Origin of the sequence: Streptomyces sp. NPDC046915, from assembly GCF_040644935.1 — a bacterium.
In the GTDB taxonomy this organism is placed as follows: Bacteria; Actinomycetota; Actinomycetes; order Streptomycetales; family Streptomycetaceae; genus Streptomyces.
The window spans coordinates 1-107,337 of record NZ_JBEYXB010000026.1 but is presented as its reverse complement, the minus strand read 5'-3'; the positions used below and the strand labels follow the sequence as shown (position 1 = coordinate 107,337).

Annotated in this window: 99 protein-coding genes, 2 tRNA genes and 1 riboswitch; of the genes, 56 read left to right on the top strand and 45 right to left on the bottom strand. The window is 73.8% G+C overall.

The genetic code is table 11. From position 1 onward, the window contains the following. The 5 genes from ABZ915_RS41950 to ABZ915_RS41930 all read left to right on the top strand — a co-directional run. The coding region (locus tag ABZ915_RS41950; protein ID WP_361814453.1) for a flavodoxin-dependent (E)-4-hydroxy-3-methylbut-2-enyl-diphosphate synthase at positions 1 to 522 on the top strand (522 nt) is incomplete at its 5' end. A gap of 37 nt (positions 523 to 559) precedes the next feature. Then, positions 560 to 2,497, top strand: coding sequence for a 1-deoxy-D-xylulose-5-phosphate synthase (dxs, locus tag ABZ915_RS41945; protein WP_361814450.1), 1,938 nt, complete (start codon positions 560 to 562; stop codon positions 2,495 to 2,497). Next, positions 2,494 to 3,879: an aspartate aminotransferase family protein gene (locus tag ABZ915_RS41940; protein WP_361814448.1), complete on the top strand. Its 1,386-nt coding sequence runs from the start codon at positions 2,494 to 2,496 to the stop codon at positions 3,877 to 3,879. The genes dxs and ABZ915_RS41940 overlap by 4 nt, the downstream gene beginning before the upstream one ends. A gap of 84 nt (positions 3,880 to 3,963) precedes the next feature. Then, positions 3,964 to 4,587, top strand: coding sequence for an XRE family transcriptional regulator (locus ABZ915_RS41935; protein ID WP_361814445.1), 624 nt, complete (start codon positions 3,964 to 3,966; stop codon positions 4,585 to 4,587). Beyond that, positions 4,584 to 4,706, top strand: a complete 123-nt coding sequence (locus tag ABZ915_RS41930) for a DUF6126 family protein (RefSeq protein ID WP_361814442.1) — start codon at positions 4,584 to 4,586, stop codon at positions 4,704 to 4,706. Before ABZ915_RS41935 ends, ABZ915_RS41930 begins: the two co-directional genes overlap by 4 nt. 36 nt (positions 4,707 to 4,742) lie before the next feature. Here ABZ915_RS41930 and ABZ915_RS41925 read toward each other — a convergent pair whose 3' ends face one another. Further along, entirely contained in the window at positions 4,743 to 5,540 is a 798-nt protein-coding gene (locus ABZ915_RS41925) for a tyrosine-protein phosphatase (protein ID WP_361814439.1), read from the bottom strand. A 171-nt stretch (positions 5,541 to 5,711) separates the two neighbouring features. Here ABZ915_RS41925 and ABZ915_RS41920 point away from each other — a divergent pair, with 171 nt between their 5' ends. From ABZ915_RS41920 to ABZ915_RS41910, 3 genes are all read left to right on the top strand, one after another. Continuing rightward, on the top strand, positions 5,712 to 7,784 hold the full coding sequence (locus tag ABZ915_RS41920) for an alpha-galactosidase (RefSeq protein ID WP_361814471.1): 2,073 nt from the start codon (positions 5,712 to 5,714) through the stop codon (positions 7,782 to 7,784). Positions 7,785 to 8,099: 315 nt separating this feature from the next. Further along, positions 8,100 to 8,259: riboswitch (cyclic di-AMP (ydaO/yuaA leader) on the top strand. A 4-nt stretch (positions 8,260 to 8,263) separates the two neighbouring features. Beyond that, on the top strand, positions 8,264 to 9,187 hold the full coding sequence (locus tag ABZ915_RS41915; RefSeq protein WP_361814436.1) for a LysM peptidoglycan-binding domain-containing M23 family metallopeptidase: 924 nt from the start codon (positions 8,264 to 8,266) through the stop codon (positions 9,185 to 9,187). A 200-nt stretch (positions 9,188 to 9,387) separates the two neighbouring features. Beyond that, positions 9,388 to 10,173 (top strand): SGNH/GDSL hydrolase family protein, encoded by a 786-nt coding sequence (locus tag ABZ915_RS41910; RefSeq protein WP_361814433.1) that lies wholly within the window; start codon positions 9,388 to 9,390, stop codon positions 10,171 to 10,173. Between the two features lie 169 nt (positions 10,174 to 10,342). Here the strand turns inward: ABZ915_RS41910 and ABZ915_RS41905 are convergent, their stop codons facing one another. Then, positions 10,343 to 10,957 (bottom strand): TetR/AcrR family transcriptional regulator, encoded by a 615-nt coding sequence (locus ABZ915_RS41905; protein ID WP_361814430.1) that lies wholly within the window; start codon positions 10,955 to 10,957, stop codon positions 10,343 to 10,345. A 55-nt stretch (positions 10,958 to 11,012) separates the two neighbouring features. After that, positions 11,013 to 12,191, bottom strand: coding sequence for a Glu/Leu/Phe/Val dehydrogenase dimerization domain-containing protein (locus ABZ915_RS41900; protein WP_361814427.1), 1,179 nt, complete (start codon positions 12,189 to 12,191; stop codon positions 11,013 to 11,015). Between the two features lie 175 nt (positions 12,192 to 12,366). Here ABZ915_RS41900 and ABZ915_RS41895 point away from each other — a divergent pair, with 175 nt between their 5' ends. From ABZ915_RS41895 to ABZ915_RS41855, 9 genes are all read left to right on the top strand, one after another. Beyond that, positions 12,367 to 13,635: an MBL fold metallo-hydrolase gene (locus ABZ915_RS41895; RefSeq protein WP_361814424.1), complete on the top strand. Its 1,269-nt coding sequence runs from the start codon at positions 12,367 to 12,369 to the stop codon at positions 13,633 to 13,635. Between the two features lie 301 nt (positions 13,636 to 13,936). Next, positions 13,937 to 15,802: an ATP-binding protein gene (locus tag ABZ915_RS41890; protein ID WP_361814421.1), complete on the top strand. Its 1,866-nt coding sequence runs from the start codon at positions 13,937 to 13,939 to the stop codon at positions 15,800 to 15,802. A 68-nt stretch (positions 15,803 to 15,870) separates the two neighbouring features. Next, positions 15,871 to 16,305, top strand: coding sequence for a roadblock/LC7 domain-containing protein (locus ABZ915_RS41885; RefSeq protein WP_361446690.1), 435 nt, complete (start codon positions 15,871 to 15,873; stop codon positions 16,303 to 16,305). A gap of 2 nt (positions 16,306 to 16,307) precedes the next feature. Beyond that, positions 16,308 to 16,679, top strand: coding sequence for a DUF742 domain-containing protein (locus tag ABZ915_RS41880; protein WP_361814418.1), 372 nt, complete (start codon positions 16,308 to 16,310; stop codon positions 16,677 to 16,679). Continuing rightward, a complete protein-coding gene (locus ABZ915_RS41875; RefSeq protein WP_361814415.1) occupies positions 16,657 to 17,256 on the top strand; it encodes an ATP/GTP-binding protein in 600 nt (199 codons plus the stop codon). The genes ABZ915_RS41880 and ABZ915_RS41875 overlap by 23 nt, the downstream gene beginning before the upstream one ends. Next, positions 17,253 to 17,828: a GAF domain-containing protein gene (locus ABZ915_RS41870; protein WP_361814412.1), complete on the top strand. Its 576-nt coding sequence runs from the start codon at positions 17,253 to 17,255 to the stop codon at positions 17,826 to 17,828. The genes ABZ915_RS41875 and ABZ915_RS41870 overlap by 4 nt, the downstream gene beginning before the upstream one ends. Positions 17,829 to 18,012: 184 nt before the next feature. Next, positions 18,013 to 19,041, top strand: a complete 1,029-nt coding sequence (gene tdh, locus ABZ915_RS41865) for an L-threonine 3-dehydrogenase (protein ID WP_361814409.1) — start codon at positions 18,013 to 18,015, stop codon at positions 19,039 to 19,041. Positions 19,042 to 19,096: 55 nt separating this feature from the next. Next, the gene (locus ABZ915_RS41860; RefSeq protein ID WP_361814406.1) at positions 19,097 to 20,290 is read left to right on the top strand and encodes a glycine C-acetyltransferase; all 1,194 of its coding nucleotides are present in this window, start codon (positions 19,097 to 19,099) and stop codon (positions 20,288 to 20,290) included. Between the two features lie 31 nt (positions 20,291 to 20,321). Next, the gene (locus ABZ915_RS41855; protein WP_361814404.1) at positions 20,322 to 21,233 is read left to right on the top strand and encodes a LysR family transcriptional regulator; all 912 of its coding nucleotides are present in this window, start codon (positions 20,322 to 20,324) and stop codon (positions 21,231 to 21,233) included. Between the two features lie 7 nt (positions 21,234 to 21,240). Here ABZ915_RS41855 and ABZ915_RS41850 read toward each other — a convergent pair whose 3' ends face one another. Both ABZ915_RS41850 and ABZ915_RS41845 read right to left on the bottom strand, forming a co-directional pair. Next, complete coding sequence (locus ABZ915_RS41850; protein ID WP_361814401.1) at positions 21,241 to 21,978, bottom strand: hypothetical protein; 738 nt, start codon at positions 21,976 to 21,978, stop codon at positions 21,241 to 21,243. Then, entirely contained in the window at positions 21,975 to 22,292 is a 318-nt protein-coding gene (locus ABZ915_RS41845) for a MarR family transcriptional regulator (protein WP_361814399.1), read from the bottom strand. The genes ABZ915_RS41850 and ABZ915_RS41845 overlap by 4 nt, the downstream gene beginning before the upstream one ends. A gap of 95 nt (positions 22,293 to 22,387) precedes the next feature. Here ABZ915_RS41845 and ABZ915_RS41840 point away from each other — a divergent pair, with 95 nt between their 5' ends. The 18 genes from ABZ915_RS41840 (at position 22,388) to ABZ915_RS41755 (ending at position 46,113) form a co-directional block, all read left to right on the top strand. Next, complete coding sequence (locus ABZ915_RS41840) at positions 22,388 to 22,747, top strand: MmcQ/YjbR family DNA-binding protein (protein ID WP_361814396.1); 360 nt, start codon at positions 22,388 to 22,390, stop codon at positions 22,745 to 22,747. 96 nt (positions 22,748 to 22,843) lie between these two features. Beyond that, positions 22,844 to 22,917 (top strand) — tRNA-Pro (locus ABZ915_RS41835). A gap of 343 nt (positions 22,918 to 23,260) precedes the next feature. Further along, positions 23,261 to 24,574: a tryptophan 2,3-dioxygenase gene (locus ABZ915_RS41830; RefSeq protein ID WP_361814393.1), complete on the top strand. Its 1,314-nt coding sequence runs from the start codon at positions 23,261 to 23,263 to the stop codon at positions 24,572 to 24,574. A gap of 92 nt (positions 24,575 to 24,666) precedes the next feature. Then, positions 24,667 to 25,533 carry a hypothetical protein gene (locus ABZ915_RS41825; RefSeq protein WP_361814390.1) on the top strand — a complete coding sequence of 289 codons (867 nt, stop codon included), beginning with the start codon at positions 24,667 to 24,669 and terminating at the stop codon, positions 25,531 to 25,533. Between the two features lie 55 nt (positions 25,534 to 25,588). Further along, entirely contained in the window at positions 25,589 to 25,876 is a 288-nt protein-coding gene (locus ABZ915_RS41820; protein WP_361814387.1) for a phosphopantetheine-binding protein, read from the top strand. Further along, entirely contained in the window at positions 25,873 to 30,396 is a 4,524-nt protein-coding gene (locus tag ABZ915_RS41815; protein ID WP_361814384.1) for an amino acid adenylation domain-containing protein, read from the top strand. Before ABZ915_RS41820 ends, ABZ915_RS41815 begins: the two co-directional genes overlap by 4 nt. Before the next feature lie 90 nt (positions 30,397 to 30,486). Then, a complete protein-coding gene (locus tag ABZ915_RS41810; protein WP_361814381.1) occupies positions 30,487 to 31,848 on the top strand; it encodes a hypothetical protein in 1,362 nt (453 codons plus the stop codon). Positions 31,849 to 31,940: 92 nt separating this feature from the next. Then, entirely contained in the window at positions 31,941 to 33,026 is a 1,086-nt protein-coding gene (locus ABZ915_RS41805) for a methyltransferase (protein ID WP_361814378.1), read from the top strand. Continuing rightward, entirely contained in the window at positions 33,023 to 34,375 is a 1,353-nt protein-coding gene (locus ABZ915_RS41800; protein ID WP_361814375.1) for an MFS transporter, read from the top strand. Before ABZ915_RS41805 ends, ABZ915_RS41800 begins: the two co-directional genes overlap by 4 nt. Before the next feature lie 39 nt (positions 34,376 to 34,414). Further along, positions 34,415 to 35,164 (top strand): GNAT family protein, encoded by a 750-nt coding sequence (locus ABZ915_RS41795; RefSeq protein WP_361814372.1) that lies wholly within the window; start codon positions 34,415 to 34,417, stop codon positions 35,162 to 35,164. A gap of 9 nt (positions 35,165 to 35,173) precedes the next feature. Then, positions 35,174 to 36,607, top strand: a complete 1,434-nt coding sequence (locus ABZ915_RS41790) for a hypothetical protein (protein WP_361814370.1) — start codon at positions 35,174 to 35,176, stop codon at positions 36,605 to 36,607. Between the two features lie 10 nt (positions 36,608 to 36,617). After that, a complete protein-coding gene (locus ABZ915_RS41785; RefSeq protein ID WP_361814367.1) occupies positions 36,618 to 37,046 on the top strand; it encodes a cupin domain-containing protein in 429 nt (142 codons plus the stop codon). Beyond that, positions 37,043 to 38,116, top strand: a complete 1,074-nt coding sequence (locus tag ABZ915_RS41780; RefSeq protein WP_361814364.1) for a histidinol-phosphate transaminase — start codon at positions 37,043 to 37,045, stop codon at positions 38,114 to 38,116. The genes ABZ915_RS41785 and ABZ915_RS41780 overlap by 4 nt, the downstream gene beginning before the upstream one ends. Positions 38,117 to 38,197: 81 nt before the next feature. Beyond that, on the top strand, positions 38,198 to 38,821 hold the full coding sequence (locus ABZ915_RS41775; RefSeq protein ID WP_361814362.1) for a GNAT family N-acetyltransferase: 624 nt from the start codon (positions 38,198 to 38,200) through the stop codon (positions 38,819 to 38,821). Between the two features lie 530 nt (positions 38,822 to 39,351). Next, on the top strand, positions 39,352 to 40,737 hold the full coding sequence (locus ABZ915_RS41770) for a lysine 2,3-aminomutase (protein WP_361814468.1): 1,386 nt from the start codon (positions 39,352 to 39,354) through the stop codon (positions 40,735 to 40,737). Further along, the gene (locus ABZ915_RS41765) at positions 40,734 to 43,679 is read left to right on the top strand and encodes a lysine 5,6-aminomutase subunit alpha (RefSeq protein WP_361814360.1); all 2,946 of its coding nucleotides are present in this window, start codon (positions 40,734 to 40,736) and stop codon (positions 43,677 to 43,679) included. Before ABZ915_RS41770 ends, ABZ915_RS41765 begins: the two co-directional genes overlap by 4 nt. Beyond that, positions 43,676 to 44,491, top strand: a complete 816-nt coding sequence (locus tag ABZ915_RS41760) for an OAM dimerization domain-containing protein (protein ID WP_361814359.1) — start codon at positions 43,676 to 43,678, stop codon at positions 44,489 to 44,491. Before ABZ915_RS41765 ends, ABZ915_RS41760 begins: the two co-directional genes overlap by 4 nt. Next, positions 44,488 to 46,113, top strand: coding sequence for an amino acid adenylation domain-containing protein (locus ABZ915_RS41755; protein ID WP_361814357.1), 1,626 nt, complete (start codon positions 44,488 to 44,490; stop codon positions 46,111 to 46,113). The genes ABZ915_RS41760 and ABZ915_RS41755 overlap by 4 nt, the downstream gene beginning before the upstream one ends. Positions 46,114 to 46,136: 23 nt before the next feature. Here ABZ915_RS41755 and ABZ915_RS41750 read toward each other — a convergent pair whose 3' ends face one another. Beyond that, positions 46,137 to 46,379 carry a helix-turn-helix transcriptional regulator gene (locus ABZ915_RS41750; RefSeq protein WP_361814356.1) on the bottom strand — a complete coding sequence of 81 codons (243 nt, stop codon included), beginning with the start codon at positions 46,377 to 46,379 and terminating at the stop codon, positions 46,137 to 46,139. Positions 46,380 to 46,561: 182 nt separating this feature from the next. Further along, positions 46,562 to 47,044 carry a hypothetical protein gene (locus tag ABZ915_RS41745; protein ID WP_361814354.1) on the bottom strand — a complete coding sequence of 161 codons (483 nt, stop codon included), beginning with the start codon at positions 47,042 to 47,044 and terminating at the stop codon, positions 46,562 to 46,564. A gap of 226 nt (positions 47,045 to 47,270) precedes the next feature. On the opposite strand from ABZ915_RS41745, the gene ABZ915_RS41740 reads away from it, so the two are divergent. From ABZ915_RS41740 to ABZ915_RS41730, 3 genes are all read left to right on the top strand, one after another. After that, complete coding sequence (locus ABZ915_RS41740; RefSeq protein WP_361814352.1) at positions 47,271 to 48,227, top strand: helix-turn-helix transcriptional regulator; 957 nt, start codon at positions 47,271 to 47,273, stop codon at positions 48,225 to 48,227. Between the two features lie 345 nt (positions 48,228 to 48,572). After that, positions 48,573 to 49,109 (top strand): hypothetical protein, encoded by a 537-nt coding sequence (locus ABZ915_RS41735; protein WP_361814350.1) that lies wholly within the window; start codon positions 48,573 to 48,575, stop codon positions 49,107 to 49,109. A gap of 112 nt (positions 49,110 to 49,221) precedes the next feature. Beyond that, positions 49,222 to 50,034 (top strand): BTAD domain-containing putative transcriptional regulator, encoded by an 813-nt coding sequence (locus ABZ915_RS41730; protein ID WP_361814348.1) that lies wholly within the window; start codon positions 49,222 to 49,224, stop codon positions 50,032 to 50,034. Here the strand turns inward: ABZ915_RS41730 and ABZ915_RS41725 are convergent. The 17 genes from ABZ915_RS41725 to ABZ915_RS41645 all read right to left on the bottom strand — a co-directional run bounded on the left by ABZ915_RS41725 (position 50,021) and on the right by ABZ915_RS41645 (position 68,631). Continuing rightward, positions 50,021 to 50,827 carry an alpha/beta fold hydrolase gene (locus ABZ915_RS41725; protein ID WP_361814346.1) on the bottom strand — a complete coding sequence of 269 codons (807 nt, stop codon included), beginning with the start codon at positions 50,825 to 50,827 and terminating at the stop codon, positions 50,021 to 50,023. The genes ABZ915_RS41730 and ABZ915_RS41725 overlap by 14 nt on opposite strands. Next, a complete protein-coding gene (locus ABZ915_RS41720) occupies positions 50,824 to 52,116 on the bottom strand; it encodes an MFS transporter (RefSeq protein ID WP_361814345.1) in 1,293 nt (430 codons plus the stop codon). Before ABZ915_RS41720 ends, ABZ915_RS41725 begins: the two co-directional genes overlap by 4 nt. Next, positions 52,113 to 52,649, bottom strand: a complete 537-nt coding sequence (locus ABZ915_RS41715; RefSeq protein WP_361814343.1) for a flavin reductase family protein — start codon at positions 52,647 to 52,649, stop codon at positions 52,113 to 52,115. Before ABZ915_RS41715 ends, ABZ915_RS41720 begins: the two co-directional genes overlap by 4 nt. 61 nt (positions 52,650 to 52,710) lie before the next feature. Further along, a complete protein-coding gene (locus ABZ915_RS41710; RefSeq protein WP_361814341.1) occupies positions 52,711 to 54,300 on the bottom strand; it encodes an amino acid adenylation domain-containing protein in 1,590 nt (529 codons plus the stop codon). Then, complete coding sequence (locus tag ABZ915_RS41705) at positions 54,290 to 55,240, bottom strand: hypothetical protein (RefSeq protein ID WP_361814339.1); 951 nt, start codon at positions 55,238 to 55,240, stop codon at positions 54,290 to 54,292. The genes ABZ915_RS41710 and ABZ915_RS41705 overlap by 11 nt, the downstream gene beginning before the upstream one ends. Next, positions 55,237 to 55,926: a 4'-phosphopantetheinyl transferase superfamily protein gene (locus ABZ915_RS41700; protein ID WP_361814337.1), complete on the bottom strand. Its 690-nt coding sequence runs from the start codon at positions 55,924 to 55,926 to the stop codon at positions 55,237 to 55,239. The genes ABZ915_RS41705 and ABZ915_RS41700 overlap by 4 nt, the downstream gene beginning before the upstream one ends. Continuing rightward, on the bottom strand, positions 55,923 to 57,020 hold the full coding sequence (locus ABZ915_RS41695) for an acyl-CoA dehydrogenase (RefSeq protein WP_361814335.1): 1,098 nt from the start codon (positions 57,018 to 57,020) through the stop codon (positions 55,923 to 55,925). The genes ABZ915_RS41700 and ABZ915_RS41695 overlap by 4 nt, the downstream gene beginning before the upstream one ends. Further along, on the bottom strand, positions 57,013 to 58,230 hold the full coding sequence (locus tag ABZ915_RS41690; RefSeq protein ID WP_361814333.1) for an acyl-CoA dehydrogenase family protein: 1,218 nt from the start codon (positions 58,228 to 58,230) through the stop codon (positions 57,013 to 57,015). Before ABZ915_RS41690 ends, ABZ915_RS41695 begins: the two co-directional genes overlap by 8 nt. Then, entirely contained in the window at positions 58,227 to 58,487 is a 261-nt protein-coding gene (locus tag ABZ915_RS41685; protein ID WP_361814331.1) for an acyl carrier protein, read from the bottom strand. The genes ABZ915_RS41690 and ABZ915_RS41685 overlap by 4 nt, the downstream gene beginning before the upstream one ends. 49 nt (positions 58,488 to 58,536) lie before the next feature. Next, a complete protein-coding gene (locus ABZ915_RS41680) occupies positions 58,537 to 59,715 on the bottom strand; it encodes an acyl carrier protein (protein ID WP_361814329.1) in 1,179 nt (392 codons plus the stop codon). After that, the gene (locus ABZ915_RS41675; RefSeq protein WP_361814327.1) at positions 59,712 to 61,112 is read right to left on the bottom strand and encodes a TrpB-like pyridoxal phosphate-dependent enzyme; all 1,401 of its coding nucleotides are present in this window, start codon (positions 61,110 to 61,112) and stop codon (positions 59,712 to 59,714) included. Before ABZ915_RS41675 ends, ABZ915_RS41680 begins: the two co-directional genes overlap by 4 nt. Further along, positions 61,109 to 61,462, bottom strand: a complete 354-nt coding sequence (locus ABZ915_RS41670; RefSeq protein ID WP_361814325.1) for an acyl carrier protein — start codon at positions 61,460 to 61,462, stop codon at positions 61,109 to 61,111. Before ABZ915_RS41670 ends, ABZ915_RS41675 begins: the two co-directional genes overlap by 4 nt. Positions 61,463 to 61,549: 87 nt before the next feature. After that, the gene (locus tag ABZ915_RS41665; protein ID WP_361814323.1) at positions 61,550 to 62,824 is read right to left on the bottom strand and encodes a glutamate-5-semialdehyde dehydrogenase; all 1,275 of its coding nucleotides are present in this window, start codon (positions 62,822 to 62,824) and stop codon (positions 61,550 to 61,552) included. 7 nt (positions 62,825 to 62,831) lie between these two features. After that, the gene (locus tag ABZ915_RS41660; RefSeq protein ID WP_361814321.1) at positions 62,832 to 63,614 is read right to left on the bottom strand and encodes an SDR family oxidoreductase; all 783 of its coding nucleotides are present in this window, start codon (positions 63,612 to 63,614) and stop codon (positions 62,832 to 62,834) included. After that, on the bottom strand, positions 63,611 to 65,152 hold the full coding sequence (locus ABZ915_RS41655; RefSeq protein ID WP_361814319.1) for an amino acid adenylation domain-containing protein: 1,542 nt from the start codon (positions 65,150 to 65,152) through the stop codon (positions 63,611 to 63,613). The genes ABZ915_RS41660 and ABZ915_RS41655 overlap by 4 nt, the downstream gene beginning before the upstream one ends. Before the next feature lie 3 nt (positions 65,153 to 65,155). Next, the gene (locus tag ABZ915_RS41650; RefSeq protein WP_361814317.1) at positions 65,156 to 68,419 is read right to left on the bottom strand and encodes an amino acid adenylation domain-containing protein; all 3,264 of its coding nucleotides are present in this window, start codon (positions 68,417 to 68,419) and stop codon (positions 65,156 to 65,158) included. Then, a complete protein-coding gene (locus tag ABZ915_RS41645) occupies positions 68,395 to 68,631 on the bottom strand; it encodes an acyl carrier protein (protein ID WP_361814315.1) in 237 nt (78 codons plus the stop codon). The genes ABZ915_RS41650 and ABZ915_RS41645 overlap by 25 nt, the downstream gene beginning before the upstream one ends. Positions 68,632 to 68,968: 337 nt before the next feature. Here ABZ915_RS41645 and ABZ915_RS41640 point away from each other — a divergent pair, with 337 nt between their 5' ends. The 6 genes from ABZ915_RS41640 (at position 68,969) to ABZ915_RS41615 (ending at position 76,725) form a co-directional block, all read left to right on the top strand. Next, the gene (locus ABZ915_RS41640) at positions 68,969 to 70,477 is read left to right on the top strand and encodes an AMP-binding protein (RefSeq protein WP_361814465.1); all 1,509 of its coding nucleotides are present in this window, start codon (positions 68,969 to 68,971) and stop codon (positions 70,475 to 70,477) included. Next, on the top strand, positions 70,474 to 71,724 hold the full coding sequence (locus ABZ915_RS41635) for a type III PLP-dependent enzyme (RefSeq protein ID WP_361814314.1): 1,251 nt from the start codon (positions 70,474 to 70,476) through the stop codon (positions 71,722 to 71,724). The genes ABZ915_RS41640 and ABZ915_RS41635 overlap by 4 nt, the downstream gene beginning before the upstream one ends. Further along, entirely contained in the window at positions 71,717 to 72,214 is a 498-nt protein-coding gene (locus tag ABZ915_RS41630) for a cobalamin-dependent protein (RefSeq protein ID WP_361814312.1), read from the top strand. Before ABZ915_RS41635 ends, ABZ915_RS41630 begins: the two co-directional genes overlap by 8 nt. Before the next feature lie 26 nt (positions 72,215 to 72,240). After that, a complete protein-coding gene (locus ABZ915_RS41625; protein WP_361814462.1) occupies positions 72,241 to 73,566 on the top strand; it encodes a methylaspartate mutase in 1,326 nt (441 codons plus the stop codon). Positions 73,567 to 73,637: 71 nt separating this feature from the next. Then, on the top strand, positions 73,638 to 75,464 hold the full coding sequence (locus ABZ915_RS41620) for an ABC transporter ATP-binding protein (RefSeq protein ID WP_361814310.1): 1,827 nt from the start codon (positions 73,638 to 73,640) through the stop codon (positions 75,462 to 75,464). A gap of 187 nt (positions 75,465 to 75,651) precedes the next feature. Next, positions 75,652 to 76,725 (top strand): hypothetical protein, encoded by a 1,074-nt coding sequence (locus ABZ915_RS41615; RefSeq protein WP_361814308.1) that lies wholly within the window; start codon positions 75,652 to 75,654, stop codon positions 76,723 to 76,725. A 14-nt stretch (positions 76,726 to 76,739) separates the two neighbouring features. Here ABZ915_RS41615 and ABZ915_RS41610 read toward each other — a convergent pair whose 3' ends face one another. The 4 genes from ABZ915_RS41610 to ABZ915_RS41595 all read right to left on the bottom strand — a co-directional run bounded on the left by ABZ915_RS41610 (position 76,740) and on the right by ABZ915_RS41595 (position 80,725). Beyond that, positions 76,740 to 77,267 (bottom strand): NUDIX hydrolase family protein, encoded by a 528-nt coding sequence (locus ABZ915_RS41610; RefSeq protein ID WP_361814459.1) that lies wholly within the window; start codon positions 77,265 to 77,267, stop codon positions 76,740 to 76,742. A gap of 62 nt (positions 77,268 to 77,329) precedes the next feature. After that, the gene (locus ABZ915_RS41605) at positions 77,330 to 78,484 is read right to left on the bottom strand and encodes an amidohydrolase family protein (protein WP_361814306.1); all 1,155 of its coding nucleotides are present in this window, start codon (positions 78,482 to 78,484) and stop codon (positions 77,330 to 77,332) included. Between the two features lies 1 nt (position 78,485). Further along, positions 78,486 to 79,889 carry a glutamine synthetase family protein gene (locus ABZ915_RS41600; RefSeq protein ID WP_361814304.1) on the bottom strand — a complete coding sequence of 468 codons (1,404 nt, stop codon included), beginning with the start codon at positions 79,887 to 79,889 and terminating at the stop codon, positions 78,486 to 78,488. 41 nt (positions 79,890 to 79,930) lie between these two features. Then, positions 79,931 to 80,725 carry an SAM-dependent methyltransferase gene (locus tag ABZ915_RS41595; RefSeq protein ID WP_361814302.1) on the bottom strand — a complete coding sequence of 265 codons (795 nt, stop codon included), beginning with the start codon at positions 80,723 to 80,725 and terminating at the stop codon, positions 79,931 to 79,933. 180 nt (positions 80,726 to 80,905) lie between these two features. On the opposite strand from ABZ915_RS41595, the gene ABZ915_RS41590 reads away from it, so the two are divergent. Continuing rightward, entirely contained in the window at positions 80,906 to 81,769 is an 864-nt protein-coding gene (locus ABZ915_RS41590; protein WP_361814300.1) for a Cof-type HAD-IIB family hydrolase, read from the top strand. 16 nt (positions 81,770 to 81,785) lie between these two features. On the opposite strand, the gene ABZ915_RS41585 is transcribed toward ABZ915_RS41590, so the two are convergent. From ABZ915_RS41585 to ABZ915_RS41560, 6 genes are all read right to left on the bottom strand, one after another. Further along, on the bottom strand, positions 81,786 to 82,592 hold the full coding sequence (locus ABZ915_RS41585) for an SAM-dependent methyltransferase (protein WP_361814298.1): 807 nt from the start codon (positions 82,590 to 82,592) through the stop codon (positions 81,786 to 81,788). Positions 82,593 to 82,657: 65 nt separating this feature from the next. After that, on the bottom strand, positions 82,658 to 83,314 hold the full coding sequence (locus ABZ915_RS41580) for an endonuclease (protein ID WP_361814297.1): 657 nt from the start codon (positions 83,312 to 83,314) through the stop codon (positions 82,658 to 82,660). Between the two features lie 2 nt (positions 83,315 to 83,316). Then, positions 83,317 to 83,661, bottom strand: a complete 345-nt coding sequence (locus ABZ915_RS41575) for a DUF3140 domain-containing protein (RefSeq protein ID WP_361814296.1) — start codon at positions 83,659 to 83,661, stop codon at positions 83,317 to 83,319. 81 nt (positions 83,662 to 83,742) lie between these two features. Beyond that, a complete protein-coding gene (locus tag ABZ915_RS41570; RefSeq protein WP_361814294.1) occupies positions 83,743 to 84,228 on the bottom strand; it encodes a DNA starvation/stationary phase protection protein in 486 nt (161 codons plus the stop codon). Next, positions 84,225 to 84,521 carry a WhiB family transcriptional regulator gene (locus tag ABZ915_RS41565; protein WP_361814292.1) on the bottom strand — a complete coding sequence of 99 codons (297 nt, stop codon included), beginning with the start codon at positions 84,519 to 84,521 and terminating at the stop codon, positions 84,225 to 84,227. Before ABZ915_RS41565 ends, ABZ915_RS41570 begins: the two co-directional genes overlap by 4 nt. Positions 84,522 to 84,598: 77 nt before the next feature. Beyond that, entirely contained in the window at positions 84,599 to 85,408 is an 810-nt protein-coding gene (locus ABZ915_RS41560) for a lysophospholipase (RefSeq protein WP_361814290.1), read from the bottom strand. Positions 85,409 to 85,570: 162 nt separating this feature from the next. On the opposite strand from ABZ915_RS41560, the gene ABZ915_RS41555 reads away from it, so the two are divergent. Next, the gene (locus ABZ915_RS41555; protein WP_361814288.1) at positions 85,571 to 86,758 is read left to right on the top strand and encodes a thiolase family protein; all 1,188 of its coding nucleotides are present in this window, start codon (positions 85,571 to 85,573) and stop codon (positions 86,756 to 86,758) included. 84 nt (positions 86,759 to 86,842) lie between these two features. Then, on the top strand, positions 86,843 to 87,616 hold the full coding sequence (locus ABZ915_RS41550) for a sulfite exporter TauE/SafE family protein (RefSeq protein ID WP_361814286.1): 774 nt from the start codon (positions 86,843 to 86,845) through the stop codon (positions 87,614 to 87,616). On the opposite strand, the gene ABZ915_RS41545 is transcribed toward ABZ915_RS41550, so the two are convergent. Beyond that, positions 87,605 to 88,438, bottom strand: coding sequence for an HAD-IIA family hydrolase (locus ABZ915_RS41545; RefSeq protein WP_361814284.1), 834 nt, complete (start codon positions 88,436 to 88,438; stop codon positions 87,605 to 87,607). The two genes, ABZ915_RS41550 and ABZ915_RS41545, sit on opposite strands and share 12 nt — an antisense overlap. A 49-nt stretch (positions 88,439 to 88,487) precedes the next feature. On the opposite strand from ABZ915_RS41545, the gene ABZ915_RS41540 reads away from it, so the two are divergent. Next, the gene (locus ABZ915_RS41540; protein ID WP_361814282.1) at positions 88,488 to 89,267 is read left to right on the top strand and encodes a cobalt-precorrin-6A reductase; all 780 of its coding nucleotides are present in this window, start codon (positions 88,488 to 88,490) and stop codon (positions 89,265 to 89,267) included. Here ABZ915_RS41540 and ABZ915_RS41535 read toward each other — a convergent pair. From ABZ915_RS41535 to ABZ915_RS41525, 3 genes are all read right to left on the bottom strand, one after another. Next, positions 89,254 to 89,706, bottom strand: coding sequence for a hypothetical protein (locus ABZ915_RS41535; RefSeq protein ID WP_361814280.1), 453 nt, complete (start codon positions 89,704 to 89,706; stop codon positions 89,254 to 89,256). The two genes, ABZ915_RS41540 and ABZ915_RS41535, sit on opposite strands and share 14 nt — an antisense overlap. A gap of 58 nt (positions 89,707 to 89,764) precedes the next feature. Beyond that, positions 89,765 to 90,538 (bottom strand): precorrin-6A synthase (deacetylating), encoded by a 774-nt coding sequence (gene cobF / locus ABZ915_RS41530; RefSeq protein ID WP_361814278.1) that lies wholly within the window; start codon positions 90,536 to 90,538, stop codon positions 89,765 to 89,767. Positions 90,539 to 90,600: 62 nt separating this feature from the next. Beyond that, positions 90,601 to 91,095 carry a DUF309 domain-containing protein gene (locus ABZ915_RS41525; RefSeq protein WP_361814276.1) on the bottom strand — a complete coding sequence of 165 codons (495 nt, stop codon included), beginning with the start codon at positions 91,093 to 91,095 and terminating at the stop codon, positions 90,601 to 90,603. Positions 91,096 to 91,212: 117 nt separating this feature from the next. Between ABZ915_RS41525 and ABZ915_RS41520 the strand changes: the two genes are divergently transcribed. From ABZ915_RS41520 to ABZ915_RS41495, 6 genes are all read left to right on the top strand, one after another. Then, positions 91,213 to 91,286: transfer RNA gene (locus ABZ915_RS41520), tRNA-Pro, on the top strand. Between the two features lie 151 nt (positions 91,287 to 91,437). Further along, on the top strand, positions 91,438 to 92,367 hold the full coding sequence (sigJ, locus tag ABZ915_RS41515; RefSeq protein WP_361814274.1) for an RNA polymerase sigma factor SigJ: 930 nt from the start codon (positions 91,438 to 91,440) through the stop codon (positions 92,365 to 92,367). Positions 92,368 to 92,387: 20 nt separating this feature from the next. Then, on the top strand, positions 92,388 to 93,230 hold the full coding sequence (locus ABZ915_RS41510) for an alpha/beta hydrolase (protein ID WP_361814272.1): 843 nt from the start codon (positions 92,388 to 92,390) through the stop codon (positions 93,228 to 93,230). Positions 93,231 to 93,268: 38 nt separating this feature from the next. Next, the gene (locus ABZ915_RS41505; protein WP_361814270.1) at positions 93,269 to 93,946 is read left to right on the top strand and encodes an NAD(P)H-binding protein; all 678 of its coding nucleotides are present in this window, start codon (positions 93,269 to 93,271) and stop codon (positions 93,944 to 93,946) included. A gap of 158 nt (positions 93,947 to 94,104) precedes the next feature. After that, positions 94,105 to 95,091 (top strand): aldo/keto reductase, encoded by a 987-nt coding sequence (locus ABZ915_RS41500; protein WP_361814268.1) that lies wholly within the window; start codon positions 94,105 to 94,107, stop codon positions 95,089 to 95,091. Between the two features lie 56 nt (positions 95,092 to 95,147). Then, positions 95,148 to 95,999, top strand: a complete 852-nt coding sequence (locus tag ABZ915_RS41495) for a DUF427 domain-containing protein (RefSeq protein WP_361814266.1) — start codon at positions 95,148 to 95,150, stop codon at positions 95,997 to 95,999. Here ABZ915_RS41495 and ABZ915_RS41490 read toward each other — a convergent pair. The 7 genes from ABZ915_RS41490 to iolD all read right to left on the bottom strand — a co-directional run bounded on the left by ABZ915_RS41490 (position 95,996) and on the right by iolD (position 105,447). Then, positions 95,996 to 98,014 (bottom strand): beta-galactosidase, encoded by a 2,019-nt coding sequence (locus ABZ915_RS41490; protein ID WP_361814264.1) that lies wholly within the window; start codon positions 98,012 to 98,014, stop codon positions 95,996 to 95,998. The genes ABZ915_RS41495 and ABZ915_RS41490 overlap by 4 nt on opposite strands. Continuing rightward, positions 98,011 to 99,324: a glycoside hydrolase family 36 protein gene (locus ABZ915_RS41485; RefSeq protein WP_361814456.1), complete on the bottom strand. Its 1,314-nt coding sequence runs from the start codon at positions 99,322 to 99,324 to the stop codon at positions 98,011 to 98,013. Before ABZ915_RS41485 ends, ABZ915_RS41490 begins: the two co-directional genes overlap by 4 nt. 28 nt (positions 99,325 to 99,352) lie before the next feature. After that, on the bottom strand, positions 99,353 to 100,246 hold the full coding sequence (locus ABZ915_RS41480; protein ID WP_361814262.1) for a carbohydrate ABC transporter permease: 894 nt from the start codon (positions 100,244 to 100,246) through the stop codon (positions 99,353 to 99,355). Then, the gene (locus ABZ915_RS41475; RefSeq protein WP_361814260.1) at positions 100,243 to 101,223 is read right to left on the bottom strand and encodes a sugar ABC transporter permease; all 981 of its coding nucleotides are present in this window, start codon (positions 101,221 to 101,223) and stop codon (positions 100,243 to 100,245) included. The genes ABZ915_RS41480 and ABZ915_RS41475 overlap by 4 nt, the downstream gene beginning before the upstream one ends. Next, positions 101,220 to 102,533, bottom strand: coding sequence for an ABC transporter substrate-binding protein (locus ABZ915_RS41470; protein ID WP_361814258.1), 1,314 nt, complete (start codon positions 102,531 to 102,533; stop codon positions 101,220 to 101,222). Before ABZ915_RS41470 ends, ABZ915_RS41475 begins: the two co-directional genes overlap by 4 nt. Positions 102,534 to 102,743: 210 nt before the next feature. Beyond that, a complete protein-coding gene (locus ABZ915_RS41465) occupies positions 102,744 to 103,529 on the bottom strand; it encodes a GntR family transcriptional regulator (RefSeq protein WP_361814256.1) in 786 nt (261 codons plus the stop codon). A gap of 28 nt (positions 103,530 to 103,557) precedes the next feature. Further along, positions 103,558 to 105,447, bottom strand: coding sequence for a 3D-(3,5/4)-trihydroxycyclohexane-1,2-dione acylhydrolase (decyclizing) (gene iolD / locus ABZ915_RS41460; RefSeq protein ID WP_361814254.1), 1,890 nt, complete (start codon positions 105,445 to 105,447; stop codon positions 103,558 to 103,560). A gap of 173 nt (positions 105,448 to 105,620) precedes the next feature. Between iolD and ABZ915_RS41455 the strand changes: the two genes are divergently transcribed. Together ABZ915_RS41455 and ABZ915_RS41450 are read left to right on the top strand one after the other, a co-directional pair. Beyond that, positions 105,621 to 106,640 carry a sugar ABC transporter substrate-binding protein gene (locus ABZ915_RS41455; RefSeq protein WP_361814252.1) on the top strand — a complete coding sequence of 340 codons (1,020 nt, stop codon included), beginning with the start codon at positions 105,621 to 105,623 and terminating at the stop codon, positions 106,638 to 106,640. Then, positions 106,640 to 107,337 (top strand): ABC transporter permease (locus ABZ915_RS41450; protein ID WP_361814250.1); only part of this gene is annotated, 698 nt, incomplete at its 3' end. The genes ABZ915_RS41455 and ABZ915_RS41450, both read left to right, overlap by 1 nt.

Genomic DNA, 107,337 nt, shown 5'->3' with positions numbered 1-107,337 from the left:
ATGATCGAGGCCTACCGCCAGCTCGCCGCGAGTTGCGACTACCCCCTCCACCTCGGCGTCACCGAGGCCGGCCCGGCCTTCCAGGGCACGATCAAGTCGGCCGTCGCCTTCGGCGCCCTCCTCTCCCAGGGCATCGGCGACACGATCCGCGTCTCCCTCTCCGCGCCGCCCGTGGAGGAGGTCAAGGTCGGCAACCAGATCCTGGAGTCCCTGGGCCTCAAGCAGCGCGGCCTGGAGATCGTCTCCTGCCCGTCCTGCGGCCGCGCCCAGGTCGACGTCTACAAGCTCGCCGAAGAGGTCACGGCCGGCCTGGAGGGCATGGACGTCCCCCTGCGTGTCGCGGTGATGGGCTGCGTCGTCAACGGCCCCGGCGAGGCCCGCGAGGCCGACCTCGGCGTCGCCTCCGGCAACGGCAAGGGCCAGATCTTCGTCAAGGGCGAGGTCATCAAGACCGTCCCCGAGTCCAGGATCGTGGAAACCCTCATCGAAGAGGCCTTGAAGCTCGCCGAGCAGATGAAGTGAGTCCGAAGCCAGGCACGGACCGAGAGGGGGCCCGATCGTGACGATTCTGGAGACCATCCGGCAACCACGCGACCTGAAGGCGCTGTCCGAGGCGGAACTCGGTGAACTGTCCGAAGAGATACGCGAGTTCCTGGTGCACGCGGTCACCCGCACCGGGGGGCACCTCGGACCCAACCTGGGCGTGGTGGAACTCACCGTCGCGCTCCACCGGGTCTTCGAGTCGCCGGTCGACCGCATCCTCTGGGACACCGGTCACCAGAGCTATGTGCACAAGCTGCTGACCGGCCGTCAGGACTTCTCCAAGCTGCGCGGCAAGGGCGGCCTGTCCGGCTATCCCTCGCGCGAGGAGTCCGAGCACGACGTCATCGAGAACAGCCACGCCTCCACCGCGCTGGGCTGGGCCGACGGACTCGCCAAGGCGCACCAGGTGCAGGGCGAGAAGGGGCACGTGGTCGCGGTCATCGGCGACGGCGCGCTGACCGGCGGCATGGCCTGGGAGGCGCTGAACAACATCGCGGCCGCCAAGGACCGGCCGCTGATCATCGTCGTCAACGACAACGAGCGCTCCTACGCGCCCACCATCGGCGGCCTCGCCAACCACCTGGCCACCCTGCGCACCACCGACGGCTACGAGAAGGTCCTGGCCTGGGGCAAGGACGTCCTGCTGCGGACCCCGGTCGTCGGCAGCACGATCTACGAGTCCCTGCACGGCGCGAAGAAGGGCTTCAAGGACGCCTTCGCCCCGCAGGGCATGTTCGAGGACCTGGGCCTGAAGTACGTCGGCCCCATCGACGGCCACGACATCCTGGCCGTCGAGTCGGCGCTGCGCCGCGCGAAACGCTTCCACGGGCCCGTCCTCGTCCACTGCCTCACGGAGAAGGGCCGCGGCTACGAACCCGCCCTCGCCCACGAGGAGGACCACTTCCACACCGTCGGCGTGATGGACCCGCTGACCTGCGCGCCGCTCGCCCCGGCCGGCGGCCCCTCGTGGACCTCGGTGTTCGGGGACGAGATCGTACGGATCGGCGAGGAGCGCGAGGACGTCGTGGCGATCACGGCGGCCATGCTCCACCCGGTGGGCCTCGGCAAGTTCGCCGAACGCTTCCCGGACCGGGTGTGGGACGTGGGCATCGCCGAGCAGCACGCGGCCGTGTCGGCGGCGGGCCTGGCCACCGGGGGCCTGCACCCGGTCGTCGCCGTGTACGCCACGTTCCTCAACCGTGCCTTCGACCAGCTGCTGATGGACGTGGCGCTGCACCGCTGCGGGGTCACCTTCGTCCTGGACCGGGCCGGTGTCACCGGCGCCGACGGACCCTCCCACAACGGCATGTGGGACATGTCGGTCCTCCAGGTCGTCCCCGGCCTCAGAATCGCCGCGCCGCGCGACGCCGCCCAGCTGCGCGCCCAGCTGCGCGAGGCCGTCGCCGTCGACGACGCGCCCACCCTGGTCCGCTTCCCGAAGGAGTCGGTCGGCCCCGCGATCCCGGCCGTCGGCCATGTCGGCGGCATGGACGTGCTGCACCGCGCCGGGCACCCCGAGGTGCTCCTGGTCGCCGTCGGTGTCATGGCACCGGTGTGCCTCCAGGCGGCCGAGCTGCTTCAGGCCCGGGGCATCGGCTGCACGGTGGTCGACCCCCGCTGGGTCAAGCCCGTCGACCCGGCGCTGCCCGGGCTCGCCGCCGAGCACCGGCTGGTGGCCGTCGTGGAGGACAACAGCCGCGCCTCCGGTGTCGGCGCCGCCGTGGCGCTGGCCCTCGGCGACGCCGACGTGGACGTTCCCGTACGGCGGTTCGGCATCCCCGAGCAGTTCCTCGCGCACGCCAAGCGCGGCGAGGTGCTGGCCGACATCGGGCTGACGCCGGTCGAGGTGGCCGGACGGATCGGCGCGAGCCTGGCCGTCGGGGAAGCCGCCGGTCCGGGCCCGAAGAAGGCGGAGAAGGCGGAGACGGCGGAGAAACAGGAGAAGGCTGAATGACCACGGAGTTCGACCTCGGCGCCCTCCTGGCCGAGCGCGGGGCGGAGCGCTACGAGCTGCACGCCAGGTACCTCAACCACCAACTGCCGCGCATGCTGCACACCATCGGCTTCGACAAGATCTACGAGCGGGCCGAGGGCGCCTATTTCTGGGACACGGACGGCGACGACTACCTCGACATGCTCGCCGGGTTCGGGGTGATGGGCCTCGGCCGTCACCACCCCGTGGTCCGCAAGGCCCTGCACGACGTCCTCGACGCCTCCCTCGCGGACCTCACCCGCTTCGACTGCCAGCCGCTGCCCGGCCTGCTGGCCGAGAAGCTCCTCGCCCACAGCCCGCACCTGGAGCGGGTGTTCTTCGGCAACAGCGGCACCGAGGCGGTGGAGACCGCCCTGAAGTTCGCCCGGTACGCCACCGGCAGACCCAGGATCCTGTACTGCGACCACGCCTTCCACGGCCTGACCACCGGCTCGCTGTCGGTCAACGGGGAGAACGGCTTCCGGGACGGCTTCGCCCCGCTGCTGCCCGACACGGCCGTCCCGCTCGGCGATCTGGACGCCCTGGCCCGGGAGCTGAGGAAGGGCGACGTCGCCGCCCTGATCGTCGAGCCGATCCAGGGCAAGGGCGTGCACGAGGCCCCGCCCGGCTGTCTGCGCGCCGCCCAGGAGCTGCTGCACCAGCACAAGGCCCTGCTCATCGCCGACGAGGTGCAGACCGGTCTCGGCCGCACCGGCGACTTCTACGCCTACCAGCACGAGGACGGTGTCGAGCCGGACCTGGTGTGCGTGGCCAAGGCCCTGTCCGGCGGCTACGTCCCGGTCGGTGCGACCCTCGGCAAGGAGTGGATCTTCAAGAAGGTCTACTCGTCCATGGACCGGGTGCTGGTCCACTCGGCGAGCTTCGGCTCCAACGCGCAGGCCATGGCGGCCGGCCTCGCCGTGCTGTCGGTCATGGAGAACGAGCAGATCGTCGCCAACGCCCGTGCGACCGGCGAGCAGCTGAAGAACCGGCTCGCCGCGCTGACCGGCAAGTACGAGCTGCTCGCCGACGTCCGCGGCCGGGGCCTGATGATCGGCATCGAGTTCGGCAGGCCGAGCTCGCTGAAGCTGCGCAGCCGCTGGACCATGCTCCAGGCCGCCCGCAAGGGCCTGTTCGCGCAGATGGTGGTCGTCCCGCTGCTCCAGCGGCACCGGATCCTCACCCAGGTCTCCGGCGACCACCTGGAGGTGATCAAGCTGATCCCGCCGCTGGTCATCGGCGAGCGGGAGGTGGACCGGTTCGTCGACGCCTTCACCGCCGTGATGGACGACGCGCACAGCGGCGGCGGCCTGATGTGGGACTTCGGCAAGACACTGATCAAGCAGGCGGTGGCCAACCGCTGAAGCCGGCCGGCCTCGGCCTCCTGCCGCCTTTGCCTCTGAGGCAAAAATTTTGCCAGTGAGGCAATTTTCCGGCTGAATGGAGGCATGAACGCCTCAGATGCCGCGCCGCCGGCGGGCCAGGGCGACGACCTGCCCGCCGTGGCGCCGCAGCTACGCGCCCTGCGCCGGCGCAACGGCCTCACCCTGGAGGCCGCGGCCCGCGCCGCCGGCCTCTCGCCCGCCCACCTCTCCCGGCTGGAGACCGGCGGGCGCCAGCCCTCGCTTCCGATGCTGCTCGCGCTCGCCCGTATCTACAGTACGACCGTCTCGGAACTGCTCGGCGAGACCGTCGCCGACCGGGACGCCATCGTGCGTGCCGCCGACATGGAGCCGACCCGGGCGGGCGGCTGGACGTACTTCCAGGCCGGGTCCCCCGGGCGGGGCATGCAGGCGCTGCGCGTCCGGGTGCCGTACGGCACCCAGGGCGACATCGTGCGGGTCCACCCCGGCGAGGAGTGGCTCTACGTCCTGAAGGGCCGCCTCAGACTGCGCCTCGGCGACAGCGCGCACCTGCTCGCGCCCGGCGACAGCGCGCACTTCGACTCGCTGACCCCGCACCGCCTCGCCGCCGAGGACCACGACGGCGTGGAACTGCTGTTCGTCCACACCCTGCTGCAAAGCCCCACGGCCGCACTGTGCCTGGGCCCCTTGACTGGAGAGCTGCCATGAGCGACTACGAGGAGAAGTTCCCCCGCGCCCTGTGGATCCGGCTGATCATCTACATCGCCGTCGGTCACCTCTTCGCCGCGTTCCTCTACCTGCTGTTCGCGGTGGGCGCCAAGAGCTGACCGCCGTCGGCCGCCATCATCCGGCGTCAGCCCCCGTCAGTCGACGAGGCGCTCGCGCAGCCGCTCCCGGGTCCGGGGAGTGAGCCCCAGTCCCTGCTCCAGGTAGGCGTCGGCCCCGCCCCAGGTCTCCTCGATGCTCGTGAAGGCCGCCGCCAGATACTCGGCGCGCGCGTCGAAGAGCGGGCTGAGCAGTCCCATCACCTCGGGGGTGTAGGCGGTGTCCGGGCTGCCGTTGCGGCGCACCCGGTAACGGCGGTGCTTGGCATTGGACTCGAGGTAGTCGGCGACGATCGCCTCGCGCTCCACGCCCACCGCGAGGAGGGTCACGGCGATGGAGATGCCCGCGCGGTCCTTGCCCGCCGCGCAGTGCATCAGCGCGGGGACACTGTCCTCGGCGAGGGCGTGCAGCACCCGGGAGTGCTCGGCCGTGCGCTCCGTCACGATCCTGCGGTACGAGGTGATCATCCGGTTCGCCGCCTTGCCGTCCGCGAGGATGACGCGGAGCTGGTCGAGGTCGCCGTCGCGGACCATCTTCCAGAACTCGGCGCCGTCCGCCGGGTCGCTCAGCGGCAGGTTGACATTGCGCACGCCGGGCAGCCCGACGTCGGGGCCCTCGAGCTTCTTGTCGGCCGCGTTGCGGAAGTCGAAGACCGTGTGCAGGCCCAGGGAGGCGAGGAACGCCGCGTCCTGATCGGTGGCGTGCGCGAGATGACCGCTGCGGAAGAGGACCCCGGACCGCACCCGCCGTCCGTCCGTCGTGGGCAGGCCGCCCACGTCCCGGAAATTGCGTACTCCGGTCAGCTCCGGCTCGGTCGACGGGACCTGCTGCGTCACGTGGGCTCCTTGCGGTCGCTCCCGCCGTCGCGGCTCGCCGGCGGGCACGCTGTCGACGATACGACATCGGTTTTCTCAGGCAATGAGTTGTCCACAGGCGTTGCCTCCGGGGCCGGAAGACCTTGATGATGTTGGTGCGTGAGCGGATCTGTTGACACCTGTGAGGGTTCGATGGTGGACATCGCCGAAAACGGTCGTACGTGGCTCCTGACGGGGCCCACCAGCGGTTACGCGCTGCATCTGACGGAGGCGCACGAACTGCTCCACCTCCACTGGGGCCCGCGCATCGCGCTCGCGGACGCCGAGGCCCTCGCCGTCCGTCCGCTGCCCGGCTACTGGCCCTTCGAGTCCCCGCTCGACGGCCGCGAGGAGTACCCGGTGGAGGGCGGCCCCCGCTTCGTCCGGCCCGCACTGTCCGTGCGCACCGAGGAGCGGCGCGGCACCGAGTGGACCTTCGAGGCGTACGACACCGAGGGCGACGAGCTGCGGCTGCGCTTCAGGGACGGCGGACTGGCCGTCACGCTCCACTACCGGATGCGCGGGGACGTCGTCGAGCGCTGGGTGACCGTCGGCAACGGCGGCGACGCGCGCGTGGAGCTGCTGCGCGCCGACGCCGCCACCTGGACCCTGCCCGACCGGGACGGCTGGCGGCTGTCCCAGCTGCACGGCCGCTGGGCCGCCGAGTCCCGGCTGACCAGCGCCCCGCTCACGTACGGCGACAAAATCATCGGCAGCCGCCGCGGCCACACCGGCCACCAGCACCTGCCCTGGATCGCCCTGGACACCGGCGCCGGCGAGGAGCACGGCGAGGTCTACGGCTGCGCCCTCGGCTGGTCGGGGTCCTGGCGGATCGCGGTCGCCCAGCTCCCCGACGCGCGGGTGCAGATCACCGGCGGCGCCGGTTACGACGACTCGGGTCTGCTGACCCTGGCGCCGGGGGAGTCGTACACCACGCCCGTCTTCGCGGGCCTGTGGAGCGACGGCGGCTTCGGCGGCGCCAGCCGTGCCTGGCACGCCTACCAGCGGGCGTACGTCATCCCGGACGCCGACCGGGACCGGCCCGTGCTGTTCAACTCCTGGGAGGCGACGAACTTCGACATCTCCGAGGAGCAGCAGGCGACCCTCGCCCGGCGGGCGGCTGCGATCGGCGTCGAGCTGTTCGTGGTCGACGACGGCTGGTTCGGCGCCCGCACCAGCGACCGTGCCGGTCTCGGCGACTGGACGCCCAACCCCGACCGCTTCCCGAACGGCCTGGGGACCCTCGCGGACTATGTGCACGCCCTCGGTATGCAGTTCGGCATCTGGGTCGAGCCCGAGATGGTCAACCCGGACAGCGAGCTGTACCGCGCCCACCCCGACTGGGTGCAGTTCCAACCCGGACGGAAGCGGACGGAATTCCGCAATCAGCTCGTCCTCAACCTCGCCCGCGAGGACGTCCAGCAGTACCTCTGGGAGCAGCTCGACGGGCTTCTCTCCAGCGCCCCGGTCGACTATGTGAAGTGGGACTTCAACCGCTGCTTCACCGACGCCGGCTGGCCCGGCGAACCGTACCCGCAGCGACTGTGGGTGGACCATGTCCGTGGCCTGTACGGCCTCCTCGACCGGCTGCGGGCGGCCCACCCGCGCGTCGCCTTCGAGTCCTGCTCGGGCGGTGGCGGCCGGATCGACCTCGGTGTCATGAGCCGTACGGACCAGGTGTGGACCTCCGACAACACCGACCCGCTCGACCGGCTGGCCATCCAGCACGGCTTCAGCCAGATCCATCCCGCGCGGGTCATGGCCGCCTGGGTCACCGACAGCCCGAACACCCAGCTCAACGGCCGGGTCAGCGCCCTGAAGTTCCGCTTCGTGAGCGCCATGGCCGGGGTCCTCGGCGTCGGTGGCGACCTCTCGGAATGGACGGAGGAGGAGCTCGCCGAGGCCCGGGAGTGGGTGGAGCTCTACAAGGAGATCCGCCCGGTCGTGCAGCGCGGCGACCTCCATCGGCTGCGGCCGCCGGAGGGCGGGCTGAGCGCGGTGCAGTACGTCCTCGGGGACGAGACGGTCGTCCTCGCCTGGCTCCAGGCGCAGCGGTACGGCGAGCCGGTCCCCGCGCTGCGGCTGCGCGGCCTCGACCCCACGGCATCGTACGAATGCCGCGAAACGGGCGAAATCCATCGAGGTGCCGTCCTGCTGCACCACGGGCTGCGCACGGGGTTGCGCGGTGACTTCGATGCGGCGGTTCTCCGTCTGCGTCGTATCTGAGTAATCTGCCCGAATGAGGCCCTTCATTACTTTTATTGGAACTAATTCTGAAATAGGGGGTCATGGGGGTCGAGTGGTGAGGAGGGTCATATTGGTGACCGTCCGTTGTGCGTCATGTTCACGTAATCCGCATGGTTTTCCGGCGATTTGACGCGGCGGGGAAGAAGGGAATTCACGGAGGGTGACCGGGAACTCCCGTAACGGATCAAGCGAAACGCGGACAGAGGGAATCTTCTGCTTGTCCCGTCGCGTCCCGCTCGCTTACGTTCGCCACCAATCCGGACGGAACGCCGAATCCTGCCGCCGCCCGGAGCTCGGACACACTCACCCGTGCACGGCAGGAGCGGGGGACCCACCAGGTACGACTGCCTGTCCCGGTCTCCGGGACGGCTAGGGGTGAAGCCGCGCTCCGTGCGCGGCCGGGCAGCTCCAGCCCGAACCCGACAGCTCACCTCGCAGGCGCCGGAGAGGAATTCGCCATGCCCGCGAAGGGTAAGCACCGCCGTCCCAAGAACCGGCGTTTCACCCGCTCCATCGCCGTCGCCGGAACCGGCGGCGCCGCGCTGGCGCTGCCCCTCATGGGGGCCACCGGTGCCCATGCGGCCTCCGCGGCCACCGCGAAGGACTCCGTTTCCGAGAAGGCCGTCCAGGCCGTGCCGGTGGCCGAGAAGAAGGCCGCCGCCGCGCAAGCGGGCGCGCACACCTACACGGTGCGGTCGGGCGACTGGCTCGCGAAGATCGCCGACGAGCAGAACGTCCGCGGCGGCTGGCACCGGCTCTACGCGGACAACCGCGAGGCAGTCGGCAGCGACCCCTCGCTGATCCACCCCGGCCTGAAGCTGACCCTCGGCGAGAAGGCCGCCGGGACCGGCACGAGCGCCAAGTCCGCCGCCCCGAAGAAGACTTCGTCCGCCTCGCACGCGACCACGCCCCCGGCCTCGCGGTCGGCCACGCGGACCCGGCCGGCGCCCGCCGCCGCGCCGAACGCCGCCACCGGCTTCACCCTCCCGGTGTCGGGCGGCACCGTCGGCACCGGTTACCACGTGCCGGGCGGCATGTGGTCCAGCGGCTACCACACGGGCGTCGACTTCGTCGTCCCGACCGGCACCTCCGTCAAGGCCGTGGGCGCGGGCACGGTCGTCTCCGCCGGCTGGGGCGGCGCCTACGGCAACCAGGTCGTGATCAGGCTCGCCGACGGCTACTACGCGCAGTACGGCCACCTCTCCTCGATCTCCGTCTCGGCCGGGCAGACCGTGGCCGCGGGGCAGCAGATGGGCCTCTCCGGCGCGACCGGCAACGTGACCGGCCCGCACCTGCACTTCGAGATCCGCACCACGCCGAACTACGGCTCGGACGTGGACCCGGTCGGCTACCTCCGCTCGCACGGCGTCGCCGTCGCCTGACGGCACTCGGACCACCGGAGGCCGGACCCCTGATCCCCGGGTCCGGCCTTCGGTGTACCCGGGCGTATTCCCGTCCGGCGCCTTTCGGTGCCGTGGCTTATCTCACCGTCCGTCAACCCCGTATTACGGTCGCGTAGGTCACATCGAAAGGTGAATCATGGGCCGATGTGGCAGACGATTCGAAGAGTGACAACAGATCAGTGATCGGGTCGTACGTGGCGGTGGGGGACAGCTTCACCGAGGGCGTGGGCGACCCCGGCCCCGACGGGGCGTTCGTCGGCTGGGCCGACCGGTTCGCGGTCCTCCTCGCGGACCGGCGGCCCGAGGGCGACTTCAGGTACACGAACCTTGCGGTACGCGGCAGACTGCTCGACCAGATCGTGGCGGACCAGCTCCCGCGCGCCGTCGAACTCGCCCCGGACCTGGTGTCCTTCTGCGCGGGCGGCAACGACATCATCCGGCCCGGCACCGACCCCGACGAGGTGGCCGAGCGCTTCGAGCTGGCGGTGGCACAGCTCACCTCCGTCGCGGGCACCGTCATGGTGACGACCGGCTTCGACACGCGTGGCGTGCCCGTGCTCAAGCATCTGCGCGGCAAGATCGCCACGTACAACGGCCATGTCCGGGCCATCGCCGACCGGTACGGCTGTCCCGTCCTCGACCTGTGGTCCCTCAGGACCGTCCAGGACCGGCGCGCCTGGGACCACGACCGGCTCCACCTCTCGCCCGAGGGGCACACGCGCGTGGCGCTGCGGGCCGGCGAGGTGCTCGGCGTGGAGGTCCCCGCCGACCCGGAGCAGCCCTGGCCGCCGCTCCCGCCCCGGGGCACGCTCGACATCCGCCGCGACGACGTCCACTGGGCCCGCGAGTACCTGGTCCCGTGGATCGGCCGCCGCCTGCGCGGCGAGTCCTCCGGCGACCACGTGACGGCCAAGGGCGCCCTGTCCCCGGACGACATCAGGACGCGGATCGCCTCGGTGGCCTGAGCGGGTTCCCTCCGGGGGTTCGGCGGTGGCGCTGTCCGAAGGCGGTACGGCAGCGGGCTGCGGTGCCGTACGGCCTCCGGGCAGCGCGGTCATGCGCGGGCGGGAGCGATGCCCCGGCCGCCCTGCCGCCGCCCGGTACACCCCGTCGGGGCGTCGCCCGCGCGGAGCGTCACGGCTGCGTCAGATTCTCCCGGTCCAGGCCCAGTTCCCGGGCCAGGGCCTCGTTCACCCATGCCTGGGCGCGGGACCGGGGCACCGCGCCGGCGTAGGACGTCAGCTGGACGGCGAGGCCGTCGAGCAGGGCGGTCAGGCGCAGGGCCGTGGCGGTGGGGTCCGGGCAGTCGAACTCGCCCGCCTCGACGCCCTCGGCGATGACCTCGGCGATCGCCGCCTTCCACTGGCGGTCCAGATCGCGGGTGACCTCCCGCAGGGCGGGCTCGCGCAGCGCCACCGCCCAGCCCTCGATCCACAGCCGCCAGCCCTTGGCCTGGCCGGTGGGCGCGTACCAGCGCACGGCGGCCCGCAGCCGGCGCAGCGCGGACGTACGACGGCCCAGCAGCCCCCGCAGATGCGCGAGGTCGCCCTCCGCCGCGTGCGCGAAGGCGGCGGCGACCAGCTTCTCCTTCGTCGAGAAGTGGTACAGCACCAGCGCGTTGCTCACACCGAGCACCGCGGCCACGTCGGCGATCCGCACCGCCGCCACGCCCCGCGCCTCGATCTGCTCGACGGCAGCCCGCAGCAGCTCCTCCCGCCGCTCCGCCACGCTCAACCGCACTCTCGCCACGCCGTCACCCTAATCGCTCACGCGGTCACGGCAGCGGCGCAGTCCGGCCGTCCGGTCAGCGGTACCAGCCGAAGCGCTCCGCGATCACCGGCAGCCGGTCGGCCACCAGGGCGTGCGCGGCGGCCCGGGGAGTCGTGCCGTCGGCCTCCGCGCGCGCGAGCATCAGGCCGACCAGGGCACGCATCGAGCGCCGGGTGTACGCGAAGGCCTCCTCGGCGTCCGGGCCGATGTCCCCGAAGAGGGTCCACCACCACCAGGCGTTCGTACCGGAGTTGACCACCACGTCGGGCAGCACGGTCACCCCGCGCGCGGACAGCAGCCCCTCCGCCTCCGGCAGCACCGGCATGTTGGCCGCCTCGACGATCCAACGGGCGGTGATCCGCTCCTGGCCGGCCGTGTCGATCGCGTACGACACCGCCGCCGGCACCAGCACCTCCGCCTCGGCGGACAGCCAGGCCTCGCCCGGCAGTTCCCGGTCACCGGGACGCAGCACCGCGCGGTCCAGGGTGCCGTACGCGTCCCGCGCGGCGAGCAGCGCCTCCACGTCCAGACCGGCCGGATTGGCGATCGTGCCCTTGATGTCGGCGACGGCCACGATCCGCAGGCCCGCGCGCGCGAGGAACCGCGCCGTCGCCCCGCCCATGGTCCCCAGCCCCTGCACCGCCACCCGCGTGCCCGCACGGGGCACCCCGGCCCGGTCCAGGGCGGCGAGCACCGACTCGGCCACCCCGCAGCCGCCGACGAGTTCGTCCAGGCCGATGCCGTCCACCTCGACGGCGAAGGCGTCCGCGAGCCGCCGCCGGGCCGCCGCCTCGTCGTCGAGCAACGGGTACACGGCCTGGACACACGACACCAGCCCCGCCTCGGCGGCGGCCCGGTCGACCAGGTCCTGGGTGAGGCCGAGGTCCTCACCGGTGGTCCAGCAGCTCTCGACGTACGGCCGCATCGCGCGCAGGTAGCGCACCAGCAGCCCGTACGCCCCGGGGTCCCGCGGATCGCAGTCGATGCCGCCCTTGGCGCCGCCCAGGGGCACGTACCGGCTCTCGGGGTCGTAGTGCAGGGCCTCTTTCATGGTCATGCCGCGGGCGAGCCCGGTCACCTCCTCGAGAGTGCAGCCGGGCCGCATCCGCAAGCCCCCGCTGGCCACGCCCCGTACCAGCCGGTCGACGACCAGGAACCCCTGGCGTCCGGTGACGTGGTCCGTCCAGACCAGCGACATCAGTGGGGTCGTCATACGGGCTCCCGGGAACGGCTGCCGGACCGTCTACTGAACGGCCGGTCAGTACAGTGAAGCGTCCGACGATATCGGGGCTCCGGCCGGCGGGGCAAGGAACAACCGGACCCCGTCCCCGGTTGTCGGAACGGGCCGACCATAATGAATGACCTCGCCGACTCCACCTGGAGGTACCGTGACCGGATTGGGTTCCCTGAGCTCCGGGCTGCGCACGCTGCGGCCCGCGGCCTTCGGCGCGGAGCCCGGCGGTGAGCGCCTGGCCCGTATCCGCAGATCGCCCCACTTCAAGGACGGTGTCTTCCAGAACCCCGGAGGCACCGCCCGCACCCGGCCCTCCGGTTCCACCCTGGACCTGGCGAAGGTCTTCCTCGACAAGGACACCCGCCCCCGGCGCTCCCCGCACGGCACCGTCCCGGTGCACCCCACCACGCTCGCCGACCTCGCCCGGCCGCCCGCCACCGGGCTGCGGCTGACCTGGATGGGCCACTCGAGCGTGCTCGCGGAGATCGACGGGCAGCGCGTGCTGTTCGACCCGGTCTGGGGCGAGCGCTGCTCCCCGTTCCCGTTCGCCGGGCCCAAGCGGCTGCACCCGGTGCCGCTGCCGCTGGCCGCGCTCGGCCCGGTCGACGTGGTGGTCATCAGCCACGACCACTACGACCACCTGGACCTGCCCACCATCAAGGCGCTGGCCGGGACGGACACCCTCTTCGCCGTGCCGCTCGGCGTCGGGGCCCACCTCGAACAGTGGGGTGTCGCCGAGAGCCGGCTGCGCGAGCTGGACTGGCACGAGGCGACCAAGGTCGCCGGTCTCACCCTGACCGCCACGCCGGCCCGTCACTTCTGCGGACGCGGGCTGCGCAACACCCAGCACACCCTCTGGGCCTCCTGGGTCGTCGCCGGCGAGGAGCACCGGATCTACCACAGCGGCGACACCGGCTACTTCGACGGCTTCAAGGACATCGGCGCCGACCACGGCCCGTTCGACGCCACGATGATCCAGATCGGTGCCTACAGCGAGTTCTGGCCCGACATACACATGACGCCCGAGGAGGGCATGCGCGCCCACCTCGACCTCCAGGGCGGTCAGGCCGCCGCCGGTGCGATGCTGCCGATCCACTGGGCCACCTTCAACCTGGCGCCCCACCCCTGGGCGGAGCCCGGCGAGGGCACCGTCGCGGCCGCCCGCGCGGCCGGCGCCCGCGCCGCGCTGCCCCGCCCCGGCGAGCCCTTCGAACCCACCGCCGAGACCGTCCCGTCCGAGCCGTGGTGGCGCGGCGTGGCCCTCGCCCCGGCGGGTGGCTGGCCGGAGGCCGTCACGGAGGCGACCGTGAAGGCCGCGGCAGGCTCGGCGGCCAAGGCCCAGGTCCAGGCCGGCACAGCCGGTGACACCCCCGGCGGCACGGCGGAGGACGAAGGGGACCCGGAGGCCGTTCCGGCGGGCTGAGCGCCGCGTGGCGGCAGCCGCACGACGCGGGGCCGGCGAGGGCCGGGGAGTCATGGGCTCCCCGGCCCTCACTGTCTGTTCGTGACCACATCTGACCAGGTCGGATCGAGGATTTACGGCTCCGCTCCGGGGATTCCGGCCGGGTTGTCGGTCTGTCGTACGACGCGTCATACCAGAGCGGGACCCTCACCGGTGGACTTTGTCAACTGCCCACCGCACTTGATGCCGGTGCGACTACTGTGAGTGTCCGTCGGACGACGCAGGGCCGCATCGTGCCCGCCGGACCAGTACGAGGACACCCATGTCTCACCTCCGCGCACCGGCCGCGCGTGCCGACCGCCGTGAGGGCGGCCGGCACGGACGGCCGGCCGCCCGCCCCGTTCCCGCACTGCCCGAGACGCACATACGGCCACAGCTCCTCCGTCTCGCGGTGCTGCCGCCCGTCGCGGTCGCGCTCAGCGCCAGCGCGGCCGTGCTGGTCACCGTCCGCTCCGCCGGAGTCCGCCCCGGCCTCACCCTGTGGACCGTGCTCGCCGGAGCGGTCTCGGTGACCGTCGCCGGCATCCTCATCGCCGCCTTCGCCGCCGACCGGACCGCCCGCTCGGTGACCGACCGGGTCGCCGCCCTGCGCCGCAGCGCCGCCCGCGGCGAGGCCGACCTGCGGGCCCTGGTCGAGGCCCTGCGCAAGGGCGAGAACCCGGCCGCGCGGGGGCCGCGCGGCGGGCCCCCCAAGGACGCCGACGACCTCGAACTGCTCGCCGCCGACCTCGCCCGCGCCCACGACGGCGCCGTCGCCGCCGTCGTCCAGGCGGCCCAGCTCTCCAGCCAGGCGGGCAGCGAACAGAAACTCGAGGTCTTCGTCAATCTCGCCCGGCGGCTCCAGTCCCTGGTGCACCGGGAGATCTCCATCCTCGACGAGCTGGAGAACGAGATCGAGGACCCCGACCTGCTCAAGGGCCTCTTCCACGTCGACCACCTCGCCACCCGCATCCGGCGGCACGCCGAGAACCTCGCCGTGCTCGGCGGCGCCGTCTCGCGCCGGCAGTGGAGCAACCCGGTCTCCATGACCGAGGTGCTGCGCTCCGCCATCGCCGAGGTCGAGCAGTACTCCCGGGTCCGGCTGGTCCCGCCCATCGACGGCCGGCTGCGCGGGCACGCCGTCGCCGACGTCATCCACCTGCTGGCGGAACTCGTCGAGAACGCCACGCTGTTCTCCGCCCCGCACACCCAGGTGCTGCTCCGCGCCAACCTCGTCACCTCCGGGCTCGCCGTCGAGGTCGAGGACCGCGGGCTCGGCATGCCGGTCGGCGAGCAGGCCCGGATGAACGCGCTGCTCGCCGACCCCGACCAGGTCAACGTCGGCAGCCTGCTGGCGGACGGGCGCATCGGCCTCTTCGTGGTCTCGCAGCTCGCCCGGCGGCACGGCATCACCGTCCGGCTCCAGACGAACATCTACGGCGGAGTGCAGGCCGTCCTCGTCGTGCCGCAGGGCCTCCTGGGCACGGAGCCGGACGACGCGTCGGACGCGGGGCACACGGGCACGGGACAGGTCCCGGTGCTCCCGGCTCCACCGACCGCGCCGGTCCCGCAGGCCCAGCACCAGCCGGCCCGGGCCCCGCAAGCCCCGCAGATCCCGCACGCCCGCGGCGACGGCACCGCGAACGGGAGCCGGCCCGGCGACGGGCCGGGCCGGCACGCACAGCGCGGGCACGGCCGGGCGGGAGCCCCGGCGGACGAGGGAGCGCCGCCGCCCCTGCCGGTGCGCGGCGCCCACGAGCCACGGGCCACCCCCGCGGAGGCCACCCCCGGCATCCGGCCCGGCGAGCGGCGCACGGTCGCGGAGAACACGGCCGCACCCCTCACCCCGCGCGGCGGCAGCACGGTGCGCGGCACCATGGGCAAGCCCCAGCTGCCCCGGCGCCGCGCCCAGGAGCACATCGTGCCCCAGCTGCGCGGCGGCCCGGCACCACGCCAGGACAGCGACACCCCCGCCGCCCACGACCCCGGGCTGATGGCCGCCTTCCAGCGGGGGATCGGCCTGGCCGAGGCCCAGCAGCACCTGGAGCGGGCCGACGCCCTCCCGGGAGAGCCGACCGGGACGAGCCACACCGGCTCGGCCCTCCTCGATCTCACCGTCCGGCCCGACGGGAGCGCACCGGCCGGATGACCACCCCTGCCCCCACCCCCACCCCCAGCGCTCCCGCAGACCTTCGTACCCCAAGGAGTCGATCCACCATGGCGAGCGATGCGCCGACCGCCCAGGTTTCCGACCTCGACTGGCTGATGAGCGGCCTCGTCCAGCGTGTACCGCACACCACCAGCGCGGTGCTCCTGTCCTGCGACGGGCTCGTGAAGTCCGTCCACGGCCTCGACCCCGACAGCGCCGACCACATGGCCGCCCTCGCCTCCGGCCTGTACTCGCTCGGCCGCAGCGCGGGCGTCCGGTTCGGCGACGGCGGAGACGTCCGGCAGGTCGTCGTCGAACTCGACTCGGCCCTGCTGTTCGTCACCACCGCCGGCTCCGGCACCTGCCTGGCCGTGCTGGCCGGCCGCGAGGCCGACGCGGCCGTGCTCGGCTACGAGATGGCCATGCTGGTCAAGAGCGTCCGCCCCTACCTGGTGACGGCGCCCCGCCAGCATGCCGTCGATCCCACGGCGACGAGGCCTTGAGGGTGGCCGCGGTCGGCGACGGGCCCTGGCTCGACGACGCGGCCGGACGGCTGGTGCGCCCCTTCACGGTCAGCAACGGCCGCACCAGGCCCACCATCGCGCTCGACCTGATGTCGCAGCTGATGGCCACCGGAGTCACCCCCCTCGGCTACCTCGGCCCCGAGCACACCCAGGCGCTCGAACTGTGCCGGGCGCCCGTCCCGGTCGCCGAGGTCGCCGCCCATCTGGGGCTCCCGGCGGCGGTCACCAAGGTGCTGCTCTCCGACCTCGTCGACTGCGGGGCGCTCACCACCAAGCCCCCCGCCTTCCACCACAACCCCACTGACCGGTCCCTTCTGGAGGCAGTGCTCGATGGACTACGACGACAGCTCTGACCCGTTCCCCACCGCGCTGAAAATCCTGGTGGCCGGTGGGTTCGGAGTGGGCAAGACGACCTTCGTGGGCGCGGTGAGCGAGATCGCCCCGCTCAGCACGGAGGAACTGCTCACCACGGTCAGCGCCGCCACCGACAGCCTCGACGGCATCGAGAACAAGGTCGAGACCACGGTGGCGATGGACTTCGGCCGCATCACCCTCGACCCGCAGCACGTGCTGTACCTGTTCGGCACGCCCGGTCAGGAGCGGTTCTGGTTCATGTGGGACGAGCTGTCCGAAGGCGCCCTGGGAGCCGTCATCCTGGCCGACACCCGCCGGCTGGAGGAGTGCTTCGCCGCGGTCGACTTCTTCGAGGAACGCGGCCTCGGCTTCGTCGTCGCCGTCAACGAGTTCGACGGGTCCTACCGCTACGACCCCGAGGAGGTGCGCGCCGCCATCGACCTCGACCCAGGCATCCCGGTCGTCCGCTGCGACGCCCGCATCTCCTCCTCCGGAGTCCAGACGCTGCTCACCCTCGTACGCCACCTCATCGCCCACGCCCCGGCACACGCGCCGAGCCACGGAGCCCGGTCATGAGCTACGACCCACCGCGCCCGGCCCGGGGTCTGCTGCTCACGCCCGAGGACAAGGAGGCCCCCGCCCGCACCCGGCGGCTGAACCTGCTCGGCCTGGGGGAGCGCCCCGAACCCGCCCTCGACGCCTTCGCGGACCACCTCGCCGAGCTCGCCGGCGCGCCGTACGCCATGGTCAACTTCATCGGCGCCGAACGGCAGTTCTTCGCGGGTCTGCGCACGCCGGTCACCGGGCCGTTCGCGAAGGCCGACGGCACCCGGCCCGAGGTCGGCCGCTGGCTGCCGCGCGACCACGGGTTCTGCCCCCATGTGGTGGTACGCCACAAGGCGCTGGTCCTGGAGGACGTCCGCGACTACCCGCGGTTCGCGTGCAACCCGGTCGTCGACGAGTACGGCATCCACTCCTACCTGGGCGCCCCGCTCATCGACAGCACGGGGATGGTGCTGGGCACCGTGTGCGTCGCCGACGTCGCCCCCCGGCCCTGGGGGAAGGCGGGCCTGGAGACCATCAAGGCCCGGGCCGCGGAACTGGCCGTACGACTCGAACGGCGCGCGGACGACGGATTCCCGCTGTGACGGCCGTCGCCGCGAGGCCCCTGAAGCGGGCCTCGTGAAGCGGAACTGTGGCACCGCTTAAGAAATCCTCGATGGACCACGGCCGCCACGTGAGGCAGATTGCTACACGAATCCACTCCTCCCCCGGACACGGGTGCCTTCGGCATGCCCGCGGACCGGGAACACACCCACAGGAGCCGTAGCGTTGAAGGCGCTGGTCAAGGAGAAGGCGGAGCCCGGGCTGTGGCTCGCGGACGTGCCCGAGCCCGCCGTCGGACCCGGTGACGTACTGATCAAGGTCCAGCGGACCGGCATCTGCGGCACCGACCTGCACATCCGGGCCTGGGACGGCTGGGCGCGGCAGTCGATCCGTACGCCGCTGGTGGTCGGGCACGAGTTCGTCGGCCAGGTCGTGGAGACCGGCCGGGACGTCACCGACGTACGGATCGGCGACCGGGTCAGCGGCGAGGGCCACCTGGTGTGCGGCAAGTGCCGCAACTGCCTGGCCGGGCGCCGGCATCTGTGCCGGGCCACCGTCGGCCTCGGCGTCGGCCGTGACGGCGCGTTCGCCGAGTACGTCGTCCTGCCCGCCGCCAACGTGTGGGTGCACCGCGTCGCCGTCGACCTCGACGTCGCCGCGATCTTCGACCCGTTCGGCAACGCCGTGCACACCGCCCTGTCCTTCCCGCTGGTCGGCGAGGACGTCCTGATCACCGGCGCCGGCCCGATCGGCCTGATGGCCGCCGCCGTGGCCCGGCACGCGGGCGCCCGGAACGTGGTGATCACCGACGTCAGCGAGGAGCGGCTCGACCTCGCCCGCAAGACCGGCGCGACCCTCGCCCTGAACGTCTCCGGCGCCACCATCGCCGACGGCCAGCGGGAGCTGGGCCTGCGCGAGGGCTTCGACATCGGCCTGGAGATGTCCGGCCGGCCCGAGGCCCTGCGGGACATGATCGCCAACATGACGCACGGCGGCCGGATCGCCATGCTCGGCCTGCCCGCCGAGGAGTTCCCCGTCGACTGGTCCCGGATCGTCACCAAGATGATCACCATCAAGGGCATCTACGGCCGGGAGATGTTCGAGACCTGGTACGCGATGTCGGTGCTGCTGGAAGGCGGCCTCGACCTCACGCCCGTGATCACCGGCCGGTACGACTACCGGGACTTCGAGGCGGCGTTCGCCGACGCGGCGAGCGGCCGCGGCGGCAAGGTCATCCTCGACTGGACCGCGTGACGCCCCGCACGCACCCCGGACCCCTTCCCGCGCGAGCACCTTCAGGAGCTTTCCCATGTTCGACTCCGTGCGCGACGACCTGCGCGCCACCCTCGACGAGATCCGCGCCGCCGGACTGCACAAGCCCGAGCGCGTGATCGGCAGCCCGCAGTCCGCGACCGTCGCCGTCACCGCGGGCGGCCGGCCAGGCGAGGTCCTCAACTTCTGCGCCAACAACTACCTCGGGCTCGCCGACCACCCCGAGGTCGTCGCCGCCGCCCACGCGGCCCTGGACCGCTGGGGCTACGGCATGGCGTCCGTGCGCTTCATCTGCGGCACCCAGGAGGTGCACAAGGAGCTGGAGGCGCGGCTGTCCGCCTTCCTCGGCCAGGAGGACACGATCCTGTACTCCTCCTGCTTCGACGCCAACGGCGGTGTCTTCGAGACCCTCCTCGGCGAGCAGGACGCGGTGATCTCCGACGCCCTCAACCACGCCTCCATCATCGACGGCATCCGCCTGTCCAAGGCCCGCCGGTTCCGCTACGCCAACCGCGACCTCGCCGACCTGGAGGCGAGGCTCAAGGAGGCGGCCGACGCCCGGCGCCGCCTGATCGTCACCGACGGCGTGTTCTCCATGGACGGGTACGTGGCGCCCCTCGCGGAGATCTGCGACCTCGCCGACCGCTACGACGCGATGGTCATGGTCGACGACTCCCACGCGGTCGGCTTCGTCGGCCCCACCGGCCGCGGCACGCCCGAACTGCACGGCGTCATGGACCGCGTCGACATCATCACCGGCACCCTCGGCAAGGCACTCGGCGGCGCCTCCGGCGGTTACGTCGCCGCCCGCGCCGAGATCGTCGCCCTGCTGCGCCAGCGCTCCCGCCCGTACCTCTTCTCCAACACCCTCGCACCCGTGATCGCGGCGGCCTCGCTGAAGGTGCTCGACCTGCTGGAGTCGGCCGACGACCTGCGGGTCCGGCTGAACGAGAACACCGCGCTGTTCCGCCGCCGGATGACCGAGGAGGGCTTCGACGTGCTGCCCGGCGACCATGCCATCGCGCCCGTCATGATCGGCGACGCGGCGAAGGCGGGCCGCATGGCCGAGCTGCTCCTCGAACGGGGCGTGTACGTGATCGGCTTCTCCTACCCGGTCGTGCCGCAGGGCCAGGCCCGCATCCGCGTCCAGCTCTCCGCCGCCCACTCCACCGAGGACGTGAACCGCGCGGTCGACGCGTTCCTGGCGGCGCGCGCGGAGCTCGCGGCCTGACCAGCGCGGACACCTTGCGATAATTGACCGCATGATCGAGGCGCGGCGGCTCCACATCCTCCGTGCGGTGGCCGACCACCGTACGGTCACGGCGGCTGCCGCCGCGCTCTACCTCACACCCTCCGCCGTCTCCCAGCAGCTCGCGGCCCTGGAGCAGGAGACCGGTCACCGGCTGGTCGAGCGCGGCGCGAAGGGCGTACGGCTGACCCCGGCCGGCGAGATCCTCCTCGGCCACACCAACGCGGTCCTCGCCCAGTTGGAGCGGGCCGAGGCGGAACTCGCCGCGTACGGGTCGGGCGAGGCCGGCACCGTCACGGTGGCCGCCTTCGCGACCGGCATCGCCGAGGTCGTGGCGCCGGCCGTGGCCCGCCTCGCCGAGTCCGCGCCCGGCATCCGCATCCGGGTCCAGGACGCCGAGGGCGACGCCAGCCTGCCCATGGTCCTCGACCGGCAGGTGGACGTGGCGGTCGCCGTCGAGTACCGGGGGGCGCCGCCCGCCGACGACCCCCGGCTGACCCACATCCCGCTGTACGCCGAGCCCTTCGACGCGGTCGTCCCGGTCACCCACCAGCTGGCGGAAGCCGGGGAGGTGCCTCTCGCGGACCTGGCCAAGGACCCGTGGATCGGCCCCTACCCCGGCAACCCGTGCCACGACGTGGTGGTCCTGGCCTGCGAGAACGCCGGATTCCAGCCCCGCCTCGAACACTCCTCCGACGACTTCCGCGCGGTCGTCGCGCTGGCCGCGGCCGACGTCGGAGTCGCCCTCGTCCCGCGCTCGGCCCTGCGCGGCATGGACCTGACCGGCGTGGTCGTCCGCCCCGTCGACGGCGTGGCCCCCACCCGCCGCGTCTTCGCCGCCGTACGACGGGGAGCCGAGGACCACCCGCTGATCCGCCCGGTGCTGGCCGCGCTGGGTGAGGCGGCGCGGCCGGAGACGCGCTGACGGCCGGCTACCCGTCCCCGGAGTCCCGCCGCACGGCGGCCAGTTCGATGCCACGGAGCCGGCGCAGCCATCCGACGAGCAGGCGCAAGGACACCCCGCAGCCCGCGCACCAGCCCCAGCCCTCGGTGACGAGAGCGTGGAAGCCGTCCTCGTGATCGACGTACAGCACCTGGGTTCCGACCAGCAGCGCGATGAACCCGTGGCCGCGCGACTCCGCCGACAGCAGCCAGTCCACGGGCAGCCACAGGGGAGCCACGGCGTCGCTCAGCCGCAGGCGCAACGCCGCCCGGAGGAAACCGACGGCGTAGCGCAGTCTGCGGCGTCCCGAGAGCACGATCCCGTTGTCCGGATCGCCCGCGAGCACCGCCGCCCACTCCTCCTTCAGGTGCGCCCGACGGCCCCCGGCGAGGAAGGAGGCGACGCGAAGGGTACGGTCTCCGGCCCGGCTGGGTGCCGGCGGCGCGGAGGTTCCGGTCCCCTCCGCTCCGGACCTGCCGCTCAGGGCGGTGACCAGCAGGCCTGCGGAGGCGAACAGGATGCCGACGGCCGCGAGGGCGGCGGCCGTCCAGCCCACGGAGCGCAGTCCCGGGGCGTACGACGGCACCGGATCAAGCATCTCCAGGGCGTAGCCGACGAGCAGGAAGACCGCCGCCGTGGGCCCGGCCAGCACCGGAAGCAGCACGGCGACGACGGCCGCGAGTCCGGCATCGTCGTCGGCTTCCGCCCGCCGCTCGTCCGTGCTCATGCCGTACCCCCCTCGGCCCCCGCGGACAACCCGAACACACGGGGCCTGCGCCGCCCGGCCTCCTGGGCCGCGCGCCTCCCGGCCGCGGTGAGCTCGTAGTAGGACCGCTTCGGCCGGCCTGGGTGATCACCGGTCTCCTCGCTGCGGACCGCCCACCCGTTGTCGACGAGCCGCTCGAGGATCGGATAGACCGTCCCCGAACCCAGGCCGGCCTCCTCGCAGATCCTCAGTCCCCATGCCGGATGGTCCGGCGTGGCGGTCATCAGCACCTTGATGACCTCAAGTGTCGGGCGGGTGAGGCGAATTGATGCCATGTCACCAGTGAAGCGGAAAGCCCGGCGTATGTCGAGTACGAGATACGCGGGAACGTTCGGAGGTGGCTGTCAGTGGTACGGGCTACCGTGCGGGCATGCCGGACGCCGAAGACGTACGCCGTATCGCCCTGTCCCTGCCGGACACCACGGAGAAGACCGCCTGGAGCATGCCCACGTTCCGGGTGGCCGGGAAGATGTTCGCCACGCTGCCCGAGGACGAGACCTCCATCGCCGTGCGCTGCCCCAAGGAGGAGCGCGACGAACTGGTCCTGGCAGAGCCGGAGAAGTTCTGGATCGCCGGACACGAGGCCCAGTTCGCCTGGGTCCGGGCCCGGCTCGCCGCCCTGGAGGACGAGGGCGAACTGCGCGACATCCTCACCGACTCCTGGCGCCAGGCGGCCCCGCCCCGCCTGCTGGAGGCCTATCCGGAGCTGGGCCGGTCCGGCGGGCAGTGACACGGCCCGCACGGAAAAGGAGTGCGCGACCACCGACCCGAGTGCGGTATGGTTTCCGTGCGCGTTCGACCAGGGAAACCCCAGGTCAACGGGTATCGGGACGTGGCGCAGCTTGGTAGCGCACTTGACTGGGGGTCAAGGGGTCGCAGGTTCAAATCCTGTCGTCCCGACTGTTCGGACAATCGAACATTGCAGATGAGAGGCCGTTCTTCGAACGGCCTCTTTCTGTTTTCCCCGTACTCCCGCACGGGAGCGCCTCGAGGGTGGCTCCCGGGTATCCCGTGGTCGCGTGACCGGGGGTTCGTGACCGGGAACCGGTGACTGTCCCGGGGGCGGTGACCGGCGGAGGATCGGTGTCGCAGCGGAGATCACGTCCGGGCCCGCCGAAGCGGCCCCGACGGTCTGCGCCCGCCTTCACCAGTCTTCCCGAGAGAGGGGCCCGCCCATGCCCGCTCACGCTTCCCTCCCCGCATCCGTCCGCCGATGGCCCGCCCCCGCCGACGGGACCGGACGATGAACGCCGTGCCCGTCGTCACCGCGACCCCGGCGCCGGCCCACTCGCCGGCCGGCACGGTGCGCGCGCTCGACGCCTGGCGGCACACCGCCGATCCGTACGCCTTCCCCTACGCCACCCTCCTGAGCCACCTGCGCGCCGTCGGCAAGCACTTCCTCCCCGTCGAGCTGCTCGACCGCCTGGCCACGATCCGTGACACCCTGCCCGCCGTCCCGGCGGACGCGGTGCGGGCCCCCGAGAGCGTGCCGTCGGCCCGGTTCCTGCGCACCTTCCTCGACGTCGTCCTGGACAAGCACGACGACCGCTACGACTACCCCAGCTACACCGCCCTGTCCCTGCTCGCCCGGCCGGTGCCCGGCTCCTGGGAGACGGCCCGCCGGGTCCGTGACGAGCTGTTACTGCTCCTCCTCGCCGACCTGGTGCGTTTCGAGCGGCGGTCGCTGGGCGACGACCCCGCCGACCCGCGCGGCACCCCGCCGCAGGCCGAGCTGGTGGCGAAGCGGGTCCGGCTCGCCGTGCGCGTCATGGAGCCGGCGGCGCTGCGCGTGCTGGCCCCCGGCACCGTCGACCCCGCCGCCGTGGCGGCCGTACCCGGCCGTACCCCGGGCGGACCGCTCGCCCGCGCCGTGCTGCGCACCGCCACGGCCCACGACGAGTTGACGCTCTCGGCCAGCATGCAGCCGGTGTACGTGCTGCACGACGAGTACCTGTTCCTGCGCACCCTCCAGTCCTTCGAGACGACGTTCTCCTTCATGTCCGCCTCGCTCGCCACGGCCGTACGGTGCCTCGACGGCAAGCGGCCCGAGGAGGCCGCCGTCCTGGTCGACGCGGCCGCCGGCGTCCTGAAGGAGTCCCTGCCGCTGTTCTCGCTGCTGGCCACCATGCGGCCGGAGGTCTTCCGCACCTTCCGCGACTTCACCGAGGGTGCCAGCGCCATCCAGTCCCAGGGCTACAAGACGTTCGAGTCGCTGTGCTCCACCCCCGCCACCGCCCGCCTCGACTCCCCGGCCTTCACCTCCGTGCCCGCCGTGCGCGCCGACGTCCTGCGCGGACGGCGCACCGTCGAGGGCAGCTGGCGCGAACTCGTGGCCATGCACCCCTCGGCACCGGAGGCGGACGCGGCGCTCGGCGCGGCCGTCACGCGGCTGGAGACGGTGCACCAGCGGTGGAAGCAGACGCACTACCGGCTGGCCGTGCGGATGCTCGGCGAGCGCAGCGGCACCGGCTACACCCAGGGCGTGCCGTACCTCGCCTCGGTGCTGGCCAACCGACTCTTCCCCACCGCCGACCGCGACAGCGCCCTGGTCGGCTGATCCCGCCCCCTTCCACCCCACCTCACCCCCGCCCCGTCCTGCCCCCTCCGCTCCTCGACGGAGCCCCACCCTTTCCGGAGGCGTCCACCACCATGAGCAAGCGTGCCCAGACCGGGCGGCCCGGACAGGCCCGTCGGGTGATGAACCCCGATGAGAACGACCCGCTCTTCCGCTACGAGTACGACCGCGGCAGCAACTACGAGCAGGACACCCGGCTGACCGAGGCCCTGTCCGCGCTGCTCCCGGAGGACACGCTGGTCCACCCCGACCAGCGGCTGTTCCAGACGATCCACCTGATCAGCGAGTACGCGTGGTGCGCCATGCACTACGAGATGCGGCGGGCCGCGGACGCGCTCCGCGCCGACGACGACCTGCTCGCCGCCCAGCTCCTGGAACGCGCCGCGGACCTGGGCGAGATCACGGTGCACGCGGTGCGTGTCCTGCTGGACCACCTGCCCCAGGAGAGCCTGCTGACGATGCGCGAGACCTTCCCGGAGAACACCACGGGACTGGACTCGCCCGGCGCCCGCAACCTGCGCCGCGCGGCCTCCGCGCTGTACCGGGAGATGGAGTCCGCCGTCGACCGGGCCGGCCTCCACCCGCGGGCCCTCATCGCCGCGCAGGGCCGTCTCGAACCGCCCGAGGACGGCGACCGGGCACCCGGCCTGGCCCTGGTCCGGCAGGCGCTGCTGCGCCTGGACGGATCCGTCGCCGGCTGGAAGCACTACCACCTGCGCATGGTCCGCTCGCAGCTCGGCGGCCACCCGGAAGCCGCCGTGCCGGTGCCCGTCGACGTCCCCGGACGGTCCCGCCAGGAGCCACCGGTGCGCGAGGACCTGCCGAAGAGCCTGCGCGGACATTCCACGGCGGGGGTGCAGGCCATGGCCGACCGGAGTCTGTTCCCGAGGCTGTGGGACGCCGTGGACGAGACCTACCGCGACCTCGTCCCCGAAGGGTAGCCCCGCCCTCGCACCACGGCCCCGCCCCCGACGACCGAAGGACACGACTGCCGTTATGGCGACAGAAGCAGCGGTGCACGGCACCGACGAACTCACCGCACTGGTGCACCGCGCCTGGGCCGAGGCCCTGGGCCACGACGAGTTCACCGACGAGGACCACTTCTTCCAGGTCGGCGGACACTCCATGGGCGCCGTCCAGGTCGTGCGCCTGATCGGCACCGCCCTCGGCCGCCGGCTCCCGGTACGGCTCCTGCTGCGCAACCCCACCGTGCGCGGGCTGGCCGCCGCCCTCGCCGCGCCGGCCGCCGACGCCCCCGCCGGGCCCGGGGAGGCCGGGGCGTGAGCACCGACCACCACCCGCCGGTCTCGGCCGCCCAGACCGAGATATGGCTCGCCGACCGCTGCGAGCCGGAGTCCGGCCGCTACAACGTGCCCGTGGCGCTCCGCTTCGAGGGCACCCTCGACCCGGCCGTGCTGCGACAGGCCCTGGCCGACCTCCTCGTACGCCACCCGGTGCTCGCGGGCCGGTTCGACACCGAGGAGGGCGAGCTGCGGTTCGTGCCCGAGCCCGCGGCGGCCGTACCGCTCGGCAGCGTCCGGCGCGCCGGCTCCGCGGACACCGACGCCGCGCGCCGCGAGGCCGTCGAGGCCGCGCAGCGCCCCCTCGACCCGGAGACGGCACCACTGCTGCGCGGCGACGTCCTGCACTACGACGACGGCGCGGTCGTGATCCTGACGGTGCATCACATCGTCGCCGACGGACGGACCCTGGACGTCCTCGCCGACGATCTGCTGACGGCCTACCGGGCCCGGCACGCGGGCCAGGAGCCGCCCGCGGCACGGCCCGCCCCGGCGGTCTCCGCCGCGGCGGCCCCGTCCGGCGAGGCCGCCGGGTACTGGGAGAGCCTGCTGGCTCAGGAGCCCGTCGCCTTCGCGCCGCTGCCCGACCTGGTGCGCGCCGACGACCGGCTGCGCGGCGCGGCGGCCTGGGCCGAGCGGTCGCTGTCCGGGGACCGGCTCGCCGCCCTGCGGCGGATCGCCGTCCGGGACGGCGTCACGCCGGCCACGGTCCTGCTCGCCGCCTGGACCCTGCTGCTGCACGCCTGGTCGGGGGAGCGGGACGGCGTCCTCGGCATGCCGTTCGCCGGGCGCGAGGCGCCGGGGACCGAGGACGCGGTCGGTCTGTTCACCCGCGTCCTGCCGGTGCGCAGCCGGCTGACGCCCGGCGAGACCTTCGACGCCTACGCCGCGGGCCTCGGCGAGCAGGTCCTGGACACCATGGAGGCGTTCGCCGACGGCGGCGAACCGGCCGCGGCGACCGCCCCCCGGTACGCGGCCGTCTTCCTGCACCAGCCCCGCACCGGCGCACCGCGGGAGGTGCCCGGCGCCACCGTGCACATCACCCCGCTGGACACCGCCTCGGCCAAGTACGACCTGGCCCTGGCCGCCCGGGAACACCCCGAGCGGCTGGTGCTGCGCGTCGACTACGACTCCGCGCTCCACACCCCCGCCTCGGCGGAGCTGATGGTGCGGCAGCTCGACGGCCTCCTCGCCGCCGCGGAGCGGCCCGGGGCCACCTGCCGGGAACTGGTCGCGGCCCTCGCGGACGCGCCCGCCGCGGCGCCCGACGCGGCAGTGGAGCCGATGCCGGCGTCCAGCGTGCCCGCGCTGGTCCTCGCGCAGGCGCGGCGCGCCCCCGACGCCGTCGCCCTGGTCCACGGCGACCGGCAGGTCACCTACGGCGCCCTGGTGCGCGACGCCGCCCGCGCCGCCCACTGGCTGCGCCGGGAGGCCGGCGTCGGCGAGGGCGACGTGGTGGCGCTGCTGCTGGCACCCGGGGTGCGGACCGTCACCCTGATGCTCGCGGTGGCCCTGGCCGGCGCCGCCTACCTGCCGCTCGACCCCGCCTACCCGGACGCCCAGCTCCACCTCGTCCTCGGCGACGCCCGCCCCCGGCTGCTGGTCACCGAGGACTCCGGGGCGGACCGCGCCCCCGACGGCGTGCCGGTGCGCACCGCCGCCGACCTGGTGCGCGCCGCCGCCGGACTGCCGGACACCCCGCCGGACACCGGCCTCGGGCCGCGCAGCCCCTTCAACGTCCTCTACACCTCCGGCTCCACCGGCCGCCCCAAGGGCGTCGTCCTGCACCACGGCGGCGTACTGCGGCTGATGCACCGCCCCGACTTCCTGCCGCTCGGCCCCGACGACACCCTCTCGCACCTGTCGCCGCTCAACTTCGACGGCGCCACCTACGAGATCTGGGGCGCCCTCACGCACGGCGCCCGGCTCGCCGTCCTCGACAAGGAACTGGTCCTCGACCCGGCGGCCCTGCGGGACGCCGTGCGCGCCCTCGGCGTCACCACGCTCCTGGTCACCACCCCGCTGCTGAACCGCATCATCGAGGACGCCCCCGACCTGCTCCAGTCGCTGCGCCGGGTGTACTTCGGCGGCGAGCTGGTCTCCGTCCCGCACCTGCGCAAGGCCCTGCGCTGGGCGCGTCCGGGCACCCTCCTGCACAGCTACGGCCCCACCGAGAACTCCTTCACCTCGACCTGGTACCCCGTCGAGGAGATCCCGGAGGGGGCCAGGACGGTGCCCATCGGGCACCCGGTGCCCGGCACCCGCCTGTACGTCCTCCTCGACGACCTCGACGACCTCGACGACCTCGACGAACTCGACGATGCGGCCGGTACTTTGCTGCTCGCGCCGGCCTATGTGCCGGGCGAGCTGGTGCTCGGCGGCAGCGGGGTCGCCCTGGAGTACCTCGGCGACCCCGAGCGCACCGCCGAGCGCTTCCGCCCCGACCCCTTCGCCGACGACCCCGGCGCCCGGCTCTACCGCACCGGCGACCGGGTGCGGTGGACCGCCGAGGGCCGGCTGGAGTTCATCGGCCGCGCCGACAACCAGGTCAAGATCCGCAGCCAGCGCGTCGAACTGGGCGAGGTGGAGTCCGCGCTGCGCGCCCACCCGCGGGTCACCGCCGCCTTCGTCACCAGCCGCCGCAACGGCCGCGACGAGAAGGAGATCGTCGCCTACGCCGTCTTCGCCGGGCCCGACGCCCGGGCCGAGGTCCTCGGGCACCTGCGCGCCTGTCTGCCGCCCTTCGCCGTCCCCACCCACCTCGTGGCCCTGGACGTGCTGCCCCTGACGGCCAACGGCAAGATCGACCGGAAGCGGCTGCCGCAGCCCGACGACCCGGTGGCCCCCCTGCCCGTTCCGGCCGCGGCCCCGGAGCCCGCCCCCGCCCCCGCCCCCGTGCTCGCCTCGGCGTCCGCGCCCGGCGCGGCGGACACCGGCCGCGCGGTGCACGCCGCCTGGAGCGAGGTGCTCGGCGGACGGCCGTTCGGCCCCGACGACAACTTCTTCGACGTCGGCGGACACTCGCTCCTCCTCGTCCGGCTCCAGGCGGCCCTGCGCCGGGCCACCGGCACCAAGCTGTCCGTCGCCGACCTGCTGCGGCACACCACCGTGCGGGCCCAGTCCCGGCTGCTCGGCGCCGCGGACCCCGCCGAGCAGCCGCGGCCCGGGGCACACCCGCGCACCGAGGCCCGGCCACGTACCTCCGCCGACGGCGAGGCGGTGGCCGTGGTGGGCATGGGGGCCCGGTTCGCCGGTGCCCTCGACCTGGACGGGTTCTGGGACAACCTGCGCGCCGGCCGCGACTGCTTCACCGAGGGACCCGGCCCGCTGATCACCGAACTGCCCGGCGGCGAACGGCAGGTGGCCCGCTGGGGCATGGCCGCCGGCGGTCCCGCCTACGACCCCGGCCTCCTCGGCTTCAGTGAGGAGGACCTGCGCGGCGGCGACCCCCAGCAGGGCCTGCTGCACGAGGTGCTGTGGTCGGCGGTGGAGGACGCCTCGCTCAGGCTGTCCGACATCGCCGCCCGCACCAGCCTGTACGCCGGGTGCGCCAAGGTCGTCGCCACCGACCCGGCGGCCCGGGTGGACGATGTCGTCAACTCCGACCCCACCTTCGTCGCCTCCCGCTTCGCCTACCTGCACGACCTGTGGGGCGAGGCCCTGCTCCTGGACACGGCCTGCTCCACCGGCCTGTACGCGGTCCACCTCGCCTGCCGCAGCCTGCTCAGCGGCGACAGCGACTACGCGCTGGCCGGGGCCGTGTCGCTCGACGCGTCCTCCGACGGCGGCTACCGCTACCGGCCCGGCTTCCTCTACGCCGACGACGGGATGTGCCGGCCGTTCGACCGGCGGGCCTCGGGCACCGTCGGCGGGTTCGGCGCCGGAGCGGTCCTGCTCCGCCGCCTCTCCGACGCCGAACGGGACGGGGACCCCGTCTACGCGGTGCTGCGCGGCAGTGCCGTGAACAACGACGGTGCCGCCCGCATCGGTTACTCCGCCCCCGGCATCGAGGGCCAGGCCCGGGTGATCCGCGAAGCGCTGGGCGCGGCCGGGCTGCGCGGCGCCGACCTCGGCTACGTGGAGGCCCACGGCACCGGCACCCGGCTCGGCGACGCCATCGAGATCACGGCGCTGGCCGAGGCGCTCGGACCGGACGGCCCGCCCGTGGCGGTGGGCTCCGTCAAGGCGTCCATCGGGCACTGCGACACCGCGGCCGGGATCGCCGGACTCATCAAGACCGTGCTCGCCGTGCACCACGGCCGTCTCCCGGCGACCCCCAACGTGGCCGAGCCCATCGAGGAACTCGGCGCCGCCGGCGGCCGGTTCGCGCTGCTGCCCGAGGGCCGCCCCTGGACCGAGGAGACCGGCCGTCCGCGCAGCGCGGGCGTCAGCTCCTTCGGCGTCGGCGGCACCAACGCGCACATCGTCGTCCAGGAGCACCGGCCGGCCGCCCCGGCCGTACCGGCTTTCACCGCCGAGCGCCGCGAACTCGAAAGGGTGTGACGTCCCGTGGCCGCCTCTCCGACTTCCCCGACCCCATCGACCCGATCGACCGCATCGCCCCCTCCGCCCTCCCTGCCCCGCGTCCTGGCGGTGTCCGCCCGGGACCCCCGCTCCCTCGCCGTCCTGTGCGACCGGCTGGCCGACCGGCTGGCGCGGGCCCCGCAGACCGACCCCGACGACGTGGCGCTGACCCTGGACACCGGCCGTGAGCGCTTCGACTGCCGGCACGCCGTGGTCGGCCACGACCTCGCGGACCTGGTGAACCGGCTGCGCGAACCGGTCGGCGGCGAGGACGCCGCCGGGCCCCGGCCGGGCGACCCGGCCGCCGGTGTCGTCCTGCTGCTGGACGGCACGTCCGGCGACGGCCCGGCCGCCGAACTGCCCGGACTCGCCGACGCCCTGCGCCAGGCGGAGGACGCCGCCCGTCAGGCCGAGGAGGCCGCCCGTCAGGGCGAGGACGCCGCCCCGCCCGGTGCGGACGTCGCCGCGGCGCGGGCCGTCGCCGTGCAGTACGCCGCCGCCCGCTGGCTGCTCGCCCGGCGCCTGACCCCGGTCGCCGTGCGCGGAGAGGGCCGCGTCGGCGCTCTCGCCGCGGCGGCGGTGCGCGGCGACCTCCCGGTGGCCGACGTGCTGCGGGCCGCCGCCGCGGGCCTCGCCCCGGCACCGGCCGAGGACGCGCCCGGCCCGCGGGAGGCGCTCGTGGTCCGCGTCGGCCGCCGCGCCGCCGTGGACGGCACCGCCCACGGCGAGGAGGAGCCGCTGGTGCTCGACCCCGCCGACGGGACGTCCGCGGCCCGGCTCCTCGCGCGGCTGTGGTGCCGCGGCCTGGACGTGGACACCACGCTGGGCCGGCCCGGCCGCCGGCTGCGGCTGCCCGGCCACCCGATGTGGCGCCGCACCCCCGGCGAACACCGGGCCGAGGACACCGGCCGCCCGCTCACCCCCTACGAACAGCGCTGGCTCTTCTACGACCTGGTGCGCCGGGAGACCTCCGGCGACCACGCCGCGGTGGCCGCCCGCGCCGTCCCCGGCCCGGCACCCGAGGCCGCGGCGGTGGCCGCCGCCTTCACCGAGCTCCAGCGCCGCCATCCCGCCCTGCGCACCGTCTTCGGCGAGCGCGGCGGGCGCTGGTGGGCTTCGGCCGGAGCCCTGCCCCCGGCCGCCCCCGACCTGCTGCCCGCCGACCCGGACGGCGATCCGCGGCGCCTGACCGAGGCCGTCCGCACCGCCGCCGGCCGGCCCTTCGTCCTGCGGGACGCCCCCCTGGTGCACTGCTGCGTCCAGGAGGGGCCCACGCACTGGGCGCTGGCCCTGGCGGTCTACGAGCCCCTGACCGCGTCCGTCACCCCGGCGGACCTGACCGCCGAACTCCAGGCCCTGCTCACCGCCGGCCCGCTCCGGCAGGCCGCACCGGCCCCCGAGGCCGCCGCCGTCCTGGCGGCCCCCGCCTGACCCGTCCCGTCCGGCTCGGCCCGGGCACCGGCTCCGCACGACTCTCCAGCTCCGCACAACTCCCTCCGTCCTCCCTACCGAACGGAACCGCGATGACACTGCTGCACACCGCCCCGGCCGTCCCCGGCCCGGCCTCGACCGCCCTGCCCGCCGACTGGCACGGCGCCGCGCCCGCGCCGATCGGCGTCGACCAGGCGTTCAACGGCTTCGTGGCCGCCACCGTCGTGCACACCCTCGACCGGCTGGGCATCTGGGACCGCTTCGCGCAGAACCCCTGCCTCGACGTGCCCGCGTTCGTCCGCGCCGCCGGGCCCGCGGTCCGCGAACGGGTCGTCCGCGAGGTGCTGCGCGCCGCCGCCGTGTGCGGATGGCTGCGCCTGGAGGACGGCGGCGACGCCGCCGTCCTCACCGACCAGGGCCGCGAGACACTGCGCATGCGCGGCTACTTCACCTGGGCCGTCGGCGGCTACAGCGACGTCTTCTCCCGCGCGGCCCAACTGGCGTCCGGCGAGGCCGCCTTCGGCACCGAGGTGCTGCGCGACGAGGCGATGGTCGCCCTCGGCTCCGGGCAGAACGACCGCAACTTCATGTCCGGCACCCTCGACGAGGTGCTCGCCGGCGTCGACTTCGGCACCCTCGCGGACCTCGGCAGCGGCATGTCGGCCCGGGTCAGCCGCGTCGTCGCCGGCCGTCCCGGCACCCGCGGCCTCGGCCTGGACATCAGCGGGCCCGCCACCGAACTGGGCCGGCGCACCATCGCCGAGGCCGGTCTCCAGGACCGGGTGCGGGCCATCCAGGCCGACGTGCTCGACGTCTGCCACCGCGAGGCGCACCGCGAGGCCATCGCCGAGGTGGACACCGTGATGAGCTTCTTCCTGCTGCACGACCTGCTCGCCGACCCGGTCACCCGGCCGCAGTTGTTCACCCGGCTGCGCGAGGCGTTCCCCGCCGCCCGCACCTTCGTACTCGCGGACACCATGCTGCGGCCCGACGCCGAGCAGGCCGCCACCCTGCCGGTCTTCTCCCTCGGCTACGAGCTGGCCCACGCGCTGATGGGCGTACCCCTGCACACCAAGGAGACCTACGAGGAGCTGTTCGCCGCCGCCGGTCTGCACCCCGTGCGCACCGTGCCGTTCGGCACCCCGCACTCGTGGCTGTACGTCCTGGAGGCGCGGTGAACGTGCGCATCGTCGCCACCGTGCGCGAGTTCTCCCCGCGCACCCGGGCCGTCCTGGCCGTCAACGCGGTCAACTCCTTCGGCGGGGGCCTGGTCCTGCCGTTCCTGTGGATCTACCTGGGCCAGGTGCGGGGCCTCGCCGGATGGGTGCCCGCCGCCACCCTGGCCGTCCAGGCGGCCACCTCGGTCGTCGGCGGCCTCGCCTGGGGAGCGGTCCTCGACCGGGTCGCCCCGCGCCCCGTCGTCACCCTGGTGATGTGCGTGGCCGGTGTCGGCACCGCACTGTACGCGGCCGCGGGCTCCGCACCCCTGGCGCTCGCCGCCGCGCTCGTCTACGGCCTCGGGATCAGCGGCGTGGGCACGGTGCTGCGCTTCCTCTACGCGGGCGCCGCCACCGCCCGGGAGCGCGGGCTGGCCTTCTCCGCGGACTACGCCGTCTTCAACGCGATGACCGGCCTGGGCGTGCTCGTCGGCGGCGTGGTCGCCGCCGGCGGTCCGGGCGGGGACGTCGCCAGGTTCGCCGCCCTCTACGTGGCCGACGGTGCCACCTTCCTGCTGGCCGGCCTCGCCTTCCTGGTCCTGCTGCCGCGCATCGAGGCGGCCTCGCCCAAGCCCGCCGCGGGGGAGGGGGACGGCGGGACCGCCGTGGGCTACCGCGCCGTGCTGGGGCAGCGCACGCTCGCCGTCCTGATCGCCACGATGGCGCTGTGCTCGCTGGTGTCGTACGGCCAGCTCCGGTCGGGACTGCCCGGCTACCTCACCGCGGGCGGCGCGGTCGGGGCAGAGGGACTGTCCGGCACGTTCGCCGTGAACGTCGTCGTCGCCGTCCTCACCCAGGTGCTGTTCGGCGAGCGCGTCCAGCGCATGCGGCGCAGCGCCGTCCTGTCGGCCACCGGCGCCGTGTGGACGGCCGCCTGGCTGCTCGTGCTGGCGGCCGGCCGCCAGCACGGCACGACGGCGGTGGCGCTGGCCATGTGCGGCGTGCTGCTGCTGTCGGTGGGCGAGGCGCTGGTCTTCCCGGCGCTCACCGGGCTGCTCAACGACCTCGCCGAGGAGCGGGTCCGGGGCCGGGTCAACGCGATGCTCTCGGTGGCGATCTCGACCGGGTCGGTGGCCGGACCGCTGCTCGCCGGCGCGACGCTGCCACTGGCCCGGGGCGTCCCGCTGATCGTCGTCCTGGCCGCGGTGTGCGTCGCCGTCGTCCTGGTCGGCGCGGTCCTGGGCCGCGGCCTGCCGGCCGCCGTCGACCTGCCGGCACCGGAGGACGAGGCGGCTGACACGGCTGACACGGCCGGTACGGCCGAGGCCGCCGGCGCCCGTCCGGAGGAAGTGCCCGCCGCCCTGCCCTAGCCCCCGGCAGGCATCAGCAGTGAAAGGAGAAACGCCGTCATGAACAACTGGCCGCTGACCGGTCTGCGCGTGACCACGCCGCTCGTCGAGCTGCGCTGGCCCACCCCCGATGACCTCGACGCCCTCGCCGACCGCGCCGCCGAAGGGGTGCACGCCCCCGGCTTCATGCCCTTCTTCTCGCAGTGGACGGACGGCGACCGCTCCACCGTCGCCCGCCGCGTCCTGCAACGGCACTGGCGAGCGGCGGCCGAGTGGAGCCCCGACGACTGGACGCTCTACCTGGCCGTGCTGCACGACGGCGAGGTCGTCGGCTCGCAGTCCCTGGGCGCACGCGACTTCGCGGTGAACCGGGAGGTCCTGCTGACCTCCTGGCTGGGGCTGAGCCACCAGGGCCGCGGCCTCGGCGGCCACGCCCGTGCCGCCGTCCTGGACCTCGCCTTCACCGGTCTGGGCGCGCACGACGCGTTCTCGGTGGTGCGGCGCGGCAACGCCAACTCGCAGGCGGTGTGCCGCAAGTTCGGCTTCACGCCGGACGGTACGCAGGTCAACGCGGTGCGCGGGGAGCGTGCCGTCAGCGACCGCTACCGCCTGGAGCGGGCCGCCTGGCAGGCGAAGCGCACCGTCCCCGTGGAGATCACCGGCCTGGACGGCGCCCTGGAGCTGTTCGGCGCCGCCCCGGCCGCGGACTCCCCGGCCATCGCGCAGGGCGGCGGGGCCCCGGAGAAGGACCTCGCCTCCGTTCTGTCCGGGGTGCGCTACGCCCCCGCTCCCGACCACGCCGACGCCTGAGAGGCCGTCATGCCGCGCCCCGTCCTCGCCGTCGTCTACGACTTCGGCTCCGTCTCGCCCGTCGACGCCGTCGAACGCCTCGAACCCCTCGGGGACGTCGTCCTCGCGGTCGTCGACTCCCCGCACACGGCGGACGTCGCTCCGCTCCTGGCCGAACTCGCCCCGCTGGTACGCGTGGACGCCTCCGGCGAGCGCGGCCTCGACGCGGCGGCGGCCGAGCTGCGGGCCCACGCGCCCGCGGCCGTCCTCACGTTCAGCGAGCGCCGCCTGGACACCACGGCCGCCCTGGCGGCGCGGCTGGGCCTGCCGGGCCACACGCCGGGGACCGTGCGGCTGCTCACCGACAAGCACGCCCAGCGCCGCCGGCTCGCCGAGCGGGGCGTGGACCGGGTCCGTACCCGCCTCCTGCGCTCCCCGGCGGACTGGGCGGCGGCCGTCGCGGCCGTGGGCCTGCCCGCGGTCCTGAAACCGGTGCGCGGCGAGGGCAGCCGCAGCACCCACCTGGTGCACGACGCCGCCGCCGGCGCCGCCCTCGCCCACCGCCTGCTCGCCACGGCGCCGGACCAGGGAGGCGAGGACGGCCTGGTCCTGGAGGAGTACCTGGCCGGAACCGGCCGGGAGCCGTTCGGCGACCACGTCTCCGTGGAGAGCGCGGTCGTCGGCGGCCGGGTCAGCCACTGGGCCGTGACCGGCAAGTTCCCCCTGGCCCCGCCCTTCCGGGAGGTCGGCCACTACTGGCCCGCCCCGCTCACCGCCGACGAGCGCGTCGCCGTGCTCGACCTGGCCGCCCGCGCCGTCCGGGCGCTGGACCTGCACACCGGCATCACGCACACCGAGCTGAAGCTGACGCCCCAGGGCCCTCGCGTGATCGAGGTCAACGGCCGTCTGGGCGGCTTCCAGAGCGGCCTGGGGCTGCTGGGCGGCGGCCCGGACCCGATCGAGCTGGCCGGCCGGGTGGCCCTCGGCGAGGACCCGTTCGGGGCGGACCCCGGCCCCGGTGCTCCCGCCCACGACGCCACCGCCGCGTGGATGCCGCAGGACCGCGTCGTCTACGTACGGGCCGTGCCCACCCCCGCCGACGGCGGCCTGCTCACGAAGGTGCACGGCATCGGCGACGTCCTGGGTCTGCCCGGTGTGCGGAGCTACGACAGCCGGGTGCGGCCCGGCACCCGGGTACCGCCCGGTGTGCGCACCGGTGAGCTGGCGGTCCTGTGGGGGACGGCCGGCAGCCACGCCGAGATGGTGGCCGTCCTGGACCGGGCGCTCACCGCCCTCTCGTACACCTTCGACGACCCCGACCCCGGCCCCGGCCCCGACCCCGACCCCGACGACGGCGCGGCAGGGCAGCGCACGCTGCGCGCCCGCGACCTGGACGCCCGCCCCGCCGCAACAGGCTTCCCCGGCGGCCGCCCGCCTGCCGGTTCCCCGCTTCACCGACCCTGAGAGGCAGCCGATGAGCACCGAGACGATCGACGACGCGCCGGCCACCGCGACGACCCCGCCGTCCGGCCGCGCGCCGGCCGAGATCCGCACCGACCTCCCGCGGTTCCTGCCGGTGGCCGGACACCACGACCCCGCCCCCTTCTGGCTGACGTCCGACATGTTCGGCGGCGTCCCCGTGCAGCTGGCCGGCGGCCCCGTCGACCACCTCGTCGGCAAGCCGGTCGCCGACCCGCACCGGCACGACGTCGACGAGATCTACTTCCTCGTCTCCCCCCACCCGGGAGGCGCCCGCATCGAGGTCCGGGTCGACGGGGTCCGCCACGAACTCGCCTCGCCCGCCCTGCTGCGCGTCCCGGCCGGCGCCGAGCACTGCTTCCTCACGCTGGAGGCCGAGCCCGGCAGCTACTGCTTCGGCCTGCTGATCGAGGAGGGGCCGTGACCGTCGCCGCGCCCCCGCAGGCCGCCCCGCCCGGCGCCCTCGTACGCCTGCACCTGAGCGAGAGCCCCTACGGTCCGAGCCCGCTCGCCCTGGCGGCGGCGCACGAGGCCGTGGACGCCACCGGCACCTACCCCGACCCCACCCGCTCCGCGCCCGCCCGCGCCATCGCCGACCTGCTGGGAGTACCGGCCGAACAGGTCGTCGTCGCCAACGGCAGCGACGAACTGGTCCTGCTCAGCGCCCTGGCGCTGGGCGACCCCGGCCGTCCGGGCGTCGCCACCGCCGGCACCTTCCCCGGGTACCGGATCTGTCTGGAGAACGTGCGGCGCGGCTGCCGCGAGGTGCCCCTCGACGGCACCCGGCCCGGGACCGCCGCCCTCGCCGCCGCGCTGGACGGGGCCGGCATCGGCTACGTCTGCAACCCGCACAACCCCTCCGGGGCCACCCTGACGCGCGCCGAGTTCGACCTGCTCGTCGAGCGCGCCGCCGCCACCGGCACCCCGCTGGTGGTGGACGAGGCGTACCTCGACTTCGCTCCGCCCGGCACCCCTCAGGTGCTCGACTACCTGGACACCGGAGCGCCGTTGGTGGCGCTGCGCACCTTCTCCAAGGCGCACGGCCTGGCCGGGCTCCGTATCGGCTACGCGGTCGGCGAGGCCGGTGCCATCGGCCGGCTGCGGGCCGTCCAGGGCACCATGCCGTTCAGTGTCAACCGGGCCGCCCAGGCCGCGGCCGTCGCCTCCCTCACCGACCGCGGCCACCTGGCCGGGGTGCGGGAGGCCAACGCGGCGGCCCGCGAGGAGTTCCGGGCCGCGCTGGCCGCCCGGGGACGCCGCGCCCTGCCGTCGGTGACCAACTTCCTCGCCGTGCCCGTCGCGGACTCCGCCACCGCCGAACTGCTGCTGGAACGCGACCACGGCATCCTCGTCCGCGACGCGGGCCGCTTCGGACTCCCCGGCCACCTGCGGATATCCGTGGGCCGCGCCGGCGAACTGGCCCGGCTCCTGGACGCGCTGGACGTCGTCGCCCCCGTGCGGGACGTGCGCGGCCCGGCGCCGGCCGCCGGCTGACCGCCCCGCACCCTTTCCGCACCCTTCCCGCAGTACGCCTCACCCGACCGACCCCGCACCGCACCACAGGAGCGACAGAAAATGACCCATGTGATCGCCATCGGCCCGAAGGACGACTTCGCCGTCCTGCCCGCCGGTGAGCCCCTCCCCGACGGGTGGCGTCCCACCGGCTGGTCCGGCGACGAGGACGCCTGCCGCCGGCAGGTGGCCGGGCACCCGCGGGCCGCCCTGGAAGCCGACCGGCTGCGGCTGCGCGAGGTCACCCCGGCCGAGGCGGCCGAGCTGTCCGCGGGGCGCGACGCGGGATTCGGGTGGCTGGGCGGCGACCCCGGCGCGGGCTCCCGCGAGGCCGCCGGGATGCTCGTCCGCGCCCACGAGGCCGGCCTGCACCGCCCCGGCTGGGGCATGTACGTCCTGATCCGCACCGAGGACGAACACGCCGTCGGCGGCATGGGGTTCCACGGACCCCCCGCCGAGGGCAGCGCCGAGGTCGGCTTCGACCTGCACCCCGAGGCCCGCGGCCACGGCTACGCCACCGAGGCGCTCACCGCCCTCGCCCGCTGGGCGCTCACCGACCCCGGCACCGACACGGTGATCGCCACGACCACGCCCGACAACATCCCGTCCCAACGGGTGATGGAGCGCGCCGGCTTCGCCCGCCGACCCGACCACGACGGCATGTACGTCTACGCCCTGACCGGCTGACACCCCGACCGGGGCCGGCCCTCACGGGGTGTCACGGACCGGCCCCGACGACGGCACGGGTGTCTGCCTACGTCCTCACCGACTGACGCCCCGACCGGCACCGTCCCCCACCGGCCCCCATCGGCCGTCACCGACTGCCCCGACGACGAGGACACGAGTGTCTGCCTACGCCCTGACCGGCTGACACCCCGACCGGGGCCGGCTCTCACGGGGTGTCACGGACCGGCCCCGACGACGGCACGGGTGTCTGCCTACGCCCTCACCGGCTGACGTGGCTGACGTCCCTGCCTGTCCCGACCGGCACCGGTCCCCATCGTCCCGACCACGACGAGATGGACCTCTGTCCGCGCCCGGCCGCCGGACCGGCCGGCGCCCCCGCCCGTTCGCACCGGCGCCCCTTCCGCCCGGACGCCGCCGCCCGTTCCGGCGGCGTCCGGAACCGCATGCTCCGCCCACTCGCCCCGCCGTCCGGCTGGGAGAAACCGAGGAATCTGGTGACCACCGCATCCCTTCCGGCCCCGAGGCCGGTGATCGCACCGCTCGCCGGGCCCGACGTCGCCCAGCCGGCCGCGGCCCAGCCCTACAGCTACCGGCGCCGCGAGGCGGTCGAGCCCGACTGGCGCCGCTTCCCCGGCTGGCGCGACGTGACGCCCGCCCAGTGGCGCGACGCCCAGTGGCAGCGCGCCCACTGTGTCAAGAACCCCGCCCAGCTGCGCCAGGTGGTCGGCCCCGGCGTCGACGACGCCTTCTTCGCCGACCTGGAGGCCGACCAGCGGCAGTTCGCCACGATGCCGGTGCTGCTCACCCCGCAGGTGCTCAACACCATCGCCCCGCACACCGAGCCCACCGCCGCCGCCTTCTACGCCGACCCGGTGCGCCGCTACATGCTGCCCGTCGCCACCGACCGGCACCCGCGCTGGCCGAGCCACCCCCTCGCCTCCCGCGACTCCCTGCACGAGGCGGAGATGTGGGCCGTGGAGGGCCTGACCCACCGCTACCCGACCAAGGTCCTGGCCGAGCTCGTCACCACCTGCCCCCAGTACTGCGGGCACTGCACCCGCATGGACCTGGTCGGCACCTCTACGCCGCAGATCGACAAGTACCGCTTCGTGCTGCGGCCCGCCGACCGCCTGGACCGCATGATCGCCTATCTGCGGGACACGCCCACCGTGCGGGACGTGGTGGTCTCCGGCGGCGACGTGGCCAACGTGCCCTGGCCGCGCCTGAAGTCCTTCGTCGACCGGCTCCTCGACCTCGACTCCGTCCGCGACATCCGCCTCGCCAGCAAGGCGCTGGTCGGGCTGCCGCAGCACTGGATGGCACCGGCCGTCCTGGACGGCATGGCCGAGCTGGCCGCCAAGGCGTCGGCGCGTGGCGTCTCGCTGGCGATGCACACCCATGCCAACGCCGCCCAGCAGGTCACCCCGCTGGTCGCCGAGGCATCGCGCGCACTGCTCGCGGCCGGACTGCGCGACGTGCGCAACCAGGGCGTCCTGCTGGCCGGTGTCAACGACACCTCCGAGGCCCTGCTCGACCTGTGCTTCGACCTGCTCGACACCGCCGGGATCATGCCCTACTACTTCTACCTCTGCGACATCATCCCCGGCGCCGAGCACTGGCGGCTCTCCCTGGACCGCGCGCAGCGCCTCCAGCACGCGATCATGGGCTACCTGCCCGGCTTCGCCACCCCGCGTCTCGTGTGCGACGTGCCCTACGTCGGCAAGCGGTGGGTGCACCAGATCGACGCCTACGACCGTGAGCGCGGCATCTCCGACTGGTCGAAGAACTACGTCACCTCCGTCGAGCACGGCGACCCGGAGGCCCTGCGCCGCGTCTACCACTACTACGACCCGCTGCACACGCTCGGCGAGTCCGGGCAGGCGTACTGGGCCGACCGGATGCGGGAGGAGCGGTGACGGCGCCGGCGGCGGAGGACTCGCCGCTGGGCCTGCACCGGGTGGTCTCGCCGCGCGGGGTGCTGCCGCAGGCGGCCGACCGGCTCGACCCCGACCCCCGGCTGCGCGAGGACGAGGTGCGCGTCGACGTCGAGCACCTCAACCTGGACGCGGCCTCCTACCGGCAACTCCACGAGCAGCACGACGGCGACGGCGACGCCATCAGGGAGACGGTGTGCCGGATCGTCCGGGAGCGCGGCAAGATGCACAACCCGGTCACCGGCTCCGGCGGGATGCTCATCGGCACCGTCGCCGAGGCCGGGGCGCGCGCCTCGCTCGGGCTGCGGCCCGGCGACCGGGTCGCGAGCCTGGTGTCGCTGACGCTCACGCCGTTGGAGCTGACCGACGGGCTGCGGTCCTGGGACGGCCTGAGCGAGCGTGTGCCCGCCCGTGGGCACGCCATCCTCTTCGGCCGGTCGGTCGCCGCGGTGCTGCCGCCGGACCTGCCCGACGAGCTGTGCCTCGCCGTCCTCGACGTGTGCGGGGCGCCCGCGCTCGCCGCCCGCACTGTGGCCGAGGCGGCCGTCGGTGCCGGGGCGGCGCCGTCGGTCGCCGTGCTGGGCGCCTCCGGCAAGTCCGGCAGCCTGGTCCTCGCCGCCGCGCGCCGGGCCGGGGCCGGGCGGCTGGTGGGCGTGGTCCCCGACGCCGCCGAGGAGGCGGCGCTCGCCGCGACGGGGCTGGCCGACACGGTGCTGCGCGCCGACGCGCGCGACGCGGTGGCGCTCAGCGGGGCGCTGGCCGGCTGCGGCGGGCCGGCCGACATCACCGTCGTCTGCACCGACGTGCCCGGCTGCGAGCACGCGGCGATCCTGGCCACCCGGGAGGGCGGCACCGTCGTCTTCTTCTCGATGGCCACGTCCTTCCCGGCCGCCGCCCTCGGCGCCGAGGGCCTCGGCGCGGACGTCAGAATGCTCATCGGCAACGGCTACCAGCCGGGCCACGCCGAAGCGGCCCTCGCCCTGGTCCGCACCGAACCGGCGGTCCGTGACCTGCTGGAACGCCGGGTCACCGCGGAGACGGCCCCACCGGCCCCACCGTCCCCACCGGCCCCGTCGGCGGCCGGACATACCGGGACGGAGGGTGCCACCGGACCCGTCGAGCCGACCGGGGAAGCCCGGGAAGCCGGGAAGACCGGGGCCGCCGTGCCTCCGGAGGCCGCCGGGCCCGTCGTACCGGCCGTACCCGCGGAGGCCGTCGGCCCCGATGCCCCCGCCGGCCTCCTCGGCGCCGCGGCCCCGACCACCCCCGTCACCTCCCGTGCCACCACCTCCTCCCGGCCCGCGGCGCGGCTCGGGCTCGACGGCGAACTGGTGCGGCGGGCGCGGGTGCTGGCCGCTCGGGCCGGGCGGCCGGTGGTCGACATGGCGCGGACGCACACCACCGTCGCCGTGGAGCGGGCCGCCCTGCGGCTGGCCGGGCTGTCCGGGGCCGATCCCGAGGGCATCCCCTGGGCGAACCGGCTGGTGGACGCCGTGCGCGACCAGGTGGGGCTGGAGCACGGCGTGGCCCTGCCGGTGTGGCACGCGCTGCGCGAGGGCGCCGCGCCCGACCTCGCCGGGCTGGCGGCCCGCGCCACCGCGCGCAACGTCGGCTTCCGCGTGCCCGAGGGCGTCGACGCGGACAGGGCCGTGCGGGACGCCCGCCGAGCCATGGCGCGGGGCATCGCGGTCATCGACGGCCGGCGGGAGGAGCGGGAAGGGATGCTCCGGCGCTGGGGCCGGACCGCGGGGCCGCTGATCTACCTGATCGTGGCCACCGGGGACATCCACGAGGACGTCCGGCAGGCGGTGGCGGCGGCCCGCGGCGGTGCCGACGTCATCGCGGTGATCCGCTCCACGGGCCAGTCCCTCCTGGACTACGTGCCCGACGGCGCGACCCGCGAGGGCTTCGCCGGCACCTACGCCACCCAGGAGAACTTCCGCCTGATGCGGGCGGCCCTGGACGGCGTCTCCGCCGAACTGGGCCGCTACGTGCGGCTGACCAACTACGCCTCCGGCCTGTGCATGCCGGAGATCGCGGTCCTGGCCGGCCTGGAACGGCTGGACATGATGCTCAACGACTCCATGTACGGCATCCTCTTCCGCGACATCAACCCCGTCCGCACCTTCGTCGACCAGCGCTTCTCGCGCCAGTTGCACGCCCGCGCCGGCATCGTCATCAACACCGGCGAGGACAACTACCTCACCACCGCCGACGCCATGCAGGCCGCCCACACGGTCACGGCCAGCCAGCTGCTCAACGAGTACTTCGGCAAGGAGGCCGGACTCACCGACGCCCAGCTCGGCCTCGGGCACGCCTTCGAGATCGACCCCGACCTGCCGGACTCCTTCCGCATGGAGCTGGCGCACGCCCTGCTGGCGCGCGAGCTGTTCCCCGACGCCCCGCTGAAGTGGATGCCGCCGACGAAGCACATGACCGGCGACATCTTCCGCGGCTATCTCCTCAACGGCTTCTTCAACCTGGCCGGCGCGCTGACCCGGCAGGACATCCTGCTCGTCGGCATGATGACCGAGGCCGTCGTCACCCCCTTCCTGTCCGACCGCGACCTCGCCCTGCAGAACGTCCGCTACGTGATGCAGGCCGCGGGCGCGCTGGAGGAGGACTTCCGGCCCGCCCCCGGCGGCACCATCGCGCGCCGCGCGGAGTCGGTGCTGCGCGAGGCCGTCGGGCTGCTGGAACGCATCTGCGACCGCGGCCTGCTCGACGCCATCGACGCCGGCACCTTCGGCGGGACGCGCCGCCCGGCGGACGGCGGCCGGGGCCGTGACGGAGTCGCCGAGTGCGCTCCCGGCTACCGCAACCCCGCCGTCGAACTCCTGGAGAACCCCCCGCCTCATTCCGAGACCGCCGGAGCCCCGGCGGCCGCACGTCCCGCCCGACGGGAAGGAGCCGACCGGCCATGACCCACCCCGAATCCAGTCCGGAAGAACGACCGAGGGTGATCCGGCCCTACGGGGACACCACCGACGACGGCATGGTGCAGCTGTCGTTCACGCTTCCGCTGCCGCACGACGCCCTGGCCGAGGGCGCCGCGCTGCGCCTGGCCTCCCTCATGGGCGTCCAGCGCCCCCTGCTGGTGCACGCCCGCCCGGTGGGCACCGAGTTCAGCTTCTTCGTCGTCTACGGCGCGGTCCTGCACGGGGTGGACCTCGACGCGGTGCAGGTGCTGGAGCGCGAGTACCCGCTGCTGTCCGCCCACGAGGCCGACGAGGCGATCCAGGAGGGGCTCGGCCGCGACCTCGTCGTCGTCGGCGCGTGCGTCGGCACCGACGCCCACACCGTCGGCATCGACGCCATCCTCAACGTCAAGGGATTCGCCGGGCAGAAGGGTCTCGAGTACTACCACGGCATACGGGTGGTCAACCTCGGTGCCCAGGTGCCCGTCGGGGTCCTGGCCCGGCGCGCGGCCGAGGAGGACGCCGACGCCGTGCTCGTCTCCCAGGCCGTCACCCAGCGCGACGCCCATCTGACCAATGTGCGGGAGCTGAGCGCCGAACTCGACACGGTGTTCGCGGACCGCGGCCGGCGGCCCCTGCTCGTCGTCGGCGGCCCCCGCTTCGATCCGCAGATGGCCGCGGAACTCGGCGCGGACCGTGTGTTCGGGCGCGGCACCACGCCGAACGACGTGGCGAGCTACCTGGTGCACGCGCTCACCGCCGGGCGCCGCCCGGTCGCGGACGAGGCCCGCGCCGAGACCGAACGGAGCACGGTGTGAACGCGGCCCAAGCGCTCCACGCGCGTCCCCTCACCGGCCCGCTGCCCGACGGCCTCCCCGCCGCCCCGCGACCGCCCGGCGCCGCCGCGCCGCCCGACCGGCTCGATCTCCGCTTCCACCGCGTGGCCGCCCGGCATCCCGGCCGCCCCGCGCTCACCGACGCCGAGGGCACGGTCAGCTACGGCTGGCTCGCCGAACAAGCCCGCGCCGTGACGGCCGCGCTGCGCGGCAGGGTCGCGCCCGGCGCCCCGGTCGCGCTGCGCTCCGGCGCCTCCCGGCACGCGCTCGCCGGACTGCTCGGCATCCTGGGCGCGGGCGCCTGCTACGTACCCGTCGATCCCGCCTATCCCGCGGAGCGCCGGCGCCATCTGCTCCAGGACTCGCGCGCCGCCCTGGTGCTGTCCCCCGACGAGCCGGACCCGGACGCCGCCGAGCGGGTCGTGGAGCGCGTCGGCGGGCTGCTGCTCACCGCCCGGCCGACGGCCGCCGCGCCGCACGAGATGCCCGATGACACCGCCTACGTCATCTACACCTCCGGCTCCACCGGGGCACCCAAGGGCTGTGTCGTCGGGCACGCCCAGGTGCTCGCCCTGCTGGACGCGGCCCTGCCGCTGTACGGGGCGGGACCGGACGACGTATGGACGCTCTTCCACTCCTGGAGCTTCGACTTCAGTGTCTGGGAGATCTGGGGGGCGCTGCTGACCGGCGCCCGCGCGGTGATCGTCGACCGGTCCGCCGCGGCCGACCCGGAGGCGTTCGCCGAACTCCTCGCCGAGCAGCGGGTCACGGTGCTCAACCAGGTGCCGTCCGCCTTCGGCGCCCTGGTGGCCGAGACCGCCGCCACCGGACGCCGGCTGCCCGCCCTGCGGCACGTCGTCCTCGGCGGTGAGGCGCTGGTCCCCGACGACGTCCGGCGCTGGTGGGCGGCGGACGTCGCCCCGGGAGCGGCGGTCACCAACATGTACGGCATCACCGAGACCACCGTCCACGTCACCTACGGCCCGCTCACGCCCGAGACGCTGGCCGAGGGCGTCCCCGGCCGCACCCCGATCGGCCGCCCCCTGGCCCATCTGACGGTCGAGCTGCGCGACGAGCACGGCCTGCCGGTGGCTCCGGGCGAACCGGGGGAGCTGTGGGTCGGCGGCGCCGGTGTCGGACACGGCTATCTGGCCCGCCCCGAGCTGACCGCGGCCCGCTTCCCCACCGGGCCGGACGGCCGCCGGTACTACCGCAGCGGCGACTGGGCCGTGGCCGGCGAGGACGGCCGGCTGTACTACGTGGGTCGCATGGACGGGCAGGTCAAGCTGCGTGGCTTCCGGATCGAACTCGGTGAGATCGAGCAGCAGTTGCGGACGGTGCCGGGGGTGAGCCAGGCGGCCTGTCTGGTCGAGTCCGCCGGTCCGGCCGGTGGCGCCGAGCGGCTGACCGCCTGCCTGGTGGCCGACCGTGCCGTGGCGCCGTCCCGGGCCGTGCGCGAGGCGCTGGCCGCCCGGCTGCCGGCGCACATGCTGCCGCAGCGCCTGGTCTACCTCGACCGGCTCCCGCTGACCGACCACGGCAAGCTCGACCGGCGGGCTCTGGCCTCGCTGTCGTCCGCTGCCGGGGGACCGGACCGGGGCTGAACGGCCCCACGCCGTGGCGCCGCTCATGGCTGCGTCAGGTTCAGGCCAACTTTCTGCGACACCTCGAGGGCGAGAATCATCAGGTGTGCCCGGTTGCTGATCCCCGTCTTCCCGCGGATCCGGCGCAGATAGGTGTCCACGGTGTGGGGGCTCAGGTTCAGGCGCCGGGCGATGGAGAGGTAGGTGTAGCCCTCAGCCAGGTACGACAGCACTTCGCGTTCGCGATCGCTGAGGGTGTCCAGGACTTCCACGGTGACGAAACTCATGGCGGGCCTTTCGTGGCAGGCGGTGCCGTACGGTGCGGCGGCTCGACGGCTCGGGCGCGGGGTGACTGAATGGGCAGACCACTCACCCGAGTTAAGGTGTGAGGGTTTTGTAGACGGACAATCGAGGGTGCGGACTGAGTGTGGTGGCCTGACTCGAGTGCGAGCCGCGCGTGACCGGCGGATCAGCCCCAGCCGCTGTCGTCGTCGGTGCGGGCGGGCGTGACCGCTGCATCGTCGGCGGCCGTGACCGCCTTCGCGGCGGTTGTCCGGTGGCCCCAGCCGCTGTCGTCGGTGTCGGCGACGGCGACCGTTTCGTCGTGGGCGGGTGCCCGGCGTCCCCAGCCGCTGTCTCCGTCACGCTCGGCGGCCGTGACCGCCTTCGTGGCGATCCGGTGGCCCCAGCCGCTGTCGTCGGTACCGGCGACAGCGACCGTCTCGTCGTGGGCGGGTGCCTGGCGTCCCCAGCCGCTGTCTCCGTCACGCTCGGCGGCCGTGACCGCCTTCGTGGCGATCCGGTGGCCCCAGCCGCTGTCGTCGGTACCGGCGGCCGTCATGGAGGCCGGGCGGACGTCCTGGGACGAGGCGGCCTGTACTCCGCAGAGTCCGACGGCGATGATCGCGCTCAGCGGGGCGAGGGCGACGAGGCAGGAACGAAGGGATTTCATCGGGGCACTCCTGACGCTTGCTTAGGAAGGGAACTGGTCGGGCGGTTCCGTTCATCTGGTGCTTCAAGACTGTCGTGGGAGCGGGGCCATGACTACGAATGACGCTGCTCACCAAGCTGCCGGGCAGCAAGACGAACAGGGGTCGGAAGTGTTCATAGCGGACGAAAGCTACTCAACCGATCCGTCGATACGGCCGAACGAACGGGAAGCGACGCTCTATCGCTGGGTGGCCCGCAACGAACGCCTGGAACGGGACCGCGCCGCCCGGGAACTCGGCCTGGACCGCGAGGAGATAGACGCCGCCCTGCTCTCCCTGACCGGCATGGGCCTGCTCAAGGCCGACTCCGAGGACCCCGCCCGGCTGCGGCCGGTCGACCCGGATCTGGTCGGCGCGGTCGTCACCGGCCGACTGGAATCCGTCATCCGCACCCAGCAGGCCGAACTGCACCGCATCCGGGAGCGGTTCTCCGATCTGCGCGGCCACTACATGGACAGCCTCAGCCACGCCTCCGCCGACGTGGAGGTCGTACCGCGCCTGGAGGAGGTGCGCGCCGCCCTCAACCGGGCCTCCGCCGAGTGCACCGAGGAGATGCTGACCAGCCAGCCCGGCGGCCAGCGGGACCCCGCGGTGCTCCAGGAGGCGCTCGGCCGGGACACCGCCATGCTCGCCCGCGGCGTGCGCATGCGCACCCTCTACCACCACACCGCCCGCTTCAACGGCCCCAGCCAGGCCTACATCGCCACGGTCTCCGCGCTCGGGGCCGAGTACCGCACCGTCCACCAGCTGTTCGGCCGGCTGATCGTGTTCGACCGCAAGATCGCCTTCGTGCCCGACCAGGGCGACTCCTGGGGCGCCGTGGTGGTGCGCGAGCCGTCCCTCGTGCACTACCTGTGCGAGGTCTTCGAGCAGACGTGGTCCGTCGCCGAGCCGTTCTCCGACGCGGCCGTCGACGGGCTCGAACTGGTCGCCAAGGACATCGACCGGACCATCGTGCGGCTGCTCGCCGCCGGGTTCAAGGACGAGACCATCGCCCGCCGCACGGGCATGTCGCTGCGCACGGCCCGCAAGCACATCGCGGACATCATGGAGACACTCGGCGCGGAGAGCCGCTTCCAGGCGGGCGTCCTGGCCGCGCGCAGCGGACTGACCGACCCCGAGAACTTCGGCACCGGCGAAAGCTGAGACGCCGCCCCGAGTGGGTCCCCTTCGCCCCGGGTCTCGGTACCGTGAGTCCGGGACTACCGCCGGACGCTCCGACGTACGAGAGTTCGAGCACGCGGGAGCGCGCCGGAGCCAAGATCCGCACGCGCCCGTGGCCACGTGCCGGAGGGGACGGGAGATCGTGTCCTTCCCCCGGGACGTGCCGCACGCCCTGTGACGCACGGTGTGAGCGTGCCTCCGCTCACGGGTGACCCGAACCGCGGAGCACCCACGCCGGCCCGTCGGCCGGGCGGGCGTCCAGGGTGTCCGTCACGGCCGTACGGCACGTCGGCGGAAGGCGCGACGAGGGGGAATCAGGACGTGGACATGGAATCGGCTCCAGTCGCCGGCAGGTCGCCCCTGGAGGTGTTCGCCCGGGATCTGGCGTTGTGCCTGTCGGTCAACCGTGACCGAGGTCCGGCCCTCGTCTGGCCGGACGGTGTGGAGTCCCTGGTGGCCGAGTCCTCCGTGGCGGACCTGGCCCAGGCGGCCGCCGGGGCCGCGCCGGGCACCCCGCCGCCCGCCCCGCCCGGACTCGCCCGCGCCGCCGAACTCTCCGAGGAACTGGGCCGGTTGCTCAGCTGCGAGGTGCACAGTTCCCTCGTCCTGCTGCCGGCCGGGGCGGAGCGGAACGGCGACACAGCCACCACCGACCTCGTCCTGCTCCCCGTACGGGGCGGCTGCGACTGCCGCGTGCACCTGGAGCCGCGTACACCGGAACCCACCGCCGCCGAGAAGGTCCTGAACCTGCGGCTGCGGGTCGGCGAGGCCCTCTACGTGCCCGCCGGACTCCGCTACGCCCTCGGCGGGGTGCACGCCCCCTGCGTCCTTCAGGTGCTCTCGCTGCACGACTCCGCCTGGTGACCGCCGCCCGGCCCGGCCGGCCGCCCGCCATCACGCGGGGGACCGCGAACCCGTGACTGGCTCGCGGCCCGCCCGCCGACGACGATCGCTGTCGTCACGAAAGGTGGGTCGCATGAAGTTCTCCGTTCTTGGACCGCTCGCCCTGAGCGACGGCGGCGGCAGCCGGGCCCTGCCCACGGCGCCGAAAACCCGCAGCCTGCTCGCGCTGCTCGTCCTCCACGCCGACCAGCCGGTGCCACAGGACATCTGCCTCGAGGAACTGTGGCCCGAGGAGATGCCGCCCTCCGCCGTGCAGAGCCTGCACACCCGGGTGCTGCACCTGCGCCAGGCCCTCGCGAAGGTGCCCGCGGTGGGCTCGCTGCGTGCCGCCAAGCAGATCCTGGTCACCGGGCACGGCGGCTACGCCCTGCACCTGGGGGAGAACCACCTGGACCTGCACGACCTGGAGCACCGGCTGCGCCTCGCCCGCCAGGCGGAACTGGCCCACGACGACCGCAAACTGTCCTTCGCGCTGCGTGACGCGCTGAGCCTGTGGCGCGGCCCGGTCCTCGGGGACACCCCGGCCGGCCCGCGCATCCAGGCCCACGCCACCAGCCTGGAGGAGCGCCGCGTCACCCTGCTGGAGAAGTGCGTGGAGGCGGAGCTGCGCCTCGGCCTGCACCACGAACTCCTGCCCGAACTGCGCAGTCTGACGGTGTATTTCCCCACCCACGAGAACCTGCACGCCCAGTACATGCTCGCCCTCTACCGGTCCGGCCGGGTGGCCCAGTGCCTGGAGGCGTACCGCCTGCTGCGCGACCGCCTCGTGGCGCAGATCGGGATCGAGCCCTCGCCGAGGCTGCGCGAGCTGCACGCGGCCGTCCTCGCCGAGAGCCCCGACCTCACCCTGCCCGGCCCCGGCTCCCGCCTGCTCAGCGCGGGCTGAGGGCGGCCGGCCGGGACCCGTGGCCCGACGCCGGCACCCGCCGCGCCACGTCCGCCGTGAGCGCCCCCAGCACGTCCTGGAGATAGAAGTGCCCGCCGGGGAAGTCGACGACCTCGGTGGGCCCGCTGGTGTGCCGCGCCCACTCGCCGGCCGCCGCGGCCGAGACGTCCTTGTCCTGCCGCCCGTAGTACACGGTGACCGGGGCCGCCAGCGCGCGGTCCGGGCCGCTGAACTCATAGGTCTCCATCAGCCGGTAGTCCCCGCGGATGGCCGGCAGCAGGAAGGCGCGGAACTCCTCGTGGGCCAGCAGCGCCGCGTCCGTGCCGCCCTGCTCCAGGATGTCGGCCAGCAGTGCCTCGTCGCCCTCCAGATGCCGGCGCCCCGGCGGGACCAGGTGCGGCGGCACCATCCCCGACACGAAGAGGTGGGCGACATCGCGGCCGTGCGCCCGGCGCAGCAGCCGCGCCACCTCGTAGCCCAGGGCCGCCCCCATGCTGTGCCCGAACAGGGCCAGGGGCCGGTCCGTCAGCGGCAGCAGCGCGGCGGCCACCTCCTCGGCCAGCACGGGCATGCTCGTGACGCAGGGCTCGCCGAAGCGGTCCTGGCGCCCCGGGTAGCAGACCGACACCACGTCCAGCGAGCCGGCCAGCTCCTCGGCCCACGGGCGGAAGAACGTCGGCGCCCCGCCGGCGTGCGGCAGGCAGACGAGGGTCGCCGGCCGCGGCTCCCCGGCCAGCACGTAGCGGCGCAGCCAGAGGTCCTGGCCGCGCTGTTCCCCGGTGTGCACACTCATGGTCGGTCCTTCCCTCGGGCGGTCGGTTCCGCGGTCAGCTCCCCGGCGGGCATCCACCGCAGGAACGGTACGATCAGGCCGGCCGCCGCGAGTGAGAACACCGCGAAGGCCGCGGACAGGCCGGCCGCCTGCGCCAGCGCGCCCGCCAGGGCCGAACCGAGCGGCAGCGCGCCCCAGCTGAACATGCGCAGCGCGGCGGTGTAGCGGCCCAGCAGCGCGTCCGGCACCAGCGACTGCCCGATGGTGCGGGAGTTGACCGACCACAGGACGCCGCCCATCCCGCCGAGGAACGCCGCCCCCGTGTTGAGCACCAGCGACGACGTCAGCCACGGCGTGGCGACCAGCACCAGGGTGCCGAGCAGGTCGGCGAACATCGCCCCCTTGCGGCCCAGTACCCGGTTGACGAGGCCGACGGTCACCGCCCCGACCACACCGCCCAGGCCCAGGGCGCTCATCAGGACCCCGTAGTCGCCGTCGTCGGCGCCCATGGACCGGGTGGCGGCGAGCGGGATCAGCGCCATCCAGGCACCCCAGCAGGCGCACATCACGGTCAGCGTCAGCGCCATGGTGCGCAGCAGCCGGTTGCCCCACAGGAAGGCGAGGCCCGCCCGGATGTCGCCGTGCACCGAGCGGACCGGGCCGGCCGGGGCCCCGTCGGCCCGGAACCGGCCGGCGAGGGGGACGAGCGGGAGCAGGATCAGCGTGCCCAGCACATAGGTGACGGCCGTCGCGCCGAGCGCCGCCGCCGTGCCCGCGGCCAGCAGGGCCGCGCCCACCAGGGGCCCGGCGAACTGGTTGCAGACGGTCTCCGCGCCCGCCATCCACGCGTTGGCCCGCTCCCGGCCGGGGCCCGCCACGGCGGCCGGCACCAGGGACGCGGCGGCGGTCAGGGCGACCACCTCGGCGATGCCGAGCACCAGCCCGCAGGCGAAGAGCAGCGGCACGCCCGCCCCGCCCCGGGCCACCGCGGCCATCAGCACGACCACCGACAGGGCCCGCACCCCGTCCGCGAGCCACAGCAGCAGCCGCCGGTCGAAGCGGTCGACGAGGACGCCGACGTGCAGCGAGGTCAGCAGCCAGGGCAGGGTCAGCGACAGGGTGACGGCGGAGACCGCCAGCGGCGAGCCGGTGACGTGGGCGGCCATGAGCGGGACGACGAGCTTCGTCACGCCGTCGGCGAGGTTGGTGACGGCGGTGAAGACCGTCAGCAGCCAGGTGTTGCGCGGACCCGTCCGCTCCGGGCGGGCGGCCGTGCCGGCGACGGGGGCCGGGGTGGGTGCGGTGGTCATACGCACGACTCCAGGGGCGAGGAGCGGCGGGCGAAGTGCACCAGGGGCGTCAGGTCCTCGCGCGTGCGGGTGTGCAGGACCCGGCCGGAGACCAGGACGTGGTCGTCCAGGGGTACGCAGTCCGCCACCCGGCACACGGCGCCGGTGACGGTGCCCGCCAGCAGCGGGGCGCCCTCGACCGTGTCGTAGGGCACCTGGTCGAAGCGCCGCTCGGCGGGCAGCCGCGCGAAGCGGTCGGCGAGCGCGCGCTGCTGCCACGACAGCACGTTGACCGCGAAGCCGCCCGCCGCCCGGACGGCGCGCAGGGTGCCGCTGCCCGCGGCGAGCGACACGACCAGCGTCGGCGGGCGGTCGGTGAGGGAGAACACCGCGGTGGCGGTGCAGCCCACCGGGCGGGTGCCCGTATGGGCGGTGATCACCGTGACGCAGGTGGCGAAGCGGGTCATCGCCTCCCGGAACTCGGCCGGCTGGACGGAGCCGGCGCCCTCGGGCACCGGACCCGGGGCGGTGGTCTCCGCGGTGAGCGCGGTCATCGGGAACTTCCTTCCAGGCGGGGGAGCGGCGGGTTCTGTGGCGGGTTCGGTACCGGAGCCGTCATCGGCTGCCGGCGTCCAGGGCGCGCCGCAGGGCCGTGCGGTCGGTCTTGCCGTTGGCGTTCAGCGGCAGGGCGTCCAGGACCGTGAGCGAGGCGGGGACCATGTACGCGGGCAGCCGGGACCGCAGCGCGGTGAGGACCACGGAGGGGTCGACGGCGTCGCCGGTGCAGGCGGCGGCCAGACCGGTCTGTCCGCCGGTGCCCGGCAACGCCAGGACGACGGCGTCCCGGACCCCGGGCACGGCGCGCAACGCCGCCTCGATCTCGCCCAGTTCGACCCGGTAGCCCTGGATCTTCACCTGCTGGTCGAGCCGGCCCAGATGGACCAGGCCCGCCCCGCTCACCCGCACCCGGTCGCCGGTGCGGTAGTACAGGCCGGGCTCCGGGGGCGCGGTGTCCGTCACGACGGTGGCCCTGCCGTCCGCGTACCGGACGAAGCGGCCCCGGTTGTCCTCCGGGTCGAGGTACCCGGGGAAGCGCTGGACGCCGCGGACGCACAGCTCGCCCTCGGCGGCCGGGCACCCGTCCTCGTCCAGCACCAGGTGGTCCAGGCCCGGATACAGCGTGCCGATCGGCACCGCCACCCCCGCCTCCTCCGGGCCGGCGGCACCGTCCAGGCGGAACTGGGAGCAGCTCAGGGTGAGTTCGGTGGGGCCGTACAGGTTCTCGGTCACGGCCGCCGGTGCCGCGGCCCGCCAGGCCGCCGCCTGGGCGTGGGTGAGCGGCTCGCCGCAGAACAGGCTCCAGCGCAGCCGCGGCATGGAGCCCGGGGCGAGCTGCCGCAGCCGCGCGGCGAGCGAGACGACCGAGGGCACGGAGAACCAGTGGGTGATGTCCTCACGGGCCACGAACCGGGCCGGGGCGAGCAGGTCGTGCGGGCCGGGCACCACGACGGTGCCGCCGGACGCCCACGCCCCGAACAGGTCGAAGACGGACAGGTCGAAGGTGAGGTCGAAGGTCTGGCTCAGCCGCGACCCCACGCCGAGGCCGTAGCGCGGGACGACGTGGTCGAGATACGCCTCGACGCTGCGGTGCCGCACCGGGACGCCCTTGGGGGTGCCGGTGGAGCCGGACGTGAACAGCACGTACGCCACGTCGTCCGCGGCCACCGGGCGGGGCGGCGGGGCGAGGCGGTCCGCCACGTCGTCCGGCCCCTCGGCGAGCGGAGTGACGACCGGCACCGGCAGTGCCGCCTGAGCCTGGTCGGGCTGGGCCAGGACCAGGTCGAGCCGGGCCCGCGCGGCGATGTCCGCGGTGCGCGCCACCGGGAAGGCCGGGCCCAGCGGTACGACGACGGCGCCCAGGCGCTGCACCGCGAGGTAGCCCGCGTACGCCGTGACGGTGCGGGAGGCCAGCAGCCCCACGCGCCGGGGCACGGCGCCGCCGCGCACGTCGAGGAGCAGCCGGGCCAGCCGGCCGGCCAGCGACTCCAGCCGCCGGTAGGTGTAGGTCTCGCCCCCGACCTCCAGGGCGACCGTGTCCGGATGGCGGCGCGCGGTGGCCGCGAACCGGCCGTACAGGCCGCTCGGGGCCGCGTCCGCCGCCGTGCCGTCACCGGCCGGGGTGCTCGTCACGCTGTCATCGCTCATGGCTCAGGTCCTCCGTCCGCTTGATGGCCGTCGTCTCCAGGTCCCGCAGGGCGTCGAGCAGTTCCGTGAACGCCCGCTCGATCACGGCGGGGCGTGGCCGGCCGCGGTCGGCGGAGGCCGTCGCGAAGCGGGCCGCGCGCGGCAGTTCCGCCCAGGCGGCCGCCGCCCGGCCCACGGCCTCGGGCGCGCCGGCACCCTCGCCCAGGGCGGCGAGCCGGTAGCGCTGGTGGCGGGCCGCCGTCCACAGGTCGTCGGCGTGCGCGGCCAGGGCCCGCGGGTCCCCGCACACCCGTGCGGCGACGTGCCGCAGGGCGGCGTCGCCGTGCACCCAGTGGCCCGCGCCGACCGGTCGCCGCACGGCGGCGGCCCGTTCCAGCCAGCGGTACTCCCCGGCATCCGCCGGGGCGTCCTCCTCGCCGAGCGCGTAACGGTCCCGGTTGGCGGCCTGCCCGGTCAGGGCGGCCGGCGGTGTCAGGGCGGTGCGCAGCTCGGCGTCGGTCAGGGTGCCCGCCCACGGATTGTGGGCGCCGTGCGGTGTGAGCGCCTGGAAGGGGTCGCGCACCGCCCAGCGGCCGTCCGCCAGGGCCTCGACGAGCAGCCAGTGCGGGGTCTCGGTTCCGCCGTACGCCGGGGACCAGGGCAGGTACCGGGTGTTGCCGACGGCGATCAGCCGGCCGCGGCGGGCGGCCTCCCCGGCCAGCGCCGCCCGCGCCGTCTCCCAGGCGGCGGCCGAGCGGTGGGTGAGGCCGGTGCCGTGCGCGTCGACGTCGATCCGCGTGTGGTGGGAGAAGGCCATCCCGCCCTCGGTGGGGTCGGTGCGCACCGCCAGGCGGATCGCGGCGGCGAACTCGGTGTGCGCCGACGGGCGTTCCGTCTTCAGATAGGGCAGGAGCGCGGCCGTGTAGCAGCTCAGTTCCGGCGCGGCGGCTTCGGTGGTCATGGTGTCTCCGGTGCGGGATTCGGGTCCGGCAGGGCGGTGTGGGCGATGCTCAGCGGGACGGTCGTGCGGCCGCGCAGGCTGGTCCAGCGGTAGGGGCCCCAGGTGCCGCGGGTGGCCGGGAGGGGGACGTCGATGGACCACGGCCGGCCGGCCAGGCCGGTGCCCGCCGCCTTCACGCACGCCTCCTGTACGGTCCACAGCCAGGCGAACTCCTCGGCGCGCGGCCCTGACGGCAGCCGGATCAGCGTCTCCGCGCGGTCGCGCGCGCAGCGGCGCAGCAGGGCGTCCGCCACCGACGGCGGCGCGTGCTGCACGTCGAGCCCGACCGCGTGGCCGAGGGCGGCGCAGGCGGCGACGGCGTCACCGTCGTGGCTGACGCTGATGCCGAGCCCGGGCCAGCCGGCCAGGGCGGGGCGCCCGTGTGCGGAGTACACGACGTCGGCGTTCCGGGCCGCGGGGAAGCGCGCCGCGAGCAGTCCGCGCAACGCCCGCCGGGCGGCGAGGCGTTCGGCGGCGCGCACCGGGGGCAGCGCGGCGGCGTCGGCCAGGTCCCGCTCGGTGAGCCGGCCGTGGGGCGGGCAGCCGTCGGCGAGCGCCACCCACACCCCCGGGGCGGCCTCGGCGAGCAGCCGTCCCCGGGGTCCCGCGGCCCGCGGGGGCGCGGTGCGCAGCGCGGTGCCGGTCATGCGGCCAGCCCCTCCACCAGCGGCACCAGCCGGTCGGCCACGGTGTCCAGCACGACCTCGGTCGCGCCGCCACCGATGCCGAACAGCGCGGCCTCGGAGCGCAGTTGCTGGATGCCGCCGGCGGCGAACCCGTCCGCGCCCCACAGCTGGGCGCAGACCGTGAGCACGTGCTCCACCGTGGCGCCGGAGGCCGCCTTGAGGACCGCGGCGGCGGTGGCGTCCCGCCGGCCGGTGATCCGCTCGCGCGAGGCCGTCCACAGCGCGTCCAGCGCGCTGACCCGCACGGCGCACTCCGCGAGCCGCTGCCGTACGGCGGGGTTGCGGTCGAGCGGGGTGCCGTCGACGGTGCGTCCGGCGAGCCGCGTCGCGGTGTCCGCGAGCACCCGGCGGCACAGTTCGGTGCCCCAGGCGGCCGAGGCGAGCCGTTCCACGGCGATGTTCCGGGCGAACAGGGCCAGGCCCCGGCCGGGCCGCCCCAGGAGGTGATCGCGGTCCAGCCGGCACCCGGAGAAGGTGACGTGGCCGACGCCGGACCCGGCGAACAGCGGGGTGTCGGCCGGACACACCGTCACGCCCGGGGCGGAGAGCGGGACGAGGAGCCAGGTGAAGCTGGTGAAGTGGCGGCCGGGGCGGTGCCGGGCCAGGACCAGGGCGTGGTCGGCGGTGGTGGCCGAGGTCACCCAGCGCTTGACGCCGTCGAGGACGACGGTGCCGCCGTCGGTGTCCGCCGCCGTCAGGTCCACCCGGGTGGCCATTCCGGCCAGGTCCGAGCCGGCCTGCTGGTCGGTGGCCGCCAGCGCGAGCAGGTCCTGCCCCTCGGCCGCGGAGCGCAGCACCTTCTCCGCCACCGGCGACGACGCGGTCTGCGCCAGCAGCGGCAGGGCGGTGGCCAGTTGGACGAGCAGGGACAGCACGAGCCCCTGCGGGCCCCGCGCGTCGGCGGCGCCCAGCAGCCGGCGCAGCAGCACCGCGTCGATCTCCCCGGCGGGACCGGCCGGGTACAGCCGGTCGAGCAGGCCGGCACGGGCCAGGCCTGCCAGCACCTCCCGGGCGTCCCGGCCGGGCGGCAGGACGCCGGCCGCCTCGTCAGGCATAGCGCACCTCCTGGTCGAGCAGGGCGAGCCGGCCGTCGGCCAGGTGGAGGCGGTCGTTGCTGTAGTTGAGCGCGGCCGACCGCAGGTCGCGCAGGGAGCGTTCCAGGCCGGTGGGGGAGTCCTTGAGGTAGCCGTGCCGCATCCCGACCGCGGTCACCAGGTCGTCGACGGCCCGGTGGCACTGCTCGGACGCGGTCAGCTTCAGGGCGTTGACGAGGAGCTGGTGGCGCGGGTGCGAGAGGTCCGCGCCCTCCTCGACGGCCCGGCGGACGGCGCCGGCGGTGTGCCGCAGCATCGCGTGCACCGTGTCCAGGCGCTGGCGCGCGGTCGAGAGCCGGGTGAGCAGCAGCTCGGAGGAGAGGTCGGAGCGGCGGCGGCCGGAGCCGCCGCGCAGCTCCGACACCACCCGCGACAGGGCGCCGCTCGCGGTGCCCAGCCACGCCGCCGACCAGCCCAGGTGGGCCAGCGGCCCGAAGGTGTTCATCGCGATCCGCCGGAAGGCGCCGTGCTCCCCGACCACCTGGTCCTCGGGGACCCGGCCGGTGAGCTGGAGCGCCGTGCTGTGACTGGCGCGCATGCCCAGCGGGTTCCAGGTGCCGCGCTGTGTCACCTCCAGCTGGTCGCGGTGGGCGAAGACCAGCGAGACCTCGCCGTCGGACCGGGCGTGCGGGCTGCGCATGGTGATGAGGTAGCCGTCGGCGTGCATCCCGCCGGTCACCACGGGGGCGAACCGGTCGATCTCCAGCCGGCCGTCCCGCGCGCCGAGTTCGGCCCGCGCGGAGAGCAGGTGGCCGCCCTTGCCGGCCTCGGTGGTGACCGAGGCGAGGTACATCCGCCCGGCGGCGATCTCCGGCAGCAGTTCCCCGGCCAGCCGCGGGCCGGCGTGCCCGGCGATCGCGGCGACCTGCTGGCAGTGCATGGCGAACACCATGGCCGTGGACATGTCCGCGCGGCCCAGCTCGATGGTGATGTCGATCAGGTCGTCGACGCTGCCGCCGGGGCCCCCGTGCCGGGTGGGCACCAGCAGCCCGAGCAGCCGGGGCCGCAGGGCGTCGAGCACAGGGACGGGGAACTCGGCCCGCTCGTCGCCGTGCGCCGCATGCCGGCCCGCGAGGGCGGCCACCTGGTCGACCTCGGCGCGCAGCGACGCGGACAGCCCGCAGGACGTAGGGACGGCCGGCGTGGCCGCGGCCGGCGCGGGGGCGCTCACACCGACTCCGCGGCGACCGTGGCGGTGTCCCGCGCCGCCTGCGTGGCCCGCCACAGGTTGCCGGCCGTGGTGAAAGTCTCCTCGACCAGGGCCTCGTCGGGCAGGGCGACGCCGAGGGTGTCCTCCAGCGCGAACATCAGCTCGATGGCCTGCATGGAGTCCAGCCCGTAGGTGCGCAGGGGGGTGTCCTCGGTGATCGTGTCGCCGTGCAGGAACGGCAGGAACGGCGTGAGCGTCTCGACGAAGCGTGCGTCCATCGTGATCAGTGCCTTTCTTGGCATGAGGGAGGAACAGGAGGAGGGGCGGTCAGCGGGCGGCGGGTGACCGGCGGATCAGCGCGCACAGATCGGCCACGCGGTGCAGGTTCTCCGGCATCAGGTCCTCGGGGGCGAACTCGACGGCGAAGCGCTGCTCCAGCCGTTCCACGACCTCGACCATGCGCATCGAACCGAACTCCGGGAGCCGGCTGAGGTCTCCGTCGAAACCGCCGGCCCCGACGACCAGGGCGTCCTCGGACACGTGCAGCACCGCCGCGACGACGGCGCGCACCTCGTCCTGAAGGTCCTCGGGCCGCCGCCCGCCGAACACCTCGGCGTCCGCGCGCAGGGCCTCGCCGGCCCGCTCGAACAGCCCGGCCGGTTCCGCCCGGCCGCGTGCCACCCGGCGGTAGGCGAGGTAGGTGTGCTCGACCACGCCGTCCCACCGCGCCAGGTGCGCGCGCACCGCCTCGCCCCGCCCGCCGCCCGCCAGGTGGGCGGCGTACTCCGCGTGCAGGTGCCGGGCGCGGGCCAGCAGCCAGGTCTCCAGCGTGAACCGCTCCAGGGCGAGGACGCGGTCCTCGTGATCGGCGTAGGCCCGCACATAGGCGTCGATCGCCGCGCCGTCGGCGGGCTCGTGCACCGGTGCCGGGGCGGGCCCCGGCGGGCGGGCGGACAGCCGCACGGTGACGGTGTCCGCCGGCAGCTCCGCCAGCAGGGCGTCCAGTCGACCGGGCGCGTGGACCTGGCGCAACGGGCGGGCCGGGCCCCACGGGGTGTCGTTGTGGTAGGCGTCGGTCACCGTCACGCCGTCCGCGCCGGCCTCGACGAGGAAGCTGTGCTCGACGTGCTTGTGCCCGTGGTACGGCACCCACGGCAGGTGGAAGGCGTCCGCGACGACGTACGCCGGCTCCGCCGCCCCGTCCGCTGCCGTGCCGGGCGGCCGCGTCCCGTACTCGTCGACGGCCAGGCCGAGCAGTTCCGCGGCCGCGGCGAGCTGGCCGGCGACCGTGGGCTCGACGGTCGGCAGACCGCCGGGTCCGCGCGGGGCCGGGGCGAAGCGCAGGACGGCGCCCAGGCGCAGATGGGTGTCCGGGCCGTGGTGACGGTCGGCGAGGACGGCCAGGTTGGCCTGGAGGCAGTCGAGCAGCGGGGCCCGCACCTGGGGTGCCGGCAACGGGTGCGGCCCGGCCGCCGCCGCGGCGTCCTGGGGGAGGACGGTGGTCATGCCGGGCCTCCCGCCGCCGTCAGCGGTCCGTCCTCGATGCGGGCCAGGCCGCGCACCGCGTCCCGCAGTCCCGCGGGGTCGGGCGCGCTGTCCGCCAGTTCGCCGGCCAGCAGCTGCTGGTAGGCGCCGAGGTCGAGGTAGCCGTGTCCGCTCAGGCAGACCAGCACGCCGTCGGGCAGGTCGCGCGCCTCCTCCCCGGCGGCGAGCCGGGCCGCCACGGCGAGCGCGTGTCCCGACTCGGGGGCGGGCAGCACCGCCTCCGAGAGCGTGAACCTGCGCCCCGCCTCCAGCGCCTCCACCTGCCCGACGGCCACGGCCTCCACGTCCCCGGAGTGCCGCAGCGCCGAGACGAGCTTGGCGGCGCCGTGGTAGCGCAGCCCGCCGGAGTGGGAGTCGGGGATGCGGTAGTCGCTGCCGATGGTGTACATCGCCTCGCGCGGGCCGGTGCCCGTCGCGTCGGTCTTGTCGTACGCGTACACGCCCTGGCTCAGCTTGGGCGAGGCGGCGGACTCGGCCGCCACCAGGCGCGGCGGCTCGGCGCCGGCCGCTCGGGCGGAGGCGAGGAACGGCAGGGCGATGCCGCCGAAGTTGGAGCCGGCGCCGACCGCGCCCACCACCGCGTCCACCGAGGTGCCGGCGGCGGCGAGCTGCTCCTCGCTCTCCAGGCCGATGACCGACTGGTGCAGGATGCTGTACGTCTCGCCGCTGCCGATGCAGAACGCGGCGCCGTCGTGGGTCTGGGCGTACTCGACGGCCTCGCCGATGGCGAGGGAGAGGCTGTTGCCCTGGCTGCCGTCGTCGGCTGCGGCCACCGCGGTCAGGGTGCTCGGGCTGGCGTGCACCCGCGCTCCCAGCATCCGCATCAGCACGCCCCGGTAGGGCTTCTTGGCCAGGCTGGAGCCGACCATGAAGACCGTGCAGCGCAGGCCGAACATCGCGCAGGCCGCGGCCATCGCCGTGCCCCACTGGCCGGCGCCGGTGCCGGTCACCAGCTCGGTCACCCCGGCCCGCTTGTAGTAGTACGCCTGGGCCAGCGCCGTGTTGAGCTTGTGGCTGCCGGAGATGTTGCCGCCCTCGTACTTGACCCAGACCGGGACACGGGCCCCGATCGCCCGCTCGAAGCCGCGGGCCCGCCACAGCGGGGTGGGGCGGAACGAGCGGTACGCCTCGGCGACCTCCTGCGGGATGTCCCAGAACTCCCGGGGCTGGAGGCTCTGCCGCATCAGCTCCATCGGCAGGTTGATGTGGATGCCGGAGCCGGGTGCCGGGCTCTCCGGCGGCAGGTCGGCGGGCAGTTCGGTGGTCAGGTGCGGCAGGACGCTGCGCCAGCTGCCCGGCACCCCGGCGGCGGGGACGGCCGGGGCCGCGGCGGCGCGCTCGGTGACGGGCGCGCTCATCGGGCGCTCCCCGCGGCGGCCGTGGCGGCCGTGGCGGCCGTGTCGACCAGGTCGATCAGGTCGCGCACGGTGGCGAAGCTGCGGCCCACGAACAGGTCGTCGGGCAGGGCCAGCCCCAGGTCGTCCTCCAGGCGGATCAGCATGCCGAGGAAACCCAGGGAGTTGACCTTCAGCAGGGCGCCGTTGAGGGGTTCCTCCTCGGCGATCGTGGCGGGGTCCACGGACAGCCGGGACTCGGTGACGACCAGGCGCCGCACGGCGGCGGCGATGAGGTCGCGCTCCGGCACGGAGGACGCGGAGGATGCGGAGGACACGGACGGTACGACGGACACATTCGGTTCGCTGGACATGCGGGGTGCGCCCTTCTCGGCCCGGGGCGGTGCGCGGGCCGGTTCGATGAGGGGGGAGCGGAAGGAGAGGGGGAGCGGGGCGGGCCGTCAGGTGCGCAGCGCGCCCCGGGCCCGCACCACCCACTGGGTGGTCAGCAGGGAGCCGAGGGCGACCGGGCCGCGCACGTGCAGCCGGCCGGTGGAGATGGACAGTTCGGGGCCCAGGCCCATGGTCGGGCCGTCGTGCAGACGCAGGGAGCCGTTGACGATCAGCGCGGCGGCGTCCACCGCGCCGGTGTAGGCCGCGACCGCCGCCTCGTCGGTGGCGACGATGCCCTCGGTGTGCCCCGAGCCGTGGCGGCGCACGTGGGCCACCGCCGCGTCCAGGCCGTCGACGACGTGGACACCGATCGCCGGTTCCAGCACCTCACGGCCGAAGTCGTGGTCGGCCAGCGGCTCTTCGTACAGCCCGTCGGCCGCCGCGCCCTCCGGGTCGGGCAGGGCCGGCAGCGACGGGTCCGTGCGCAGCGTCACCGGCCCCGCCCAGCGGCGGGCCGCCTCGCGCAGGTGCGCCACGAAGTCGCCGGCCACCGCGCGGTCGACCAGGACCAGTTCCAGGGCGTTGCAGGCGGTCGGCTCGGTCATCTTGCTGTTGAGGGCGATCGACGCGGCCAGCGGCAGGTCGGCGCTGGCTTGCACGAACAGGTGGTTGACCCCGCCGCCGCTGGCGATGACCGGCAGCTTGCCCGCGGTACGGCAGTAGTCGACGAGCGACGGCCCGCCCCGGGGGACCAGGACGTCCACGGCGTCCGGCCGGGCCAGCAGCCAGCGCAGCTGGGAGCGGTCCGGGTCGTCCAGCACCGTGGCCAGCGCCTCGGGCAGCCCGGCCTGCGCGCAGGCGGCGCGGATCGCCTCGGCCAGCTCGGCGTTGGTCGCCGCGATCTCCTTGCCGCCGCGCAGCAGCACGGCGTTGCCGGTGGCGACGCACAGCAGGGCGCCCTCGATGGTGGCCGTGGGCCGGGCCTCGTACACCATGAGGACCACGCCGAGCGGCTTGCGCACCTGGCGGCGGCTGCCCCAGGTGCCGGCCGGACTCTCCGGGCCGGGGGCGGTGACCTGCGGCAGCGCCTCGTGCACCTGCTCGGTCAGCCGGGTCAGCACCTGAAGATGGGCGTCGCCGAGCCGGAGCCGGTCCACCAGCGTGGGCGGCAGACCGCGGGCCTCGGCGGCGGCGACGTCCTCCTCGTTGGCCTTGCGGATGCGGGACCAGCGGGTACGCAACTGGTCCGCAAGCCGCAGGCAGTACTCCTGATAGGCGGGGTCCCCGACGGCGGGCGCCTGCACGCAGGCCGCACGGGCCGCGCGGGCGGCTTCTTCGATCATGATTTCCCTACCACATGAATTGGCCGCCGTCGACGATCAGCTTCTGCCCGGTGACGTACGAACTGCGGGAGTCCACGAGGAACTCCAGGGCGTCGGCGATCTCGGCGGTGGAGGCGATTCGTCCTTGCGGGATGTGGCGCAGCACGGCTTCGCGTGCCGCTTCGTCGTCCAGGCGGAACCTGGTGACGACCTCGTCGGTCCAGGTGAAGCCGGGAATGAGGCAGTTGACCCGGACCGCCGGCGCCAGTTCCAGGGCCAGACACTTGGTGAGGTGCAGCAGGGCCGCCTTCGCGGCGCAGTAGGCGGCACCGTCCGTGCGGGGACGCAGGCCGGTCGTCGCGCCGATGTTGACGACGCTGCCGCCGGCCTCGTCCAGCATGTGCGGGGCGCACGCGTGGGTGAGGTTCAGGGCGCCGAAGAGGCTGGTGCCGATCACCGTGTGCCACTCGGCGGGGGTGCTCTCCAGGAAGGGCCTGTCGATGTTGACGCCCGCGTTGTTGACCACGACCCGCGGCGGCCCGTACCGCTCCACCGCGTCCGCCACGGCGGCGCGCACGGCGTCCGGGTCGGTGACGTCGGCGCGGACGGCCCGGACGGCGGGGCCGAGGGCGGCCTCGGCGGCGCGGGCGGCCGACTCGTCGGCGACGTACAGGGCGACGACCTGGTGGCCGCGGCGGGCCAGACGCTCGGTCAGGGCCCGCCCGATGCCCCGGGTGCCGCCGCTGACCAGGGCCAGGGAGCCGGCGGCGACCCTGCCGGTGACCGGGGCCGGTTCGGTGGCGGTGCTCATGCCTCCCCCGCCCCCGCCAGCACCCGGGCGCGGTCGACCTTGCCGGTCGCGCCGAGCGGCAACTCGTCCAGGACCCTGATCAGTTCGGGGACCATGTAGACGGGCAGCCGGCCGCGCAGCGCCCGGCGCACCCGGTCGGTGAACTCGTCCTGCGGCACGGCGGCGTCCTCCGGTACGACGTACGCCTCCAGCCGGTCCCGGCCGCCGGGGCCCCGGCCGACGCCGACCACCGCGCCGCGCACCCGCGGCAGGCCGCGCAGCACCACCTCGATCTCCTCCGGCTCGATCCGGAAGCCGCGGATCTTCACCTGCCGGTCGACGCGCCCCAGGAACACCAGGTCCGCGCCGGCCCGGGAGACCAGGTCTCCGGTGCGGTAGTACACGCCCTCGCGTCCCGGGAGGGTCACGAACCGCTGGGCCGTCAGGTCCGGGCGGTTCAGATAGCCGCGCGCCACGCACACCCCGCCGAGGTACAGCTCGCCACTGGAGCCCGGCGGCACCTCACGGCCCTCGGCGTCCAGCACCACGGCCTCGTGGCCCGGCACACAGGTGCCGATGGGCACCTGGTCCCCGCCGTCCCAGCCCTCCCGGATCCAGTACCGGGTGGCCGCGATCACCGCCTCGGTGGGGCCGTAGCCGTTGCACAGCGGCACATGGGCCAGCGGGCCGGACGTCCACCGCCGCAGCACCGCCGCGCTGGGCGCCTCCCCGCCGAAGAACACGGCGCGCAGTCCGCTCAGCAGCTCGACGTCCCGGGCCGTCAGCTCCTCGCCGAAGAACGTCTCGAAGTAGGCGGTGGTGCATCCCACGTAGGTGACCTTGTGCGCGCGCACCCGGGAGAAGAGCTGCGGACCGGTCCACAGCGCGGCACCGCGCAGCAGCACGGTGCCGCCGGCCACCAGACCCGCCCACATCTCCATGACGGTGGCGTCGAAGGCGGGCGCCGAGAAGGACAGCAGCACGTCGTCGTCGGCGAGGCCGTACGCCTCCACCGCGCCCGCCAGGTGCGCCGCCAGCGGCCCGTGGTCCACGCACACGCCCTTCGGGGTGCCCGTCGAGCCGGAGGTGTAGATCACGTACGCCTGGTCGCCGGGGCCGGGACGTCCGGGCAGCGGGCCGTCGTCCGGCGCGGCCTCCGCGATCGCCTCGGCGACCCGGAGGACCGGCGCCCCGTGCAGCCGGGCCGGGACCCCGGTCCCGCCGGTGGCCAGGACCAGCGGTGCGCCGGTGTCCGCGAGCACATGCCGCTGACGTTCCTCGGGCCACGCCGGGTCCAGCGGCGTCCACGACGCCCCGGCCAGCCAGCAGCCGAGGACGGCGGTCATGAACCGCTCGTTGCCGGGGCCGAGCACCCCCACCACGGCCCCGCGGACCGGCCCCCGGGCGGCCAGCGCCCGCGCCACGGCCTGTGCGCCGTCCCACAGCCCGCGGTAGCCGAGCCGGGCGTCGCCGCAGATCACCGCCGTACGGTCCGGGGTGCGCCGGACCCGTTCCTCGATCGCGTCCAGGGTCGTCGGCAGGTCCGTCCTGTCTGCCATCGCTCACGCACCCCCGTCCACGTGGGCGGCGAGCGCGCGGACGGTCGGCCGGCGGAAGAAGTCGCCGATCGACGGGGGCCGGCCGGTGGTCTCGCGCAGTGCCGCGATCAGCTTCAGTACGTCGAAGGAGTTGCCGCCCAGGGCGAAGAACGACTCGTCGGGGCCGCTCGGCGCGGTGGGGAGCAGCGTCGCCCACAGGTCGCGGATCAGGCGCTCGGACCCGGTCGGCTCCCACCCGGCCGCCGCCCCGGCGGGCTCGGCGGTGCGCAGCCGGCCCGCCTGGAGGGCGGTCGTCAGGGCCGTGCGGTCGACCTTGCCGTTCGGGGTCAGCGGCACCGCGTCGATCAGCCGCACGTGCCGCGGCAGCATGTAGGAGGGCAGGATCCGCTCCAGATGGGCGCGGACGGCCGGCTCCTCGGGCGCCGCCCCGCCTGCCGGGCGCACGAACAGGCACAGGGCGGCCTGTTCGCCGCTGCCCAGCACCGCCGCCACGGCCTCGCCCACCTCGGGCAGGCGTTCGGCGGCGGACTCCAGCTCGCCCAGCTCCACCCGGTGCCCGCGCACCTTGACCTGCGCGTCGCGGCGGCCGAGGAAGACCAGCGCGCCGTCCTCCGCGAGCAGGGCCAGGTCACCGGTGCGGTAGACCCGTGCGGTGGAACCGGGCGGCGCGTCCGGCGCGGGCAGGAAGGCCGCCGCGGTGCGCTCGGCGTCGTTGATGTAGCCGACCGCCGGGCACACCCCGCCCAGGTACAGCTCGCCCACCGCGCCCGGCGGCACGTCGCGGCCGTCCGGCGTGAGCAGATGGGCGTCCACGCCGGGCACCGGACGGCCCACGGGGACGTGGTCGTGCGCGGGCAGGTCGTCGCCGCGCACCACGTGCCAGGTGACCGCGGTCGTCTCGGTCGGCCCGTACAGGTTGACCAGTTCGCGTCCGGTGTCCCGGGCCAGCAGCCGGCGCAGCCGCTCGTCCAGGTTGAGCTGCTCACCGGAGACACAGACGTACCGCACGGTGGGCAGGTCCAGCCCGGCCTCCTCGACCGCGCCGGCGAACGCCCCGGCCACCGCGACCGGCAGGTAGACGTGGGTCAGTTCCTCCCGCTCGGCGAGGCGGGCCACGGCCGTCAGGTCCCTGCGGTCCACGGCGCCGAGCCCGACCACCGTGCCGCCGCAGGCGAGCGTCGGGAAGATCTCCTGGTAGGAGACGTCGAAGCCGAGCGGCGCGTACTGGAGGAACCGGCTCCGCGCGTCCATCCGCAGTTCGCGAAGCTGCCAGTGCAGCAGGTTCACCAGGGGGCCCTGGCCCATGTGCACGCCCTTGGGGCGGCCGGTGGAGCCGGAGGTGAACATGATGTAGACGGGGTCCGTGCCGTCCGCCGCCTCCGGGGCCGGCGCCGTACCGGCCTCGGCCTCCAGCAACGCCGGGGTGGCGCGCGGCGGCCCGTCCGGCACCGCGTCCCGGTCGCCGATCACGAAGCGGCAGCCGGACCGCTCGATCATGTAGGCCAGCCGTTCGGTGGGCAGCGAGGTGTCGAGCGGCAGATAGGCCGCGCCGCGCCACAGCACGGCGAGCATCGCCACCACGGTCTCCACCAGGTCGCCCGGGACGACCGCCACGGTGTCGCCGCGGCCCGCTCCGCGCCCGGCCAGCCCGGTGGCGGCCCGCTCGGTGCGCCGCAGCAGCTCCGCGTAGGTGACCTCCGCCCCGTCCGGCTGCCGCACGGCGACGGCGCCGGGGTGGCGGAGCGCGGCCTCGCGCACCAGGCCCAGCAGACCGCCCGGCGCGTCGGTGTTCCCGGCGGCGCCCCGCCGCAGTACCCGGGCGTTCGTGCAGCGCCGCACGCTCAGGCCGGACAGCAGGCTCGCGGTGCCCGCCGACGGCGTCTCGACCGCGCGCAGCAGCAGCTCCCGGTACTCGGCCAGGAAGCGCCGCGCGTAGGAGGCGGGCAGCAGGTCCTGGTCGTGGTCCAGCTCGATCCGCAGGCCGTCCTCGACCGCCGTCGCGCCCAGCCACAGGTCGAACTTGGCCGAGCCGTTCTCCAGGATCTCGATCCGGCCCTCGATCCACGGCATCAGCGCCACCCGGGTGCGCAGCTCGTCCTGCATGGCGAACATGCACTGGAAGACCGGGTTGCGGTTGCCCGAACGCTCCGGGGCCAGCCGGGACACCAGGGCGTCGAACGGCACGGACTGCCGGGCCCGCGTCTCACGCACCGTCGCCGACACCGCGCGGCAGTGCTCCTCGAACGGCACGTCGCGGGCGGGCAGCGCCATGGGCAGCGTATTGACGAAGAAGCCGCACAACTGGTGCGAGGCCACCGTGCGCCGGGTGGCGAACGGGCTGCCCACCAGGACGTCCCCGGTGCCGGCGTAGTCGCCGAGCAGCAGCGCGTAGCAGGCCAGCAGCAGCGCGTACGGCGTGGTGCCCAGGTCGCGGGCGGCCCGCTCCACGCGCGCCCGCTCCGTCCGGTCCAGCTGGAGCCGCAGCCGCTCCGCCCGGTGGGCGGTGTCCTGCGGCCGGCCGGGCACCGGGTACAGCGTGGTGGGGGCCACGCCGGCCAGTGGTCCGGCGAGCGCGTCGGCCTCCCCGGCGGCCACCGCCGCCCGCGCCGCGGCGCACTGCGCCGTCAGCTCCGCGCGCAGCGTCCGCTCCCGCGACCGGGCCAGCGCGGCCGGGTCCTCGGTGTCCCCGTCGGCGGCCGCGCGGCCCAGGGCCAGCCGGTACCCGGCGCAGATCTCGTCGACGAGGACCCGGACGGACACCCCGTCGCTGACGGTGTGGTGCACCGTCACCAGCAGGGCCGACCGGGCGGGCGTGCCGGGCGCGGACGTCAGCAGCCGGAACCGGCCGAGCGGCGCGCGGGACAGGTCCAGCGGCAGCCGCACGAACCGCTCGGTCTGCTCCTCCAGCCAGCTCTCCCACGGCGTCGTGCCGCCGTCGTGGGAGAGCGTCTCCCAGGGCAGCGGGACGTCCCGCGCGATGCGGGCCTCGGGGCCGTCGGGGCCGGTGCGGAACTCGGTGCGCAGCGCCGGCTGCACCAGCACCAGCCGCTCCAGGGCGGCGTGCAGCGCGTCGGCGTCCAGCTCCCGGTCGAAGACGATGCGGAAGCTGTTGTTGTAGAGGTCCTTGCGGGCGGCGGCCTCCTGGATGAACAGCAGGCTGCGCTGGGCGTCGGTCAGGGGGAGCACGTCGCCGTGCCCGTCGGTCCGCGTCGCGGACGTCTCCTGGCGCAGGTCGAGGGCGGTCACGGGCGCGGCCCGCCGTTCCACCGGCCGACGAACTCCGTCAGGTCGCCGACGGTCACGAGCCCTGCCAGGTCGTGCGGCTCGATCTCCTGGTTCTCGTCCGCCGCCAGGTCGGTGATGATGCGCAGCAGCAGCAGGGAGTCGACGCCGAGGGCCGTCAACTCACTGGTCTCGCTCATCGGTTGGTCCCCGACCCGGCGGGTGATGGAGGCCAGGACGTCTGTGGTGGTCGTCATGCGGAGCAACCGCCCTTTCTGCGGGATCCGGCTTCGGTGACCAGCACATCAGCCCGTCCTAACGATCCGGTCCTCACCGGCTACCGGGTGTCCGGACACCCCCGCCGACCTGCGCGGCTAGTGATCCGGTAGCCGTCGGTGAGCGAGACGTCAGGCGCCGGTGGTGAGCTTGCTGCGCATCCCAGGGGCGGCTTCGCGGCCCGCGACGAGCCGGCCGCGCCCGCCCTCGCCCCCGCCCACAGGCCCGCCGGGCCGGAGAACGGAGAGCGGAGCATTGGCAACCCCACAGGACCTGATCGAACGACGCACCGCGCCGCCGGCGTCCGGCGGCCCCACGGTGCACGGCCTCCTGGACGAGGCCGTGGCCCGGACCCCGCACCACCCGGCCGTACGGGACGCGAGCGGCGCCTGGACCTACGCCCAACTCGCCGACCAGGCGGACCGGTTCGCCACCTGGCTGGCCGCCCGTGGTGTGGGCCGCGGTGACCGCGTCCTGCTCCAGCTGCCCACCGGCCGGCCGCTGGCGGCCCTCTTCTACGCCACGGTGCGGCGCGGCGCGGTCTTCGTGCCGGTGCACCCGGCCATGAAACCCTTCCACCTGCGGTCCGTCGTCGCCGACGCCGGCCCCGCCCTGGTCCTGACCGACACCGAGGGCGTCGCCCGCCTGCGCCCCCTCACCGACGCCCCCGTCCACGACATCGGCGATGTCCTCGCCGAGACGGCGTCCGTCGCCCAGCCGGCGGCCCTCGCCGGCACGGCCGCCCTCGCCGAGCCGGCGCCCGAGGTCCGCGCCGACGACCTGGCCACCCTCATCTACACCTCCGGCAGCACCGCCGCGCCCAAGGCCGTGGCCTGCCCGCACGCCGCCGTGGTGTTCGCCTCCACCGCCCTGGTCGAAGCCCTGGGATACCGCTCCGACGACGTCGTGTTCTGCCGCTTCCCGATGTCCTGGGACTACGGCCTCTACAAGGTGCTGATGACCTGCATCGCCCGCTGCGAGATCGTCCTCGCCGACGGCGACTCGGACTTCACCGTGCTGCGCCGCATGCACGACACGGGCGCGACCGTGGTGCCGCTCGTCCCCTCCTACGCCTCGATGATCGTCTCGCTGGCCCGCCGCCACCCCGACCAGCGGCCCCCCGTCCGGATGTTCACCAACACCGGCGCCGCGCTGCCCGCCGCCACCGCCGACGCCCTGCGCGCCCTCTTCCCCGGCGCCCGCGTGGTGCGCCAGTACGGGCAGACGGAGGCCAAGCGGATCACCGTCATGCCGCCCGAGGAGGAGCACGAGCGGCCGCTCAGCGTCGGGCGCCCCCTGCCCGGCACCCGTGTGGACATCGCCGGGCCCGACGGCGAGTCCCTGCCGCCCGGCGTCACCGGCGAGATCGTCGCCACCGGACCGCACGTCATGAGCGGCTACTGGCGCAACCCCGGGGCCACGGCGCGCAGCTTCCGCCCCGACCCCGCCGACCCGGCCGTCACCCGGCTGCACACCGGCGACTACGGACACCTCGACGAGGACGGCTACCTCTACTTCCAGGGCCGCCGCGACGACATGTTCAAGCGCAAGGGCTTCCGTATGAGCACCGTGGAGATCGAGACCGCGGCCCTCGACATCCCCGGCGTGCGGGCCGCCGCCGCGCTGCCCCCGGACGACCGCCACGACCTGACCCTCTTCGTGGAGAGCGACCTCGACGAGCGCACCGTCGTCCGGGAACTGATGGAACGTCTGGAGACCGCGAAGATGCCCGCCCAGTGCCGGGTCCTGGCCGAGTTCCCGCTCACCCTGCACGGCAAGAACGCCCGGCGGGACCTGGCCGCCCTGATCGACGGAGAGCGCCCGTGACCGTCCGCCCCCACCACCGCGACCTCGCCGACCGCTACGGCACCCCGCTGTACGTCTACGACCGGGCCCGGGTGCGCGCCGCCCGCCGCGACCTCTTCGGCTGCCTGCCCGAGGGCGTGGAGGTCTACTACGCCTTCAAGGCCAACCCGCATCCCGACCTGGTCCGCGCCCTGCGCACCGGCGACGGGCCCGCCTGCAAGGCGGAGATCAGCTCCACCGGCGAGCTGGCCACCGCCCTGGAGGCCGGCTACCGCGGCGAGGACATCCTCTACACCGGCCCCGGCAAGACCCCCGGTGAACTCGACGCCGCCGTCCGCGACGGCGTGGGCCTGTTCTCCGCCGAGTCCCTGTCCGACCTGGAGCACATCGGCCGCGCCGCCCTCCGCCACGGCACCACCGCGCGCTGCCTGCTGCGCATCAACAGCGTGACGGCGAGCGCCGCCAGCGGGGTGCGCATGACCGGCAAGCCCACCCAGTTCGGCATCGACAGCGAGACCCTGCCTGAGACCGCCGCGGCGCTGACCTCCGTGCCCGGCACGTCCGTCGAGGGGCTGCACCTGTTCTCGCAGAGCAACGCCCGCGACGAGGAGAGCCTCCTGGCGGAGTTCCGGCACACGCTTCGGACCGCCGCCCGCATCCAGGACGAACTCGGGGTGCGGCTGCGCGTCCTCGACATCGGCGGCGGCTTCTCCGTGCCCTACGGCCGGACCGGGGAGCGGGCCGCCTACCCCAAGCTGCGCGGCGAACTCGCCGCCGATCTGGACGTGTTCTTCCCCGGCTGGCGGCAGGGCCTGCCGCGGATCGCCGTCGAGTCCGGCCGCTACCTCGTCGGAGACAGCGGCCACCTCGTCACCGCCGTGAGCAACGTGAAGACCGGGCGCGGCCACACCTTCGCCGTGTGCGACGCCGGCATCAACGTGTTCGGCGGCATGTCCGGCCTCGGCCGCCTGCTGCCGGTCTCCGTCGAGGTCCCGGTGGAGGAGGAGAGCCGGCAGGTCACCCTGGCCGGCCCGCTGTGCACCCCCGGCGACGTCCTGGGCCGGGGCGTCACCGTCCCGGCGGACCTGGCGCCCGGCGACCTCCTCGCCGTGCCCAACACCGGCGCCTACGGGCCCACCGCCAGCCTGCTGATGTTCCTCGGCCGGCCCAGCCCCGTGGAGGTGGTGACCGACGGGGAGGAGACCGTCTCCGCCACCCGTATCGAACGCACCCGCGTCCCCTACGCCGCGGAGCACGCGCATGACTGACCTGACCCGGGCCGCGGGCGGCCCCCCGGACCGCGCCGGGGCCACGGTCGTCGTCACCACCGTGGCCTCCGACTCGCACACCTGGAACCTCGTGTTCCTGCAACTGCTGCTGGAGGAGCTCGGCTTCGACGTCGTCAACCTCGGCCCGTGTGTCCCCGACGAGCTGCTGGTGCGCCACTGCCGGGAGATCCGCCCGGCCGCCGTGGTGATCAGCAGCGTCAACGGGCACGGCGCCCAGGACGGGCTGCGGGTCATCCGCGCGCTGCGCGAGGACAGGCTGACCGCGGACCTGCCCGTCGCCATCGGCGGCAAGCTCGGCGTGGACGGCGGCGCCACCTCCCACGCCGACCGGCTGCTCGCCGCCGGGTTCGACGCCGTCTTCGAGGACGGCCGCGACTCCCTGACGGCGTTCCGCCGCTTCCTCAACGGCCTGGACGCCGGGGGCGGCACCGCGCTCACCGCCGACGAACAGATGGGCGTCCCGGCGTGACCGCGCCCGCCTCCGCCCCCGGCGCGCTGCCGGGGGCCCGACAGCCCACGGCCCCCGCCGGTTTCGGGGACTTCGTCCGCGCCCACGGCGGCAACGGCCGGCTCGTGGTGCAGCCCCGGATGGGCTTCAGCGATCCGGCCGCCATGCGCGCGGGCCTGATGGCCACCCGGGCCGCCGCCGCCCGCACCGTCGGCACCATCACCCTCGACGCCCACACCCGCGTCGGCCGGCTCGACGCCGCCGATGCCGCCCTGCGTGACGGCACCCCCCTCAACGGCTACCCCGTCGTCAACCACCCCCCGGCCACCACCGCGCGGGTCCTGCACGGCATCCGCGGGCCGCGCTTCCCCGTCCAGGTCCGGCACGGCTCCGCCCGCCCGGTCGGCATCTTCCGGGCGCTGGCCGCGCTCGGCCTCGACGCCAGCGAGGGCGGCCCGATCTCCTACTGCCTCCCCTACGGCCGGACCCCCCTGGCCGAGTCCGTCGCCGAGTGGGCCACCGCCTGCGAGCTGTTCGCCTCGTTGCGCGAGCGCGGCCGCGAACCCCATCTGGAGACGTTCGGCGGATGCATGCTCGGCCAGCTGTGCCCGCCGAGCCTGCTGGTGGCGATCAGCGTCCTGGAGGCGCTGTTCTTCGTCCGGCACGGCGTGCGCAGCCTCTCCGTCAGCTACGCCCAGCAGGTGTCCGTGGAGCAGGACACCGAGGCGGTCGGGGCCCTGCGCCGGCTGTGCGCGGAACTCCTGCCGACCGACGACTGGCACGTGGTCCTCTACACCTACATGGGCGTCTTCCCGGAGACCGAGCAGGGCGCCCGGCGGCTGCTGGCGGACTCCGCCGAACTCGCCGTGCGCACGGGAGCGGAGCGCCTCATCGTCAAGACGGTCGCCGAGTCCCGGCGCATCCCCACCATCCAGGAGAACGTCGACGCCCTGGAGCTGGCCGCCGCCACCGCGCGGGCCGCCGGCACCACCGCACCGGCCCCGCTCGCGCACCTCGCCGACAGCCCCACCTACCAGGAGGCCGCCGCCCTCGTGCACGCCGTCCTCGATCTGCACCCCGACCTCTCGCGTGCGCTGCTCGACGCCTTCCGCCGCGGCTACCTCGACGTCCCCTACTGCCTCCACCCCGACAACCAGGGCCTGACCCGCAGTTACCTCGATCCCTCCGGACGGCTGTGCTGGGCCGCCACCGGCAACCTGCCCATCGCCCACCTGGCCCGTCCGCGCGGCGGCACCCGGCTCACCTCCGCCGGACTGCTCGCCGACCTCACCCACGTCCGCAACCGCTTCGACAGCCCCCCGGCGCCCACGCTCGCCGCCCGCACGGAGACGGCCGGCGTGTCCTCCGGCTGACCGCTCGTGGGCGGAAAACGCTTGGACCGCGCGGTCGCCGCTGCGGGACACTGCGATTCCCGGGGGGTGGGATGGAATCGCCTGAATCGCACGGAATTCCGCTGGGCAGGGGCTCGGTGCTCCTCGCCCTTCGCTACTACGGACGAGAGTTGTCACGGCTGAGGTGGCTGGCGCTGCCGGCGCTGCTGCTGCCCGCGCTCGGCAACACCGGCATCAACTACCTGGCTCCGCTGGTCGTCGCGAAGCTCGTCGGAAGAATCGCGGGCCACGCCGGCACCGGCATCGGCGCGACCCTGCCGTACGTCCTCGGCTTCGCCGGTGTCCTGCTGCTCGCGGAGACGCTGTGGCGCATCGGCCTGCACTGCCTGAACCGCGTCGACGCCCTCGGCATCGAGCACCTGTACGTGATCGGGATGGACGAACTGTTCGCCAAGGACGCCGTGTTCTTCCACGACAACTTCGCCGGGTCGCTGACCAAGCGGGTGCTGAGCTTCGCCACCCGCTTCGAGGAGTTCGTCGACACGCTGACGTTCAACATCGCGGGCAGCCTCGTGCCGCTGCTGTTCGGCTCGGTGGTGCTGTGGCGCTACGACCCGCTGCTCGTCGTCGGGCTCCTGACGATGATCACGCTGACCGCGCTGTTCGTGGCGCCCCTCGTCCGGCGCCGCCAGGCACTGGTCCGCAAGCGGGAGGCGGCGATCGCCCGGGTGTCCGGGCACGTCGCCGACAGCCTGATGAACATGGACACGGTCAGGGCGTTCGCCGCCGAGGAACGCGAGGCCGCCGAGCACCGCGCCCGCGTCGCGGTCTCGCGGCGGCTCACCCTGCGGTCGTGGGACTACGGCAACCTGCGCATCGACACCCTGGTCGCGCCGCTGTCCGTACTGACCAACGCGCTGGGCCTGCTGCTCGCGGTCGCGCTCGGCGGCGGGGAGCACGGCGTGGAGGCGGTCGTGGTCGCCTTCACGTACTACAGCAACGCGACACGGATCATGTTCGAGTTCAACCAGATCTACCGCCGTCTGGAGAGCTCGATGACGGAGGCCGCGCAGTACACCGAACTGCTGCTGGATCCGCCGACCGTGCTCGACCCGGCCGAGCCGGAGCCGCTGCTGCCCGGGGCCGCCGACATCCGCTTCGAGCGGGTGACCTTCGCCCACGGCGGCGCGGAGCCGCTCTTCGAGGGCCTCGACCTGGCGGTGCCCGACGGAGCGAGGATCGGCCTCGTCGGCCGGTCCGGCGGCGGCAAGACCACGCTCACCCGGCTGCTGCTGCGGATGACGGACATCGACGCCGGCCGGATCCTGATCGGCGGCCAGGACATCAGCAGACTGCGCCAGGCCGACCTGCGCGGCCTGATCTCCTATGTGCCGCAGGACCCGGCGATGTTCCACCGCACCCTGCGGGACAACATCGCGTTCGCCCGGCCGGACGCCACCGACGCCGAGATCCGCCGCGCGGCCGAGGCCGCACACGTCACCGAGTTCGCCGACGCGCTGCCGAACGGCTTCGCCACCATGGTGGGCGAACGCGGGATCAAGCTGTCCGGCGGCCAGCGCCAGCGGGTCGCGCTCGCCAGGGCGATCCTGCGCGACGCCCCGGTCCTGCTGCTCGACGAGGCGACCAGCGCCCTGGACTCCGAGAGCGAGATCCTCGTCCAGGAGGCGCTGTGGCGGCTCATGGAGGGGCGGACGGCACTCGTGGTCGCGCACCGGCTCAGCACGGTCGCCGGCATGGACCGCCTGGTGGTCCTCGACCGCGGACGGATCGTCGAGCAGGGCACCCACAAGGAACTGCTCGCGGCGGAGGGCGCCTACGCCAGGCTGTGGCAGCACCAGTCGGGCGGCTTCCTCGACGACACCCCCGCGCGGGCCGACCTGGGCGCTTTACCAGACTGACCGGCCGCGCGGGCCGGGACGACCGAACCGGCGCCCGGCCCGCCGGTCCGGGCCATGCTGCTCCCAGCGACGAGAGCGGGGGAGCGGGGGACACGTGCAGGCATTCCTGGCGGGGGGCGTACTACTGGTGAGTCTGAGCACACCGCTGATAGCGGGGACGCAGCGGCCTCGGATGAGGTCGAAGCGGATGGTGCCCGAATTCTCGCTGGGGGCGCCGTTCGCGGTGGGGTTCGGCTCCTGGGCCCTGTGGGTGCTGGTGTTCCCGGCGCTCCGCGTCGGCTTCACCGGCACGCGGAACACCTGGATCTGCGGGGCACTGTTCGCGCTCTGCGTGCTGATCGCCCGGCTCATGGTCCGCATGGCGGCGCCCGAGCGGCTCAAGGGGAACCGGCTGCTGGTGGTGGCACGGGCGGTGGTCCTGTGCTGCGTCGTGGCGGCCGTCCTGGCGCCACTGGACGCCAACGTCGACAGATACCCCTTCGCCGGGCTGACCGTGGTGTACGCGACGGCCGCGGCGGTACTGGGCCTCCTGCGGACCGTGGATCACGGCTATTTCCCCCTGGTCCTGCTGCGGACGGCACTGTGGAAGGGGCTCCTGGCCGCCGCGACCGGCTACTGGATCCACCACTCCGGCGGCACCCTCGTCCCCGACCCGGACCACGCCACCGCCGGCACCCTGGTGCTCGCCGTCCTGTGGTGGTCGCTGCCGGTGCTGTCCGCCGGCTGCGCGACGGTCGCGGCGGTCCGGCTGGTCCGCTGGCTGAAATGCGGACCACCGGCCAGTCCGGCACCGCCGGGTGTCACCTCACCCTGGCCGCCGTCGGTGGGCTACGTATGGACGGCCGAGCTCACCCATGACGACGACACCCACAAGGAGCGCCCGGTGGTGGTGCTGGAACACACCCCGGAGTTCGTCCGCGTGCTCTGCGTCACCAGCGTCGACAAGTCCGGCCGCTCGCGCGGCTACCTGAGACTCCGGGCGTCCGAGTGGAACGGTGTGCTGACCAAGGACGGCTGGCTCGACCTGGAGATCGCGCACATCCCGTACTGCGACTTCCTGTGGAAGCGCGGGGAGTGCCCGGACCGGGTGTGGGACGTGCTGAACACGACGGCCGACGTCCGGGAGCGCCCCGCGAAGGCGGGGCCCGCCCCGGGGTTCGCCTTCCGGCACCGGCTGTCGTCGGCCATGAACGCCCACGTCGGCCGCGACTCGCGCACCGTCCACACCGCGTCCGGTGACAAGGCGCGGGCGAAGGTGTGACGCGGGCCGCCGCCTCAGGACACGTGACCCACGTGCGCCAGGGCCTGCTTCAGCAGCACCCCGTGCCCGCCCGGCATCTCGCTCTGGAGGGCCTGTGACGCGGCCTCCTGCGGGCTGAACCACACCAGGTCCAGCGCGTCCTGCCGGGGACGGCAGTCGCCGGCCACCGGAACGATGTAGGCCAGGGACACGGCGTGCTGCCGCGGGTCGTGGTACGGCGTGATGCCCGCGGTGGGGAAGTACTCGGCGACCGTGAACGGCTGCAAGGAGGCCGGCACGCGGGGCAGCGCCACCGGCCCGAGGTCCTTCTCCAGATGGCGCAACAGGGCGTCGCGTACCCGCTCGTGGTGCAGGACACGGCCGGAGACCAGGGTCCGGCTGACCGTTCCGTCCGGCCCTATGCGCAGCAGCAGCCCGATGCTGGTGACTTCGCCGCTGTCGTCGACGCGCACCGGCACGGCCTCGACGTACAGGATCGGCATCCGGGCGCGGGCCATCTCCAGCTCGTCGGGAGACAGCCAGCCGGGCGTGGTTTCGGTCATGTCAGACATTGCTTGATCATACTTTCCGGGCCTCGGAAACGGCGTGTCATCGGTCACAGGAGCTAGGGCGAGGGCGGTTCGCGGGCGGGCAGTCCGTACACGCGGCGGGCGTTGTCGCGCCCCGTCCAGGCGGCGATCCGCAGGGCGTCGGGCAGACTCAGCTCGTCGGCGTCCACCCGGTCCTGGAGCAGCGCGGCCAGGCCCTGGCGGAAGCACAGCGCGCCGAGGTGGTGGAACTCGGCGACACCGTACGCGTCGGAGCTGTACAGCAGTTTGCGGAACGGTGTGATCTCCAGGGCTTCTTCGAGGATCGCCCGGGACCGGGCTGGCCCGGCGTGGTGCAGGGCGAGTCCGACGTCGAGGTGGACCTGCTCGAACACGGCCGCCAGATAAGCGGCTTGGCGCTGGTAGGGCCAGCAGTGCAGCAGCAGGACCGGGACGGTGCCACGGGTCAGGTGGAGCCAGTCCGTCAGCAGGGCGGGGTCGGCCCGGTGCAGCCGGATGTCGTCGTCGCCGAAGCCGGTGTGCAGTTGCAGCGGCAGCCCGAGGCCGACGGCGGTCCACAGCAGGTGGCGCACGAGGACCGGGTCGGTGAGCGGGCCGCCCCGGGCCAGCCAGTGCCGGGCCGCCCCGGTGACCTCGGCGTCGGCGGGCCGCGCCGGGTCCAGGGCGAAGCCGGTGCGGTAGGCGGCCACGGACTTCACCCCGACCACGCCCGGCCGGCGCACGGCGGCCTCCGCGGCCGTCCGGAAGGCGTCCGCGTACTCGCCCGCCTCCACACCCCGCGCTGCCACCGACTCCGCCACGCCCTCCAGCCGTACCACTTCGTACGCGGCAGCGCCCGAGGCGTCCGCGAGCTCCGCCGGGGAGGTGACGGGATGCGGGGCGTACCCGGTGTCCACGCAGAACACCTCCGCCCCCGCCGCGGTGAGGAACCGCCGGTTGACCTCGCGTGGTCCCAGGTCCGCCCGCCGGGCCACGTAGTCCGCGGCAGGCGCGTGCCGGGGCAGGTCCAGCAGGGGCGCGCAGTGCCGGCGTACGGCCACCCCGGCCGGGGTGTCGAAGGGGGAGAGACCGCTGCCCGGCCGGGCCTCGGTGAGCAGGGAGGCGAACTCCTCGGCGCCGAGATCGCCGGTCACGGCGCCGTGGCAGTGGTGGTCGACCAGGGGCAGCGCGGCGAGGGACTCCTGGACCGGTCCGGACACGGGGCCGCGCACGTCAGTACTTCCAGCGGTAGGCCGCCGCGATCCGGGCGTCGTCCAGCCCGTCCACGGCCGCGGCCTCCCCGAGGCGTACGGCGGTCACCGCGTCGGCCAGCACCTCGCCCAGCGCGGCCCGCAGCACCTCGTCCTCACGGAACTCGGCGACGGCCTCCGGCAGCGAGACGGGCAGCCGGCGCACGGCCCGCGCCGCCGCCTCCCCGGCATCGAGCCGGGCCGGGTCACCGGTGATCTCCTCGGGCAGGGTCGCCGCCGACGCGATGCCGTCGAGCCCGGCGGCGATGACACAGCCGAGCGCGAGATAGGGGTTGGCGGCCAGGTCGACCGGTTTGACCTCGAGGTTCGCCGCCTGCTCCCGGTGCCCCGTCGTGCCGGTGACGACACGCACCGCGGCCTCGCGCCGCTCGCGGCCCCACGCGGTGAACACCCCCGCCCACCGGGAGGGTTTGAGGCGGAGGTAGCTGGCCGGGCTGGGCGCGGTGACGGCCGTCAGGGCGGGCAGGCGCGCGAGGATCCCGGCCGCGAACGACTCGGCCCGGTCCGTCATGCCGTACGGGCCGGGACCTCCGGTGTGCAGGTTGCGGCCGTCGCGCCAGCCGGACAGGTGGAGGTGGCCGCCGTTGCCGACGCCCTCGGCGGACACGGCCGGGGCGAAGGAGACCCGCAGACCGTGCCGCTGCGCCACCGCACGGACGGTCTGCCGCACCAGCACGCTCCGGTCGGCCGCCGCCACCGGGTCCAGCGCGCCCACCGACAGCTCGAACTGGCCGGGCGCGTACTCGGGGTGGAACTGGTCGACGTCGATGCCCTGCGCCGCGCAGGCCGCGAGCAGATCGGCGCCGTAGTCGCTCAGCTCCGTCTGCCGGACGGCACCGTACGCGGGCCCGGACACCGCCGGCACGAACTCCCCGCCGGGCGCCGAGCCGAGGCCGAGCGCCCACTCGACCTCGACGGCCGCGCGGAAGGTGATGCCGTGCCGTTCGGCGGCGTCCGTGACGATCCGGCGCAGGAACGTGCGCGAGCACCCCGGGTGTCCCTGCCCCTCCTGCGTGATCCGGTCGACCGGGGCCCAGGCCCAGCCGGGCTGCCCGGCCAGGACCACCAGGTGGTCGAGGTCCGGGTACAGGCGCAGATCGCCGTCCGGGGAGCCGAGGACGTCGGTGGTGACGATGGAGTCGTCGGCCAGGAAGGTGTCGAACACCGGGGACATTCCCACGCCCCAGGCGGCCGCCCGGGGCAGCCGTGCCGCCGGGACGGTCTTCACCCGGCCGATGCCCGCGGTGTCGACATAGGCCAGTACGACACCGTGCACGCCCCGTCCGGTCAGTTCGGCGGCCAGCGCGGTGGCCCGCTGGACGTCGCCGGGACGCCCGCCGGGCACCGGGTCGGCAAGGGTGGTCATCCGCGCTCCTCCTCGACGGGCGGGGCCGTGCCTGGTCGGGGTCAGGGTTTCACGGCCACTCCGCCGAGCTGCGGTACCACGGCGGGCCGGTCGGATCCGCAGCGCCACCGGGAGCACGGCACCAGGCCCGGTTCGAGCAGCCGGAGCCCGTCGAAGTAGGCCGCGATCCGCGCCCGGTCGCGGGCGGTGACCGGCGGGGTGGCGTGCTCGTTCCAGAACCGCATCGCGGCCTCGTTGCCCGCGCCGCCCAGTTCGGAGTCGCAGGTGGGGTGCGTGAGCACGAGGTAGCTGCCGGAGGGGACCGCCGCCATGATCCGGCGCACGGCCTCCCGGGCCGTGCCGTCGTCCAGGACGAAGTTGAGGATGCCCAGCATCATCACCGCGACCGGCCGCGTCAGGTCGAGGGTTCCGGCGGCCAGCCGGACCACCGTGTCCGGGTCGTGGACATCGGCGTCGACGTAGTCGGTGACGCCCTCGGGGGCGCTGGTGAGCAGGGTGCGGGCGTACATGAGCACGATCGGGTCGTTGTCCACGTACACGATCCGCGACTCCGGAGCGATGCCCTGGGCGATCTCGTGGGTGTTCTCCGCCGTCGGCAGTCCGGTGCCGATGTCCAGGAACTGCCGCACTCCGCGGTCCCCGGCCAGGAACCGCACCGCCCGCCCCAGGAACTCCCGGTCCGCGCGTGCCACGTCCCGGATCACCGGCAGCATCCCGGCGACCTGCTCGCCGACCCGCTGGTCGACGGCGTAGTTGTCGCGGCCGCCGATCCAGTAGTTCCACACCCGCGCGGCGTGCGCCACCGTCGTGGTCACCGCCGGTCCACCCTCGCTCACGTCGCCGTCCTCCGCCCCCCGCGACCGCCCGCGTGTGACCGTCCCCTGTGACTGTCCGCGGCCATTGTGCCGTCCGGTGATCGCGCTGTCCCCGGATTCGGCGGACCGGCCGGGTTCCGGGCCCGTCCGCCCCATGAGGAACACTGGACTCCGTACGCCCGCCCCGACCGGAAGCAGGACATGCCCGCCACGCCCGCGTCCCTCCTCACCGCCCCCGGCCTCCCGGCCGGCTCCGCCGACATCCGGCTCGTCGTCACCGACATGGACGGCACGCTCCTCGACGACGACAAGCGGATCCCGGAGGGACTGTGGCCGATGCTGGCCGAACTGCGCCGGCGCGGTGTGCTGTTCAGCCCGGCGAGCGGCCGCCAGTACGCCACGCTGGCCCGGCAGTTCGCCGAGGTGGCCGACGGCATGGTGTTCATCGCGGAGAACGGCACCTATGTCGTCCGCGACGGCGTGGAGCTCAGCTCGGACCCCCTCGACGGGCCGGTCGTGGCCTCCCTCGCACGGACCGTGCGGGGGCTGGTGGCCGACGGCGTGGACGTGGGCGCCGTGATCTGCGGCAAGCGGTCCGCCTACGTGGAGCGCACCGACGAGGCCTTCCTCGCCGAGGTCCGCAAGTACTACGTGGAGCACCGGATCGTCGAGGACGTCACCGCCGTCGACGACGAGGTGATCAAGGTGGCCCTGTTCGACTTCGGTCCGGCCGAGCGGACCACCGCGCCCGCGCTGAAGGCCTTCACCGCCACGCACCAGGTCGTCGTCTCCGGCGAGCACTGGGTCGACGTCATGAACCCCACCGCCAACAAGGGCGCCGCCCTGCGCGGCCTCCAGCGGGAACTGGGCATCACGCCGGCGCAGACCATGGTGTTCGGCGACTACCTCAACGACCTGGAGATGCTGGACGCCGCCGACTGGTCCTTCGCCATGGCGGGCGCCCACCCGGAGGTCGTCCGCCGGGCCCGCCACCTCGCCCCGTCCAACAACGACAACGGGGTGCTGCGCACCATCGCCCGCGTGCTCGGCACCGGCGGGGCGTAGGGCCTCTCGGGCCGGTTCAGGCGGCCGTCTTGAGCCCCACCCCGCCGTACAGCGACACCGGAGGCTCCCCGTCCGCCCCGGTGTCGGGGCGCCAGTCGCAGACGGCGACGACACCGGGGTCCGCCAGCTGAAGTCCGGTGAAGAAACGGGCGACCTCGGCCTGCGAGCGGGCGACGAGAGTCACTCCGCCCGCCCCGTAGGCCGCGATGCCCCGCCGGACGTTCTCGGGCTCGAAGTCGGCCGTCATCGCCGACAGGACCAGGCAGCTGCCCGGGGCCAGGGCGCCGAGCAGGGTGGCCACCAGGTCGTGGGCGCCGTCCTCGTCCGCGACGAAGTGCAGCAGCGCGATCAGGGACAGCGCGACCGGCCGGTCGAAGTCCAGGACACGCGAGGCGAGTTCGAGGATCGTGCCGGGCTCGCGGGCATCGGCCTGGAAGTACTCCGTGACACCTTCGGGGGTGCCGTGCAGCAGGGCTGCCGCGTGGGCCGGCACGATCGGGTCGTTGTCGACGTAGACGACACGGGCGTCCGCCGCCACGGACTGGGCGACCTGATGCAGGTTGGGCTCGGTGGGGATGCCGGTGCCTATGTCGAGGAACTGGCGGATTCCCGACTCCCCGGCCAGCAGCCGGGTGGCCCGCCGCATGAACGCGCGGTTGGCCCGTGCGGCCCGCGGGGCCCCGGCCTCGATCGCCATGATCTGCCGCCCGAGCCGCTCGTCGGCCGGGAAGTTGTCCTTGCCGCCGAGGAACCAGTCGTACACCCGGGCCGGATGCGGCCGGGTCGTGTCGATCTCGTTCAGGGACGGCTCGGTCCCGGTCACGCGGCGCTCCTCCGCTCGACGGCCGCCGCCGCTTTCCGGCGGGGCCGTCGAGCAGTCTGGCACGATCACGCGGCGCGGCGGAGACTGTCTTCGGTCACCTCTTTGTCCAGCGCCGCGCGCACCAACGCGGCGGCGAGCACGGCGGGTTCGGTGTCACCGGCGAGATCGAGCAGGCGGCCGGGATCCTTCGGCAGGCCCAGCCGCTCCGCGCCCGACAGCGCCTTGCCGTCCAGGTACGGCGCCACCTCCGGCCACACCCGCTGCACCTCGCGCAGGAAGATGTCGGCGCCGGCCGGACCCAGCCCCGGCACCTCCCGCAGCAGCCGCCCCAGCGCGTCCACGTCGCCGTCCGCCTCCGCACGCATCCGCCGCAGGTCGCCGCCCCACCGCTCGGCCAGCACCGCGGCGCCGTCGCCGAGCTGGGTGGCGGTGCGCTCGTCGTAGCGCCGGTAGCCGCCCCGGCCGAGCGCGTCCACCCGCTCCTGCCAGTCGGCCTCGGCCGTGCGACGCGCCGTGTCGAGGCCCGACTCGTGCAGCGCGCGGGCGGCGGCCACCGCGACCGAGGCACGGATCCGGGCGCTGAGCAGGACGGCTAGGACCAGCAGCCGGTACAGGGGCTGCGGGGTGTCCTTCAGCCGGATGCCCGCCTCCTCCGCGTACGTCCGCCCGTACCCGGCGACCAGCTCGGCGAGAATCCGTCCGGACTTCTCGGCGCGGCTCATGGCTACGGCTTGAGCGGGTCGTGGCCGAGGGTCATCAGCTGGTGCCGGCGGCGCGTGTCCTCGGGCGAGCTCTCCGGCTCCGGCTCGTTCTCGACGTCCGCCAGGTCGCTGACCCGGTCCACCACCCGGTACATCACGCGGATGTCGTCGTCGGTGAGGTCCGTGCGCCGCTTCTGGAGGATCGCGAGGACGTGCTGCCCGGTGGGCGTGCCCGCCTCCTCCGGCAGCGGCTCCGCGTCCTCGTCGGCGTCGCGCACCCGCAGCCAGGCGGCGAGCTCCGCCGAGGTCATGTTCACCACGCGGTGGAAGTCCTCCCACAGCGCGTCCATTTCGAGGGCGTCGGCCATGCTGTGTTCCCTCCGTTCCCTTCCGTACGTACGTACGTTCCGTGCGTACGTGTGCTTCAGCGCGGGCCGGTCACACGCCGGTCACCCGTCCTCGCGCGGCCAGTTCTCGGCCTCGAACATCCAGCGCTGCTTCTCCAGGTCGGCGGTGATGCCGATCAGCAGGTCCTGGGTGACCGGGTCGGCCTTCTCGGTCGCGTCGATCCGCGCGCGCAGCCGCCCGATCGCCGCCTCGAGCGACTCCACCAGCAGCCGCACGACCTCCGTGTCACGCAGCCAGCCGTCCTTGGTGCCCGGCAGCGCGAAGGTCGCCGCGATGGTCTCCGGCCGCCCGTCCGGCGTCACACCCAGCGCGGCGGCACGCTCGGCGACCGTGTCGGCGTAGGCGCGCGCCGTGTCCACCACCTCGTCGAGCTGGAGGTGGATGGACCTGAAGCGCGGCCCCACGATGTTCCAGTGCGCCTGCTTCCCGACCAGCGACAGACCCAGCAGGTCCACGAGGGTGTCCTGGAGGGCGGGGCCGGTGACGCGGAGCGCCTCCTCGGGCAGCGTGCTCTTCACCACGGTCATAGAACGCTTCTCCCTTTCTCGGTTTTCTCGAGCTCTCTCGCGCCCCTGGACGACTCCCTGACGCCTCTGGACGCACGGAGCAGTTCGTCGCGCTCCTCCTCGCAGGTACCGCCCCAGACACCTGAGGTCTGGCCGTACGCCAGCGCGTACGTCAGACACTGGACCGTCACCGGGCAACGGGCACAGACACGCTTGGCGGCCGCGATGTCCCGCAGCGCCGGTCCGGTCGTACCCACCGGGAAGAACAGCTCGGGGTCCTCACCCGCACAGGCGGCAGCACGCAACCACTCCATGGGGGCGCGGGTGCCCCTGGCACACACCCGCAAACGCGGTGCTGGGCGGGCCGGAACCGGGTCCCAAGGGTCTCGGGCTAGAGCGCGGGCAGCCCGTCGAGGAAGCCGGTCACGTCCGCGAAGACCTCCGTCCGGTTCGTCTCGTGGAACACCTCGTGCCGGGCCCCGGCGTAGATCCGCTCGGCCGCCCGGCCCCCGGTCAGCCGCTCCACGCCGGTCCGGCTGCCGGACAGCGGGACCAGCCGGTCGTCGTCGCCGTGCAGCCACAGCACCGGGAGCGGACCGACGTCGCCGCTCCCGTCGACGGCCTCCAGGGTCGTCACGAACGCCTGAAGCGTCGGCCGCTTCATCGGGCCGTGCCACACCAGCGGGTCGGCGGCGTACGCGGCCCCCACCGCCGGGTCGCGGGAGAGCGCGGCCGGGCTGATCGGCCGGTCCGGGACCTCGGGCAGGGCGAGGAGCCGTCCGGGCAGCTCCCAGGCGCCGATCACCGGCCCCGAAAGGACGAGCGCGGCGAGTTCGTCGCCGTACCGCTGGGCGTGCCGCGCCGCGATCAGGCCGCCCATCGAGTGGCCGACCAGGACGAGCGGCAGGCCGGGGTGCGCGGTGCGGGCGAGGGCGGCCACGCCGTGCACGTCGGTGACGACGTCCTCGAAGTCCTCGATCACCACGCGGTCACCGGCCGACCTGCCGTGCCCCATGTGGTCGGGCGCGTAGACCGCCGCGCCGTGTCCGGTGAGGACAGCCGCCAGCTCCGCGTACCGGCCGGAGTGCTCGCCGTAGCCGTGCACCACGAGGGCGACGTACCGGGGCTCGGGGTGCTGCCAGACGCGGGCGGTGATCGTGCCCCGGGTCCCGGTGAGGACGTGCTCGCGGGCGTCGGCCATGGCTCCTCCGGCTGCGTCGGTGAAGGTACCCGGGGATCTTCCCAGGGGGTGGGCCGGCGGTCTATAGTCAAAAACTAGCGGTGCTAATTAATGGTGGTGCCGACCGGTGCCGCCGGTTCACCGAGTGCTGATCCACAGCGTCGTCGGTCAGGAGTCCTTCCCTTGCGTCCCGTCCATTTCGCGGCCGCCCGCCGCACCCCCATCGGCAAGCTGCGCGGAGCCCTGTCCCCGGTGCGCCCGGACGACCTCGCGGCGACCGTGATCCGCCGCCTCGTGGCCGACGTGCCCTCCCTCGACCCCGCCCGGATCGACGACGTCTACTGGGGCGCCGCCAACCAGGCCGGCGAGGACAACCGCAACGTCGCCCGCATGGCCGCCCTGCTCGCCGGCCTGCCCGAGACGGTGCCCGGCGCCACGGTCAACCGGCTGTGCGCCTCGGGCCTGGAGGCGGTCACCCTCGCCGCCCGCACCGTCGCCGCCGGCGAGGCCGACATCATGCTCGCGGGCGGCTCGGAGTCGATGAGCCGCGCCCCGTTCGTGCTGCCCCGCCCCGACGAGGCCCTGCCGCACCGCATCGAGACCGCCGACACCCGCCTCGGCTGGCGGCTGGTCAACCCGGCGATGAAGGACCTGCACGGCCTGCTGTCCATGGGCGAGACCGCCGAGGAGGTCGCCGAACGGTACGGCATCCCGCGCGAACGCCAGGACGAGTTCGCGCTGCGCAGCCACCAACGGGCCGCCGTCGCCCGCAAGGACGGCCACTTCGACGACGAACTCCTGCCCGTCGAGCGCCCGGACGGCGTGGTCGTCGACGCCGATGAGTGCGTCCGCGAGGACACCTCCCACGAGAAGCTGGCGCGGCTGAAGCCGGTCTTCCGCGAGGGCGGCACGGTCACCGCGGGCAACGCCTCCCCGATGAACGACGGCGCCGCCGCGGTGCTGCTGGTCAGCGAGGAGGCCCTGAACGAGCTGGGCCTGGAGTCCCTGGGCCGCTATGTCGCCGGCGCCTCGGCGGGTGTGCACCCGGACGTGATGGGCATCGGCCCGGTGCCCGCCACCCGCAAGGCGCTCGCCCGCGCCGGCTGGGAGGTCGCCGACCTCCAGGAGGCCGAGTTCAACGAGGCCTTCGCCGCCCAGGCCCTGGCCTGCGTCGACCTGCTCGGCATCGACCCCGGTCTGGTGAACCCCAGCGGCGGCGCGATCGCCCTCGGCCACCCCCTCGGCTGCTCCGGCGCCCGCATCCTCACCACACTGCTGCACCGCATGCGCCGCACGGGCGCGGCGCGGGGGCTGGCGACGATGTGCGTGGGGGTGGGGCAGGGGAGCGCGGTGCTGGTGGAGCGGCACTAGCGGCACCCGCGGCACCCGCGGCAACGGCCAACTGGCGAGACGGTGCTTACGCCGCAAGATGCGTGCGCATAGCATCGGCCCGGCATGAACACGATGACGCTCTGGCACATATCCGGGTGGGGATTCACCGCGCTCGCCTTCGCGGCGCTGCTCGTCGGCTTCTCCAAGACCGCCGTCAGCGGGGCCAACACCGTCAGCCTCGCCGTATTCGCCGCGGTGCTGCCCGCCCGGGCCTCCACCGGGGTGCTGCTGCCCCTGCTCATCGTGGGCGACGTGCTGGCCGTCCTCACCTACCGGCGGCACGCCCACTGGCCCACGCTGTGGCGGCTGTTCCCGGCGGTGGCGGCCGGAGTGGTCGTCGGCACGCTGTTCCTGACGTGGGCCGACGACGGCGTCGTACGGACCTCGATCGGCGCGATCCTGCTGCTGATGGCGGCCGTCACGGTGTGGCGGCGGCGCCGGGCCGGCACGGAGGGGGAGCCGGAGCCGGTCGGCGGCCGGGCGGGCCGGGCCAAGGCGCGTTCGTACGGTGTGCTCGGCGGCTTCACCACGATGGTCGCCAACGCGGGCGGTCCGGTGATGTCGCTGTACCTGCTGTCCGCGGGCTTCCGGAAGCTGGGCTTCCTGGGGACCTCGGCCTTCTTCTTCCTGATCGTGAACGTCTCCAAGGTGCCCTTCAGCGTCGGTCTGGGCCTGATCGACGGCCGCTCACTGCTGCTCGACGCCGTACTCGCGGTGTTCGTGCTGCCCGGGGCGTTGATCGGCAAATGGGCTGTGAACAGGATCAACCAGCGGCTGTTCGAGCAACTGGTGATCGCGGCGACGGTCGTGGGCGGGGTCCAGCTGCTACTGCGCTGACCCCCGCCGCAGCCCGAGCAGCCCGGGGAGGTCCGCGAACGAGTCCAGGACGTGGTCCGGGGTGCCGCTCGCCCTCTCGTGCGTCTCGGGCAGGTACTTGCCGGTCTTCACCAGCACGCCGGTGATCCCCGCACGCTGGGCCGCGAGCACGTCCGACTCGATGTCGTCGCCCACCATCAGCGCCCGGTCCGCGCCCACCCCCAGCCGGGACAGCGCGGCCTCGAAGAACGCCGGCGACGGTTTGCCGGTGACCTCCGCCTCGACCCGCGCGGCCTTCTCCAGCCCGATGAGGAAGGCACCCGTGTCCAGTTGCAGCCCGGCGTCCGTCCGCCAGTACAGATTGCGGTGCATGGCCACCAGCCGGGCCCCGCGCTGGAGGTGCCCGAAGGCCCGGTTGAGCGCCGCGTAACCGAACTCGGGACCGGCGCCGCCGACGACCACCACATCGGGCACGGCGGCCCCGTCCCCGTCACTGTCACCGTCCCTGCCATCGGCCTCGTCGACGAGGGTGAGGCCGCCGAGGTCCTCCTCGATGTCCCCGCTGTTGAGCAGAGCGCAGCGGGCGCCGGGAAAGCGCTCGGCGAGATGGGCGGCGGTCACCGCGGGCGCGGTCAGGACGTCCTCGGCGGTGACCGGGAAGCCGGCTCCCGACAGCGTCTCGGCGATCGACGCCCGGGTCCGGGACGTCGTGTTGGTCACCAGCGCCACGGCGAGGCCGGCCGCGCGGATCTCGCGCAGCGCCGCCACCGCACCCGGCAGCGCCTCCCACGACACGGTGAGCACCCCGTCGATGTCGATCAGCACGCCTCGCACGGATTCCATGCCTGGACGATAGCGATCCGGCCGCGGGATCGGCCCGTACGCTGACGCCATGTCCCCGCACCCCGCCACCCCGCACGTCCTGGTCCTCGGCGGCACCACGGAGGCCCGACGGCTGGCCGCCGGGCTGACCGCGCGCGGCGGCGTTCGGGTCACGACCTCCCTGGCCGGACGGGTGACCCGCCCCGGGACCCTGGAGGGGGAGGTCCGGACCGGCGGGTTCGGCGGGGCGCAGGGGCTGGCGGAGTGGCTGCGTGCGGAGCAGGTGGACGCCGTCGTCGACGCGACCCATCCCTTCGCCGCCGGGATCACCGCCAACGCGGCGCGGGCCGCGACGGCGACCGGGCTGCCGCTGCTGGTCCTGCGGCGACCGGGCTGGCGGCCCGCCTCCGGAGACCGCTGGCACCCGGTCCCCTCGCTCGGCGCCGCGGCCGACGCGCTGCCCGCACTCGGCCGCCGGGTGTTCCTCACCACCGGCCGCCTGGGCCTGTCGGCCTTCGCGCACCTGAGCGACCTGCACTTCGTCGTACGGTCGGTGGAGCCGCCCGAGCCGCCGATGCCGCCCGGCCTCGAAGTCCTCCTGGCCCGCGGCCCGTTCACCGTCGCCGGCGAACTCCGGTTGCTGCGCGGCCACCGCATCGACGTGCTGGTGACCAAGGACAGCGGGGGAGAGGCGACCGCCGCCAAGCTGACGGCCGCCCGTGAACTCGGGCTGCCCGTGGTGGTCGTACAACGGCCCGCGCTGCCGGAGGGCGTGACGGCACTGCCCGACGAGGCGGCCGTACTGGCACGGCTGGAGACGCTTCAGCGGCTCGGCCTCAACCGGTCGTGACCGAGGCCCGCAGCCGGTCGATCGCGCGCAGCACCTCGTCACGGTTCTTGGCGGCCTTGATCCACGCGGGCAGCCGGGCCACGTAGGTCATCTTCCGTCCGTGCTCGTACCAGGGGGCCCGCTCCCGCAGCGAGGCGGCCACGAACCGCCGGAGCAGGCCGAGGTGTTCGAGGTTGTACGCCCAGATCTCCCCGTGCCGGGTGGTGGTCCGCAGCCACAGCGCCGGCCGGTGCCCGTCGACGAGCCACGAGGTCCGGGACAGACCGCAGGACCGGCAGATCAGCCGGTGTCGCGCGCCCTCGGCGAGGTCCGGCCGCTGCTCCGCGTGGGCGATCCGCGCACAGCGCGGGCAGCGGACGAGCATCGCGGACCCGAACCGGCAGGCCGCGAGGCCGGTGTCGGTTTCGGTGTCGTGGAAGCGGACGGGTGCGGGAGACATGCCGGGAGTATGACGACCGCCCCTCCTCCCGGGCCACCCGGTTTTCGAGTGGCCGGCCTCAGGCGTCCTTCGGGTGCCGGCGCAGCAGGTACGTGTCCATGATCCAGCCCTTGCGCTCCCGGGCCTCGGCGCGCAGCCGCTCGATACGGGGGGCGGCCTCGGTGATCGGTCCGGAGACGAGGATCTCGTCGGGGGTGCCTATGTAGGCGCCCCAGTAGATGTCGATGTCGTCGCCCGCGTACTGCCGGAAGGTCTGATGGGCGTCCAGCATCACGACGAGGTCGTCCACGTCCTCCGGGAAGCCCTCGGCCAGCCGCCGTCCGGTGGTGATCTGCACCGGCCGGGCGACCCGGTTCAGCCCCGTGCGGTGCCGGGCGGCGAGCGCGGAGACGCTGCTGATGCCGGGCACGACGTCGTACTCGAAGGCCACGGTGCCCCGCTCCAGCACCTCCTCGAGGATCCCGAGCGTGCTGTCGTACAGCGCCGGATCCCCCCACACCAGGAAGGCGCCGCTCTCGTCCTCGCCCATCTCCTCGACGATCAGCCGCTCGTAGATGCCGGCGCGGGCGCTGCGCCAGTCCCCGACGGCGGGGGAGTAGGCGGCGCCGCCCGCGCTCCGGTCCCGCTCCGGGTCCCAGGCCTCGACCAGCCGGTACGTCCCCTCCGGCAGGTGCGCGTCGAGCATGTCCCGGCGGAGCCGGGTGAGGTCCGACTTCACCTCACCCTTCTCGAGAAGGAAGAACACGTCCGTGGCGCGCAGCGCCTTGACCGCCTGAAGGGTCAGCTGGTCGGGGTCGCCCGCGCCGATACCGATGACATGAATCTTTCGCACGCCCCGAGTCTGCCGCATGCCACTGACAGTGCGTGCACCGCCACCGCACCCGAACCCGCCCGCTACGGCACCCGGAGGCGGGGCGCCCGGATCTTCGCGTCGACCGGCTCGCCGCCCCGTTCCACGGCCCCGGCCAGCTCCCGCGCCCAGCCGACGATCCCGGCGAGATCGATCCCGTACGGCTGCCGTTCCCCGCAGCCCTCCGCCCATCCCTCGACGGCACCCGCCCCGCGCCGCAGCAGCCGCGCCCCGCCGGTGGTGTTCCCCCGCGCGGCGTGCGTCAGCCCCACGGAGAGCTGCGCCAGCCCCCGCCACAGCGCGCGCTCGGAGTCCGGGCCCGATTTCCAGGCGTCCTCGAAGACCTCGTGCGCGTGGAAGGGCTTCCCCTCCGCCAGCAGCGCCTGCGCCTCGCCGACGGTCTCCTCCGGGGTCCGCACGACACCTTCCGGCTGCCGTGCCACGCCCCGTGCCCCGTACGGCAGGGGCCGCCCCAGCCCGTCCCGCGGCCGCGCGTTCCGCGCCCGCCCCTCACTGTCCCGGTCCCGTCCGCTGCCCATACGCCCGATTCTCCCCCGGCCCGCGTCCCCCGGCCCGGCCGCCCCCTTCGGCCGACCCCCTCGCGTACGGTAAAGTGCTGTCCGCGCGATCACACGGCACACCGTGGGCGAGCGCACCGGGACGTGGCGCAGCTTGGTAGCGCACTTGACTGGGGGTCAAGGGGTCGCAGGTTCAAATCCTGTCGTCCCGACTTGCGGAATAGCAGGTCAGAGGCCGTATCGGCAGAAACCGATACGGCCTTTTGTGCGTTCCTCGCTGAGGCGTGGGTCACATGCTTCCTGTGGATGTCACACTTCGGGCGCTTCCGCGGCTCTCAGTGGTCAGACAGGGCGGGAGGTCCGATGAAGTCCGACGAGAGCGCGGTGGACACGGCTACCAGGGTGTTCGTCGAGCACCGGGAGTTGTTGTTCTCCGTCGTCTACAACATGCTCAGCAGTGTCGCCGACACCGAGGACGTGCTCCAGGAGACCTGGCTGGCGTGGGCGTCCCGAGACGGGGCACCGGGCGTGGCGCGGATCGAGAGCCCACGCGCCTATCTGGTGCGGATCGCGGTGAACAAGGCCCTCGCCCGCCAGGCCGCCATCAGCCGCCGTCGCGAGACCTATGTGGGTCCGTGGCTGCCCGAACCGCTCGTCTCCTCCCTCGCCGACGGCCGTGCGCACGGCGAGGCCGCGGACGCCGCCGACACGGCCGAGCGCATCCAGTCGGTGTCCATGGCACTGCTGGTCGTCCTGGAGACCCTCACCCCGCTGGAGCGCGCGGTGTTCGTCCTGCACGAGGTGTTCGGCTATGCCCATACCGAGATCGCCGGCATCCTCGGCCGCAGCCCCGCGGCCGTACGCCAGCTCGCCCACCGCGCACGCGAGCACGTCCACGCCCGGCGCCCCCGCTATCGGACCGACCCGCACGTGCGTCAGCAGGTGACCGAACGGTTCACGGCCGCGGTGTCCGGCGGCGACCTGCGGACGCTGCTGACCCTTCTGGCGCCGGATGTGACCTTGTGGGCCGATGGCGGGGGCAAGGCCACCGCCGCGGGTCCGCGCCCGGTCCACGGCCGCGACAAGGTCGCCCGGCTGCTGGCCGACGGCGCCACCCGCGCACGCGGCGGCCTGGACATCCGCTACCGGCGGGTCAACGGCGATCCCTCGGCGCTGCTGTTCAGCGGCGACTCGCCCTTCGCCGTGCTGGTCCTCGACCTGGTCCCGGACGGCGGACAGGTCCGCGGCATCTACTTCGTCACCAATCCCGAGAAGCTCGAAGGTCTCACCTGAGCCCGGTGAGGAGGACGGGAATGAAGAAGATCGAACTGTCCGCCGGGACCATCGAGTACGAGGACACCGGCGGCGACGGTCCTACGGTCGTGCTGCTGCACGGATTCATGATGGACGCCTCGCTGTGGGCCGGGCCGATCGGTGATCTGTCCGCCGATCACAGGTGCGTGGCTCCGACGCTGCCCCTCGGCGCGCATCGTCACGCGATGCGTGCGGATGCCGACCTGTCGCTGCCCGGGATGGCCCGGCTGGTCGCCGAGCTGCTCGACCGCCTGGATCTGCGGGACGTCACCCTCGTCGGCAATGACACCGGCGGGGCGATCGTCCAGCTGCTCATGTGCGAGGGCGCCGCGCGCGTGGGACGGGTCGTGCTCGCCTCCTGCGATGCGTTCGACAACTTCCCGCCAGGGCTGACGGGCAGGACGCTGGTGCTCACCGGCAAGCTCCCGCCCCGGCTGTTCGGGCTGTTCATGCAACAGATGCGGCTGCGGATGATCCGTCGGCTCCCGATCGCGTTCGGGTGGCTGACCCTGCGCGGGGACGCCGCCACCGCCCGGTGGATGCGGCCGGTCATGCAGCGGCCCGAGATCCGCAAGGACGCCGTGCGGACACTGCGGGCCGCCGCAGCGGACACCGGCCTCCTGGTGGCCGCGGCCGAACGCCTGACCGGCTTCGAACGGCCCGCCCTCGTGGTGTGGGCGAGCCGCGACCGCGTCATGCCGCCCGCACACGGCCGACGCCTGGCCGAACTCCTCCCGCACGGACGGCTGGTCGAGATGGACGACAGCTACACCCTCATCCCGCTGGACCAGCCGGCCCAACTCGCCCGGGTGATCCGGGAGTTCACACCGGACCGCCGCTGACCGGCCCGCGCCGACCGACGAGAGAGAAGAGACAACCGATGAAGCTCACGATCTTCGCGGCGACCGGTGGCATCGGCCGTCACCTCCTCGAACAGGCCGTTGCCGCGCATCACGACGTCACCGCGGTCGTACGCGACCCACACGGCCTGACCGGCTGGGAAGGGCGGGCGCGTGTCGTCACGGCCGACCTGGCCGCGCCGGACGCGGACGTGCTCGCGTCCGCCGTCGTGGGCAGGAACGCCGTCCTCTCCGGGCTCGGACCGCGCAGGCCGAGGTCCGAGGCGGGAGTCACCTCGCGGGGCACGAAGGCCATCGTGGCCGCGATGCGGGCCACCGGTGTGAAGCGCCTCGTGGTGGTCAGCGCCGCACCGATCGGCACCGTGCCGTCGCCCGGTCGGCCGAACCCGCCGAAACACGACGCCGGCGACGGGTTCCTCATGCGCCACCTGGGCAGCCGGTTCGCGCGAGCCATGTTCAGCGCGCACTACGCCGACCTCGCACTGATGGAGGACATCCTCCGCGACAGCGATCTGGACTGGACCGTCTCACGACCGCCGCAACTGACCGACAAGCCCCTCACCGGCGTGTACCGGACGGCGTACGGGCAGAACATCCGGGGCGGCTCCAAGGCCTCACGCGCCGACGTCGCCCATCACATGCTGCGGGTGCTCGACCAACCCGAGACGATCGGACGGACCATCGGCATCGCCAACTGACGAGAGCCAGAAGGCACAGGCCAAAGGGTGCTACGTCCTGCCCCCGGCCTGATACCGGCGCCCGTGCGGGCGCCGGCCCTTGACTTCGTGTGCGCTCCAGGACGAAGACTCCCCTTCGCGGGCCCACCACCGGGCCCGCGGACGGAGGGAGCGACAGCGTGAAGTACCGCACCATGGGGACCGACCCGGCGACCCGTCTGAAGGTGAGCGTCCTCGCCCTCGGCGCCATGCTGTTCGGGTCGCGTACGGACGAGAAGACCTCCTTCGCCGTCCTCGACCGGTACGTCGAGGCCGGCGGCAACTTCATCGACACCTCCGACAACTACGCCTTCTGGGAGGACGGCGGCCAGGGCGGCCAGAGCGAGGAACTGCTCGGCCGGTGGCGCCGCAGCCGGGGGATCGGCGACGAGATCGTGATCGCCACCAAGCTCGGCGCCCGGCCGCTCGCCCCCGGGACGGGTTACGCCGACAACGCCGAGGGGCTGTCGGCGAAGGTGATCCGGGAGTCGGCCGAACGCAGCCGGGAACGCCTCGGGACGGACCGGCTCGATCTGCTGTACGCCCACATAGAGGACCGCACCGTCCCGCTGCGCGAGACCGTCGAGGGTTTCGCGGCACTGGTCGCGGAGGGCACCGTCGGGCTGCTCGGCGTGAGCAACCACGCCGTCTGGCGGGTGGAACGGGCCCGCGCCCTGGCAGCGGCGGCGGGCCTGCCCGGCTACGAGGTGCTCCAGTACGAGCACACCTACCTCAGGCCCCGCACCGACGTGCCCGGCGGCCTCTTCCCGGACGGCAGCCTCGGCGGCGCCGACGCGCAGCTCCTCGACCACCTGCGCGCCGAGCCGGACCTGACCCTGGTCGCCTACTCGCCGCTCCTGAAGGGCGCCTACACCCGCCCGGACAAGCCGCTGCCGACGGAATACGACCACCCCGGCACCCCCGCACGGCTCGGGGTCCTCAAGGACGTGGCCCGGGAGACCGGGGCCACCCCCAACCAGGTGGTGCTGGCCTGGCAGATCGGCGGCCCACTGCCCGTCGTCCCGCTGACCGGGACCTCGTCGGTGGCCCAGCTGGAGGAGAACCTGGCCGCCGTGGACCTGGAGCTCACCGGGGAGCAGCGGGCCCGCCTGGACGCCGCGCGCTGAGCGCGCCGCCCGTCCGCCGCCGACGTACGCTCCTTCATGAACCCAAGGAGCGGGTCATGAGCACACTTCCCACCGCCCATTCCGTCCGCACCACCCCGGAGGGCTTCCTGTGGGAGCCCAGCGAACGCTGGGTGCGCGGGGTGAAGGGCGAGGTCACCGTCGTGGACAGCCGGCATCCCCTGCTGGTGTGGGAGCCGGGACTGCCCGTACCCCAGTACGCCTTCCCGCGCGAGGAGGTCCGCGAGGACCTCCTCCGCCCGGCGGCGCACCCCCCGACCGGCGCGCACGCCGGGTCGCGGATCTTCTACGACCTCGACACCGGCGGCGAGCCGCTGCGGAACGCGGCCTGGACCTACCCCGGCCGCGATCTCGCCGGGTACATCACCTTCGCCTGGTTCCAGCACCGGGACCCCGGCCTCGACCACTGGTACGAGGAGGAGGAAGAGATCTTCGTCCACCCCCGTGACCCGCACAAACGCGTCGACGCCCTGCCCAGCCGCCGCCATGTCGTCGTCGAGATCGACGGCACGGTGGCGGCGGACACCCGGCGCCCCGTGCTGCTGTTCGAGACGGGCCTGCCCACGCGGTTCTACATCCCCCGTGAGGACGTCCGCCTCGACCTGTTCGAACCCACCGACCACAGCAGCAGGTGCCCGTACAAGGGCATCGCCGAGTACTGGTCCTGGCGGGGCGGCGCGGACGTGCCGTCGAACGTCCTGTGGAGCTACCCGGACCCCCTGCCCGCGGTGGGCACGGTCAGGGGGCTCCTCGCCTTCTACAACGAGGCCGTCGACATCACGGTGGACGGCGAACACCGCAAACGCCCCGTCACCCTGTTCACCTGGGCCCTCTTCAGCGGGACCGAGGCGAGCCGGCCCCGGGCAGGCAGTTCGCCAGGGCCCCTCTAGGCGTCCGCGCGCGGCTCCCGTACGACCGCCACGTCACCGGGGGCCAGCGTGACCGAGCCGGCGGTCTCCTTGCCGGTGAGGAGTTCCGTGGCGCCCGGCGGGACCTCGACCTGAGCGCCCTCGCCGGAGTGGTCGATCAGGAACACGTAGTCCGCGTCCGTGCCGCGCCGCCGGACCACCTCGACGCCCGCGGGCACCGTGCGGACCGGCTCCACGCCCGCCTCGGCGCGCACCCGGTCGAGGAGCGCGCCGAAGGTGTCCGGGTCCGGGAGCGTGGCCACGTACCAGGTCGTGCCCGAGCCGTGCGTGTGCCGGGTGACGGCCGGTACGCCCGCGAGCGGTCCGTCCGTGTACGAGGCGACCGCCTCGGCGCCCGCCAGGCGCAGCCGCTCCGACCACAGCGTGCCCGTGGCCTCGGCCGGCACGTCCCCGCCCAGGCCGACCCGCTCGCCGGGCAGCAGCGGGAACGGCTCGTCGGAGCGCACGCCCAGCGCCTCGCGGAAGGCCCCCGGGTAACCGCCCAGCCGCACATGGCAGTTGTCGTCCACCATGCCGCTGTGGAAGCCCACGGCGAGGGTGCCGCCGCGCTCGGCGTACGAGGTGAGGTTCGCGGCGCCCGCGTCGTCGACCAGATAGAGGCTGGGCGCCAGGACCAGGCGGTACGCGGAGAGGTCCCCGTCCGGGCGGACGAAGTCCACGGCCACCCCGGCCCGCCACAGCGGCTCGTACCAGGTGCGCACCAGGTCCAGACAGCGCAGCTCGCCGCTCGGCTGGGAGGGCAGCTCGAGGGCCCAGCGGGCGTTCCAGTCCCAGACGATCGCGACCTCGGCCGTGCCGGTGCTGCCGCGCACCTCCGCCAGCGCCTTCAGGTCGGCGCCGAGACCGACCACGTCCCGCCAGATCTGGCTGTCCGTCCCGGCGTGCGGCAGCATCGCCGAATGCCACTGCTCGGCGCCCGCCCTGGCCGCCCGCCACTGGAAGTAGGCGATGCCGTCCGCGCCGTGCGCCACGTGGGCGAGGGCGTTGCGGCGCAGCTCTCCCGGAACCTTGGCCCGGTTGACCGGCTGCCAGTTCACGGCGCCCGTGGAGTGCTCCATCAGCAGCCAGGGGCCGCCCGCGAGCGAGCGCGTCAGGTCGCCGCTGAGCGCGATGTCGATGTGCGACTCGGTGTCCGTGGACCGGAGGTAGTGGTCGTTGGAGACGATGTCCAGCTCCGGGGCCCAACGCCAGTAGTCCAGCGCCTCGAAGCTGAAGTTCACCATGAAGTTGGTGGTGGCGGGCGTGTCCGGGGCCGCGACGCTCAGCACGTCGCGCTCCGCCGTGTACAGCGACAGCAGCTCGTCGGAGCAGAACCGGCGCCAGTCCAGCTGGTGCGTCGGGTTGGGCACGGCGCCGGTGGCGCGGGGCGGGAGGACCTCGTCCCAGTGGTAGTACCACTGGCTCCAGAAGGTGGTGCCCCAGGCGTCGTTGAGGGCGTCCAGGTCCCCGTACCGGGCCCGCAGCCAGCCGCGGAACGCCTGGGCGCTGGTGTCGCAGTAGCAGGCCGCGTTGTGGCAGCCGTACTCGTTGTGCACGTGCCACATCGCGACCGCCGGGTGGTCGGCGTACCGCCGCGCCAGCCGGTCCGCGATGCTCAGGGCCGCCCTGCGGTAGGCGGGGCTGGACGGGCAGAACGTCTGGCGGCTGCCGTACGACAGCGTGCGGCCGTCCCGGTCCACCGGCAGGGCCTCGGGGTGGGCGCGGAAGAACCAGGCGGGCGGGGCCGCGGTCGGCGTGGCGAGGTCGGCGGCGATGCCGTTCTCGTGCAGCAGGCCGAGGATCCGGTCCATGCGCGAGAAGTCGTACACGCCCTCGGCGGGCTCCATCAGCGCCCAGGAGAAGATGCCGACGCTGACCATGGTCACCCCGGCCTCGCGCATCAGGCGCACGTCCTCGGCCCACACCTCCTCGGGCCACTGCTCGGGGTTGTAGTCGCCGCCGTAGACGATGCCGGGGACGGACAGGGTGCGGTTCATCGGGCGGCTCCGGTAAGGAGGCGGCGCGTGGTGTCCACGCCCCACCGGTCGAGGGAGAGCAGGCGGTCGCTGGAGGCCGTCAGGCCGCCGGTCGCCTCGACGTGGGCGGCCCAGCGCTCGCGGGTCTGAACGGCCGGGCGGGCCATCAGGCAGTCGGGGTCGTTGATCCAGAGCCGGCCGTGCTGCCACTGGCGGGCGGCGCCGGTGAACTCGGCCGGGTCCTGCCCCGGCTGGCTGAAGTCACCGGCCTCGGGGCGGCGGTGCGGGGCCGTGTCGGGGCTGACCCGCATCGCGTCGAACAGGCCGAGGGAGGGCAGGATCGGGGCGCCACAGCCCAGCAGGTAGGCGTCGGCGCCGATGGCCTCACGGATGACGGCGATGCCGGCCCGGTAGGCGGACACCGCGTCCACATCGGAGTGCCGTACGCCCTCCAGCGCGCCCGCGTACAGGAAGTCGGTCTTGAAGTAGTCGTAGCCCTCGGCGCGCAGCGTCCGGAAGACGCCGGCCAGGTAGGCGGCCGCGTCCGGGTGGGTGGTGTCCAGGACGCACAGGTCGTGGCCCCAGTTGCGGCCGGCGTGCGCGAAGCCGCCCGCGGCGTCGCGGACCAGCCAGCCGGGGTGCTCCGCGGCCAGGTCGCTCGCCGGGTCCACCAGGAACGGGGCCGTCCAGATGCCCGCCCGGCGCCCGCGCGCCCGGATGGCGTCCGCGATGCCCTCCCGGGAGCGGAAGCGCCCGGAGAGGGTGAGCCAGTCGCCCAGCGCGCGCTGGTAGCCGTCGTCGATCTGGACGACGTCGATCGGCAGGTCGAGGGTGTCCATCGCCCGCAGGTTCTCGTGGATGTCGTCCTCGGTGACCTCGGTGAAGTACTCGTACCAGGAGCACCACACCGTCGGCGCCGGGCGCGGGGCGGGCAGCCCGAGGCCGGCGGCCCAGTCGCCCAGCACCGACGGGATGTCCGTGCCGGTCCACTCCTTCACCGGGCCGTCGGCCGCCACCTCGGCGTGGTCGCCGGTGACGGTGAGGCGGACGGACGGCACTTCCCGGGTCGGGTCGGCCGCCGCCCACAGCCGTGCCGGGGAGCCGTCGCCGGGGTCCAGGGCGAGCAGGCCCTCGCCCTGGAAGGCACCGGCGGGGACGGTGACGCCCGGCCGGTAGCAGACGGTCGCCCAGTTGCCGTTCGTCGGGCGGTACGGCGTGGCGTCGAGGGCGTAGGCGCCGCTGGGGCTCCAGGACTGCCAGCCCTCCTCGTGGACGCGCGCGCGGCGCGGGTCCACGAGGACCGAGGCGACCGGGGTGAAGGGGTCGTGCACGGGGATCTCTTTCACGGAGGAAGGGGCCTCAGCCCTTGTTCGCGCCCAGCGTCAGACCGCTCACGAACTGCCGTTGCAGCACGAAGTACACGATCAGTGTCGGGATCGCGGTGAGCAGGGCGCCGGCGGCGACCAGGTTGGGGTCGGTGAAGTACTGCCCGGAGAGGTTGTTCAGCGCCGAGGTGATCGGCATGTTCTCGCCGGTCGAGATCAGCACGATGGCCCAGAAGAAGTCGTTGTAGATCCAGATGGACAACAGCGTCGCCAGGGCGGCCATCGCGGGCTTGCACAGCGGCAGCACGATCTGCCAGTACATGCGCCACACCGACGCGCCGTCGACGAGGGCGGCCTCGGTGAGCTCGTGCGGCAGCATGCGCATGTAGTTGCTCAGCACGAACGCGCAGAAGCCGGACTGGAACGCCACGTGGATGAGGACCAGGCCGAGCGCGGAGTCGTACAGCTTGCCGCTCATCGTGATGCCGGGCAGGTCGATGAGCAGGTACATGCGGTACAGCGGGGTGATGATGACCTGCTGCGGCAGCAGGTTGCCGGCCGTGAACACCAGCAGCAGGAAGATGTTGAGCCGGAAGTCGAAGCGGCTGACGTAGAACGCGACCATCGACGACAGCAGCAGCGTCAGCAGCACGGCCGGGACCGCGATGATCAGCGTGTTGCTGAAGTAGTGCATCATGTCGGACTGCTCGAACGCGTTCTTGAAGTTGTCGAACGTCAGCTTGTCCGGCCAGGAGACGTAGCCCTTGGTGCTGGTCTCCGAGTACGGGCGCAGGGCCGCGAAGACCGCCCACAGCAGCGGGGCGAGCCAGGCCAGCGAGGTGACGACCAGGAACACGTGCAGCAGGACCCGGGCGGGGCGGACGGGCGCGCGCTGCTTCAGCGGCGCCGCGGCGTTCACGGTGCTCATGCGCGCCGCTCCTTCCGGAAGGTCGCGATCAGGTACGGGATGATGACCGCGAGCGAGATGACCAGCAGGACGACGGCGATCGCGGAGCCGTAACCGATCCGGCTGGACTCGCCGATGATGTTGTTGGTGATCAGGATCGACAGCAGCTCGGTGCCCTGGGCGCCCTTGTTGAAGACGAACACCAGGTCGAAGGCGCGCAGGGCCTCGATGATGGTGACGACCAGGACGACGGTGTTGGTGGGCCGCAGGGTGGGGAAGATGACGTTCTTGAACGTCTGCCACTCGTTGGCGCCGTCCAGCGCGGAGGCCTCCCGCAGGGACGGGTCGACGCCCTTCAGGCCGGCCAGGTAGAGGATCATCATGTAGCCGGTGTGCCGCCAGGAGGCGGCGACCAGCACAGCCCACAGGTTCAGGTGCGGGTCGCCGATCCAGTCGATGTAGTGGCCGGGCTTGTTGGCGCCGATGATGCTGTTGATCAGGCCCGTGTCCGGGTTGTAGACGAGCTGCCAGACGAAGCCGGTGACCGCCAGCGAGACCACGACCGGCAGGAAGAACGCGGTCTGGTAGACACGGCTGAAACGGATCCTCTTGTCCAGCTGGACGGCCAGGAACAGGCCCATCGGCGTCGGGATCAGGATGAGCACGACGAACCAGATGATGTTGTGCTCGACCGCCGGCCAGAACTGCGGGTTGTCGCTGAACAGCTGCTTGAAGTTGTCCAGCCCCACCCACTTGATGGAGTCGAAGCCGATGCCGTCCCAGCTGGTGAAGGCGAGGGCGATCGAGGCGAGGGCCGTGAACCAGACGAGGGCCACGTGCAGGACCGTGGGCACGCCGGCCATGAAGCCGAGCGTGATGCGGTCACGGCGGGTCAGCAGGCGCTTGTGGCCCTGCGGGACCCGCTTCTTCTCAGGCGCGGGGCCCGGAGGCGGCACGGGCGCCGCCTCCGGGCTCTTCGGGGTGATGTCGGTGGTCATGCGGAGGCGAAGATCTGCTTCTTCTGGCGGTCGATCGAGGACAGCAGGCTGTCGACGCCCTTGGGGTTCTGGAGGAACTTCTGGAGCCCGGGCTGCATCACCGTGGAGGTGAAGTCCGGCCGGGAGTCACGGTCCATGAACTGGGTGAGGCTCTTGGCGTTGCTGATCATCTCGTACGCCTTCTTCTGGATCGCGGTGTACGAGGAGGTGTCGGCCTTGCTGGAGGCGGCCACCACGCTGTTGTCGGCCTTGAGGTAGACCTGCTCGGCCTCCGGCGTGCCCAGGAACTCCATCAGCTTCACGACGCCGGCGTGGTTCTTCGGGGACTTGCTGACCATGAAGCCGTCGGTGGGCGCCTCGACGGTGTCCTGGCCGTACGCGGAGTTGATCTCCGGGAAGGCGAAGAAGTCGAGGTCCTCGAGGTCGGCCTTGTCGGTGAACTGCTGCCCGACGAACGAGCCCAGGAGGTACATGCCGGCCTTCTTCGACACCAGGGTCTGGGCGGCGTCCTGCCAGGTGCGGCCCATGAAGCCGTCCTGGTGGTAGGGGAGGATCTCGGCCCAGTGGTCGAAGACGGCCTTGACCTTGGCGTCGGTCCACGACTCCTTGCCCGCCATCAGGGACTTGTGGAAGTCGTAGCCGTTGAGGCGGAAGTTGATCTGGTCGAAGGTGCCCATCGCCGGCCAGGCGTCCTTGTCGCCGAAGGCGATCGGGACCAGGCCGTCCTTCTTCATCTGCTTGCAGAGCGCGACGAACTTGTCCCAGGTGGTGGGGACTTCGTAGCCGTGCTGCTTGAAGACGCTCTTGCGGTAGAAGAGCGCCCACGGGTAGGTGTACAGCGGCACGAAGTAGTACTTGCCGTCCTCGCCCTTGCTGAGCTGCTTCATCGCGTCGGGGAAGTTGTCCCCGATCTTCGCCCACACGTCGTCGATCGGCGAGGCGAGCTTCTTGGCCGCGAAGAACTGCATGCGGTAGCCGGCGAACCAGGTGAACACGTCGTCCGGCGTGCCCTGGAGGTAGGAGTTGATCTGCTCCTGGAAGGTGTTGTGGTCCTTCGTGTTCACGTCGACCTTGATGCCGGACTTCTTCGTGAAGGCCGCGTAGATCTCGGCGAACGCCTTCTTCGGCACCGCGTCGGAGGAGTTGGAGCCGAGGGAGACGGTCTTCGGGTCGGAGGACGAGCCGCTGCCGCCGCAGGCGGACAGCAGGGGTATGCCGGCGCCGGCGAGGAGGGCGGCTCCGCCCGCTCCGCGGAGCAGTGAACGGCGGCTGGGCCCCGGGACGGACAGGCCGGAGGGCGAGAGGCGCATGGCGGCTCCTGAAAGGCAGGGTTCGGACAAGGGGAGAGCCGGCTTCCGAAAGGTCCTCGAAACCGATCAGAAACCAACTCGACCGAACATCGTGGGCGTAATAACAGCCGCATGTCCGCTCATGCGTCAATACCTTCCGTCCGTCTCTTGCGTCTCTTGCCCGAAACGTAATCGACACGGCCACCAGCGAATTCGTTCACAAAGTGACAGTCACGGTCTGACCAGCAGCTGGAAGTCGAAGGCGTACCGGGACGCCCGGTAGATGTGGGTCCCGTACTCGACCGGGCGGCCCGCGTCGTCGTACGCCGTGCGCTGCATCGTGAGCAGGGCGGCGCCCTCCTTCTCGTCGAGCCGGGCGGCCTCCTCGGCGGTGGCCGAGCGGGCGCCGACGGTCTGCCGGGCGCTGTGCAGGGTGATCCCGGCCGAGCGCATCATCCGGTACAGACCGGTCGACTCCAGCCGCGTGTCGTCGAGTTCGAGCAGGGCGGCGGGCAGGTAGTTGCACAGGAACGCGACGGGCTGGCCGTGGGTGAAGCGCAGCCGCTCCAGGACGGCCACCTCGCCGCCCTCGGGCAGGCCGAGCGCGGCGGCCACGTCGGTGGCCGCCGGGACGCGCTCGTGGCGCAGCACCCGCGTCGTCGGGCCCTGTCCGGCCGACTCGAGGTCGTCGTAGAGGCTGCTGAGTTCCAGGGGCCGCTTGACCTGGCTGTGCACGACCTGCGTGCCGACGCCCCGGCGGCGCACCAGCAGTCCCTTGTCCACCAGGGACTGGATGGCCTGCCGCACCGTCGGCCGGGACAGGCCCAGGCGTACGGACAGGTCGATCTCGTTGCCCAGCAGATTGCCGGGAGCCAGGCTCCCGTGCTCGATCGCCGTCTCCAGCTGCTGGGCGAGCTGGTAGTACAGCGGGACCGGACTGGTCCGGTCCAGGGCGAAGTCGAGGGAGTCGAGCGCGGAAACAGTGACGGGGCGGGTGCGGGCACCGGTCCTCGGCATCGGGACACTCCTAGGGGTGTGGGGGATTTCAGAGGTGCCGGCGGCGGGCCGCGACCTGCCGCTCGTAGTCCTCGCGGGCCCGTACGGCGGCCTCGCGCGAGGCCGTCTCGGCGACGGGGACGTCCCACCAGGCCTCGGCCGGGGGAGCGGCGGGGGTGGGACCGTCCAAAGCCGTCTCGACGTACACACAGGTCGGCCGTTCGGCGGCGCGGGCCGTGGCGAGCGCGTCGCGCAGCTCCCGGACCGTCTTGGCGCGCAGCACGTCCATGCCGAGGCTCGCCGCGTTGGCGGCCAGGTCCACGGGCAGCGGGGCGCCCGTGAAGGTGCCGTCGGCCGCGCGGTACCGGTAGGCGGTGCCGAACCGTTCGCCGCCCACCGATTCGGACAGGCCGCCGATGGAGGCGTACCCGTGGTTCTGGATCAGGACCAGCTTCACCGGCAGCCCCTCCTGGACGGCGGTGACGATCTCGGTCGGCATCATCAGATACGTGCCGTCCCCGACCAGCGACCAGACCACGGTGTCCGGGGCCGCCTGCTGGACGCCGATGCCCGCCGGGATCTCGTAGCCCATGCACGAGTAGCCGTACTCCAGGTGGTACTGGCGCGGGCTGCGGGCCCGCCACAGCTTGTGCAGGTCGCCGGGGAGCGAGCCCGCCGCGTTGATCACCACGTCCTCGTCGCCCACCACCGCGTCCAGGGCGCCCAGCACCTGGGTCTGGGTCGGCACGGCGTTCCCGTCGTCGGCCCGGTAGGCGGCCGCCACGACCCGCTCCCAGCGCTCCTTGCCCGCGCGGTACTCCGCCTCGTACGCCGGGTCCACGCGGTACCCGGTCAGCTCCCCGGCGAGCGCCTCCAGGGCGGTCCGGGCGTCGGCCACCACGGTCCGGGCGGACAGCTTGTGGGCGTCGAAGCCGGTGATGTTGACGCCCAGGAAGCGGACGCCCGGGTGCTGGAACAGGGTGCCGGAGGCGGTGGTGAAGTCGGTGTACCGGGTGCCGATCCCGACGACCAGGTCGGCGGTGCGGGCGAGGTCGTCGGCGACCGCCGTGCCGGTGTGGCCGATGCCGCCCACGTCGGCGGGATGGTCGTACCTGAGGGAGCCCTTGCCCGCCTGCGTGGAGGCGACCGGGATGCCGGTGGCCTCCACCAGCGCCCTGAGCGCCTCCTCGGCCCTGCTGTGGTGGACTCCGCCGCCCGCGACGATCAGCGGCCGCCCGGCGGCGCGGACGGCCCGTACGGCGGCGGCGAGTTCGGCCGGGTCCGGAGCGGGACGGCGTACGTGCCAGACGCGCTCGGCGAAGAACTCCTCCGGCCAGTCGAAGGCCTCCGCCTGTACGTCCTGCGGCAGCGCGAGCGTGACGGCACCGGTTTCCGCCGGGTCCGCCAGCACGCGCATGGCGTTCAGCGCGGAGGGGATCAGGGCTTCCGGGCGGGTGACGCGGTCGAAGTAGCGGCAGACGGGGCGCAGGGTGTCGTTCACGGACACATCGGCCTCGGCCGGGTGCTCCAGCTGCTGGAGCAGGGGATCGGCGGGGCGGGTGGCGAAGGTGTCGCCCGGGAGGAGGAGCACGGGCAGGCGGTTGACCGTGGCCAGGGCGGCGCCCGTGACCAGGTTGGTCGCGCCCGGACCGATGGACGTCGTCACCGCCTGCGCGGACAGCCGGTCGAGGTGCCGGGCGTGTCCGACGGCCGCGTGCACCATGGCCTGCTCGTTGCGGCCCTGGTGGTAGGGCATCAGATCGGGGTATTCCAGGAGGGCCTGCCCGATCCCGGCGACGTTGCCGTGGCCGAAGATCCCCCAGGTGCCGGCGATCAGCCGGTGCCGGACGCCGTCGCGTTCGGTGTACTGGACGGAGAGGAACCGCACCAGCGCCTGCGCGACGGTCAGGCGGCGGGTTGACTGACTCGAGTGGCTCATGCCTCTCAGGTGTAAGCGCGGACCGCTGCACTGTCAATTGTTTGTACTTACATTCGGACTAGCTCGTGAAATGATGTCTTAACAAAGCATTGACAGCGGGCTTCACAGGGACTTGGATCGCGTCCCAGCGCAACAGCGTCCTTTCCCCCGTCGCACAGTGAGGTGCAGGACAAATGGACCGCTCTTCTCTCTCCCGCTCCCACAGACTGGCCCCCGTCGTGGCCGTGGCCGCCGCGGCAGCACTGACCCTCGCCGGCTGCTCCAGCAGTTCGGGAGGGAAGAAGGCCGAGGACGGAGGGTCGAACGCCTCCGCGGGCAAGGCCGACACCCCCCGCATGACGGTCGCCCTCGTCACCCACCAGGCGCCCGGCGACACCTTCTGGGACATCGTCCGCAAGGGTGCCGAGGCCGCCGCCGCCAAGGACAACATCAAGCTGATCTACTCCAACGACCCCAACGCGGGCAACCAGGCCAACCTGGTGCAGAACGCCGTCGACCAGAAGGTCGACGGCATCGCCCTCACCCTCGCCAAGCCCGACGCCATGAAGGACGTCGTCGGCAAGGCGACCGCCGCGAAGATACCCGTGGTCGGCCTCAACTCGGGCGTGAGCGACTGGAAGAAGCTGGGCCTGCTGGAGTTCTTCGGGCAGGACGAGTCGGTGGCCGGCGAGGCGCTCGGCAAGCGGCTGAACCAGGAGGGCGCCAAGAAGGTCGTCTGTGTCATCCAGGAACAGGGCAACGTCGGCCTCACCCAGCGCTGCGACGGCGTGAAGAAGACGTTCTCCGGCACGACTGAGACGCTGAACGTGAACGGCACCGACATGCCGTCCGTGAAGTCGACGATCACCGCGAAGCTCAAGCAGGACTCCGCACTCGACTACGTGGTCGCCCTCGGCGCCCCCTACGCGCTGACCGCCGTGCAGTCGGCGGACGAGGCGGGCAGCAAGGCCAAGGTCGCCACCTTCGACCTGAACAAGGACCTGACCAACGCCATCAAGAAGGGCACCATCCAGTTCGCCGTGGACCAGCAGCCCTACCTCCAGGGCTACCTGGCGATCGACTCCCTCTGGCTCTACAAGAACAACGGCAACTACAGCGGCGGCGGCGAGCAGCCGGTGCTGACCGGCCCGGCCTTCGTCGACAAGTCCAACGTCGACACCATCGCCCAGTTCGCCGCGAAGGGCACCCGGTGATGAGCATGACCCAGCACGCTGAACCGGCGGTGGGCGCGCCGCCGGGCGCGGGCCCCGGGAAGACCGACGGGCGCACCGCCGAACGGCCCCTGGTGATCCGGCTGCTGGCCCGCCCGGAGGTCGGCGTCTTCCTCGGCGCCGCGGCCGTCCTGGTCTTCTTCCTGATCGCGGCGCCCACGGTCCGCCAGGGCAGCTCCATGGCCACGGTCCTCTACCAGTCGTCGACCATCGGGATCATGGCGCTGCCGGTGGCCCTGCTGATGATCGGCGGCGAGTTCGACCTGTCGGCCGGTGTCGCCGTGATCACCTCGGCGCTGACCGCGAGCATGCTCAGCTACCAGCTGACCATGAACGTCTGGGTGGGCGTGATCGTCGCGCTGTTCGTCTCGCTCGGCATCGGCGCCTTCAACGGCTGGATGGTGGTCCGCACCGGGCTGCCCAGCTTCCTGGTCACCCTGGGCACCTTCCTGATCCTCCAGGGCGTCAACCTCGCGGTCACCAAGCTGATCACCAGCAACGTGGCCACCGACGACATCAGCGACATGGACGGCTTCGACCAGGCGAAGAAGATCTTCGCCTCCTCGTTCGACGTCGGCGGGGTGCAGGTGAAGATCACCGTGGTGTGGTGGCTGGTCTTCGCGGCGCTGGCCACCTGGGTGCTGCTGCGCACCAAGTACGGCAACTGGATCTTCGCGGT

Excerpts from the sequence above, each read along its gene's own strand:
- ABZ915_RS41940 (WP_361814448.1), top strand. The coding sequence starts at position 2,494 with ATGACCACGGAGTTCGACCTCGGCGCCCTCCTGGCCGAGCGCGGGGCG.
- ABZ915_RS41935 (WP_361814445.1), top strand. The coding sequence starts at position 3,964 with ATGAACGCCTCAGATGCCGCGCCGCCGGCGGGCCAGGGCGACGACCTG.
- ABZ915_RS41930 (WP_361814442.1), top strand. The coding sequence starts at position 4,584 with ATGAGCGACTACGAGGAGAAGTTCCCCCGCGCCCTGTGGATCCGGCTG.
- ABZ915_RS41920 (WP_361814471.1), top strand. The coding sequence starts at position 5,712 with ATGGTGGACATCGCCGAAAACGGTCGTACGTGGCTCCTGACGGGGCCC.
- ABZ915_RS41915 (WP_361814436.1), top strand. The coding sequence starts at position 8,264 with ATGCCCGCGAAGGGTAAGCACCGCCGTCCCAAGAACCGGCGTTTCACC.
- ABZ915_RS41900 (WP_361814427.1), bottom strand. The coding sequence starts at position 12,191 with ATGACGACCCCACTGATGTCGCTGGTCTGGACGGACCACGTCACCGGA.
- ABZ915_RS41890 (WP_361814421.1), top strand. The coding sequence starts at position 13,937 with ATGTCTCACCTCCGCGCACCGGCCGCGCGTGCCGACCGCCGTGAGGGC.
- ABZ915_RS41885 (WP_361446690.1), top strand. The coding sequence starts at position 15,871 with ATGGCGAGCGATGCGCCGACCGCCCAGGTTTCCGACCTCGACTGGCTG.
- ABZ915_RS41875 (WP_361814415.1), top strand. The coding sequence starts at position 16,657 with ATGGACTACGACGACAGCTCTGACCCGTTCCCCACCGCGCTGAAAATC.
- ABZ915_RS41870 (WP_361814412.1), top strand. The coding sequence starts at position 17,253 with ATGAGCTACGACCCACCGCGCCCGGCCCGGGGTCTGCTGCTCACGCCC.
- ABZ915_RS41860 (WP_361814406.1), top strand. The coding sequence starts at position 19,097 with ATGTTCGACTCCGTGCGCGACGACCTGCGCGCCACCCTCGACGAGATC.
- ABZ915_RS41855 (WP_361814404.1), top strand. The coding sequence starts at position 20,322 with ATGATCGAGGCGCGGCGGCTCCACATCCTCCGTGCGGTGGCCGACCAC.
- ABZ915_RS41850 (WP_361814401.1), bottom strand. The coding sequence starts at position 21,978 with ATGAGCACGGACGAGCGGCGGGCGGAAGCCGACGACGATGCCGGACTC.
- ABZ915_RS41845 (WP_361814399.1), bottom strand. The coding sequence starts at position 22,292 with ATGGCATCAATTCGCCTCACCCGCCCGACACTTGAGGTCATCAAGGTG.
- ABZ915_RS41840 (WP_361814396.1), top strand. The coding sequence starts at position 22,388 with ATGCCGGACGCCGAAGACGTACGCCGTATCGCCCTGTCCCTGCCGGAC.
- ABZ915_RS41830 (WP_361814393.1), top strand. The coding sequence starts at position 23,261 with ATGAACGCCGTGCCCGTCGTCACCGCGACCCCGGCGCCGGCCCACTCG.
- ABZ915_RS41825 (WP_361814390.1), top strand. The coding sequence starts at position 24,667 with ATGAGCAAGCGTGCCCAGACCGGGCGGCCCGGACAGGCCCGTCGGGTG.
- ABZ915_RS41820 (WP_361814387.1), top strand. The coding sequence starts at position 25,589 with ATGGCGACAGAAGCAGCGGTGCACGGCACCGACGAACTCACCGCACTG.
- ABZ915_RS41805 (WP_361814378.1), top strand. The coding sequence starts at position 31,941 with ATGACACTGCTGCACACCGCCCCGGCCGTCCCCGGCCCGGCCTCGACC.
- ABZ915_RS41795 (WP_361814372.1), top strand. The coding sequence starts at position 34,415 with ATGAACAACTGGCCGCTGACCGGTCTGCGCGTGACCACGCCGCTCGTC.
- ABZ915_RS41790 (WP_361814370.1), top strand. The coding sequence starts at position 35,174 with ATGCCGCGCCCCGTCCTCGCCGTCGTCTACGACTTCGGCTCCGTCTCG.
- ABZ915_RS41785 (WP_361814367.1), top strand. The coding sequence starts at position 36,618 with ATGAGCACCGAGACGATCGACGACGCGCCGGCCACCGCGACGACCCCG.
- ABZ915_RS41775 (WP_361814362.1), top strand. The coding sequence starts at position 38,198 with ATGACCCATGTGATCGCCATCGGCCCGAAGGACGACTTCGCCGTCCTG.
- ABZ915_RS41760 (WP_361814359.1), top strand. The coding sequence starts at position 43,676 with ATGACCCACCCCGAATCCAGTCCGGAAGAACGACCGAGGGTGATCCGG.
- ABZ915_RS41750 (WP_361814356.1), bottom strand. The coding sequence starts at position 46,379 with ATGAGTTTCGTCACCGTGGAAGTCCTGGACACCCTCAGCGATCGCGAA.
- ABZ915_RS41745 (WP_361814354.1), bottom strand. The coding sequence starts at position 47,044 with ATGAAATCCCTTCGTTCCTGCCTCGTCGCCCTCGCCCCGCTGAGCGCG.
- ABZ915_RS41735 (WP_361814350.1), top strand. The coding sequence starts at position 48,573 with ATGGAATCGGCTCCAGTCGCCGGCAGGTCGCCCCTGGAGGTGTTCGCC.
- ABZ915_RS41730 (WP_361814348.1), top strand. The coding sequence starts at position 49,222 with ATGAAGTTCTCCGTTCTTGGACCGCTCGCCCTGAGCGACGGCGGCGGC.
- ABZ915_RS41725 (WP_361814346.1), bottom strand. The coding sequence starts at position 50,827 with ATGAGTGTGCACACCGGGGAACAGCGCGGCCAGGACCTCTGGCTGCGC.
- ABZ915_RS41720 (WP_361814345.1), bottom strand. The coding sequence starts at position 52,116 with ATGACCACCGCACCCACCCCGGCCCCCGTCGCCGGCACGGCCGCCCGC.
- ABZ915_RS41715 (WP_361814343.1), bottom strand. The coding sequence starts at position 52,649 with ATGACCGCGCTCACCGCGGAGACCACCGCCCCGGGTCCGGTGCCCGAG.
- ABZ915_RS41710 (WP_361814341.1), bottom strand. The coding sequence starts at position 54,300 with ATGAGCGATGACAGCGTGACGAGCACCCCGGCCGGTGACGGCACGGCG.
- ABZ915_RS41705 (WP_361814339.1), bottom strand. The coding sequence starts at position 55,240 with ATGACCACCGAAGCCGCCGCGCCGGAACTGAGCTGCTACACGGCCGCG.
- ABZ915_RS41700 (WP_361814337.1), bottom strand. The coding sequence starts at position 55,926 with ATGACCGGCACCGCGCTGCGCACCGCGCCCCCGCGGGCCGCGGGACCC.
- ABZ915_RS41695 (WP_361814335.1), bottom strand. The coding sequence starts at position 57,020 with ATGCCTGACGAGGCGGCCGGCGTCCTGCCGCCCGGCCGGGACGCCCGG.
- ABZ915_RS41685 (WP_361814331.1), bottom strand. The coding sequence starts at position 58,487 with ATGGACGCACGCTTCGTCGAGACGCTCACGCCGTTCCTGCCGTTCCTG.
- ABZ915_RS41680 (WP_361814329.1), bottom strand. The coding sequence starts at position 59,715 with ATGACCACCGTCCTCCCCCAGGACGCCGCGGCGGCGGCCGGGCCGCAC.
- ABZ915_RS41675 (WP_361814327.1), bottom strand. The coding sequence starts at position 61,112 with ATGAGCGCGCCCGTCACCGAGCGCGCCGCCGCGGCCCCGGCCGTCCCC.
- ABZ915_RS41670 (WP_361814325.1), bottom strand. The coding sequence starts at position 61,462 with ATGTCCAGCGAACCGAATGTGTCCGTCGTACCGTCCGTGTCCTCCGCA.
- ABZ915_RS41665 (WP_361814323.1), bottom strand. The coding sequence starts at position 62,824 with ATGATCGAAGAAGCCGCCCGCGCGGCCCGTGCGGCCTGCGTGCAGGCG.
- ABZ915_RS41660 (WP_361814321.1), bottom strand. The coding sequence starts at position 63,614 with ATGAGCACCGCCACCGAACCGGCCCCGGTCACCGGCAGGGTCGCCGCC.
- ABZ915_RS41655 (WP_361814319.1), bottom strand. The coding sequence starts at position 65,152 with ATGGCAGACAGGACGGACCTGCCGACGACCCTGGACGCGATCGAGGAA.
- ABZ915_RS41645 (WP_361814315.1), bottom strand. The coding sequence starts at position 68,631 with ATGACGACCACCACAGACGTCCTGGCCTCCATCACCCGCCGGGTCGGG.
- ABZ915_RS41630 (WP_361814312.1), top strand. The coding sequence starts at position 71,717 with ATGACTGACCTGACCCGGGCCGCGGGCGGCCCCCCGGACCGCGCCGGG.
- ABZ915_RS41620 (WP_361814310.1), top strand. The coding sequence starts at position 73,638 with ATGGAATCGCCTGAATCGCACGGAATTCCGCTGGGCAGGGGCTCGGTG.
- ABZ915_RS41615 (WP_361814308.1), top strand. The coding sequence starts at position 75,652 with ATGGTGCCCGAATTCTCGCTGGGGGCGCCGTTCGCGGTGGGGTTCGGC.
- ABZ915_RS41610 (WP_361814459.1), bottom strand. The coding sequence starts at position 77,267 with ATGACCGAAACCACGCCCGGCTGGCTGTCTCCCGACGAGCTGGAGATG.
- ABZ915_RS41600 (WP_361814304.1), bottom strand. The coding sequence starts at position 79,889 with ATGACCACCCTTGCCGACCCGGTGCCCGGCGGGCGTCCCGGCGACGTC.
- ABZ915_RS41590 (WP_361814300.1), top strand. The coding sequence starts at position 80,906 with ATGCCCGCCACGCCCGCGTCCCTCCTCACCGCCCCCGGCCTCCCGGCC.
- ABZ915_RS41580 (WP_361814297.1), bottom strand. The coding sequence starts at position 83,314 with ATGAGCCGCGCCGAGAAGTCCGGACGGATTCTCGCCGAGCTGGTCGCC.
- ABZ915_RS41575 (WP_361814296.1), bottom strand. The coding sequence starts at position 83,661 with ATGGCCGACGCCCTCGAAATGGACGCGCTGTGGGAGGACTTCCACCGC.
- ABZ915_RS41570 (WP_361814294.1), bottom strand. The coding sequence starts at position 84,228 with ATGACCGTGGTGAAGAGCACGCTGCCCGAGGAGGCGCTCCGCGTCACC.
- ABZ915_RS41565 (WP_361814292.1), bottom strand. The coding sequence starts at position 84,521 with ATGGAGTGGTTGCGTGCTGCCGCCTGTGCGGGTGAGGACCCCGAGCTG.
- ABZ915_RS41560 (WP_361814290.1), bottom strand. The coding sequence starts at position 85,408 with ATGGCCGACGCCCGCGAGCACGTCCTCACCGGGACCCGGGGCACGATC.
- ABZ915_RS41550 (WP_361814286.1), top strand. The coding sequence starts at position 86,843 with ATGAACACGATGACGCTCTGGCACATATCCGGGTGGGGATTCACCGCG.
- ABZ915_RS41545 (WP_361814284.1), bottom strand. The coding sequence starts at position 88,438 with ATGGAATCCGTGCGAGGCGTGCTGATCGACATCGACGGGGTGCTCACC.
- ABZ915_RS41540 (WP_361814282.1), top strand. The coding sequence starts at position 88,488 with ATGTCCCCGCACCCCGCCACCCCGCACGTCCTGGTCCTCGGCGGCACC.
- ABZ915_RS41535 (WP_361814280.1), bottom strand. The coding sequence starts at position 89,706 with ATGTCTCCCGCACCCGTCCGCTTCCACGACACCGAAACCGACACCGGC.
- ABZ915_RS41525 (WP_361814276.1), bottom strand. The coding sequence starts at position 91,095 with ATGGGCAGCGGACGGGACCGGGACAGTGAGGGGCGGGCGCGGAACGCG.
- sigJ (WP_361814274.1), top strand. The coding sequence starts at position 91,438 with ATGAAGTCCGACGAGAGCGCGGTGGACACGGCTACCAGGGTGTTCGTC.
- ABZ915_RS41510 (WP_361814272.1), top strand. The coding sequence starts at position 92,388 with ATGAAGAAGATCGAACTGTCCGCCGGGACCATCGAGTACGAGGACACC.
- ABZ915_RS41505 (WP_361814270.1), top strand. The coding sequence starts at position 93,269 with ATGAAGCTCACGATCTTCGCGGCGACCGGTGGCATCGGCCGTCACCTC.
- ABZ915_RS41495 (WP_361814266.1), top strand. The coding sequence starts at position 95,148 with ATGAGCACACTTCCCACCGCCCATTCCGTCCGCACCACCCCGGAGGGC.
- ABZ915_RS41490 (WP_361814264.1), bottom strand. The coding sequence starts at position 98,014 with ATGAACCGCACCCTGTCCGTCCCCGGCATCGTCTACGGCGGCGACTAC.
- ABZ915_RS41480 (WP_361814262.1), bottom strand. The coding sequence starts at position 100,246 with ATGAGCACCGTGAACGCCGCGGCGCCGCTGAAGCAGCGCGCGCCCGTC.
- ABZ915_RS41475 (WP_361814260.1), bottom strand. The coding sequence starts at position 101,223 with ATGACCACCGACATCACCCCGAAGAGCCCGGAGGCGGCGCCCGTGCCG.
- ABZ915_RS41470 (WP_361814258.1), bottom strand. The coding sequence starts at position 102,533 with ATGCGCCTCTCGCCCTCCGGCCTGTCCGTCCCGGGGCCCAGCCGCCGT.
- ABZ915_RS41465 (WP_361814256.1), bottom strand. The coding sequence starts at position 103,529 with ATGCCGAGGACCGGTGCCCGCACCCGCCCCGTCACTGTTTCCGCGCTC.
- iolD (WP_361814254.1), bottom strand. The coding sequence starts at position 105,447 with ATGAGCCACTCGAGTCAGTCAACCCGCCGCCTGACCGTCGCGCAGGCG.
- ABZ915_RS41455 (WP_361814252.1), top strand. The coding sequence starts at position 105,621 with ATGGACCGCTCTTCTCTCTCCCGCTCCCACAGACTGGCCCCCGTCGTG.